Below are 113962 nucleotides of genomic sequence, written 5' to 3'. Positions count from 1 at the left end.
ACCGCTCCGGCCCGGCAGCCGGTGACGCTCGGCACGCTCTCCGGGAATCGCGCGCGGCCGCCGCACGTTCCCCGGAGGGCGGACGCCCCGACGCCGCGACCCGACGAGTGCGAGGATTCACGCATGACGACGCAGCCTGCCGAGAACACCCTGAGCGCCGCCGACGAGGCCGCGCACGACGTCCCCGCGCCGTCGCCCGCCCCGGCCGACGCGCTGTGGGTCGAGCGCACGGGTACCCGCACGTACACGGGCCGGTCGGCGCGCGGCGCCGAGGTCTCGATCGGCCCGGCGAGCGAGGGTGCGGTGTTCACGCCCGGCGAGCTGCTGAAGATCGCGCTCGCGGCGTGCGCGGGCATGAGCACGGACCGCACGTTCGCCCGCCGCCTCGGCGACGACTACGCCGTGACGATCCACGTCCAGGGCGACAAGCTCCTCGAGGAGGAGCGGTACCCGAAGATCACGGGCACGTACGACATCGACCTCACGTCGCTCGACGACGACGCGCGCGACCGGCTCGTCACCGTCGCCGCGCGAGCGATCGACAAGGCGTGCACGGTAGGACGGACGGTCAAGGCCGGCGCCGAGGTCGAGTACCTGTTCCAGCCGGAGGGTGCCGGCCGCGAGGTCGAGACCCAGGACTGACCGCGGGATGACGGGAGGCGCCATGGCGTACCAGCAGGACCCCTCGAGAAGCCCCGTGCCGCGCGGCGGCGTGCCCGAGTACGGGACCCCGCCCCCGGACGCCGGGCGCAGGGACCTCTCGACGCAGGACGCGGTCGAGTGGTCCGCCTACCGGCCGACGCCGCTGCTCGACGCCGCGCTCGACAAGGCGGTGACGATCCCGTCGCACGTCATCCGGGCGCACGTCGACTCGGTGCGCCGTCGCAACCCCGAGGCCAGCCCCGCGCAGATCGTCCGGATCCTCGAGCGCGAGTACCTGCTCGTCATCCAGACGGCGGGCGGCGCCGTCGGCGCGGCGGCCGCCTTCCCCGCGGTCGGGACGGGCGTGGGGATCGCGCTGACGTCGAGCGACGTCGCGACGTTCTTCGCGTCCTCGGCGGCGTTCGCGCTCGCGGTGGCGGACGTGCACGGCATCGCGGTGGACGACGTGGGCCGCCGTCGGGCGCTCCTGCTCGCGACCGTTCTCGGCGAGAAGGGCGCGCGCGACGTCGAGCGCGCGACCCAGGGGTCGGGCCTCGCGTGGGGCAAGGTGCTCCTGACGAGCATGCCCGCCGGGACGCTCGTCAAGGTCAACAAGGCGCTCGGCAACCGGTTCCTGCGCACCCAGCTCGCGAAGCAGTCCGGCCTCGCGCTCGGCCGGCTCGTGCCGTTCGGCGTCGGCGCCGTCGTGGGCGTGGCGGGGGCGCGGGCGCTCGGGCACGGCGTGATCGCCCAGTCACGGCGCGCGTTCGGGCCGCCGCCGCCGGTGTTCGGCCGGCTCCTCGAGGTCGTGGAGTCGCCCGTGCAGGACGCGCCGCCGCGGCTCGTCCCCGTCCCCGAGGACGCGGAGCCGCGCCGCCGTCGTCGGCTGCTGCCGGGACGGGGGCGGCGCGACCGCTCCCCCGCCCGCGACGCCGAGTGACGACCCGGGGCGTGCGGCGCGTCGCCGTCGCGCGCGAGCTCGACGTCGACGCCTCCGTAGCGTTCGCGTGGGTCGCGGACCCGCGGACCCACCCGCGGTTCATCCCGCTCACCGTGATGACGACCCCGGCGGGCCGGGGCCCCGAGGTGGGCGACCGGTTCACCATGGTGAGCGGCCCGCTCGTCCGACGCACGGGCCGCGGCTTCCCGGACCGCATGGTCGTCGAGTCGCTCGACCGCCCGTCCGTGGCGGCGGGCCGCCCGGGCAGCACGCGGATCCGCAAGCTGGGCCCGGCGCTGCTCGGCGACGCCGGCTTCGAGGTCGTGCCGCTCGGCACGGGCCGCTGCCGGGTCGTGTGGTGGGAGGAGGCGTACCTCGCCGGTCCCGTCCCCCGCGGGATCACGGCGCCCCTCGTCGGGGTCGCGCTGCGCGTCATGATGCACGTGTCGCTGCGCCGCCTCGACGCGCGCCTGCGTGCCCGCAGGTAGCGCACGAGCGGCCCGACGGACGGGCAGCGCCCCGCGGACGCGACGGAACCGGGGCCCCACGGGACCGAACAGTCGGTACCGCGCGACCCCGGGGCCGGGGTGGTGGGTTCAGGCCGTCGGCCCGTCCTCCACCGGGGCGTCCTCCACCGGGCTGCCCGACGGCGCACGGTCGCCCGCGGCGGTCGTCGGGGCACCCGGCGCCGTGCCGGGCGAGGCGTCGGGGACGGCCGGGCCGGCGAGGATCAGGTAGAGCTCGCGACGCGTGCGCTCGAGGAGCTCCGCGGCCGCCGTCGTCTGCTCGTCGGTGCCGGTGCGGGCGACCTGGTGGACCGCCGCGGCCACGGCCTCGACGCCTGCGCGCAGCTCGCGCCGCGGGCGGCCGCCGCGACCGGCGGCGTCGGCGAACGGGTCGCCCAGCTCGTCGGCGTGCTCCGCGACGTACGCGGTGCCCGCCTCGGTGAGCGTCGCGAGGCGGCGCCCGCCGTCGGCCGAGAGCTCGACGAGCCCCTCGTCCTGGAGCAGGTTCAGGGCCGGGTAGACCGCGCCCGGGCTCGGGCGCCACTGGCCCTCGCTGCGCTCCGCGATCTCCTGGATGACCTGGTACCCGTGCATGGGCTGCTCGGCGAGGAGCAGCAGGACGGCGGCGCGGACGTCGCCGCGGCCGGCGCGCCCGGGGCCGCGACCGCGGCCCCCGTGCCGACGACCGCCGTGACCGGGACCGAAGCCGGGCCCGCCCGGGCCGAACCCGGGGCCTCCCGGGCCGAACCCGCGACGGTCGTCGGCCGGACCGCCGGGGCCGAAGCCCCGGCCGCCGTCGGCCGGTCCGCCGAACCCGCGTCCCCCACCGCGACGGGCTCCGCCGCGGCCACGGGGGCCGTCGCCGCGGAACCAGGCCGCGTCGTCGGGCACGGGCGGGAAGCCGTCACGACGACGGCGGTCCGGGCGCGGCCCGGGTCGCTCGCCGAACGGCTGGGACATGTTCTGGACGTCGTCCGGGGTCCTGCCCCGGTGCTGGTGTGCGTGGTGCATGAGAGGTGTCTCCTGTACGTGGATGTTCGAGGGCTCCGGGTGGTCCGCGGAGCGTGGCGGGCCGGTCCGGCCGCGCGGTCGTCGCGAGCGGCGTCTCGGGCTCAGCGATACGGTAACGATATATCGATAGAATATCGCTGTCAACACCCTCGTCGCTCGCGCGCCGTCCCAGGACGCGCACACCTCACGGACGTACGCTGACTTCCAGCAGCCAACCGGCAGCCCACCAGCAGCACCGGACGCATCCCCCGTCCGGCACCCACCCGGGCCGCACCACCCCGGCGGCCCGGCTCCCGCGAGGAGGCGGCGATGCGCCCAGGCCAGCCCCGGCACTACCTGATGTGCCGGCCGACGTACTTCACCGTCAGCTACGAGATCAACCCCTGGATGGACCGGCGCACACCGGTCGACACCGCGCTCGCGGTCGCGCAGTGGGAACGCCTGCGCGACACCTTCCGCGACCTCGGCCACACCGTCGAGACGATCGACCCCGTCCCCGGCCTGCCGGACATGGTCTACGCGGCCAACGGCGCGACCGTCGTCGACGGCCTCGTCTACTCCGCGCGCTTCGCCCACCCCGAGCGCGGGCCCGAGGGACCCGCCTACCTCAAGTGGTTCGCCGACCACGGGTACGTCACCCACCTGGCGGAGCACGTCAACGAGGGCGAGGGCGACCTGCTGCTGGCCGGCGACGTCGTGCTCGCCGGCACCGGCTTCCGCACCGAGCGCGCCGCGCACGCCGAGGCCGCGGCCCTGTGGGGGCGGGAGGTCGTGACGCTCGAGCTCGTGGACCCGCGGTTCTACCACCTGGACACGGCGCTCACCGTGCTGCGCGGCAACGAGGGCACCGTCGGCACCCGCGGGGCCAGCCACGCCGCGCACCCCGACGACACCACCCACCCCGCGCTCACCGGCCCGCCGGCCGTCGACGTCGCCTACCTGCCCGCCGCGTTCTCCCCCGCCGCGCAGGAGGTGCTGCGCGAGCGCTACCCCGACGCGCTCCTCGCGACCGAGGAGGACGCCGCCGTGCTCGGCCTCAACGCGGTGAGCGACGGGACGCACGTCGTGCACTCGCCGCGCGCGGGCCGGCTCGCCGCGGCGCTCCGCGAGCGCGGCTACGAGACGGTCGCGGCGGACACGTCGGAGCTGCTCCGCGGCGGCGGCGGGGCCAAGTGCTGCACGCTCGAGATCCGCGAGCCCGCCGTCCCCGCCCCGGCGCCGACCGGGAGCGCGTCGTGACCGCCCAGGAGGTCCGCGCGTCGGACGGCGGCACGGGCGCGAGCAGCGCCACCGGCCCGCTCGACGGCGACCGGCCCGCTGACGGCAGCGGCGGCGGCGCGCTCGCGCACAACTACCACCCGCTGCCCGTCACGGTCGCGCGCGCCGAGGGGTCGTGGGTCACCGACGTGACCGGTCGCCGCTACCTCGACCTCCTCGCGGGGTACTCGGCGCTCAACTTCGGGCACCGGCACCCCGCGCTCGTCGACGCCGCCACACGCCAGCTCGGCCGCGTCACGCTCACGTCGCGCGCGTTCGACCACGACCTCCTGCACCCGTTCGCCGAGGCGCTCGCGGCGCTCGTCGGGCCGCTCACCACGGGCGGGGCCGACTCCCTCGTCCTCCCGATGAACACGGGCGCGGAGGCCGTCGAGACCGCGATCAAGACGGCGCGCAAGTGGGGCTACGACGTCAAGGGCGTGCCCCCGGGCGAGGCGACGGTCGTCGTCGGCTCCGGGAACTTCCACGGCCGCACGACGACGATCGTGTCGTTCTCCGACGACCCCGACGCCCGGCGCGGGTTCGACCCGTACACGCCGGGGTTCCGCCTCGTGCCGTACGGCGACGCCGACGCGGTCGCCGCCGCGATCGACGACACGACCGTCGCCGTGCTCCTGGAGCCGGTGCAGGGCGAGTCGGGCGTCGTCGTGCCGCCCGACGACTACTGGCCGCGCCTGCGCGCGATCACGACCGCGCGGGACGTGCTCCTCGTGGCCGACGAGATCCAGTCCGGCCTCGGGCGCGCCGGGGCGACGCTCGCGACCGAGACGTGGGGCGTGCGGCCCGACCTCGTGACCCTCGGCAAGGCGCTCGGCGGTGGGATCGTGCCGGTCTCGGCCGTCGTCGGGCGGCGCGACGTGCTCGAGGTGCTCACGCCCGGGACGCACGGCAGCACGTTCGGCGGCCACCCGCTCGCGTGCGCGGTCGGGCTCGCGGTCGTCGAGCTGCTGCGCACGGGCGAGCCGCAGCGACGCGCGCGCGAGCTCGGCGCCGGGTTCCAGGACCGGCTCACCGGGCTCGTCGACGCGGGCCTGCTCGACGGCGTCCGCGGCCTCGGCCTGTGGGCGGGCCTCGACCTCGACCCGGCGCGCGGGACGGGCCGCGACCTGTGCGAGGCGCTGCTCGCGCGCGGCGTCCTCGCCAAGGACACGCGCGGCTCGACCATCCGCCTCGCTCCCCCGCTCACCATCGCGGCAGAGGACCTCGAGACCGGGCTGTCCGCCCTGGAGGACGCCCTGACGGACCTTGCGCGGGGTCGGTAGAGTCCGGAGGGTGACCACGCCCGAGCCCACCGCACCCGGTACCACCACCCTCGCGTCGTCCCTCGACGACCTGCGTCGCGCGTACGCCGACCTGCAGGCGCTGGGGCTGAAGCTCGACCTCACGCGGGGCAAGCCCTCGGCCGAGCAGCTCGACCTCTCCGAGGCCCTGCTCGCGCTCCCGGGCGAGGGCGTGCACACGGACGCCGACGGCACGGACGTGCGCAACTACGGCGGCCTCGACGGGCTGCCCCAGCTCCGGCGCATCTTCGCCGAGCTGCTCGGCGTGCCCGTCGAGCAGCTCCTCGCGGGCGGTAACGCGAGCCTCACGCTCATGTACGACACGCTCGTGTACGCGACGCTCTTCGGCGTCCCCGGGTCCGAGCGCCCGTGGGGCCGCGAGGAGAAGGTCCGCTGGATCTGCCCCGTGCCCGGCTACGACCGTCACTTCTCCGTGTGCGAGGCGCTCGGCATCGAGATGGTCACCGTCCCCATGACGGCGGACGGCCCCGACGCCGCGGCCGTCGCCGCGCTCGTCGCCGACGACCCGACGATCAAGGGCATGTGGGTCGTGCCGACGTACGCGAACCCCGACGGCTCGGTCGTCACGGAGGAGGTCGCGCGGGCGCTCGTGTCCGTGCCCGCCGCCGCCCCCGACTTCCGCATCCTGTGGGACAACGCGTACGCCCTGCACCACCTCACCGACGACGAGGTCCGCAGCGCCGACGCGATCGCGCTCGCCGCCGAGGCCGGCCACCCGGACCGCGTGATCCTCTACGCCTCGACGTCGAAGATCACGTTCGCCGGCGCGGGCGTCGCGTTCCTCGCGTCGTCCCCCGGGAACGTCGCCTGGTACAAGAAGCACCTGTCCGCCCAGTCCATCGGCCCGGACAAGGTCAACCAGCTCCGGCACGCGCTGTTCTTCGGCGACGCCGACGGCGTGCGCGCCCACATGCGCAAGCACCGCGACATCATCGCCCCCAAGTTCGACGCCGTGACGAGCATCCTCGCCGACCGCCTCGGCGGCACGGGCGTCGCGTCGTGGACCGAGCCGAAGGGCGGCTACTTCGTCAGCCTCGAGGTCGTGCCGGGCACCGCGTCGCGCGTCGTCGAGCTCGCGAAGGCCGCGGGCATCGCGCTCACGCCCGCGGGCGCCCCGTTCCCCTACGGCAAGGACCCGGAGGACAAGGTCCTCCGCCTCGCCCCGACTCTCCCCCCGATCGAGGAGGTCCGCGTCGCGATGGACGGCGTCGCGACGTGCGTCCTCCTCGCGGCCGCGGAGCACGCCGCTCGGTAGACGGCCCCGGACCGCGAGGTAGAGCCTCCGGCCGCGAGATAGAGCCCCCGGGTTCTCCCTCGCGGCCGGAGGCTCTACCTCGTTCCGGCGCGTCTCTTCGCTCCTGGCGCATCGCGCTGGTCAGTCTCCCCTTCTCCGGCGCACGATGAGAGGGGTGCGCGACCGATGAGTTCTGCCGACCCGGGCGGTCGGTGGGTGCGTGGGTGGCCCGGACGCTCCGGGCGGCCCGTCGGCAACGGCCAGGAGGGGACATGACCGAACCTGCACGCGGCGACCTCGCCGTCGAGGCGCGCGGCCTCGTCAAGCACTTCACGACCGGCAAGTCGGTGACCAAGGCGGTCGACGGCATCGACCTCCTCATCCCCGAGGGCACCGTGTTCGGCGTCCTCGGGCCGAACGGCGCGGGCAAGACGACCGCCGTCCGCATGCTCGCGACGCTCCTGCGCCCCGACGCGGGCACGGCGCGGGTCCTCGGCCACGACGTCGTGCACGACGCCGACAAGGTGCGTTCCGTCGTCGGGCTCACCGGGCAGTACGCGTCCGTGGACGAGGACCTCACGGGCACGGAGAACCTCGTCATGCTCGCGCGGCTGTACGGGTTCCTCGGCGGCACGGCACGCGGTCGCTCGGCCGAGCTGCTCGACGCGTTCGGGCTCGGGGACGCGGGAGACCGCCAGGTGAAGACGTACTCGGGCGGCATGCGGCGGCGCATCGACCTCGCGGCGAGCCTCGTCATGAGCCCGCGCGTCATCTTCCTCGACGAGCCGACCACCGGGCTCGACCCTCGGAGCCGCAACCAGGTGTGGGACATCGTGCGCGTGCTCGTCGCCGACGGCGCGACCGTGCTGCTCACGACCCAGTACCTCGAGGAGGCGGACCAGCTCGCCGACCGCATCGCCGTGATCGACCACGGCAAGGTCATCGCGGAGGGCACCGCGACCGAGCTCAAGCGGTCGGTGGGCGAGGGCGCGGTGCACCTGCGCCTCGCCGACGCGACGCAGCGGGGCCGGGCCGCGGAGGTCGTGGGCGCGCTGCTCGGCACGGACATCACGCTCGCGAACGACCCGTACGCGTTCACCGCGCGCGTGCCCGACGACGGCGCGGCGGACGTCGCGCGGATCCTGCCCGCCCTCGGCGACGAGGGGATCGTGGTGCCCGAGTTCACGCTGGGCCAGCCGAGCCTCGACGAGGTGTTCCTCGCGCTCACCGGCCAGCCCATGGACGACGACGAGACGATCGAGGAGGTGGCCTGATGGCCGCGGACCCCACGACCACCGCCGCGGAGCTGCGCGCCCCGGAGGCGAACGCGCTGCGCGCGGCGGTCGCGCTCGACCGGCGACCGGACCGGCCGTCGCCCGTCTCGGCGACCCTGACGTACACGTGGCGCGCGCTGCTCAAGATCAAGCACGTGCCCGAGCAGCTGTTCGACGTCACGGTCTCGCCGATCATCTTCACGCTGATGTTCACGTACCTGTTCGGCGGCGCGCTGGCCGGCGACGTGCAGAGCTACCTGCAGTTCCTGCTGCCCGGCATCCTCGTGCAGGCGGTGCTCTTCACGACGATCTACACGGGCTACACGATGAACACGGACATCAGCAAGGGCGTGTTCGACCGGTTCCGGTCGCTGCCCGTGTGGCGGCCCGCGCCGATCGTCGGCGCGCTGCTCGGCGACACCGTGCGCTACACGATCGCCTCGGTCGTGACCCTCGCGCTCGGCCTCGTGCTGGGCTTCCGCCCGCCGGGCGGCGTCGTCGGCGTGGTCCTGGGGATCGTGCTGCTGCTGGTGTTCGCGTTCGCGCTCAGCTGGGTGTTCACGGCGCTCGGGCTCGTGCTGCGCTCCCCCAACGCCGTCATGGGCACGTCGATGCTCGTGCTCATGCCGCTCACGTTCGCGTCGAACATCTTCGTCGACCCGTCGACGATGCCCGTCGTGCTGCAGCGCTTCGTCGACGTCAACCCGGTCACGCACCTCGTCACCGCGGTGCGCGGGCTCATGGCGGGCGAGCCCGCGACGGAGGGGATCGTGTGGGTCCTCGTGGCGTCCGTCGTCCTCACCGCGATCCTCGCCCCGATCACCATGCGGCTGTACCGCAACCGGAGCTGACCGCGCGCACTGGGCACCTGGCGCCGTGGTGCCCAGGCGTGCCGGCGGCTCAGCCCTCCTGGGCCGCCGGCACCTCGTCCTCGCACTTCTTGGTCACGACCATGACGGGGCACGCGGAGTGGTGCAGCACTGCCTGGCTCGTGGAGCCCAGCAGCAGGCCGCGGAACCCGCCCCGCCCGCGCGAGCCCACGACGATGAGGTCGGACGCCGTGGAGAACTCCGTGAGGAGCTCCGCACCCGTGCCGTCGAGCACGATGCGCTTGATCGTGAGCCCGGGGTGCTCCGCCTCGTGGCGGTCGATGATGACGTTCAGCCCCTCGGTGACGTCGGCCAGGACCTGCTCGTGGTCGATCGACGCGGGGAGCCACGCGAGGAGTCCCGCACCGGCGCCGACGGGGACGCCGGCGACCGCGACGAGCTCGGCGTCCCAGGCCCGGGCCTGACGGATCGCGTGCCGCAGCGCGATCTCGGCGGACGGCGACCCGTCCACCCCGACGACGATCCGGCGCAGGTCCCGCACCGGCGGCAGCTCCTGCGCGCCGCCCTCGTCGTCCTTCCCGCCCGCGCGATACGGCACGACGACCGTCGGGCAGTGCGCGTGCGCGGGCAGCGCGGAGGAGACGGTGCCGAGCAGCCGCTCGGTGAAGCCGCCGCGCCCCCGCGTGCCGACGACGACGAGCGCGTGCTCGCGCGACATCTCGACGAGGACCCCCGCGGCGTCGCCGGTCGTGACGGTCGCCGTCGTGCGGACGCCGGCGCCCTCGGCGCGGGCGCGAGCCTCTTCCAGGACGGCGCGCGCGCCCTCCTGGATGGCCGAGTCGTCGAGGGCCGCGTAGCCGCCGTCGAGCGACGCCGCCGTGAACGACGGCAACGAGTAGGTGCACACGATGTGGAGGGGCCACCCCACGCGCAGCGCGTACGCCGCGGCCCAGTCCAGGGCGTGGAGGCTCGGCGCCGAGCCGTCGACACCGACGAGGACGGATTCCGTGCGGGTCATGAGCGACTCTCCTCTCGACGGCCCGGTGCCATCGGACGACCAACCTAGCCGAGACCAGGCCCGGCCGTCCGTCTGCCACGAGTCACGAACACGTCAAGAATGCCACGAACCCCGCCCGCTCGCGCAGAGTGCGAGCGGACGGGGTTCGTCCAGCCAGTGACCGCGGGGGTCCTGATCGGGTGAGCGATCAGGCCACGCGGATGAAGGTGGGGTTCGACTGCCAGATCTGGCGGAACTGGACCGACTTCCCGGGACGCGGGGCGTCGATCATCATGTTGTCGCCCGCGTAGATGGCGATGTGGCCCGGCGTCCAGATGAGGTCGCCCGGCTGCGCCTGGTCGCGCGACACCTTGGTGCCGACCGAACCCTGGGCGCCCGACGTGCGCGGCAGGTTGATGCCGACCTGCGCGTAGACGTAGCTGGTGAAGCCCGAGCAGTCGAAGCCGTCGGGCGTGGTGCCGCCGTAGACGTACGGGACGCCCACGTAGCGGGCCGCGATCGAGACGATCGACGAGCCGTGCGCCGACGCGGGGGCGCCGACGGACGCCTCCTGCTGGGCCGAGGCCTGCGACTCGTCGGACGACGACGACTGCGTGGACTGGCGCTCCTGCGTGCGGCTCGTCTGCGTGGTGCGGACGGGCTCGGGCTCCGGCTCCGGCTCCGGCTCGGGGGCCGGGGTCACGGTGACCGGGGCCTCCTCGATGGTGAACGCCGCGTCGGCCGCGACGGTCACGGCCGGGGCGGCCTCGAGGGCCTGGCGGGCCTGCGCGGTGAGGGCGCTGAGGTCGACGGCGTTGAGCTTGCCGGACTCGTTGTCGACCGGGGCGGCCGTCGCGGGGGCGGCGGCGCCGATCATCGAGACGATGAGGCCGGAGGACGCGGCGACGACGGCGGTACGACGACCGACGCTCGACATCTGGTCCGATGCGGCCTGGGCGATGGTGCTGAGTGGCGTCACGGGACGCCGCGCCGCGCGGTGGCGGGCGCGAGTCGTGCTCACGGTCACTGTTGCCTCTCCTGGACGCCTGCGAGGTCAGCTGTCGGGTTCGGGTGGAAGAGTCACCCGGCCTGGCGGACCGGAGTCCGTCGGGCTTCACCCCAAGGGCGCTGTCTCCAGCACCCGGAAGTGGGTCCCCCGTCCCTGTCATCGGGTCGTCGTGGGCCTCTCGCGGTGACAGGGTTAGGCGTTCCGCGCGAGGTCTCCGCCAGATGGGTATCCCGACGGAGCAGGACGACCGTACAGGACCCCTCGGCAAAAGTCACGTTCCCATCACGACGGAACGCGGCCCCGCGCATCGCCGCAGGTCACGGCGTTTCCCCCGGTGAACGGGCGGCTATCCGCGGGCGACGAAGAGGTGGCGCGCGACGTCGTCGGGCAGGTCGAGGACGACCGGCGCACCCTCTCCCTGCACGGTGACCCCGCCGGCCGGTGCCGGTCGCACGACGAGCGTGCGGCGCGGCAGCACCCCGGCCTGGGCGAACCGCGCGAGGAGCTCGACGTCGACCTGGACCGGCTCGGCGATCCGCTGGAGCACGACGCGCACCTCGCCGCCGCCGAGGCCGTGCTGGGCGAGGTGGACGGGGAGCGACACGACGCCGTCGAGGAAGTCGACCTCCTCGAGCTGCTCCCCGAGCTCCGGCAGGCCCGGGATGGGGTTGCCGTACGGGTCGAAGTGCGGGTGGTCGAGCAGCCCGAGGAGCCGCTCCTCGACGAGCTCGCTCATCACGTGCTCCCAGCGGCACGCCTCGGTGTGCACGTACTCCCAGTCGAGCTTGATGACGTCCGTGAGGAGCCGCTCGGCGAGCCGGTGCTTGCGCATGACGCGCGTCGCCTTCTCGTGACCCGCGGGCGTGAGCTCGAGGTGGCGGTCCCCCGTGACGACGACGAGCCCGTCGCGCTCCATGCGCGCGACCGTCTGCGACACCGTGGGCCCCGAGTGGCCGAGGCGCTCCGCGATGCGCGCGCGCAGCGGGACGATGCCCTCCTCCACGAGCTCGTAGATCGTCTTCAGATACATCTCGGTGGTATCGATCAGATCGGTCACGTCACGCTCCCAGTCGCTCGTCGGCTCGGGGCGCCCGGTCGTCGCTCCACGGGGCGCCTGCCCGCACCGGCGGGCCGCTGGGGGTCAGTCTATGGCGAGCCCGTGACCCGACCGCGGTGTCGTCCAGAGGCACCCGTGGTGCCTGGTGGCCCGCGCCTCCCCGCGGGCCCCGGCGCGGACCGTGCGGTGACGCACGGCCTGTGGACGAGGCTCCCGGGGCGCGCCGCGCGCGCGTAGGGTGACGCCGTGCCCGATCTCGCGAACACCTCGATCACGATCCCCTCGGACCTCCTGCCGGCCGACGGCCGCTTCGGGTCCGGGCCGTCCAAGGTCCGCGCCGCGCAGGTCCGGGCGCTGTCCGACGCCGGCACCTCGCTGCTGGGGACGTCCCACCGGCAGGCGCCCGTCCGGTCGCTCGTGCGCCGCACGCGCGAGGGCCTCGCCGCGCTGTTCGCGCTGCCCGACGGCTACGAGGTCGTGCTGGGCAACGGCGGCTCCACGACGTTCTGGGACGTCGCGACGGCGTGCCTCGTCCGCTCGAAGGCGCAGCACGCGGCGTTCGGCGAGTTCGGCGCGAAGTTCGCCGCCGCGACGACCGCAGCGCCGTTCCTCGCGCCGTCCCAGGTGATCTCGGCCCCCGCCGGGACCGTCGCGCTCCCGGAGCCCGCCGACGACGTCGACGTGCACGCGTGGCCGCACAACGAGACCTCGACCGGCGCGATGGCGCCCGTGCGCCGCGTCCCCGGCTCGCGCGAGCGCGGCGCGCTCACGCTCGTGGACGCCACGTCCGGCGCGGGCGCGATCCCCGTGGACGTCGCGGAGACCGACGTCTACTACTTCGCGCCGCAGAAGGTCTTCGGGTCGGACGGCGGCCTGTGGCTCGCGCTGTGCTCGCCCGACGCGCTCGCGCGCGCGGAGGAGGTCGAGAGCAGCGGCACCCGCTGGGTCCCGGAGTCGCTGTCGCTGCGCACGGCCGCGGCGAACTCGCGCCAGGACCAGACGCTCAACACGCCCGCGATCGCGACGCTCGTCATGCTCGCCGAGCAGGTGGAGTGGCTCCTGGGCAACGGGGGCTTGGAGTGGGCCGCCGCCCGTTCCGCCGAGTCGGCCGCGCACCTCTACGGGTGGGCGGACTCGCGCGAGTGGGCGACGCCCTTCGTCGCGAACCCGGGGGAGCGGTCGACGGTCGTCGGCACGATCGACCTGGACGACGCGATCGACGCGACGACCGTCGTCGCCGCGCTGCGCGAGAACGGCGTGCTCGACGTCTTCCCGTACCGCAAGCTCGGCCGCAACCAGCTGCGCGTCGCCATGTTCCCGGCGATCGAGCCCGACGACGTCCGCGCCCTCACCGCGTGCGTGGACCACGTCGTCGACCACCTCGGCTGACGAGCGCGCGACCGACGGCCGCGCCCAGCACGAGGCCGGTGCCGCCCGGGAGACCGGGACGGCACCGGCCTCGTGGCTCGGCGGGAGGGGCGCTGTCAGGCCGCCCGGGCGGCCTCCTGCGCGTCCTCGGCCTCGATCCGGCGCCGCGCCTCGGCGCGGGCGGAACGGTCGGTCGGGGTCCCGGCGTCGAGGTAGCGCACCACGAGGTGCGGGCGCTGCAGGACGCGGTACCGGACCTCGAGGTGCCAGTTGCGCACGGCCCAGACGGCGGCGCCCACCGCGACGAGCGCGGCGGTGATCGACCCGACGCCGATCGCCCAGCGCGGGCCCCACGCCTCGGCGATCCAGCCGACGAGCGGGGAGCCGACGGGCGTCGCACCGAGGAACACGATCATGTAGAGCGACATGACGCGCCCGCGCATGACGGGGTCCACGGACATCTGGATGGTCGAGTTGGCTGCGGTCATCATGGTGAGCGACGCGAGCCCCACGGGGATGCACGCGACGGCGAAGCTCGCGTACGTGGGCATGAGCGCCATGACCCCCGTGGCGACGGCGAACCCGAATGCGGACCCGATGACGAGCCGGACGCGCGGGCGCTCCCGGCGCGCGGCGAGCAGGGCCCCGGTGAGCGACCCGATCGCGAGGATGGACCCGAGGATCCCGTACTCCCCCGGCCCCATGCCGAACTCGACCTTCGCCATCATCGCGGACGTGAGCTGGAAGTTGAGCCCGAACGTCGACACGACGCCGACGACGACCATGATGACGATGATGTCCGTCCGTCCGCGCACGTACCGGATGCCCTCGCGGATCTGACCCTTCTCGCGCGGCGCGCTGGGCAGCACGTGGAGCTCGCGCGTGCGCATGTACAGCAGCGCGAGGATGGTCGCCCCGAAGGTCACGCCGTTGATGATGAACAGCCAGCCGGAACCGACGGCGGCGATGAGCAGCCCGGCGACGCCCGGGCCCACGAGGCGCGCCGCGTTGAACGACGCGCTGTTGAGCCCGACGGCGTTGGAGAGCTTGTCGGCGGGCACCATCTCGGCGACGAACGTCTGGCGCACGGGGTTGTCGAACGCCGAGACGACGCCGAGCAGGCCGGCGAACACGTAGACGTGCCACAGCTCGACGTTCCCGGACAGCACGAGCGCGCCGAGACCGAGCGCGAGCAGTCCCATCGCGCCCTGGGTGGCCATGAGGAGCCGACGGCGTGGCAGCCGGTCGGCGAGCAGGCCCGCCCACGCGGACAGGGCGAGCACGGGTGCGAACTGCAGCGCGGTGACGACGCCGACGGCGACGCCGGAGTTGTCAGTGAGGTCGCTGAGGACGAGCCAGTCCTGCGCGACGCGCTGCATCCAGGTGCCGACGTTCGCGACGAGCGCGGCGCCGAACCAGACGCGGTAGTTGTAGTACTGGAGGGAGGAGAACGTGGTGCTCATCGGGCGGCGATCCGGGTCAACAGCTCACTGGCGCGGGCCAAGGTCTCTCTTTCGTCAGGAGTGAGGGAGGACAGCTGCTGCGTGAGCCACGCGTCCCGGCGGCGCCGCGTCTCCTTGACCTCGCGCACGCCGGCGTCCGTGAGGCGCACGACGACCTGCCGGCGGTCGCTCGCGTGCTCCCCCTTCTCGACGAGACCCATCTCGACGAGGGCGTTGACGGCGCGGGTCATCGACGGCGGCCGGACGCGCTCGTGCTCCGCGAGCTCGCTGGGCGACATGGCGCCGTGCTTGTGCAGGACGGTGAGGACGCCGAACCGCCCCTCGGGGAGGTCCGCCTCGCCGCGCTGGGCACGCAGCCGCCGGGAGATCCGGGTGAGCGCGACCCGCAGGTCGCCGCCGAGCGTCGCGGGCCGGTACTGGTTCCGGGTAGGAGCAGTGAGGTCCGCAGCAGGCATGATAGTTACCCTAACTCATTACCCTAGGTAAGAAAAGAGGTGGAGGTCACTCCCGAGGCGCGCCGGAGAGACACCACACATGGGCGCGCGCAGCGCCTCGGCAGGTGCCGGTCGGCCCTGCGGCGAGGACGCGAGGGCGGTCTGCTCGGCGGTCGGGTCAGGGCACGTAGGCGACGACGACGTCACCCTCGCCGTCCACGACGACGGCCCCCGTGCCGTGCGGGACGAACACGGACTCCCCCCGGACGAGCCGCGTCCCGGCCCCGGCGTCCGCGCGGTCGGCCGCGAGCGTCACCGCGCCGTCGAGGCACAGCACGACGCGCGGACCGGCGGCGGGCAGAGGCACCGCGCCCGCGACCCGGCCGGCCCGGAGCGCGAACTCCGCGACGGGCGCGCGGTAGGCGACGAGGCCGGTGCCGTCGTCGACCAGCCGCGGTCGCGCGGCCGGACCGGGCGTGCACGTGGCGCACTCGAGCAGGGCGTTGACGTCGACGAGCTTGCTCGTCAGCCCGGCCCGCAGCACGTTGTCGGAGCTCGCCATGATCTCGACGGCGCACCCGGACAGGTACGCGTGCACGTGCCCCGACGGGACGAACATCGACTCCCCGGGCTCCAGGGTGACGCGGTTGAGCATGAGGGACACGACGGCGCCCGGGTCGCCCGGGTGCTGCTCCGCGAGCGCGAGGACGGTCGCGTCGGCACGGCGCGACGTGCGCCGGCCCCCCGGCGCGGGCGCCGCCGGCTCGCGCCCGGCCCGGGCCCGCACGGACGCGACGGTCAGCGCGAGGTCGGCCGCGACGTCGGGCTCCGCGCGGGCGTGGAGCGCGAGGGTGAACGCCTCGCGGACGCCCGCCTCGGTGGGGCGGGCGCGCAGGGTGTCGCGCATCCGTCCGGCGAGCGCGCCGTCGAGCCCGTCGAGCAGCTCGAGGATGCGCGCGGGCCGGCGGAACCCGGAGAGGCCCTCGAAGCGGGAGACCGCCACGACCATCTCGGGCTTGTGCTGGTCGTCGTGGAAGCTGCGCAGCGGCGAGTCGCGCGCGACGCCCTCCCGGTTCTCGCGGTTGAACCCGGCGCGCGCGAGGTGCGGGCGCGGGTGCACCTGCAGCGAGAGCGCGCGATCGGCGGCGAGCACCTTGAGGAGGTACGGCAGCCGGGGCCCGTACTGGTCGAGGACGCGCTGGCCCAGCACCCCCACCGGGTCCGCGCGCACCAGGTCCGCGAGCGTCGTGCCCGACGCCGTCTCCGCGCCCGGGTGCGACGTCCCGCCCGGGCGGGCGCCGCCGTCGGGCACGACGCGCGACGGCGCGAGCGGGTGCGCCCCCATCCACAGCTCGGCCGCCGGACGACCGTCCGGTACCACCCCCAGGAGGTCCTGGATCGCCGACGTCGAGCCCCAGTCGTACCGCTGGACGGTGTTCTCCAGCCGGTAGAACGACGACGGACGAGCGCCGGGGAGGGCGTCGTCCACCGACGCCTCCCCCGACCGCTCGTCCGCCGCGCTCGTCATGGGCCGAGCCTAGAGGCCCAGGGCGTCCCGGATGGGGCCGAGGAGGAAGTACACGACGAACATCGCCGCCGCGACCCACATCAGCGGGTGGATCGCCCGGACCTTGCCGAGCGCGAGCTTGATGAGCACGAAGGCGAGGAAGCCCGCCCCGATGCCGTCCGCGATCGAGTAGGTGAACGGCATGACGATGATCGTGAGGAAGGCGGGGATGCCGATCTCGACGTTCTTCCAGGAGATGCCCGCGATCTGCGTCATCATGAGGAACCCGACGAAGACGAGCGCGGGCGCCGCGGCCTCGTACGGGACGAGGGCGACGAGCGGCGACAGGAACGTCGCGAGCAGGAACGCGACACCCGTGACGACCGACGCGAGGCCCGTGCGGGCGCCCTCGCCGGCGCCCGTCGTCGACTCGACGAAGCTCGTGTTCGACGACACGGACCCGGCACCACCGGCCGCCGCGGCGATCGAGTCGACGACGAGGATCGCGCGCGAGCGCGGCGGGACGCCCTCGGCGTCGTTGAGGCGCGCCTCGGCGCCGACGGCGACCATCGTGCCCATCGAGTCGAAGAAGTCGGCGAGCAGGAGCGAGAACACCAGCAGGATCACGGTGACGGTCGCGATGTTCTGGAACGAGCCCAGGAGGGAGAACTGGCCGAGGAGGCCGAAGTCCGGGACCTGCACGACGCCGTCGAACGTGGGCGCGTTGAGGTTGAAGCCGTCCGGGTTCGAGCCGTCGGGGGCCTTCGCTCCGATGTGGAGCGTGTTCTCCAGCACGACGGCGAGCACCGTCGCCGTGAGGATCGCGACGAGCAGCGCGCCCTTGACCTTGCGCACCCACAGCACGATCGTCAGCACGAGGCCCACGACGAACACGAGGATCGGCCACGTGCCGAGGTTCCCGAGCGCGAGGAGCGTGCCGCTGCCCGCGGTGACGAAGCCCGCGTTGACGAGGCCGATGAGCGCGATGAACAGGCCGATGCCGACGCTGATGGCGGTCTTCAGCTCGAGCGGCACGGCCCGGAAGACGGCCTCGCGGAACCCGGTGAGCACGAGCACGAGGATGATGAGGCCCTCGATGACGACGAGGCCCATCGCGTCCGCCCACGTGACCCCGGGCAGCGACGCGATCGAGTACGCGACGACGGCGTTGAGACCGAGCCCGGCCGCGAGACCGAGCGGGAAGTTCGCGAAGACGCCCATGGCGAGCGTCATGACGCCCGCGACGAGCGCGGTGGCCGCGGCGATCTTGCCGAAGTCCGGCTCGGCGCCCCCGCCGAGGAACTGGCCCGTGCCGTCCTGGACGGTCCCGATGATCAGCGGGTTCAGCACGATGATGTAGGCCATCGCGAAGAACGTCACGAGACCGCCGCGGATCTCGGTGCCGATCGTCGAGCCACGCTCGGTGATCTTGAAGAAGCGGTCGATCGCGCCGCGCGCAGGCGCGGGGGCGTGCTCGTCCTCACGGACGGAGGTGGGGGTGGACATGGGGAGAATGCTGCCAGAACCGTGTGACCGCGCGGTAACGCGCCGGACACGGTCGGGCATCGCCCGCCCGGGTCGTCCGTGCACGTCAGGCCGCGCCGACGGCGTCGAGCGCCGTCCGGGGTGTGCTCGACGCCACGTCGGTCCGCCCGGACGTCGCGGCGACGTCGTGCGCACGGGGCGCCCCGTGACCGTGCCCGAGGGACTCGGCCGTCGCGAGGTCGGTGACGCTGCGCGGCGCGCCCGAGGCGAGCTGGACCGCGTGGAGGACGTCGAGGATCGCGTTCGCCCGCTCCCCGGCGGGGCCCGCGGGGACGCCGTGCACGACCCGGGCGGGGTGCAGGAGGTCGACGACGGCGTGGCCCGGCCGGTGCTCGTCGGGCACCCAGGCGACCGTGGCCGGGACGCCGTCCGCGGCGAGGCACGCGGCGAGCAGCGCGGCGGTGCCCGCGGGGACGCGGGCGCGCCCGACGACGAGGTCGCCGGGGCCGAGGTGCGGGGCGAGGCCGTCGAGCGCGTCTCGCAGCGCCGCGACGCGCGCCGCACCGCCGACGTCGGGCGTGGCCCCGGCGCCGACGCAGAGCAGGTGCACGCGCGCACCGGCGACGGCCGTGCGGTCGGTCGTCGGGCGCAGGCGCCCGCTCACGAGGCCGAGCGCGAGGAGCCGGGGCAGCCGCGGCTCAGCGGTCCTCGACGCGGAGCGGAGCGCGGCGAGCGCGCGCGGGTCCGGGTCGAGAAGCACGACCTCGTGCCCGGCGGCGGCGAGGCAGGCCGCGTGCAGGACGCCGCGGCGACCGCCTCCCGAGACCGAGACCCGCACGACGCACCTCCTCCTGCCCGCCCCGACACCGCGGCGGGCCTCAGTAGGCCCCGGAGCCGGAGAACACCGCGCGCGCCGTGCGCGCGAGGATGAGGAAGTCGCCGAACATCGTCCAGTTCTCCACGTAGTACACGTCGAGACGGACGCTCTCCTCCCACGACAGGTCCGACCGGCCGCCGACCTGCCACAGGCCCGTGAGACCGGGCTTGACCAGGAGCCGACGGCGGACCTTCTTCTCGTACTTCTGCACCTCGCGCGGCAGCGGGGGCCGCGGGCCGACGAGGCTCATGTCGCCGCGCAGGACGTTGAAGAGCTGCGGCAGCTCGTCGAGCGAGTAGCGGCGCAGCACCCGGCCGACGGGCGTCACGCGCGGGTCGTCGCGCATCTTGAACAGGAGGCCGGAGCCGTCGTTCTGCTCCTCGAGCTGCTCGACCTCGCGGTCGGCGCCCACGCGCATCGAGCGGAACTTGAACATCGAGAACGTGCGACCGTTGCGCCCGACGCGCTCCTGGCGATAGAGGACGGGACCGCAGCTCGTGAGCCGGACCGCGAGCGCGACCGCGACGAGCACGGGCAGCGCGACGAGCGTGATGAGGGCCGCGCCCGTCCAGTCCACGACCGACTTCACGGCGAACTTGGGCCCCGTGAAGCGGGGCGCGTCCACGTGCAGGAGCGCGACGCTCTCGGCAGGCGTGATGGTGATGCGGGGGCCGGCGACGTCCGCGAGCTCCGCCGTGAGCATGAGGTCGACGCCGAACGGCTCGAGCTCCCAGCCCAGGCGGCGCACGACCTCGGCCGTGATGGCGTCCGAGCCGGAGACCGCGACGACGTCCGCGCCCACCCGGGTCGCGACCTCGCCCGCGTGCCGGAGCTCGCCGAGCACCGGGACGCCGTGGATCTCCTCGCCCGCCCCGAACCCGCCCGACGGGACGCACACGCCGACGACGCGGTAGCCCGACTCGTCGCGGGAGTTGAGGTCACGGATGAGACGCTCGGCCTGGTCACGGTGCCCGATCGCGAGCACCGCCGACCGCATGCCGCCGTGGGCGCGCTGACGGTGGAGCCACTGGCGCCACGCGTATCGGCCAACGAGCAGGCCGCCGAGCCCGAGGGGGAACGCGAACGCGAGGTAGCCCCGGGTCTCCGGGAAGCGGAGCAGGAAGGCGAGGACGGCGAGCACCGCGAAGAGGCGCCACGACGCGTCGAACACGCGGTGGTACTCGGTGGGCCCGCTGCCCATGACGCGGGGGTCGCGCGTCCGGCTGGCCACGAGGGACACGGACCAGGCGACGCCCACGAGCACGGACAGCACCACGTAGGGGACGCGGGCCCGGCTCACGGGCTCGTCGATCACGGCGTCCCAGCGCAGGAAGTAGGCGACCAGCACGGCCACGACGATCACCACCGTGTCGGTGACGAGCAGCCGACGGCGGTAGGCGACCTCCCAGCCCTGCGCGGCGAACGCGGCCCGAGCGGCGCGGATGCGTGCCGCGGGCGACGCGGTGAGAAAGGTGCGCAGACCTCGTCTCGTGTCGTCGGTGACGCTGTGGGACATGCGTCCACCTCCGGTCGGCTCCACACCCTGCATGGCGACTCATCCTAGGTTCGAGAAAGTGCGATAACGAGGGTTGACGAGGGCTTTCACCCGGGTGAGAAGGCGTTCCGGACGACTGCTGTCCGGAAGGTCCCCGGCCGCAGGATCCTGCGGTTCTCACGTCGACGGCATATCGCGGAGGAATTCACTGGACAGGTGTCCAGGTCTGGCGTTCCGCAGCACGCGACGCAGCGTACGGAGAAGGCGTGAGGGAGTTCCCACCCACAGACCGGGGCGGTTCGAGCTGGACGGGCGACCACGAGCGGGAGAGCGTGGTGGGCCGCTTGCATCGTAGCGCGCGGTTGCGGGTGCTCCGGACGTGTGCTCACACCAGAGGAGAAGAGACGCAGGTCACGCCAGTGACGCGCCGTGGGGGTGAAAAAACCGGCGCGTCGCTACGATGCTCGGGTGCCCTCGGTCGTGACCCTGCTCCTCCACCCCGAACGCCGGCGCCCCGACCCGGCGCCCTGGCGGGTCGACCTGCGCGTCGTCATCCTCGCCGGCATGGCGCTCTGGACGGTCGCGCTCGTCGTGTGCGCCGTCCTGCTCGCCACCGGGACGCTCGCGCCCCGCGCGGTCGCGACGTGCGCCGTCGGGCTCGCGCTCGGCGCGCTCGGGCTCGGCTGGGAGCGGCGGAACCGGACGCGCTACCGCGCGTCCGCCGACGACTGAGGGTCGTCCCAGGCCGTCCGCGCCACCGCGCCCTGCGCCCCGCGCGGGTCGCGGAGCACCTCCTCGAGCAGGTGCCGCGCGCGGTAGCGCCCCGCGACGGCGGCGAGCGCCGCCGCGAGCCCCGCCGGACCGGTCGCGTGCACGACGACGTCCGCTCCCCCACGACCCTCGACCCACCACGGGACCGCGACCCCGCCGACGCGGAGGTCGTCGTGCCGTTCCCAGGTGCGTGGCAGGGGCGCACCGACGACGGCCACTACCTCGGCCGGGACGTCCTCGCGACGCCCGGCGGCGTCCGGCGCCGGAGCGGTACCGGCGACCGTCGCGACGTCGAGCAGGTCCGCGAGGTCGTCGACCAGGTCCCGTCCGGCGGGCACGAGCGGGCGCAGCGGGACCCACATCGGGTCCGCGGCCACCGCGACGTCGTCGGCCGCCGCGACGACGACCGTCCCGCCGTGCAGCGCGGGTACCCGCGCGGGGGCCGGGTCGAGCCGCACGCCGCTCTCCGCCAGCGTCTCCAGGGCGCGCCACAGTGCCAGCGCGGCCGCGGCGTCGACCGGTGACCCGACGCGCGGCAACCCGTCCAGCAGGTCGGCCCACTCCTCCGGGTCGAGCTCGGCGAGGTCGTGCACGCCCCCGACGGCGGCGAGCGAGGCGTCGTCGAGCCCCGCCACCTCCGGCGGTGCCGGACGCAGGAACGCAGAGGCGGGGCCGCCGTCGAGCGCGAAGGGGCCGCCGAGCTCCTCGCGCAGCCACCACGCCGTGTACGACCGGGCCGACGCCGCGCGCCTGCCCTCCGCGCGCACGGGCGTCAGCAGCGCCTCCCGCGCCGCGGGGTCGCCCGCGAGCCGGGCGAGCACGTCGGGCCACGCGCCGTCGGCCACCGCGTCCAGGTCCGCGACGGCGAGCACGTCCCCCACGTACGCCTCGGGGCCGAGCGTCGCCGCGAGGTGCTCGAGGTACCCGGCCCAGTCGGAGAGCCAGCCCTCCGGCGCGTGCGGGTCCAGGTCGGGCTCGTCGTCGTCCGACGCGGGCGTGAGGACGTCGCGCACCCGCAGCGCGGTCGGCCCCGCCGCCGCGCCCACCGCGCGCAGCGCCGGCTCGCCCCAGCGCGCGACGACCCCCGGGTCGACGACGTCGAGCCCGTCGAGCACGTCCGCCGCCCAGGTGCCCGGCAGGGCGCAGCCGCGCACGGGCGACCAGCCGCCGTCCGTCGTCGGGACCGGGAGCTCGCCCCACCAGAACGGCAGCACGTCGCCGGCCGGGTCCCGGACGTCGCGGAGCGCGGCGGCGACCAGCGCGAGCAGCCGCTCGACCTCCGCCGCGGGGTCGTCGCCCGCGTCGGCGGCGTCGGCGGCGGCGAGCACGCGCTCGCGCACCGCGCCGTCGGCGAGCACGGCGCGCAGGTCCGTCGCGCGCGCGCCCAGCCGCTCGAGCAGCGGGTGCGCAGCCCGCGGGTCGACGACGCGGAGACCGAGGTCGGCGGCGTCCCGCGCGTCGAGCGTCCCGCCGTCCATGCCGTCGTCCGTGCCGTCGTCGAGGAGCAGGAGGCCGCGCGCCCCGCGCACGACCTGCCCATCGAGGAGCGGGACCGGGAGCGCGCCCAGCGCCTCGAGCACCGACCGGTCCCCCGCGTGCGGCGCGAGCGCGTCGTACAGCGCCCGCCAGCGCTCGGGGTCGGCGACGAGCGGGAGGTCGTCCACGACGTCGGCCAGGTCCACGACCTGCGCCCCGAGCGACCGCGCGACCGCGCGCAGCGGGCCCGGCACGTCCACGAGGTGCGCCGCCCCGAGCTCGACGCGCACGCGCGCGTCGCCCACGTCCCCGGCGAGGACGCGCGCCTCGGCGGGGACGAGGAGCCGCCGCTCGGCCCGCTGCGGCGCACCGTGCTCGTCACGGTCCGCGAGGATCGACGGGCCTTCCCAGGTCTCGTCGAGCGAGAGGCCGGGCTGGTCGGGGGGCACGTCGAGCGGGAGGAGCGGCGTGCGGGCCAGGGCCGCCGTCGCCGCAGTGCGGACCCCCGCGTCGACCGCGCTCGCCGGCAGCCCGGTCGGGACGAGCGCGAGCACGTCGGCACCGCGGTCGGCCGCGAGCGACCCGAGGAGCGCCGCGAACGCGCGACCCGCCTCGTGCGCGACGTGATCCGTCACGGCACCGCGCGGGACGTGCCGGCGCGCGGGGTCGAGCGGGAACGTCGCGAGGAGCAGGGCCGGGAACGTGAGCCGCTCGTCCGTCGGGGTGGGGGCGTGCAGCACGGTCGGCGCCGCTGCGTCGTGGGGCAGGGCCCAGGTCACCGACCAGCGGTCCGCGCCGCGCTCCTCGACGGGACGGTCCGCGAGGAGCGCGGGGTCGAGCGTCCCCTCGCGCCGCAGCACCGTCCAGCGCTCGTCGACGTCCGCGACGCGGCGCTCCGCGACGCCGTCGCCCGCCACGACGACCTCCGCGAGCGCGGGCAGGGCGAGCAGCAGCGGGTCGCCGAGGTCCGCGAGCTCGGCCCGCACGGCGTCGAGCGCCGCGTCGTCGCGCAGCTCGACCTCGACCACCGTGTCGTACCCCGCCGGCACCTCGACATGCGCCGGGAACGGGAGGCGCAGCACCGGGAGCCGGTCGCCGCGCCCCGCGACCTCGGCGGCGAGGTCCGGGCGGTCCGCCACGACGTCGTCGAGCGCGACGCGCGTGCGGTCGAGCGAGAGCTCGACGGCGTGGTCTCCCGCGCCGACGCGCACGCGGTCCGCGACCGAGCGGACTGCCGCGAAGCCGACCCCGAAGCGCCCCACCGTGCGCGGGCCATCGGCTGCGCCCGCGCCCCGACCCGTGGCCGAGGCCCGCATCGCGACGAGCGACGCGACACCCGCCGCGTCGAGGGGCTCGCCCGTGTTGGCCGCGCGCAGCACCCAGCGCCCGTCGGGGTCGGACGGCGCGTGCAGGCTCAGCCGGAGGCGGCCGGGGACACCTGCGCGGACGGCGGCGTCGGCGGCGTTCTGCGCGAGCTCGACGACGACCCGCCCCCGGTACGACCCGTGGGCGTGGTCCTCCTCCGTGTTCGCGTCCTCGCGCAGGCGCGTCGGCGAGGACCGCCACGCCTCCAGGACCGCACGACGCAGCGCGGCCGTCCCGAAGACGTCCTGCGTCACTCCCGCGGCTCGTCCGGCGCGGCGTCGACGGCGGCGCCCGGCGCGGTCTCGTCCGGCGTAGCGTCGAGGTCAGGGGCGGTCTCCGCGTCGTCCGGCACGGCGTCGGGGACCGGGGCGGTCTCCGCCTCGTCCGGCGCGGCGTCCGGCTCGACGGCCACGGCCGCGGAGTCCTCCGGCGCGGTGTCGACGGGCGTCGGGGCGTCGGCCACCGGCGTCGGCTCGTCCTGCGCCGCCGGAACCGTCTCGTCCGCGGCAGTGTCCGTCGGCGCGGCCCCGTCCCGGGCCGCCTCCTTCCGGGCGACCGCGGACTCGAGGAGCGTGACGATCTCGACGTGCAGCTCGTCGACGAGCGGGTCCGGGTCCGGCCACTCGCTGCGCTGCGGCTCGACGTCCGTCTCCGAGTGCGCGCCGCAGCCGTGGTCGAGGCTCACGACCTTGCCGTCGTCGGGCGACCACTCGTTCGCGCACACGCCGAAGACCTGGCCGAGGCTGCCCTGGAGCGGCACGAGGAAGCCGCACGACCCGCAGTCGGCCGCGGCGGCGACGGCGCCGCGCGTCGTCGGGCCGCGCGACCCGCGGTACCAGCGCTCCGCGGCCTCGTCGCGGCCCTGCGGCGACAGCACGCGGGCACGCGCGAGCGCGAGCTCCTCGATCGCGACGGCGTCCTGCTCCTCGTCGCCCGTGGGCACGTAGCCGGGCTCGAGGCGCGGGTCGTCGGCGCGGAAGGGCAGCACGTCGCCCGGGCCGACGTCGCCCGGGCGCAGGCGCTCGGACCACGGGAGCCACGACGGCGCGAGCAGCGCACCGTCACCGGGCAGGAGCTCGACCTCGCACACCGTGGCCGTCCGGCCGCGCGGCACGCGCGCGAGCGTCACGGTCCAGTGCCAGCCGCGGTAGCCGCGCATCGTGCACGCGAACCGGTGGGAGATGAGCCGGTCCGCCTCGGCGACCGTCCCGAGGTGCTCGCCCACGTCCTCCGGGCTCTCGGCCACCTCCTGCGCCGCGGCGCGCGCGAGCTCGACCGCGCCCGTGAGCACGGCGTCCCGCGCCGCGCGTGCGGAGACTCCTCGGACGCGCTCCTCTGCGGCTGCCACGGCGGACATCGTCAGGCCTCGATCTCGTCCGCGACCGCGCGCAGGACCGCGGCGACCTTGGTGGCCTTGCCCTTCTCCGGGTAGCGGCCACGGCGCAGGCCGTTGCCGATCCCGTCGAGCTCCTTGATGAGGTCCTCCACGATGACCGCCATCTCGTCCGCCGAGCGACGCTTCGCCTTGACGACCGAGGGCGCCGGGTCGAGGAAAGTGACGGCGAGCGCCTGCGGGCCACGGCGCCCGTCGGCGACGCCGAAGTCGACGCGAGCGCCCGGCTTGGGCGCGGGGGCGTCCGCGGGCAGCGCGGAGGCGTGCAGGAAGACCTCGCCGCCGTCGTCGTTGGCGATGAAGCCGAACCCGCGTTCGGTGTCGAACCACTTGACCTTGCCGGTGGGCACGTGGACCTCGTTCGTGCTCGTAGGAACCAGAACCCCCAGGTTACCGGCCACGCGGCGGCAAAGCCGCATCCATACCGCGGGCGAGCCCAGGGCGAGCCCGGACGACCGGCCGAGTCCCCGCCGTCGTCCCGGTCAGCGCGGGGCCGACCGCGGGACCACCCCGGCGTCCGCCCCGACCCGCAGCGCGACGGCGTCGAACCAGTCGGTGTAGTCGGCGACCGTGCGGTGGAGGTGGCCGAACAGCTCGAACGACACCGTGCCGAACAGGGTCGTCCACGCCATGAGCGTGCGCACGACGGCCTCGGGCGGGGCGTCGGGCGTCGTGAGCCCGCGGGCGCTCACGTACGCGACGGCGGGGGCCACGAGCGCGGCCGCGTCCCCGCCCGACGGCGGTGCGGGCACGGGGCCCTCGCCGTCCGCCCAGGAGTCGGCGACGACCCGGACCAGGGTCCGCACGACGCGCGTCGCGGGCTCGACCGTGTCCTGCGGCGCCGCGTACCCCGGCACGGGGGTGCCGTAGAGCAGCCCGAACTCCCCGGGCCGCGCGACGCACCAGGTGCGCAGCGCGCGGCACGCGGCGAGCCAGCGGCCGGGCAGGTCGTCCCGCGCGACGGCGGCCTCCGCGGCCTCGACGGCGGCCCCGAGCTCGTCGTAGCACTCGACGAGGAGCGCGGTGAGCAGCGCGTCCCGGCTCGGGAAGTAGCGGTAGACGGCGGACGACACCATGCCGACGTCGCGCGCGACGGCCCGCAGCGAGAGCGCGGCGGGCCCGTCGGCCACGAGCCGCGCGCGGGCGGCGCCGAGGATCTCGCGCGTGAGGGTCTCGCGCGCCAGGGCGCGTGCCGTCCGAGGTGCCGTCATGCCGTCAGGGTCGCAGACGAGAGCGCCGCCCACCAACGAGAGCAGCGCTCTTGTTTCTTGGCACGGCGCGTGCCAGGCTGCTCCTGAAACGAGAGCACTGCTCTCGGAAAGGAGCCCTCATGTCCAGCACCTCGTCCTCCGACGACCGGCACGTCGTCGTCGGCGCCGGCCCCGTCGGCCGCCACGTGGCCGCCGAGCTCGCGGCCCGCGGGTCGCACGTCACCGTCGTCACCCGCAGCGGACGCGACACCGGGCTCGACGGCGTCACGCACCTCGCGCTCGACGCGTCCGACGCCGACGCGCTCAGCCGTGCCGCGGACGGCGCCGCCGTGCTCTACAACTGCGCCAACCCCGGCGACTACACGCAGTGGGAGAAGGTCTGGCCGCCGCTCGCCGCCGCGCTGCTCACCACGGCGGAGCGGACGGGCGCCGTCTACGCGATCACGGGCAACCTCTACCCCTACGGGCCGGTCGACGGACCCATGACCGAGGACCTGCCGGACGCCGCGACCGACCACAAGGGCGTCCTGCGGGCCCGGCTGTGGGCCGACGCCCTCGCCGCGCACCGCGCCGGCCGTGCGCGGGTCGTCGAAGTGCGCAGCTCCGACTTCGTCGGGCCCGGGGTGGGCACCAACGGCCACGTGTCGCGCGTCGTCCCCGCCGCGCTGCGCGGCCGGGCCGTCACGATGATCGGCCGCACCGACCTGCCCCACTCCTTCACCGACGTGCAGGACGCGGCGCGCACGCTCGTCGCGGCGGCCGCGGACCCGGGCGCCCTCGGCCGCACGTGGCACACCCCGAGCAACCCGCCGCGCACCCAGCGCGAGGCGCTGACCGACGTCCTCGCGAGCGTCGGGCACCCGCCGGTCCGGGTGCGCTCGCTGCGCGGCCCCGGGCTCGCCGCCGCCGGGCTGTTCTCGCCGCTGCTGCGCGAGCTGCGCGACCTCGCCTACCAGTGGGAGCGCCCCTACGTCCTCGCCGACACCGCTGCCCGCGACCGCTTCGGCATCGAGCCCACGCCCTGGGACGAGGTCTGCCGCCGGACCGCCCGCGGCTGACCACAGCGCGAGATCGGCACCTCTCGCCGAGGTCGGCGCTCTGCTGCGAGCTCGGCAGTCGCGACTACCGATGTCGACCGGACCTGCCGATCTCGGCGCCTCAGGTCGGCCCGTCGTCCACAGATCCGCCGACCACCGCACCGCGACCCGGCCAGGAGCGGCACGATCACGCCCCATGTCGAGACGAGAACCTGCGCTCCCGCTGCACCTCGCGCGCGAGCACCTCCCGGAAGAGGCCCGGCGACGTGTGACCCACGGCGAGTGGGAACGCGTGCGGCGCGGCGCCTACCGCGACGCGCTCCCGCCGGACTCGGCTCCGGCCACGGCCGCGCGAGGACTCGCGGTGGACCGCGCACGTGCCGTCGCCCGGAGCCTCCGTGCCGACCCGGTCGTGAGCCACGCGTCCGCGGCGCTCCTGCACGACCTGCCTCTGTGGGAGCTCCCGGCGACCACCCACGTGGTCCAGTCCTACCGCCGCTCGGGTTCCGCGGCACGGGACGTCACGCGGCACGTGGGCGAGGTCGCCGCCCACGACCGCACGACGGTCCTCGGCATCACCACGACCTCGCTGGTCCGCACCGTCGCCGACTGCCTGAGCACCATGCCCGCCCTCGACGGGCTCGTCGTCGTCGACGCGGCCCTCGCCCGGGGCGTCCGACGGTCGGACGTCGCGGCCGTCCTCGACCGCCGGCCACGGGGTCGTGGGTCGCGCCGGTCTCGCCACGTGCTCGCGCTCGCGGACCCGGGCGCCGAGTCGGCCCGCGAGACCTGGCTCCGGTACGTCCTGCTGCGGACCGGGCTGCCCCGGCCGGAGACGCAGGTGGCGCTCCGCACCGAGGTCGGCGCGGTCCGGGTCGACCTCGGCTGGACGCGGTGGCGCCTGCTGCTGGAGTTCGACGGCCTCGTGAAGTACCGCACCGGCCCCGCGGGCCTGGCGCCGCGTGCGGACCCGGGCCGTGTGCTGGTCCGGGAGAAGCTGCGGCAGGAGGCGATCGAGCGCACGGGGCACCGCCTCCTCCGCGTCACCTCCCGGGACCGGCCGGAGGACGTCGTGACGCGGGTGCTGCGGCACGTCCCGCCCGACGTCGTCCGTGGCCTGCGCGCCGATCCGTTCCTCCCGCCGCGGTGAGGTCGGCAACCGGGGACGAGATCGGCGGGTCCGGTCGGCGTCGGCAGTCCCGACTGCCGTTCTCGCACGCGAGCGCCGATCTCGTCCCACCCGGCTGGCGCGTAGCATCGGACGGATGGCCATCTCCCGGCCCGAGCGGGCTCCGACGTACAGCGAGTCGCTGCGCCAGCGCGACGACGACGCGCTGGTCGCCCTGCTCGCGGGGCGTCCCGACCTCGCCACGCCCTCCCCCTCGACGCTGCTCTCGCTCGCCGCGCGCGCGATGAACCGCACGAGCCTCGAGCGCGCGCTCGCCGGGCTCGACGAGCTGACGCTGCACGTGCTCGAGTCGGTGCTCGTGCTCGACTCCGTGGGCACGCCCGCGACGGCGTCCGCGGTCGCGCGCGCGACGGGGGTGGACCGCGCGTCGGTCACCGCGGCGCTCGCGCGCCTCGACGAGCTCGCGCTCGTGTGGTCGCCCGGCACGCGCTCGGCCAGGTTCCGCCCGGCGCCCGGGACGGCCGAGGTGCTCGGCCCGCACCCCGCAGGCCTGGGCCCGGTCTCCGGCGACGCCCCGGCGCCGTCCGCCGTCCTGCCCGACGACGCGCCCCCGGGCGCGCGCGCGATCCTCGACGCGCTCGCGTGGGGGCCGCCCGTGGGCGTCGCGCCCCGCTCCGACGCGTCGGCACGCCGGACGACGGCCTGGCTGGTCGAGCGCGGCTACCTGCGCGCGACCGACGAGCGGCACGTCGTCCTGCCGCGCGAGGTGGGGCTCGCGCTGCGCGGCGGCCGCACCCACCGCGACGTGCGCACGGCGCCGCCCGTGCCCGACGCGCGCGAGCTCCCCGCGGCGACGGTCGAGGCGGAGTCCGCGAGCGCCGGGCTGGAGGCGGTGCGCCTCGTCGCGCGCCTCGTGACGCACTGGACCGAGCACCCGCCCGGCGTCCTGCGCGCGGGCGGCCTGGGGGTGCGCGACCTGCGCCGCGCGGCCCTCGCGCTCGAGGTCGACGACGGGACGGCGGCCGCGGTCGTCGAGCTCGCGGCGGCGGCAGGCCTCGTGGCCGACGACGGCGACGACCCGCCCACGTTCGCCCCGACCCCGACGGCCGAGGACTGGCTCGACGACGACCTGGGCGACCGGTGGGCCGCGCTCGCCCGCGGGTGGTGGCGGTCGCGCCGGACGCCGTGGCTCGTCGGGAGCCGTGACGAGAAGGGCGCCCTGCGCGCCGCGCTCGACCCCGAGCTGTGGCGGCCCTGGGTCCCGCGGCTGCGTCGCTCGGTCCTCGACGTGCTCGCTCTCGCGCCCGACCGGCCGCTCGGCCCGGCCGACGTCGTCGCGGTCCTGCGCTGGCGCACGCCGCGCGCGGTGCCGCCGGAGCAGGCCGTCGCGGGGCTGCTGCGCGAGGCCGCGCTGCTCGGCGTGACGGGCGCGGGCGCGCTCGCTCCCCCGGGCCGGGCGCTCGTCGCGGGCGACGACCCCGCGCCGTCGTCGGAGCCCGTGGACCTGGGCGCCGCGTTCGAGGCCGTGCTCCCGCCCGAGGTGGACGACCTCCTGCTCCAGGGCGACCTCACCGGCATCGTGCCGGGCCGGCCGTCGCGCACCCTCGAGCGCCTCGTGGAGGTCGCGGCCGACGTCGAGTCGCGCGGTGCCGCGACCACGGTCCGGTTCACCGCGGAGTCGGTGCTGCGCGCACTCGACCGGGGCGCGACGGCCGACGAGCTGCTCGCCGAGCTCGCGTCGCACTCCCGCACGCCCGTGCCCCAGCCGCTGGAGTACCTGGTGCGCGACACCGCGCGACGTCACGGGCGCGTGCGGGTCGGGACGGCGTCGTCGTACGTGCGCGCCGAGGACCCGGTGCTCCTCGCGGGCATCGCGGAGGACCCGGCGCTGCGCGGCCTCGGTCTGGTGCTGCTCGCGCCGACCGTGCTCGCGTCCGGCGCACCGGCCGGGGAGCTGCAGGACGCGCTGCGGGCTCGCGGCGTGCCGTCGGTCGTGGAGGGCCCGGACGGGCGCGTGCTCGTCGCGGACCGTGCGGGCCGTCGCGACCTGCCCGACGCCGCGGGCCCGGCCCGGCGGGGACGGGCCGGGACGGTCGTCGGGCGGCGCGGGAGCCGCGCCCGGACCGGCGTCGTCCCGGGCTCCGGGGCCCGCGTCGACGAGGCGCGGGACGAGGCCGGGCGTGGCGAGAAGCGGTTCGCCGACCTCGTCGCCCGGCTCCGCGCCGCGGACACGCGCTCGGCGGAGCAGGCCCAGGCCCGCGCGGCCGGCGGAGCACGCGCCGAGGGCGACCGGTCGCGCCGGGGCGGGGGGACGTCGTCGGGCCGGGCGGGACGCGGGGACGACGGCCCCGAGGGAACAAGCGACCCGGTGGCGGCGTTGGGGCTGCTGCGCGAGGCGATCGCGGACGGCGCCATGGTGTGGCTCGAGGTCGTCGGGTCGACGGGCGCGCCGGACCGCCGCCGCGTGCGGCCCCTCACGCTCGACGCCGGACGGCTGCGCGCGCAGGACCCGGCACGCGACGCCGAGCTCACGGTCGCGGTCCACCGCATCGCGTCCGTGACCCCGGACTGACCCTGGCCCGCCCCCGCACTACCCCCGGACCGTCACCCGACCGACCCCGGACCACCACCGGCCCGCCCGGCGACCGCCCGGACCGCACGACCCTCGGCCACCCACGGCAAGGAGAACGCATGACCGACGGACCTCTCATCGTCCAGAGCGACAAGTCGCTCCTGCTCGAGGTCGACCACCCCCGTGCCGACGACGCGCGGCGGGCCATCGCGCCGTTCGCCGAGCTCGAGCGCGCCCCGGAGCACGTCCACACGTACCGGCTCACGCCGCTCGGCCTGTGGAACGCGCGCGCGGCCGGGCACGACGCCGAGCAGGTCGTCAACACGCTCATCGAGTACTCGCGCTACCCGGTGCCGCACGCGCTGCTCATCGACGTCGCGGAGACCATGTCGCGGTACGGGCGGCTCACGCTCGCGCAGCACCCCACGCACGGGCTCGTGCTCGAGGCGACGGACCGCGCCGTCCTCGCCGAGGTGCTCAAGTCCAAGCGCACCGCCGGGCTGGTGGGCGAGCGGATCGACGACACGACCGTCGTCGTGCACCCGTCCGAGCGCGGCCACCTCAAGCAGGTCCTCGTGAAGCTCGGCTGGCCCGCCGAGGACCTCGCGGGGTACGTCGACGGTGAGAAGCACGCCATCGCGCTCAGCCCGACGACGCCGCCGCGCGCCGAGGGCGAGGAGCCGAAGCCCTGGGAGATGCGCCCGTACCAGGCGCAGGCGGTGGACGGGTTCTGGCACGGCGGGAGCGGCGTCGTCGTGCTGCCGTGCGGCGCGGGCAAGACGATCGTCGGCGCGGGGGCGATGGCGAGGTCCGGGACGACGACGCTCATCCTCGTGACGAACACGGTGAGCGCGCGCCAGTGGCGCGACGAGCTCGTGCGGCGCACGACGCTCACCGAGGACGAGATCGGCGAGTACTCCGGCGCGCGCAAGGAGATCAAGCCCGTCACGATCGCGACCTACCAGGTGCTGACGACGAAGCGGAAGGGCGTGTACACGCACCTCGAGCTGCTCGACGCCCGCGACTGGGGGCTCGTGGTCTACGACGAGGTGCACCTGCTGCCCGCGCCGATCTTCCGCATGACGGCAGATCTCCAGGCGCGCCGCCGCCTCGGGCTCACCGCGACGCTCGTGCGCGAGGACGGCCGGGAGGACGAGGTGTTCTCGCTCATCGGGCCCAAGCGGTACGACGCCCCGTGGAAGGACATCGAGGCGCAGGGCTACATCGCGCCCGCGGACTGCGTGGAGGTGCGCCTCACGCTGCCGGAGTCCGACCGCATGACATACGCCGTCGCCGAGCCCGAGGACAAGTACCGGCTCGCCGCGACCGCCACCCGCAAGAAACGGGTCGTGGAGCAGATCGTCGCGCAGCACCCGGACGACCAGGTGCTCGTGATCGGCCAGTACCTCGACCAGCTCGAGGAGCTGTCGCAGCACCTCGACGCGCCGCTCATCACGGGCGCGACGACGGTCCGCGAGCGCCAGCGCCTGTTCGACGCGTTCCGCACGGGCGAGATCTCGCGGCTCGTCGTGTCGAAGGTCGCGAACTTCTCCATCGACCTGCCCGAGGCGTCCGTCGCGATCCAGGTCTCCGGGTCGTTCGGGTCGCGCCAGGAGGAGGCCCAGCGCCTCGGCCGCGTCATGCGCCCCAAGGCCGACGGCCGCACCGCGCACTTCTACGCCGTCGTCGCGCGCGACACGGTGGACCAGGACTTCGCGGCGCACCGCCAGCGGTTCCTGGCGGAGCAGGGGTACGCGTACCGCATCGTCGACGCGGAGGACCTGGGCGTCGTGCAGTGACGGGTGGGGACCGCAGCGCAGCAAGGTACCCGCCCGGCACGGAACGACGCCCAGGGCCGACCAGGAACGCGGAGGACCTGGGCGTCGTGCAGTGACGGGTGGGGACCGCAGCGCAGCAAGGTACCCGCCCGGCACGGAACGACGCCCAGGGCCGACCAGGAACGCGGAGGACCTGGGCGTCGTGCAGTGACGGGTGGGGACCGCAGCGCAGCAAGGTACCCGCCTGGCACGGAACGACGCCCGGGGCCGACCAAGAACACGGAGGACCAGGGCGTCGTGCAGTGACACAGGGTCCCGCGGCACCGATTGCGGGTCCTGGGCGGCTGGGAAAGGATCGGGCCGTGAGCACGGCCGATCGTCCCTGGCACCCCCGCGCGGCCGGGGGCCGCGGCGCCCGCGCGTTCCTCGCCCTCGTCGTCTCGACGCTCGTCGGGCTGCTGACGTGCGTCGCTCTGGTCGCCCCGGCGGGCCTCGCGCACGCCGTCCCGCCGATGGACGTGACGGACGAGATCACCGACCCGTCCGGCGTCCTCGGGGACCGCACGGACGACGTGCGCGCGGCGCTCGACCGCCTGGCCCAGGACACGGACCTGCAGCTCTTCGTCGTGTACGTGGACGACCTCGACGGCATGGACGGCGTCGACTGGGCGAACGCGACGGCGAACCAGTCGGGGCTGGGGGTCGACGACCTGCTGCTGGCCGTCGGGACGCAGGACCGGCGGTACGGGTTGTCGTACGACAACAACGTCCCGCTGTCGGACGCCGAGCTGGACCGGATCACGTCCGCCGTGGAGGACGAGCTGCGCGCCGACGACTGGGCGGGTGCGGCCATCGCGGCGGCCGAGGTGGCGCGGGGTGCGAGCCAGGGCTCGGGCGGCGTGTCGTGGTTCTGGGTCCTGCTCGTCGGCGGCGTGCTCGTGATCGTGGTCGTGGTGGTCGCCCGCGCGGCGGGACGACGCCGCCGGGCCGCGACCGCCGTCGGGCCGGCGGGCGACCCGCTCGCGGCGCTGCCCACGGCCGAGCTGGACCGCCGCGCGAGCGCGGCCCTCGTGGCGATCGACGACGCCGTGAAGACGTCCGAGCAGGAGCTCGGCTTCGCGCAGGCGCAGTTCGGGATCGAGGCGACGCAGCAGTTCTCCGCCGCCCTCGCCGAGGGCAAGCAGCGGGTCGCGGAGGCGTTCGCGCTGCGCCAGCGGCTCGACGACGACCAGCCCGAGGCGGAGCCCCAGGCGCGGCAGATGATGGCGCGCATCGTCGCCCTGTGCGACGAGGTCGCGGACTCGCTCGACGCCCAGTCCCGCACGTTCGACGAGCTGCGCGACCTGCAGGCCCGCGCGCCGCAGGTGCTCGACGAGACCGACCAGCGCGCGACCGAGGTGCTCGCCCGCGTCGAGCCCGCGCGCGCGACGCTCGAGGCGCTCGGGCGCACGTACCCGTCGACGGCGCTCGCGTCCGTCGCGCAGAACCCCGAGCAGGCGCAGGCGCTCCTCGCGGGCGCGCGCGAGTCGGTGGCGCGCGGTCGGGAGGCGCTCGCCGGCAAGGACCGGGCGACGGCGGTCGCGCTCGCCCGGGCCGCGCAGAACGCCGTCGGGCAGGCGGTGACGCTGCTCGACGCCGTCGACCGCGCGGGCACCGACCTCGCCGAAGCCGGTCCCCGCCTCGACCGGGGCGTCGCGTCGATCACGTCCGACATCGCGGACGCCGGGCGGCTCGCCCCCGGGGATCCCACGGTCGCGCCCGCGCTCGCGGAGGCGCAGGCCGCCGTCGCGGTGGCCGGGGCCGCGCGCGACGGCGGTGACCCGCTCGCCGCGCTCCGTCGCCTCACGGACGCGGAGGCGGCGCTCGACGCCGTCCTCGCCCCGTTCCGCGAGCGTGCCGAGCAGGCGGCGCGTGCGAACGCGCTGCTGCGCGAGACCCTCGCGCGCGTCGACTCGCAGGTCCGCGCGACGAACGACTTCATCGAGACGCGGCGCGGCGCCGTCGGCCCGGAGGCGCGGACCCGGCTCGCGGAGGCGATCCGCCTGCTCGGCGAGGCCCGCGCGCTCCAGCCGACCGACCCGGTCGCCGCGCTCCAGCGCGCGCAGCAGGCCGACGTGCAGGCGCAGTCCGCGGCGCAGCGCGCGCAGCAGGACGCGTCGAGCTGGCAGTCGTCCCAGGGTGGCGGTCTCGGCGGGGGTGGCGGCAGCAACGTCGGGGGCATGGTCCTCGGCGGGATCCTCCTCGACTCCATCCTCCGCGGTGGGGGCGGCGGCGGACGCTCCGGCGGGTTCGGCGGCGGCAGCTTCGGCGGCGGCTACGGGGGTGGCGGGTTCGGCGGCGGACGCTCCGGCGGACGGTCGGGCGGACGGTCGTCGGGCGGACGCTCCGGCCGCGGCGGACGCTTCTGAGCACGGGCGGCACCTGACGCCCCGCACCACGGGACGACGGCACGACGGACACGACCAGCACCAGACGGCTCACCAGAGAGGGACGACCATGGCGGAGAAGCAGAGCATCTTCGGACGGATCGCGCAGCTCGCCCGCGCGAACATCAACGCGCTCCTGGACAGCGCCGAGGACCCGCAGAAGATGCTGGACCAGCTCGTGCGCGACTACACGAACAACATCGCCGAGGCGGAGCAGGCCGTCGCGCAGACCATCGGCAACCTGCGCCTCGCCGAGCAGGACTACAACGAGGACGTCGCCGCCGTCCAGGAGTGGGGCCAGAAGGCCGCGGCCGCGTCGGCGCAGGCCGACCGGTACCGCCAGCAGGGCGACGCCGCGAACGCCGACAAGTTCGACAACCTCGCGAAGATCGCGCTCGGCAAGCAGATCGCCGCCGAGAGCGAGGTCCGCCAGGCCGAGCCGCTCATCGCGTCGCAGCGCGAGTCGGTCGAGAAGCTCAAGTCCGGCCTCGCGATGATGAAGGACAAGCTCGGTCAGCTGAAGTCGAAGCGCGACTCGCTCGTGGCGCGGCAGAAGAGCGCGCAGGCGCAGCAGACCGTGCAGGGCGCGCTCAGCTCGATCAACGTGCTCGACCCGACGAGCGAGATCTCCCGCTACGAGGAGATCGTCCGCCGCGAGGAGGCGCAGGCGCTCGGCCAGGCGGAGGTCGCCGCGTCGAGCATCGACGCCCAGTTCGCCGAGCTCGAGACGTCGGGCGAGGCCGTCGAGATCGAGGCCCGCCTCGCCGCGCTCAAGCAGGGCTCCGCCCCCGCCGCGCAGGTGTCGCCCACCCAGGTCACGCCCGCGATCGGTTCCGGGACGACCACCCAGGACGCCCCCTCGACCGACTGGTGACCTCGGTCCGGGTCAGGCGGGGACGCGTCGTCGGCTGACCCGGACCGCGGTGACGAACGACTCCGCGAGCCAGCGCCCGCCGTCGAGCAGCGCGGGGGCGTGCTCGTCGAACCCGGCGAGGACCGCCGCGGTGTCGACGTCGTCGTAGCGGTCGCACCAGGCCGCGAAGCCGGCGCGGGACGCCTCGGGGTGGAACTGGACGCCGAGCGCGGACCCGAGGCGGAACGCCTGGTAGGGGTACATGTTGGACGACGCGAGCCAGACGGCGCCGTCCGGGAGCTCGACGATCGCGTCGCCGTGCATGCTCGTCACGCAGCGCACCGGGTCGTCGCCGGTCGCGAGCGGCGCCAGCACCGGGTCGGTGTCCGCCTCGGCACGCCAGAAGACGCGGGTCGCGCCGACCTCGCGGCCCGGCGGGGCGGCGACCGCCACCTGTCCCCCGCCCGCGACGGCGAGGAGCTGTGCGCCGAGGCAGATCCCGAGCGTCGGGACGCCCTGCGTCGCGGCGGCGACGAGGGTCTCGCGCAGGGCGGGCAGCCAGGGGGCGCGCGCGTCGTCGTACGCGGACACGTGGCCCCCGAGGACGACGAGGCCGTCGCCGAGCTCGTCGAGCCGGTCCGCGGCGGGGACGGGCTCGCCCTCGTGCGCGCGGACGACGCGGAGCTCCGCGTCGAGGAGGTCGGCGTAGGCGTCGAGCGTGACGTCCGGGGAGTTCTCGACGACCGTGAGCCGGACGGTCCCGGTCCCGGTCGTGGCGTCGGTGTCGTGCGTGGTCACGAACCCTGACGGTACCCACTCGGGGGTGGGAGGACGCAAACACCCACGTCGTGGACAGTGCGGCGGGCGCACCGGGACGGAGCGCAGCGGGTCGCGCGCGGATAGGCTGACCGGCATGTCCGACCTCCAGACCTCCGACGGCCGAGCGCTGACGACGCCGCGCCGCACCTACCTCGTCGTCGACGGCGAGAACATCGACGCGACGCTCGGCATGAACGTCCTCGGCCACCGCCCCGCCCCGGAGGAGCGGCCGCGCTGGGACCGCATCGTGGACTTCGCGCGCCAGGCCTGGGGCCAGGACGTCACGCCCCTGTTCTTCCTCAACGCGTCGTCGGGCCAGATGCCGATGTCGTTCGTGCAGGCGCTGCTCGCGATGGGCTACCGCCCGATCCCGCTGTCGGGGTCGAGCAACGAGAAGGTCGTCGACATCGGTATCCAGCGCATGCTGGACGCGATCGCCGGCCAGCCGGGCGACGTGCTCCTCGCGAGCCACGACGGCGACTTCCTGCCCCAGGTCGAGACGCTGCTCGACGACAAGGACCGCCGCGTGGGCGTCCTCGCGTTCCGCGAGTTCGTCAACGTGCGCCTCACCGAGCTCACGGGCCGCGGTCTCGAGATCTTCGACCTCGAGGACCACGCGGGCGCGTTCACGGCCGTGCTGCCGCGCGTGCGGATCATCCCGCTCGACGAGTTCGACCCGATGCGCTACCTCTGACCGCCCGTACCGCGGGCTCCGTCGCTCACGCGTGGAGCTCGCGGTACAGCGGCGTCGGGAACGACGCCGTCACGCCGTCGCCGCCGAGGAGCCCGGCGATCCGCTCGGCCTCGGCCGCGACGGCCCGTTCGCCGTCGGCGCCGACGTCGTCGAGGAGCCGCCACGCGGGCTCGCCGCCCGGCCGCACGACCCAGGCCCCGACGATCCGGCCCTCCCACCAGACGGTCGCGCCCGCGTTGCCGATCGTGTCGAAGACGGCGGCCTTGTGCGCCCCGAGGTACCAGTCGCGCGCGGTCCAGCCCATCGTCGTCGGGTCGAGCGACGGCAGGAGCGCGACGTGGCCCTCGATCGGCACCTCGTCCGGGCCGGGCAGGTCCGTGCCCCGCAGCATGATGCCGGGGCGGGCGTCCTCGCCGCCCGCCGCACCGACCTCGACCTCCACCTCGAGGACGTCGAGACCCGCGAGCGCCGCGCGCGTGTCGCGGCGGTTCCAGCCGGTCCACCACACGAGGTCCTCGACCGTCGCGGGCCCGAACACGTCGAGCCAGGCCCGCGCCAGCGCGGTGCGCGCCGCGGCCTCGTCGAGCACGGGGATGCCGCCGGGGAACCAGTCCTCGACGGGTGACCAGACGTGCCGGTTGGACGACCACGTGCCCCGCGGCTCGCCGCGCACCACCACGCCCTCGGCGGAGAGCAGCGAGAGCAGCGGGGACGTCATGGTGCGGCGCACGTCCCACGTCTTGGTGGTCGTGGGCAGGAACGCCGTGCGCAGCAGCGGCGCGGCCCGCGACAGGCTCGCGCCGTCGAGCGGGCCGTGCTCGGCGAGCGCCGCGTGCACCTGGGCCTCGACCGCGGCGAGGAAGGTCGCGGCGTCGTCGACGGGCGGGTCCGTGGGCAGGGTCGCGAGCTCCTTGAGCAGGCGGGTGCGCAGCCGTCGCGCGACGGCGAGGGCCGCCGCCGCGTGCACGACGGGCACCGTCTCGCGGCGCACGACGAACATCGTGCGTCGCATGGCGAGCACCTTGACGAGCGAGCGCCGCCGGAAGACGGCGTCCCGGACGTCGTCGAGCACGAGGCCGGGGACCCGCGCGAGCACCGACAGGTAGACGCTCGGGGCGTCGGTCGCGTGCAGCGCGAGCAGCCGGTCGACGACGTCCTCCGGGCTCCGGGCCGCCGGCCTGCCGGGCAGGTCCGTGGCGAGCGCGAGCTGCTGCGCGACGAGCCGCCGCCGCCTCTGGTCCACCGTGATCCGCACGGCGGCCATCCTGCCCCGGGCCACCCACGCCCGCCCGCCCGCGTGCCGCGCCCGGCGCCGGCGTCGCGCCGGTGCCGCCGGGATCGAGCACGTTCCCAGGCGTCTCCCAGACCGCGGGAGCACACTGGACGTATGAGCACCACCCCCGAGGCACGCCTCGTCGTCGTCGACGACGAGCCGAACATCCGCGAGCTGCTGGCCACGTCCCTGCGCTTCGCCGGGTTCGAGGTGCACGCCGCCGCGGACGGGCAGAGCGCCCTGCGGCTCGTGCGCGACGTCGAGCCCGACCTCGTCGTGCTCGACGTGATGCTCCCCGACATGGACGGGTTCACCGTGACCCGCCGCCTGCGCGAGAAGGGCCAGCACACGCCCGTCGTCTTCCTCACCGCGAAGGACGACACGCGCGACAAGGTCACGGGGCTCACCGTGGGCGGCGACGACTACGTGACGAAGCCCTTCAGCCTGGAGGAGGTCGTGGCGCGCATCCGGGCCGTGCTGCGCCGCACGCACGCCGAGCCGGTCGACGACGCGGTCCTGCGCTTCGCCGACCTCGAGATGGACGAGGACTCGCACGAGGTCCGCCGCGCCGGCGTCGACATCGACCTGTCCCCCACCGAGTTCAAGCTGCTGCGCTACCTCATGCTCAACGCGGGCCGCGTGCTGTCCAAGGCGCAGATCCTCGACCATGTGTGGCAGTACGACTGGGGCGGCGACGCGAACATCGTCGAGTCGTACATCTCCTACCTGCGCCGCAAGATCGACAACCTCACCGTGCCCGGCCCGGACGGCGAGCCCGTGGCCCTCCCGCCGCTCATCCACACCAAGCGCGGCGTCGGCTACCTGCTGCGCCAGCCGCCCGCGGCGTCATGACGGCCGGCCCCGACCGCACGGCGGCCGGGTCCCCGCCGGTCCCGCCCCCTCCCCCGCCCCCCGGGGCGGTCTCGCAGCCCGGCCGCGCTCCGTCGAGCGAGCCCGCGGCGTCCGCACCCGTCCCCGACGGCCCGACGGCGGAGCGCCCCTTCGGCCGGCCCGTCCCCACCGAGGGGTGGGGCTGGTTCGCGCGCGTGCCGCTGCGGGCGCGCCTCGTCGCGATCACCGTGCTCCTGCTCGCGGCCGGGCTCGGGCTGGCCTCGGTCGTGACGACGACCGTCGTGTCGAGCTACCTGGTCGGGCAGGTCGACCAGGACCTCCAGGGGTCGGCGACGACCGTCGCCCGGTCCTCCTTGCTCAGCAACCCGACCACCGCGAGCCAGATCCCGAGCGAGTACTTCGTCCTGCTCCGCGAGCTGTCCGGCAACGAGAGCGGCTACAGCTGGCGGGCCACGACGTCGCGGTACGGGGAGCCCGACATCCCCGCGCTGTCCGACCAGGAGATCGAGCGCCTCGCGGGAGAGCCCTTCACGGTGCGATCCGTCGGGGGCTCCGACCCCGCCCAGTGGCGCGTGGTCGGGCGGTTCCTCTTCGTGGACGGCCAGCAGGCCGGGACCGTCTTCGTCGCCCTGCCGCTCACGGGCATCCACGAGACGGTCAAGGTGCTCGGTCGCGCGCTCGCGCTGTCCGCGCTGGGCATCGCGCTCGTCGGCGGCGCGGTCGCCTACCTCGCGGTCCACCGTGCGCTGCGCCCGCTGCGCGAGATCGAGGAGACCGCGGCCGACATCGCGGCGGGCGACCTGTCGCGACGCGTGCGCCCGGCGCCGCCGACGACGGAGGTCGGCTCGCTCGCGGCGTCGCTCAACGCGATGCTCACCCAGATCGAGGAGGCGTTCGCCGTCCAGGAAGCGTCCGAGGAACGGATGCGGCGCTTCGTCTCGGACGCGAGCCACGAGCTGCGCACGCCGCTCGCGACGATCCGCGGCTACGGCGAGCTGTACCGCATGGGCGCGCTCGACACCCCGGACAAGGTCGACGACACGATGGGCCGCATCGAGGACTCGGCGACCCGCATGGGCACGCTCGTCAACGACCTGCTCGCCCTCGCGCGGCTCGACGAGGGCCGGCCGCTGCGCCACGAGCCGGTCGACCTCGTCTCCCTCGCGCGGGACTCCGCACAGGACCTGCACGCGCTCGACCCCGCGCGCGACGTGCGGGTCGTCGGGCTCGCGCCGGGCGCGGACGCGCCGGCATCGCTGCGCGTCGTGGGCGACGAGGACCGGCTGCGGCAGGTGCTCGCCAACCTCGTCGGGAACGTCGCGCGCCACACGCCGTCGGGCACGCCGGTGGAGATCGCGCTCGGCGCGGCGCCCGCCCCCCGGCCCGACGACGCGCCGTCGGGCGACGGCGCGGGCGGGAGCGGCGCCCCGGCCGGCGACGCCGCGCGCGACGTCGCGGTGCTCGAGGTCCGCGACCACGGCCCGGGCGTCCCGACGACCCAACGAGGCCGCCTGTTCGAGCGGTTCTACCGGGCGGACACGTCGCGCAACCGCTCGTCCGGCGGGTCCGGGCTCGGTCTGGCGATCGTCGCCGCGATCGTCGGGGCGCACCGCGGCCGCGTGTCGGTCCGTGAGACGCCAGGCGGCGGGCTCACCGTCCGCGTGGACCTCCCGTTCGGCTCCTGACGGCCTGCACCCCACCCGACCTGCGGGTTCGCGGGCGACCGTCCGCGACGTCGCGCGGGAGCCCGCCGGGGCGTCCCGACGCGCCGCCGACTGGGGCTACGATGGCGGGTCGTCCCGCGAGACCTAGGCTGAAGACGAGGCCGCGCGGCGACGCGGGGGCCTCCGCGCCGGGCAGCACGCCCGGCGACGACGACCTCCGTCCTGCTCGTCTCCGTCGAAGAAGGCTGAAGTTCATGGGCGTCAACAGCGCCGACGCACCGCAGTGGTTCCTCTCCTCGTTCGTCCGCAGCGCCCGGGGCGCCGGGGCGACCGCCCCGGACGACGAGATCCGCGCCGTCGGGCAGGGGCTGCTCGACCGCTGGGACCAGCCGGGACGCCACTTCCACAACCTGCGCCACCTGGCCGACGTCCTGGGCCGGGTCGACGAGCTCTCGCAGGAGACGCACGACCCCGACCTCGTGCGCCTCGCGGCCTGGTACCACGGCGCCATCTTCGACGCGAAGGGCGGCGCGACCTACGCCAACAAGGGCGGCGAGGACGAGACCGCGAGCGCGGCGCTCGCCGTCGCCGAGCTCACGCGGCTCGGCGTCCCCGAGCCCGCGGTGCGGCGCGTCGCGCACCTCGTCAACGCGCTCGTCCGCCACGCCCCGGACGCCTCCGACTTCGACTGCGCGGTCCTGTGCGACGCCGACCTCGCGATGCTCGCGGCCGAGCCGCAGCGCTACAAGGAGTACCTCAAGGACGTGCGCGACGAGTACGCGCACATCCCCAAGCCCGACTACGTGCGCGCCCGCATCGCGATCCTCACGAAGCTGCTCGACCGGCGCACGCTCTTCTCGAGCCCGCTCGGCGCGGCCTGGGAGGAGGCCGCGCGGCAGAACCTCGACGCGGAGCTCCAGCGCCTGCGCAAGGAGCAGGCCAAGCTCGCGGAAGCGTCGACGGCGTCCCCAGCCTCCGGCGCCTGAACCGCCGTCCACAGGCCTGACCTCCGCTCCTCCGGACCCGGGGAGGTCCGCCTACCGTCGTCGCCACGCCCCGGTGCTCACCGGGGCGACGGACGGCCCCCGGGCCGAGGGACGACGGAGGTTCGGATGAGCCGGTTCGAGGTGGACAGCGCGCGCGTCGCGCAGGCGAGCGCCGCGGTGCACGGGTCGGTCACGGCGATCCGTGCGGAGGTCGGCGCCATGATGCGGCACCTCACGGACCTGCAGGCGTCGTGGCGCGGTGGGGCGGCGACGTCGTTCACGGGCGTCATGGCGCAGTGGCAGACGACGCAGACTCAGGTCGAGGTCGCGCTCGACGACATCACGGCCGCGCTCGGCGCCGCCGCCCAGACCTACGCCGACGCCGAGTCGCAGGCCGCGCGCCTGTTCACGGCGCGGTAGACCCCGCCCGGGACCTCCCAGCGGGCACGACGAAGGCCGCCGGCCGGGCGAACCCGGCCGACGGCCTTCGGTGTCCTACGACTCCCCGTGAGGGGAGGCAGGTCGGCTCAGAAGTCCATGCCGCCCATGCCACCGGTCGGGTCGCCCGCGGGGGCAGCCTTCTCCGGCTTGTCGGCCACGACGGCCTCGGTCGTGAGGAACAGCGCCGCGATGGAGGCGGCGTTCTGCAGCGCGGAGCGCGTGACCTTGACCGGGTCGTTCACGCCGGCGGCGAGGAGGTCCTCGTACACACCGGTCGCGGCGTTGAGGCCCTGGCCCGACGGGAGGTTGCGCACCTTCTCCGCCACGACGCCACCCTCGAGGCCCGCGTTGACCGCGATCTGCTTGAGCGGGGCGTCGATCGCGGCGCGCACGATCTGCGCACCGGTCGCCTCGTCACCCTCGAGCTCGAGCTTCTCGAACGCCACGGCACCGGCCTGGATGAGCGCGACGCCCCCACCGGCGACGATGCCCTCCTCGACGGCAGCCTTCGCGTTGCGGACGGCGTCCTCGATGCGGTGCTTGCGCTCCTTGAGCTCGACCTCCGTCGCGGCACCCGCCTTGATGACGGCCACGCCGCCGGCGAGCTTCGCGAGGCGCTCCTGGAGCTTCTCGCGGTCGTAGTCGGAGTCCGACTTCTCGATCTCGCCACGGATCTGGTTGACGCGACCCTGGATCAGGTCGGCGTCGCCCGCGCCCTCGACGATCGTGGTCTCGTCCTTCGTGACGACGACCTTGCGCGCCTGGCCGAGCAGGTCCAGCGTCGCGTTCTCGAGCTTGAGGCCCACCGTCTCGGTGATGACCTGGCCGCCGGTGAGGATCGCGATGTCCTGGAGCATGGCCTTGCGGCGGTCGCCGAAGCCCGGGGCCTTGACGGCGACGGACTTGAACGTGCCACGGATCTTGTTGAGCACCAGGGTCGCGAGCGCCTCGCCCTCGACGTCCTCGGCGATGATGAGGAGCGAGCGGCCGGCCTTCATGACCTGGTCGAGGACCGGGAGCAGGTCCTTCACGTTCGAGATCTTGGACTCGACGATGAGGACGTACGGGTCCTCGAGCACGGCCTCCTGGCGCTCGGGGTCCGTCTCGAAGTAGCGCGCGAGGAAGCCCTTGTCGAAGCGCATGCCCTCGGTGAGCTCGAGCTCGAGGCCGAAGGTGTTCGACTCCTCGACCGTGATGACGCCCTCCTTGCCCACCTTGTCGAGGGCCTCGGCGATGAGCTCGCCGATCGCGGGGTCGCCGGCGGAGATGGCGGCCGTGGCGGCGATCTCCTCCTTGGTCTCGATGTCCTTCGCGGCGTTGAGCAGCTGCTCCGTCACCGCGTCGACGGCCTTCTCGATGCCGCGCTTGACGGCGATCGGGTTGGCGCCGGCCGCGACGACGCGCAGGCCCTCGCGCACGAGCGCCTGGGCGAGCACGGTCGCGGTGGTCGTGCCGTCACCCGCGACGTCGTCGGTCTTCTTGGCGACCTCCTTGACGAGCTCCGCACCGATCTTCTCGTACGGGTCCTCGAGCTCGATCTCCTTGGCGATGGAGACGCCGTCGTTCGTGATGGTCGGCGCGCCCCACTTCTTGTCGAGCACGACGTTGCGGCCCTTGGGGCCGAGGGTGACCTTGACGGTGTCGGCGAGCGTGTTGAGCCCGCGCTCCATGCTCCGACGAGCCTCCTCGTCGAAGGCGATGATCTTGGCCATGGGGAATGATCCTCCGCTGGTGGCGTATGGCGGTCGGCCGGCGCCCGCGACGGACGGCCCACGACGGCGGCGTTCATGTCACGCCGCCAGGGCGGGCCTCACCTGTCGACCTGGTGGGTTGCGCCGCAGCCGCCTGAGCGGCTGCCTGCGCTGGTCACTTCTGTCACTCTCGTGACGAGAGTGCTAACGCCATTATTGGCACTCGCACGGTGCGAGTGCAAGACAGCGGTCCGCCACGCCGCCGCGTATCGCGAGGGGCGAAACCGAGCGTCGCGAGACTCGCTCTAGGATGCGCGGTGTGATCCGCGCAACACCGTCGTGGCGCCCCCTCGCAGCCCTGGCCGGCTTCGTGCTGGTCCCTGCCCTCGGCCTGACCGCCGCGACCGCGGTCGCGGCGCCCTCGGGCGAGCACATCGACCTCTACCAGGACGGCGTCGCGGTGACGACCGGGCCCGACGGCGGCCCCGCGGTGCTGCGCCTCGCGCCCGGCGTCGGCGCGACGTACCTCGAGGGCAGCCGCGTGCTCGACCCGGCGTCGCTCGACCCCGGCGCGCTCGCCGCAGGCGTCGACCCCGCGGACGGCGAGGCGGACCGGCTCGCGCAGGTCGCCGGGGCGCGCCTCGACGCGACGGCGCTCCTCGACCCCGCGCTCGCCCACCAGACCGCCACCGCGTCGCGGGCCTGGCTCGCGTCCGGCGTCGTACCGGGTGCGGGCGGGCCGTTCGCCGCGCTCGGCGAGGCGGCCCTGCTCGACCTGCGCGCGCTCACGCTCGGCGACGGCGCCGCCCTCGCCGCGCCGTCGCCCAAGTGGCGCTACGTGTGGCCACGCGACGCGTCGTTCACCGCGGCGGCGTTCGCACGCACCGGTCACGTCGACGACGCGCGCGCCGTCCTCGGCTTCCTCGCGCGGGTCCAGGAGGACGACGGCTCGTTCCACGCGCGCTACCTCCCCGACGGGTCGGGGGTCCCGGACGACCGGGGCATCCAGTCCGACGGCGTCGGCTGGGTCCTGTGGGCCGCGGACGTCGTGCTGGAGGAGACGCCCGCCGCGGACCGCGCCGAGGTGGCCGCCGAGCTGCGCCCGCTGGTCGACGCCGCGACGGACCACGCGCTCGAGCTCGTCGACGGCGAGGACCCGCTGCCGCCGCCGTCGAGCGACTACTGGGAGGTCGAGCCCACGTCTCTCACGCTCGGGACCGCCGGTCCCCTGCTCGCGGGCCTGGAGGCCGCGGCGGACGTGTACGCGGCCGCGGGCCAGGCGCCGCGCGCGCACGAGGCGACCCTCGCTGCCGCCCGCCTGCGCATGGCGGTCGAGCGCTCGTTCGGGTCCCAGGGCTACCCGCGCCACGTCACCGGCGGCGCGCGCGACGCCTCGACGGCGTTCGTGCTGCCGCCCTTCCAGCCGGAGCCCCTCGCCGGCGCGGACGAGGCCTGGCGCACGTCCGTGCGCGAGATGCTGCGCCCGGCCGGCGGGCTCGCGCCGGGCGCGGGCTGGCGGGCCGACGGCATCTCGTGGACACCCCAGACCACGCTGTACGCGCTGGCCGCGGCGTCGTCGTCCGACCCCGAGGACCGCGCCGACGCCGAGGAGTGGCTCCGCTGGGTCGACGACCACCGCACCGCGTCCGGGGCCATCCCGGAGAAGGTCCTCGCCGACGGCTCGCCCGCCGCCGTCGCGCCGCTGTCGTGGAGCTCCGCGCTCGTCGTGCTCGCGCTCGTGGAGCTCGGCGCCCAGGGCACGCCGGGCGGCGCGGGCTGACGCTCCTCCTGGGCTCTCCCGGTCCGCTGCGGCCGGCGCGCCGGGGCTACCGGGTGGTCGCGCCGCTCGTCGCGACGGGCCCCAGGTCGGGCACGTCACGCACGTCGAACTCGCGCCGCAGCACCCGTTGCGCGGCGTACCAGCCCCCGAGGCCGTGCACGCCCGGCCCGGGCGGCGTGGACGCCGAGCACAGGTAGACGCCCTCCAGCCCGACGGCGTAGGGGTCGAACCGGGGCGTGGGCCGCGCGACCATCTGCCACATGCTCACGGCGCCGCCCGCGATGTCGCCGCCCACGTAGCTCTCGTCGTGCGCCGCCATCTCCGCCGCGGGCACGCAGCGCGAGGCCACGACGACGTCCCGGAAGCCCGGCGCGAACCGCTCGACCTGCGCGACGACGTCCTCCGTCACGTCACGCGTCGACCCGGCGGGCACGTGCGCGTAGGTCCACAGGGGGCGCAGCCCGCTCGCCCCTCGCCCGGGGTCGACGACGGTCGGGTCGCTCACGAGCACCACGGGCCGGGCGGCGTGGCGACCGGCCGCGACGTCGGCCTCGCTGCGCGCCATCTCGGCGCGCGTCCCGCCGAGGTGCACGGTCCCCGCGCGCCCCACCTCCGGGTCGGCCCAGGGCACGGGCCCGGAGAGCACGAGGTCGACCTTCGCGGCGGCGTCGCCGTGCCGGAACCGGCGCAGCGCATCCTCCGCACGCCGCGGGAGCCGGTCCGCGAACACGTCCGCGACGACGCGCGGCGTCGTGTCGAACACGTAGGCGCGGGCCCGCGGCAGGTCGGCGAGCGAACCGACCCGGTGGCCCGTGACGACGTCGCCCCCGTGGGCACGCAGGTCGTCCTCGAGCGCGGCGACGATCGCGCCGGAGCCGCCACGCGGCAGCGGCCAGCCGCCCGGCGCGTGGCCGAGCGACGCCAGCAGCACCGCCGTCCCGGCCGCGGCGAGCGACGGGAGGCGCGAGATGGCGTGCGCCGCGACGCCCGTGAGGAGCGCGCCGGCCTCGCCGGTGCGGAAGCGCCGCGTCCACGCGGGGCTCCCCTGCTCCAGCACCGCCGCGCCGAACCGGGCCGTCACACCGGCACCGCTCGGCGTGAGCACGCGCCTCGGCACCGAGCGCTTGTCACCGAGAGCGACCGCGACGACGTCGCGCCACCCCTCGGCGAGCGGGCCGAGCAGGGCGCGCCAGGCGGCGCCGTCGACCCCGAGCCGCTCGACCGTGCGCTCGAGGTCGTGATAGGCCACGCCCGCACGACCCCCGTCGAGGGGGTGGGCGTACGAGACCTCCGGCGCGAGCAGCTCCACGCCGCGCGCGCCGAGGTCGAACGCCTCGAAGAACGGCGAGGCCCACGCCATCGGGTGCACCGCCGAGCAGACGTCCTGCACGACGCCCTCGGCCAGCCCGAGGTCGAGCGTGCGGGCCCCGCCGCCCGACGTCGGCTGCGCCTCCAGCACGCGCACGGAGAGACCGGCGCGCGCGAGGGTCACGGCGGCGGCCAGGCCGTTGGGGCCCGAACCGACGACGACGGCGTCGAGGTCCTCCGTCACGCGACCCTCGGAGCCGGGCTCAGAGCGGCCGCACCTGCTCGGCCTGCGGGCCCTTGCTGCCCTGGCCGAGCTCGAACTCGACCTCCTGGCCCTCGTCGAGCGTGCGGTAGCCGTCCGTCTGGATCGCGCTGAAGTGCACGAAGAGGTCCTGTCCACCCGCTGCGGGCGTGATGAACCCGTAGCCCTTCTCGGCGTTGAACCACTTCACGGTCCCCTGAGCCATGTACGTCTCCTCGTGCATCGTCGCCCGCGAGGCGACCGCCGCCCCGTGGTAGCCCGAGCCTAGCCCGCAGGCGGCGTGCACGGAAGGTCGAACGGCAGGTCGCGATTCTCGGGCTCCGGGCCGAACGAGCAGGTCACGCGGGTGCTGCCCTCGGGTCGCGGAAGCTCCGCCGGACCGGGCGGACGAAACGTCAGCCGACCGGGGCGAGCTCCGACTTGACGATGACGACGACGTCGCCGGAGCGCAGCGTCTGCTGACTCACCTGCTCCGCGGGGATGCCGAGGATCGCGGCGACTGCGGCTGCGCTGTCAGCGCGGTCACCCGCGTACCAGACCGAGGTCACCGAGACGGCGTCGGGATCACCCTCGTAGTCGGCCGCCTCGACGTTCGTGAAGCCCTGGTCCGTCAGCGCGTCGCGCCCCTTGCCCGCTTCACCGCCGATGCCGCTGGCGTTCAGGACGCGCACGCTCGCCGACGGGTCGGCCGCCGCCATGAGCGTCGCGAGGTCCGGGGTCTCGGGCGTCTCCTCGGTCGCGGGCGGCTCCTCCGCAGCCGGGGGCTCCTCGGTCGCGGGCGGCTCCTCCGCCGCGGGCGGCTCCTCCGCCTCCGCGGGCGGCGGCTCCGTGGACTGCGCCTGCGGCGGGTCCTCCGTGGCACCGTTGTCGGACAGCAGCGCGACGCCCCCGTACGCGAGGCCGGCGAAGACGACGGCGACCAGCAGGAACGGCCACGTCTTGCTCCACCCGCTGCGCGGCGTGCGGTGCACCCCCACGGGCGCACCCTGCGGCGCGGGCGCGTCGAACTCGTCGGGCGCGTAGGGGTAGCGGCTCTTCGTCACGGCGACAGGGTAGCCCGGTCGGGGCTCTCGGCTAAACGCCCTGTTCGCCCGGACTTCACGCGCACCCGGTCGTCCCGCGTCAGAGGCCCTCGAGCCGACGCGCCGTGCGCGCCCGCTGCCGGGTGGAGCGCATCCGCCGCAGCCGCTTGACGAGCATGGGGTCGTGCGCGAGCGCGGCCGGGGAGTCGATGAGCGCGTTGAGCACCTGGTAGTAGCGCGTCGCGGACATGTCGAACAGCTCGCGCACCGCCTGCTCCTTGGCGCCCGAGTACTTCCACCACTGCCGCTCGAACGCCAGGATCTCCTGGTCCCGCTCGCTCAGGCCCGACGCCGGCGCCTCCGAGGTGGTCGGGTCGCCGACCGCGTCGGGTCCGTCGAGCACGTACGCCGCCTCGCTCATCGTTCCCTCCCTGCACTCTCTCGTCACCGGACCTGCGCACTCCCGCGCGCGGCCGCCTCTCAGCCTACGCACGAACCACACCCGTGTCATTCGTCCTCGCCGCACGCTGCGGACGTGCCGAGGACGCCGGTTAGGCTCGGGGCCGTGGAGAGCGCACCCGCCCAGCCCGTCGCCGTCGACCCGGTCGCGACCGCCTCGACGGCCGACCCCCGCCCGGCCCTCGCGAGCATCATGGCGCCCGACTGGGCCGAGGCCCTCGCACCCGTCGAGCCGCAGCTGCACGAGCTCGGCGACTTCCTGCGCGCCGAGGTGGCGGCCGGACGGGAGTACCTCCCCGCGCCGTCGGCCATCCTCAACGCGTTCTCGCGCCCCCTGGCCGAGGTGCGGGTGCTCGTCGTCGGGCAGGACCCGTACCCCACGCCCGGGCACCCGATGGGGCTGTCGTTCTCCGTGCAGCCGCACGTGCGCCCCGTGCCCCGCTCGCTCCAGAACATCTTCGCCGAGCTCGCGGACGACGTCGGCGCCCCGACGCCCGCGAACGGCGACCTGTCCGCGTGGAGCGACCAGGGCGTCATGCTCCTCAACCGGGTGCTCACGGTCCGGCCGGGCGAGCCCGGGTCCCACCGCGGCCAGGGCTGGGAGGCCGTCACCGAGGCGGCGATCCGGGCGCTCGTCGCGCGCGACGCCCCGCTCGTCGCGATCCTCTGGGGTCGCGACGCCGCGACCCTGCGCCCGATGCTCGGCGACACCCCCGTCGTCGCGAGCGCCCACCCGAGCCCGCTCTCCGCGCGCCGCGGGTTCTTCGGGTCGCGCCCGTTCTCGCGGGTCAACGAGCTCCTCCTCGCCCAGGGCGCCGCCCCCGTCGACTGGACCCTCCCCCCGGCCTGACCCCCCGCCCGCCCCCGGCCCCCGGCCCCCGGCCCCCGGCCCGCGGCCGAGCAGGTGGTCCTGGCCCGTCCGCGCCGCGTGACGCGCCAGGACCACCTGCTCGACCCGCCAGGATCGCCGGGTCGACGGCACGCCGCCCCGCAGGAGCAGAATGGGGCGGGTGACGACGCAGAACCCGACGACCACTCCCCTGGCCGGTGACACCGCCGACGCACGCCGACCCGACGACCCCGCTCCGCGCTGGACGAGCTACGTCGCGATCGGCGACTCGTTCACCGAGGGGCTGTGGGACCCGTATCCCGGCGAGGAGGACCGCCAGCGAGGCTGGGCCGACCTCCTCGCCCAGCACCTCGCGACCCGGCGCGTCGCCGCCGGCGAGGACCCGCTGCGGTACGCGAACCTCGCCATCCGCGGGCGCAAGCTGCGCTCGATCCTGACGGAGCAGGTGCCGGCGGCGCTCGAGCTCCGGCCGGACCTCGTGAGCGTCATCGGCGGCGGCAACGACATCCTGCGGCCGAACGCCGACGTCGACCGCCTCGCGCGCAACCTCGAGCACGCGGTCTCGCGCCTGCGCGGCGCGGGGATCGACGTGCTCATGGCCACCGGCTTCGACGCCTCGCAGTCGCCGCTCGTCGGCCTCACGCGCCCGCGCGTCGGCGTGTACAACGCCCACATCTGGTCGATCGCGCGCCGACAGGGCGCGTACGTGCTGGACCTGTGGGGCATGCGCGCGCTCCAGGACTGGCGCGTGTGGTCGGAGGACCGCATCCACCTGACGCCCGCGGGGCACGCGCGGGTCGCCCAGGCGGCGCTCGTCGCGCTCGGCCAGGCGCCCGACGACGCCGCGTGGGACGACCCGCTGGCTCCCCTCCCGCCCGCGCCGGCTCTCGACCGCGCGCGGCAGAACGCGCAGTGGGTGCGCACGCACGTCGTGCCGTGGGCGCAGCGGCGGCTGCGCGGGACGTCGTCGGGCGACGGGCGGCTCCCCAAGGCGCCCGAGCTCCTGCCCGTCCCGCTCGCCGACCGCTGAGCGCGGGCGACCTCGGCAGCACCTGCCGAGATCGGCCCGCGGGACCACCGATCCGGGCAGCGACCGCCGACCGACTGCTGACCCCGCGGTGCGCACCGGCACGACGACGCCCCCGGCTCCGTGGAGCCGGGGGCGTCGTGGTGGAGCCGCCTGTCGGATTCGAACCGACGACCGTTCGCTTACAAGGCGAGTGCTCTACCGGCTGAGCTAAGGCGGCGTTCCCGGGGCTGCCGGGCGAGCGAACAGACTACCTGCTCGCCCGGCGCGCCCCGGTCGGCGGCCCGCGCCGGTCACGGCGCGGGCGGCGCGGGTCAGGACACCGACGACGTGCCGGTCAGCCCTGGGCGGCGGTGACGGCCTGCGGGAGCGCGTTCGGGTCGCTCCAGTTGCCGTCCCACCGCTCGCCGTTGATCGTGATCGTCGGCGTGCCGAACCCGCGCTCGCCGTGCAGCGACGTGTCCTGGTTCACCAGGCTCGACGCCGTCGCGACCCAGTCGCCGAACGTCTCGACGGCCGTCCCGTCCTCGATGCCGGCGGCGACGTCGGCGGGCACGCCCGCCTGCTCCGCGATGTCGGCGATCTGGGCGTCGGTCAGGGTCTCGCTGCCCTCCTGGGGCTGGTTCTGGAACATCGCGGTGTTGAAGTCGTTCATCGACTCGGGCGCGCGGTCGGCGACCCAGGCCGCCGCGGCGGCGGAACGCGTCGAGAACTGCTGCGACTGCGCGACGCGGTCGAGGATCGAGATCGGGTGCAGCACGACGGTCACGTCACCGGACTCGCGGAGCTGGTCGAGCGTCGCGCCGTTCGTCTCCTCGAACTGGCCGCAGATGGGGCACATGTAGTCGAGGTAGACCCCGACCTCGACGGCGCCCTCGTTCTCGGTCCCGGCCGCGCCGTCCGCGCCGATCGGGATGCCGCCGTCCTCGGCGTCGCTCGTCGCGGGGCTCGTGACGTCGGCGAGGTTGCCCGCCGCGACGGCGTCGATCGTCTTGTTCCGGTCGTTCATGGCCGGGATCCACACGGCGAGGAACACGCCGACGAGGACGAGGACGCCCGCGACGAGCGCTCCGATCGTGATGAGGCGGTTGCGCTTGTCGCGCTTGGCCTGCGCCTCGCGCAGCGCGAGCGCCTCCGCGCGCGCGGCCTCGCGGCGCTGGGCCTTGGTCTGGGTTTCGTTGCTGGGCATGGTCGTCCTCCGAGGGAGTGGCCGAGAGCTGGGGATGTGTCAGGGTGCGCGCCGACGGGGTCGCGCGGGCCGTGCGTCCGACGACGTCGTCAGACGAGCGCGACCTGCGGAGGCCCGCGCCGGGTGCGCACCACCGCGTCGGCGAGGTGGTGCAGCGCGGTGGGGACGGCGTCGGGCACCGGGCGCACGACGCGGCGCGCGACCCCGACGAGCGACCCCACGGGGCGCAGCGCCCCCCGGAGCACGGCGCGCAGCGCACGCCCGGCCCCGGTCACGACGGCGCGGGAGCGCTCGTGCGCGCGTCGCGCCCACGCGGAGAGCCCCCACGCGACGGCGGCCGCCGCCGTGTGGGCCACGACGACGGGCAGCGCGAGCGCGCCCACGACGGTGACCATGGCGGCCGGGTCGCCCCCGAGCGCGGTGCCCGACGGGCAGTCCGGCACCTCGTGGACGAGCGCGAGGTGCATCCCGGCGGCTCCCCACACCCCCGGCACCGTCACGCACTGGTGCACGACGGCGTACCCGCGGTCGGCGAGGTGCGTCACCACGGCGGCGAGGAGGGTGAGGAGCAGGAGCGCGGGGCCGAGCAGACGGCCGGCTGCGGGCACGACGGACGTGCGCGTCACGCCGCGCGACAGGGCGCGCGGCACCGTCGTCCGGAGCACGGCGCCCATCCTACGCGCGCGGCCTGGCAGCGGGCTGGGAAGGGCCGGTGCCGGCTCAGCGCAGCGACGGCGGGCCGGGGAACGGCCACCAGGTGACGCCCGGGTCGCCCCCGAGGAGCACGAGGGACACGACGGTGAGCACGAGACCCAGGCCGGCGAGCACGAGCGTCCCCGTGCGGCCGGGGGCGAGCCGCGCCAGCGCGGTCCGCGTCCCGTACCGCGTGAGGTGCGTCAGGGGCCCGACCCAGGCCAGGGTCACCGCCGCGACCGCCGCGAGGCACAGCAGCACGGTCGTCACGACGGGCGCGTTGCCGCCGTCGGGACCCTCGACGACGACCCAGCGGTCGGACTCGAGCAACCACCACCCGGCCACGACCACGAGCACCGCGGCGCACGCCGCGACCAGGAGGGACGGGAGCGCGCCGACGAGCGCGCGCACGACGTACCACGGCGACGCCGCGACCGCGCGCACCGTGTCCCGCGACGAGACGCCGCGCCGCTCGCGCCGCGCGTGCAGCGACTCGGTCGTCACGCCGACGACGCGCGCGAGCACGACCAGCACCGACAGCACGACGAACGCCACGCCGGGGTACGTCCCGCCGAGCAGCACGAGCGGCACGGCGAGCAGGAGCAGCGCGGTGCGCCGTGCCGCGGGCACGGGGCGCACGTAGAGCGGTTCGCCGTCCTCGCCGAGGGGAGGGGCGCCGAGGTCGTCCATGAGGTCGTGCCCGACGGGGACGGCCATCGTGCGGCCGTCGTTGACCTGCGCCTGCGACGTGGGCAGGGGCGGCGGCACGACCTGGGCCTGGCCGGTCCACGCGGACGCGCCGGTCCACGCCTGGGCCCCCGTGCCGCCGGGCACGACGGCGACGGGCGGCACCACCTGGGTCGGTCCGGTGGGCGGCGCGACCACCTGGGTCGCGGGCGCGGCGTCGCCGGTGTCGGCCGCGTGCCGCAGGGCGGCCACGACCTCGGTCGGCCCGAGGCGCTGCGCCGGGTCGGCGTGCAGCGCACGACCGATCGCGCGCGCGGTGACGGGCCCCAGGCCGGCGAGGTCAGGGCGTCCGCTGCGCGCGCGGGCGAGCACGACGTCCGTCGGGCGCACGCCGAACGGCGCCCGTCCGGTCGCCGCGTAGGCGAGCAGAGCAGCCCACCCCCACCAGTCGGTGTCCACGCTGGGGGCCGCGCCCTCGAGCAGCTCGGGCGCCAGGTACCCCGGGGTGCCCATGACGAGGCCCGTGGACGTGACGCGCGCGTCCTCGAGCCCCTGGGCGATGCCGAAGTCGATGAGCACGGGTCCCCGGGAGGACACCATGACGTTGCTCGGCTTGAGGTCGCGGTGCACGACGCCGGCCGCGTGCACGGCCTCGAGCGCCGCGGCGAGCTGGTCGGCGAGCTCGTAGAGGTCCCAGGCGTCGAGCGGCCCGCCCTCGGCGATCTCGTCCTCGAGCGTGGGGCCGTCGACGAGCTCGGTGACGATGAACGCGTCCGGGCCGTCGAGCTCGACGTCGAGGATCTGCGCGACGGCGGGGTGCCGCAGGCGCTGGAGGGCGCGGGCCTCGCGGCGCAGCCGTTCGCGGCCCTGCGCGGCGGCGTCGAGGTCGACGTGCGCGTGCAGGAGCTTGATCGCGACGAGGTTGCCGCCGCCGTCGTGCGCGCTGTGGACGGTGCCCATGGCGCCGGACCCGAGCCGCGCGCCGATGTGGTAGCCCCCGACCTCGCTGCCGGGGGCGGGTCCGCGCGACGGCCCCCCGGCGACGTTCCGCGCCTCGACGCGCTGCGTGGGCTCCTCCATGGTGACAAGGTAGCCGCAGTGGACGGGCCGGTGCTGGAGGGTGCGGCCCCGACGGGCCCGGTGGGCGACCCGGCCCGGGGCGGCCTCCGACGTGCGACCGGCACCGGACGACCCGTCCATGCGCCCGACGAGCGGACTACCCTGGGCCGCCCAGGCGCGATTCATCGAAGCTCAAGGAGAGGTCCATTGACAGGCAAAGAGGGATTCGATCTCGTCGTGGTGGCCAACCGGCTGCCCGTGGACTTCACGGTCGGCCCCGGCGGTGAGATCGAGTGGAAGCGGTCGCCCGGAGGCCTGGTCACGGCGCTCGAGCCCGTCATGCAGGCGTCCGACGGCGCCTGGGTCGGCTGGTCCGGCGCGCCCGACCTGGCGAGCGAGCCGTTCGACGCCGACGAGATGCGCCTCGTGCCCGTGACGCTCTCGGCCGACGAGATCGAGCGGTACTACGAGGGCTTCTCGAACGACACGCTCTGGCCGCTCTACCACGACGTCATCTCGCCGCCCACGTACCACCGCACGTGGTGGGACGCGTACCGCCGCGTCAACCAGCGCTTCGCCGACGCCGCCGTCGCGCAGGCGGCACCGGGCGCCGTCGTCTGGGTGCACGACTACCAGCTCCAGCTCGTGCCGCAGATGATCCGCGCCCAGCGCCCGGACGTGCGGATCGGGTTCTTCAACCACATCCCGTTCCCCCCGCTCGAGCTGTTCCAGCAGCTGCCGTGGCGTCGTCAGGTGATCGACGGCCTGCTGGGCGCGGACCTCGTGGGCTTCCAGCGCGCGGGCGACGCCGCGAACTTCATCCGTGCGGTGCGGCGGCTGCGCGCCCACACCACGCGCGGGCCGATCATCACGGTCCCGGGCGAGGACGGGCGCGACCGCCACGTCCGCGCCGCCGCGTTCCCCATCTCGATCGACTCGCGCCGGTTCGACGAGCTCGCCCGCACGCCCGAGGTCCAGCAGCGCTCGCGCGAGATCCGCGCGGACCTGGGCGACCCGGACATCATGATGCTCGGCGTCGACCGCCTCGACTACACCAAGGGCATCCGGCACCGCATCAAGGCGTACGGCGAGCTGCTGCAGGACGGCCGCCTCGACGTCGAGCACGCCACGCTCGTCCAGGTCGCGAGCCCGAGCCGCGAGAACGTCGACGCCTACCAGGAGCTGCGCGAGCACGTCGAGGGCGCGGTGGGCCGCATCAACGGCGAGTACGCGGAGATCGGGCACGCCGCGATCCACTACCTGCACCACTCCTACCCGCCCGAGGAGATGGCCGCCCTGTACCTCGCGGCCGACGTCATGCTCGTCACGGCGCTGCGCGACGGCATGAACCTCGTCGCGAAGGAGTACGTCGCGGCCCGCTCCGACGACCGCGGGGTGCTCGTGCTCTCCGAGTTCACCGGTGCCGCCGACGAGCTCTCGTCCGGCGCGCTCCTCGTCAACCCGCACGACATCGACGGGATGAAGGACATCATCGTCGCGGCCGCGCACATGGACCACCGCGAGCAGCGCAAGCGCATGCGCCGGCTGCGCCGCAAGGTCCTCACCGACGACGTCGCGCGCTGGTCGGAGTCGTTCCTCGGCGTCCTCACCGCGATGCCGTCTCGCGTGCCGCGCCGCCGCCCGGAGGACGACGAGCCGGGTGCGCCGCAGGACGCCCGCGAGGGCGCCGACCAGCCCGCGGAGCAGGGCGCGTGACCGCGACGCACCACCCCGCGCCGGTGCCCGAGCCGGTCGCCGACGCCGTGCGCGCCTTCGCGGCGGACGCGGACGGCGCACCCGCCGCCCGGCTCGTCGCGCTCGACTTCGACGGCACGCTCTCGCCGCTCGTCGACGACCCGCTCACCGCGCGCATGGCGCCGTCCGCCCGGGCCGCCGTCGACCGGCTGGCCGCCGCGCTCGTCGGCACGACGACGCGCCTCGCCCTCGTCTCGGGCCGCAACCTCGCGGACCTCGCCGAGCGCAGCGAGCCGCCCGTCGGCACGTACCTCGTGGGCAGCCACGGTGCCGAGACCGGGCACGTGACCGAGGACGGGCTCGACGCCGTCCCGCTCGACCTCACGCCGGAGCAGGCCGACCACCTCGCCGCCCTGCGCGCGGGCATGGCCGACGCCGTCGCGGGGCGCGAGGGCGCGTGGGTGCAGGAGAAGCCGAGCGCCGCCGTCCTGCACACGCGGCTCGCCTCGGCGGCGGACACGCAGGCCGCCGAGGACCTGGCCGACGCGGTGGCCGAGCGGCTCGGGCTGCACGCGATGCACGGCAAGGACGTCGTCGAGGTCGCGGTCGTCGAGACGTCGAAGGGCGAGGCGGTGGACCGGCTGCGGGACGTCGTCGGGCAGGACGCCGGGTGCCCCGACGCGCGCACGCGCGTGCTCTACGCGGGCGACGACACGACCGACGAGACGGCGTTCGCCGTGCTCGGCCCGGGCGACCTGGGCGTCAAGGTGGGCGACGGCGACACGCTCGCCGAGCAGCGTGTGCCCGACGCCGACGGGCTCGCCGCGGTGCTCGACCTCCTCGCGGACCTCCTGGAGCGCCGGGAGGGCTGACCCGGGGCAGGGTCCGCCGGGCGCGCGCCCGGCGGACCCTCCCGCCCGCACCGAACCGCTACCGGATCGTGACCGACGCTGTGACGAAGCACTCAGGACCGGGAGTAGGATCGGGTCCACGATGACGTCGGGTCCCCTGCCCGTTCCGGAGGGGGTCCGACTTCTTCTGTGTCGTCGAAGACACGCTCGTCCGCCATCGCGAACAGCTACGTCGACGTGGCACGTCACTGCACAACGGATCGTCCGGCACGTACCTGCCGGTGGAGGGATGTACCAGTCATGGCTACGGTCACCTACGACCACGCAACCCGCGTCTACCCCGGGACCGAGCGTCCTGCCGTGGACCAGCTCAACCTGCACATCGAGGACGGCGAGTTCCTCGTCCTCGTCGGCCCCTCGGGCTGCGGCAAGTCGACCTCGCTCCGCATGCTCGCGGGCCTCGAGGACGTCAACGGCGGACACATCTACATCGGCGACCGCGACGTCACGGACGTCCAGCCGAAGGACCGTGACATCGCGATGGTGTTCCAGAACTACGCGCTGTACCCGCACATGTCCGTCGCGGACAACATGGGCTTCGCGCTGAAGATCGCCGGCACGCCGAAGGCGGAGATCCGCCAGCGCGTCGAGGAGGCCGCGAAGATCCTCGACCTCACCGAGTACCTCGACCGCAAGCCGAAGGCGCTCTCCGGCGGTCAGCGCCAGCGCGTCGCGATGGGCCGTGCGATCGTCCGTCAGCCGCAGGTGTTCCTCATGGACGAGCCGCTGTCGAACCTCGACGCCAAGCTCCGCGTCCAGACGCGCACCCAGATCGCGTCGCTCCAGCGCCGCCTCGGCGTCACGACGGTCTACGTCACGCACGACCAGACCGAGGCCCTCACCATGGGCGACCGCATCGCGGTCCTCAAGGACGGTCTGCTCCAGCAGGTCGGCACGCCGCGCGAGATGTACGACACGCCGGCCAACGTCTTCGTCGCGGGCTTCATCGGCTCGCCGGCGATGAACATCGGCACCTTCGCGGTCAGCAACGGCGTCGCCGAGGTCGGCCCCGCGCGCATCGCGCTCGAGCGCGAGACGGCCGCCAAGATCACCGAGGCCGACAACGGCAAGGTGACGATCGGCTTCCGTCCCGAGGCCCTCGACGTCGTGTCGCAGGCCAACGAGGCTGCGTTCCCGGTCGAGGTCAACATCGTCGAGGAGCTCGGCTCCGACGCGTTCGTCTACGGCACGCTCAAGGGCGACCTGGCCTCGCAGGCCGACGTCCACTCGGGCGCCGGCGACAACCAGGTCATCGTCCGCGTCGACCCGCGCAACGTCCCGGCCAAGGGCGAGCGCATCTACGTGACGATCCGCCCGGGTCAGTCGCACGTCTTCGGTGCCGCCTCGGGTCAGCGCATCAGCTGACACCCCGCACCACCGCCGCAGGGCGGGCCCTCCCGGTCGGGAGGGCCCGCCCTGCGGCGTTCCGGGCTCGCGACGGCGAGGCGCGCCCTCCCGCCGACCCGCCGGGTCCGTGCCCTTGACAGGGTCATGGGGGACCTCAAGACTGCTTTTGCACACACGACACCAAAAGTCGTCTGTTCGTCACCCAAATCGACAACGCTGTCAATTGGAGCCTCATGCAGATCCCGTCCCCCTCCCCGCGCGCCCGGCACCTCGGCGCGGCGCTGGCCACCGGCGCGCTCGTCGCGACCGCGCTCGCCACCGCGCCGGCCGTCGCAGCGCCCGTCGGGCCCGCGCCGTCCGCGGGTCCGTCGACCACCGCCGCCGTCACGTGCGACGCGGACGACGGCCTCCCCGACTCCAAGATCTCGATCCAGCTCTACACGCACGTGGGCGAGCTCGGCGGCTCGGGGACCCCGTCACCGGAGACCCTCGACCGCGTGCTCGGCGAGGTGGCCGCGGCCGGGTTCACGAACGTCGAGCCGTACAACCAGCCCTACGCGATGCCGGTCGACGACTACCGGGCGATCCTCGACCGGCACGGCCTCCAGGTGTCGTCGAGCCACGGCAGCACGGCCCGGGCCACGTGGCCCGCGACGGTCGCGTACGCCGTCGCGCTGGGCCAGGACTACATCGGGACCGGCAGCATGGCGGGCGGCTACGGCACCTACGACGAGGCGGTCGCCACCGCGGCGTACGTGAACGAGCTCGGGAAGTACGCGCACGAGAACGGCGCGAACAAGATCGTGCTGCACAACCACCAGAGCGAGTTCACCACGCGGTACACCCACCCGGGGACGGGCGAGACGGTCAGTGCCTGGGAGGTCATCGAGGAGAACACCGACCCGCGCTACGTCACGTTCGAGCTCGACGTCGGCTGGGCCGCCGACGCCGGCCTCGACGTCCCGGCGTGGATCGAGGAGCACGGGGACCGCATCGAGCTGCTCCACATCAAGGACGCCGTGAACGTCGACGCGCCGGGCGACATGCGGCAGGTCGCGCTCGGCCGCGGCGAGCTCGACCTCCCGGCGATCATCGCCGCGGCCGAGCCCTACGTCGAGTACTTCACCTACGAGTGGGACTGGGCACCGTCGTTCGAGACCTCCGCGGAGTCCTACCAGTACCTGCGCTGCTTCCGGTCCGACGACGGGGGCGGGGAGGAGGACGAGGACTCGCTCGCCCTGGGCCGGCCCGTGACGGCCTCCAGCATCGACGAGGCCGGCCACGAGCCCGAGAAGGCGGTCGACGGCAACGCCGGGACCCGCTGGAGCAGCGCGTGGAGCGAGCCCGAGTGGATCGCGGTGGACCTCGGCGCGAGCTATGACCTGAGCCGCGTCGTCGTCGACTGGGAGACGGCGTACGGGTCGGGCTACGAGGTCCAGACGTCCCCCGACGGCGAGACCTGGACCACGGTCCGCACCGTCACCGACGGTGACGGCGGGTTCGACGACCTGGAGATCACCGGGACGGGCCGGCACGTGCGGCTCTACCTCACCGAGCGCGCGACGCAGTGGGGCTTCTCCCTCTACGAGCTCGAGGTCTACGGCGCACCGGCCGGGCAGCTCGACCTCGACGTCGAGGTGCAGGCGCGCTGCCTCGCCGGCCAGGCGTACGTCGCCGTCCGGGCGACGAACGGCGAGGACCAGCCCGTCGACGTGACGCTCGCGACGCCGTACGGCACCCGCGAGGTCGCCGGCGTCGCCCCGGGCGCGAACGCGTACCAGTCGTTCCCGGTGCGCTCCGCCTCCGTCGAGAGCGGGTCGGTGACCGTCACGGGCACCGCGACGGTCGACGGCGAGGACGTCACGTCGACGGTCGAGGTCGACCACGACGCGGTCGCCTGCGCCTGACGGCTCCCCGCCTTCTCGCGGGCGGGTCCGACCTCACGGGTCGGGCCCGCCCCGCCCGGGTCCCACGACCATGGACAATGGACCCGTGACGGTGCACAACCTGCAGATCACCGCGTCGGCCCCCGACCCGGCGCTCCTCGACCTGCCCTGGGACGTCCCGCTCGAGGAGTGGCCGGCGGAGACGCTCGCCGCCCTCCCCCGCGGCATCTCGCGGCACATCGTGCGGTTCGTCCGCCTCTCCGGGCGGGTGATCGCGATCAAGGAGATCGGCGAGACGGTCGCGTACCGCGAGTACGAGCTGCTGCGGCAGCTCCGCCGGCTCGAGGTGCCGAGCGTCGTCCCGGTGGGCGTCATCACCGGGCGCCAGGACGCGAACGGCGAGCGGCTCGAGGCCGTGCTCATCACCGAGCACCTCCAGTTCTCGCTCCCCTACCGCGCGCTGTTCAGCCAGTCGCTGCGGCCGGACACGGCCACGCGCCTCATCGACGCACTCGCCGTCCTGCTCGTGCGCCTGCACCTCGTGGGCTTTTACTGGGGCGACGTGTCGCTGTCGAACACGCTGTTCCGGCGCGACGCGGAGACGTTCGCCGCCTTCCTCGTGGACGCCGAGACGGGTGACCTGCACCGCGAGCTCTCCCCCGGCCAGCGCTCGTACGACGTCGACCTCGCGCGCACGAACATCATCGGCGAGCTCATGGACCTCGCCGCCGGCGAGCTGCTCGACGAGGACGTGGACGAGGTCGCGATCGGCGACGCGCTCGTCGCGCGCTACGAGGAGCTGTGGGAGGCGCTGACGACGTCCGAGTCGTTCGACGCGAACGAGCGGTGGCGCGTCGCGGCCCGCATCGAGCACCTCAACAACCTCGGGTTCGACGTCGACGAGCTCGCGATCACGACCGACATCGACGGCACGACCGTGCAGATCCAGCCGAAGGTCGTGGACGCGGGGCACCACTCGCGACGCCTGCTGCGCCTCACCGGCCTCGACGTGCAGGAGAACCAGGCCCGCCGTCTGCTCAACGACCTGGACTCGTTCCGCGCGGCGGCCGAGCGGCAGAACGACGACGAGGAGTTCGTCGCGCACGACTGGCTGAGCGGCGTGTTCGAGCCCACGATCCAGGCCGTGCCGCGGAACCTGCGCCGCAAGCTCGAGCCGGCGCAGCTCTTCCACGAGATCCTCGACCACCGCTGGTTCATCTCGGAACGCGCCGGTCGCGACGTGCCGATGGCGGAGGCGACGCAGTCGTACGTGGAGAACGTCCTGCGCCACCGCCCGGACGAGAAGGCGATCCTCGGCCTCGCGCCGGGCGAGAAGGACCCCGAGTACTACGGCTGACGCGCGTCGCCCCGCCGTCCGAGGACGGGCGGGGCGACGCGGGCACCGCGTGACGGTGGGTGGTGCCGGGCGTGCCGGCGTCAGGCCTCGCGCCGCAGGCGCGCGACCTCGTAGAGCGAGATGCCCGTCGCGACGGCGGCGTTGAGCGACTCCGTGTCCGACCCGATGGGGATGGACGCGACGACGTCGCACGCCTCGCGCACGAGGCGGGACAGGCCCTTGCCCTCCGACCCCGCGACGACGACGAGCGGCTCGGTGGCGAGCTCGAGGTCGCCGATCGCCGTGGTGCCGCCCGCGTCGAGCCCGACGACGAAGCACCCCGCCTTCTTCAGCTCACCGAGCGCGCGCACGAGGTTGGTCGCCCGGGCGACCGGGACGCGCGCGGCGGCACCCGCCGAGACCTTCCACGCGGACGCGGTGACGCCCGCGGCGCGGCGCTCGGGCACGAGGACGCCGTGCGCGCCGAACGCGCCCGCGGAGCGGAGCACCGCGCCGAGGTTGCGCGGGTCCGTGACGCCGTCGAGCGCGACGACGAGCGGCGGCCGCCCCGACTCCTCGGCGGCGTCGAGCAGGTCGTCGACGTCCGCGTACTCGTACGGCGGGACCTTGATCGCGACGCCCTGGTGCACGGCCCCGTCGGTGAGACGGTCGAGCTCGGGCTTGCCCACCTCGAGGAGGTCGTAGCCGCGGCCCGCGACGATGTCGACGATCTCGCGCGTGCGGTCGTCGGCGTCGAGGCGCGACGCGAGGTAGACCACCTCGACGGGGATGCGCGCGCGCAGCGCCTCCAGGACCGAGTTGCGACCCGCGACGACCTCCTGGACCGACCCGCGGCCCTTGGGGCCGCCACCGCGCGAGGCCCCGCCGCGCGACGTGCCGGCACGCTCGGTGCCGCGCGCCGGGCCGCCGCGCCCGGTCGCGCGCTTCTCGTCGGCCACCTTGCGCTTGTGCGCCGCGTGGTAGACGCGGTCCTCGGCCTTCGGGGTCGGCCCGCGGCCCTCGAGGCCCTTGCGCCGCTGCCCGCCCGAGCCGACGGTCGCGCCCTTCTTGCTTCCGGGCTTGCGGGTCGCGCCGCGTCGTTGTGAGTTGCCAGCCATGGTGCACCGATCGTGTCGTCGTTCAGGTCAGTTCAGGTCAGTCCACGTCGGGTTCGGCGCCCGGCGTGCGTGTCTCGCTCCTGGGTCCAGTGTCCCCCAGACACCCCGCCGAGGGGGAACCGTGGTCGTCACCAGGGTTCTCCCGCGCGCTACCAGAGCTCTACCTCGCGTTACCGGAGCTCTATCTCGTGCTACCGGAGCTCTATCTCGTGCGCCGGCGGGTGGCTCCCGGCCGTCGTCCGGTGGGCGTCAGGCGAGGGTCCAGCGCGCGCCGTCGGCCGAGTCCTCGACCGCGACGCCTGCCGCGGCGAGCCGGTCGCGGATCGCGTCGGCCGTCGCGAAGTCCCGCGACGCGCGCGCCTCGGCCCGCGCCGCGAGCTCCGCGCCCACGACGGCGTCGAGCACCGCCGCGTAGCGCGAGTCGCCGCGGTCGGCCCACTGCGCGTCGCCCGGGTCGAGCCCGAGCACGTCGAGCATCGCGCGCACCGCCACGAGGTGGTGGCGCGCGACGGCGTCCGCGGCCGTCGTCCGGTCCGCGAGCGCCGCGTTGCCCGCGCGCAGGTGCTCGTGCACGACGGCGAGCGCCGCCGGCACGTTGAGGTCGTCGTCCATCGCTGCGGTGAAGGCGGTCGGGAGCTCGGCGTCGCGCACGTCGTCGACCTCGCCGACCCGCTCGGTCGCCCGCTCGACGAAGCCCGCCAGCCGCTCCCACGTCGCCTCGGCCTCGACGACCGTGGCGGGCGTCCACTCGAGCATCGAGCGGTACTGCACGGACGCGAGCGCGTAGCGCAGCACGGCGGGGCTCGTGGTCGCGAGGACCTCGCGCACGAGCAGCCCGTTGCCGAGCGACTTGCTCATCTTGGCGCCGCCCTGCGTGACCCACGCGCTGTGCAGCCAGTGCTGCGCGAACCCGTAGCCCGCGGCGCGCGACTGGGCCTGCTCGTTCTCGTGGTGGGGGAAGCGCAGGTCGAGGCCGCCCCCGTGGAGGTCGAACGTGTCGCCGAGGTAGCGGCGCGCCATGGCGGAGCACTCGAGGTGCCAGCCCGGACGGCCGCGCCCGAACGGCGTGTCCCACGACGCGGTCTCCGGCTCGCCCGGCTTGGGGGCCTTCCAGAGCGCGAAGTCGCGCGGGTCGCGCTTGGCGGCGGCCTCCTCGGCGTCGGCGGGGACGTCGTCGGGCACGGGGTTGAGGTCCTCGAGGCGCTGGTTGGTGAGCGCGCCGTACTCGGGCCAGGACCGCACGTCGAACCACACGTCGCCGGGGCCCGTGGTGTAGGCGTGGCCGCGCTCGACGAGGCGCTGCATGAGCTCCACCATGTCCGGGACGTGGCCCGTCGCGCGCGGCTCGTACGTGGGGGGCAGCACGCCCAGGGCGTCGTACGCGGCGGTGAACGCGCGCTCGTACGTCGCGGCCCAGGCCCACCAGGGCTCGCCCGCGTCGGCGGACTTCGCGAGGATCTTGTCGTCGATGTCGGTGACGTTGCGGATGAGCGTCACCCGCGCGCCCCCGCGCCGGAGCCAGCGCACGAGGACGTCGAACGCGACGGCCGAGCGCATGTGCCCGATGTGGGGGGCGGCCTGGACGGTGGCGCCGCACAGGTAGATGCCGACCTCGCCCGGGGTCAGGGGGACGAAGTCGCGCACGTCCCGCGTGGCGGTGTCGAACAGGCGAAGGGTCACGCCGCAAGGGTACCGGGGACGCACCGTCGCGGCCGAAGCGGCGCCGTGGCGACTCCCGGTCCGTCCTCGCCGCGTCAGCCGAAGCTCTTGCCCTCGCCGCGGTACGTCGGGACCACGTCGACCACCTCGTCGCCGCGCACGAGGTGCACGCGGTCGAACCGCTCCATGGCCTCGCCAGCCTTGCCGTGGCGGAACCAGACGCGGTCTCCCACGCCCAGGTCGGGCGCCCCGGCGCCGCGCGACCGGTGCAGCGGCGTCTGCACCTCGCCCGCACCCTCGCGGCCCGTGAGCGACCATCCCGGCGTCACGACGCGCGGCAGCCGGCTGCGGGTCGCCGGGCCGGACGCGACGTACCCGCCGCCGAACGCCGTCGCCCAGCCCGGGCCCGGGACGCGCACGACGTCGAGGCCGAAGAACGCCGACGGCCGGGGCCGGAACGCGCGGTACTCGTCGAACAGGCCCGGGACGTACAGGCCCGACCCGGCCGTCACCTCGGTCACGACCGCGTCGGCGGACGACGTCTCGAGCGACCCCGTGCCGCCCGAGTTCACGAGCTCGAGGTCGTGCCCGACGACGTCCCGGACCGCCGCGACGACCTCGCCGCGCCGCTCCCCCAGCTCGAGCACCGAGAGCCGCTTGACCGCGCGGACGGCGAGGCTGGAGTCCGGCATCCCGGCGACCTGCGCCTCGTAGAACATGAGGCCCCGCAGGGCGAGACCGGGCGTCGAGACGACCCGGGCGGCGAGCGACGCGACGTCGCGCGCCCCGTGCAGGGGCGAGCGGCGCGTGCCCAGGTGGACCGTCACGAGACCGAGGCCCACGCGCAGCGACGCGTCCACGTCGAGGCACACCCGCACGGGCGGCTCGTCCCCGGTGCCGGTCTCGGCGAGCGCGTGGCGCACGAGCTCCAGGTGCGCGGCGTCGTCGACCATGAGCGTGACCTCGCGCCGGCCGGCCTCGTGGCGGGCGAGCTCGGCGAGCGCCCCGCGGTCGACCGACGGGTAGCCCACGAGGACGTCGCGGACGCCCGACTCGACGAGCCACAGCGCCTCGCGCACCGAGTACGCCATGACGCCCCGGAAGCCCCGCTCGCCCGCGCGCGCGACGAGCGAGCGCACGCGCACGGACTTCGACGCGACCCGCACGGGGACCCCGCCCGCGCGCGCGAGCAGCTCGTCGGCGTTGGCGTCGAACCGGTCGAGGTCGACGACGGCGAGCGGGCCGTCGAGCGTCGCGGTCGCGCGGGTCAGGCGGGCCAGGAGCGACGGCGTCGCGCCCCGCTCGTCACCGTCCAGCGGGCCCGCGCCCTGGTCCGCCCCCGGTGCCGTGTGGGTCGTCATGGAGAGAACGTACGCCACCCGCCGGGCGTGAGACAGTACGACCTGTGAGCAGCGACGACGCCCTCTCCTGGACCAACTGGGCCCGCACGGCCTCCGCGACGCCGCGCCGTCGGGCCTCGCCGCGCGACGAGGCGGAGCTGGGCGGCCTCGTCGCCCGCGCCGCGGCGGAGGGGATGCCCGTCCGCGCGGTGGGCGCCGGACACTCGTTCACCCCGGCCGCCGTGACGGACGGCCTGCTGCTCGACCTCGACCGGCTGAGCCTCGTCGAGCGCATCGCACGCGGCGGGGCGGACGGCACCGACGGCGACGCGATCCTCGTGACCGTCGGGGCGGGCATCCGCCTGCACCGGCTCAACGAGGCCCTCGCCGCCGCGGGGCTCGCGATGCGCAACCTCGGCGACATCGACAGGCAGTCGGTCGCGGGCGCGATCTCGACCGGCACGCACGGCACCGGGGCACGCCTCGGCGGCCTCGCGACGCAGGTGCGCGGCGTCCGCGTGGTCGGGGCCGACGGCGAGGTGCGCGAGACGTCGCCCGCGCACGAGCCGGGCCTGTTCGAGGTCAGCCGGCTCGGGCTGGGGGTCACGGGCATCCTGTCCGCGGTGACGCTCGAGGTGGTCCCGGCGTTCCTCCTGCGCGCGCAGGAGGAACCCTGGCCGCTCGACCGCGTGCTCGAGCGGCTCGGAACGCCCGACGACCCCGACGGGCTCGTCGGCGGCAACGACCACTTCGAGTTCTACTGGTTCCCCCACACCCGCCGGGCGCTGACCAAGCGCAACAACCGCCTCGCGCCCGACGAGGAGGCCGTCGAGCTCGAGCGGCTGCGCACCACGGGCCCCGGGCCGGTCGCGCGGGCGCGCACGTGGGTCGACGAGGAGCTCCTGTCGAACGGCGCGTTCGAGCTCGTGAACCGGCTCGCGACCGCGGTCCCGCGCGTCACGCCGCGCCTCAACGCGGTCTCCGCACGGGCGCTCGCGCCGCGCACGTACGTCGCGCCGTCGCACCACGTGTTCGTCACGTCGCGCCGCGTCCGGTTCCGCGAGATGGAGTACGCCGTGCCGCGCGAGCACCTCGTCGACGTGCTGTCGAGCATCGACGCGTGGCTCGACCGGTCCGGCGAGCACGTGCCGTTCCCCGTCGAGGTCCGGTTCGCGGCGCCCGACGACGTGTGGCTCTCCACGGCCCACGGGCGCGAGACCGCCTACGTCGCCGTGCACCAGTACGCGCGCCTGCCGCACGAGCGGTACTTCGACGCCGTCGAGCGCATCGTCGCCGAGGTGGGTGGCCGCCCGCACTGGGGCAAGATGCACGGCCTGGCGGCGGACCGGTTCCGGGAGCTCTACCCGCGGTTCGACGACGCCGTCGCCGTCCGCGACGCGACGGACCCCGAGGGCGTGTTCGCGAACGGCTACACCGACCGCGTGCTCGGCCCGGCCCCGGCCGCGCGGCGCTGACCGGCGACGTCCCGGACCCGTCAGGGGACGGGACGTCGTCCGTCCGTCAGGGGACGGGCTCGGGACCGTGCTCCCGCACCGGCGAGCCGTCGGGCCGCACCATCATCGACAGCACGTACTCGGCGAGCGCGTGGAAGCTGCGGACCGCCGTCTCGTCGTCCTGCTCGACGAGCCACGCGATCTCGATCCCGTCGATGTACCCCGCGACGACCCGGGACAGGAACCCCATGTCCATCGTGTAGCTGACGTTCCCCCGCTCGGCCACGTTCTCGAGGAACCCGCGCGTCATCGCCCAGGTCTGCTCGAGGTGCGTGTGCGCGACGGAGCGCAGCGCGCGGCTGCGCACGCCCGCCGTCGCGAACTCGAACGTGAGGAGCCGCATGTGACGACGCGGCGTCAGCCCGCTCCACAGGCCGTCGGCGGCGGCGTGGGCGAGCGCCACGACGTCGCCGTCGACGTCGAGCGCGGACCGGACGGGCTCGGAGGCCACGAGCGCGAGGCTGTTGCCCATCGCCTGGAGGAGCTCGTCCTTGTCCTCGAAGCAGTAGTGCACGACGCCGAGCGAGACCCCGGCCTCGGCCGCGACGCCGCGGATGGTCACGGCCTCGACGCCCTCGCGGACGGCGATGGTCATCGCGGCGTCGACGAGCTGGGCTCGGCGTTCCTCGACGGACATTCGGTTCATGTGCGATTCATCCCATGTGTCGTTCTTGGGAAAGTCAAACACATCGATGCGCTTCCAGCGATCGTAGAGGCAGGTGGCGGGCCTGGCACGCCGGACGGGAGCGGGCGAGAATGACGAGCCGGACCAGCCCCGGCCCCCACCCCCGACGAAGGACTCCCGTGCCCCGACCGCGCCTGCCCCGCTCCCCCTGGACGCTCGCCCTCACGGCGGCCGTCGCGCTCGCCCTCGCGGCCTGCGGCGGGCCTGAGGACGCCGCCGGCGGCACGGAGCCGGTCGTGCACGACGTCCCCGAGATCCCGGTCCAGGTGACCGCGCCCCCGGACTGGGAGCGCGGCACGCGCGACGGCGCGTTCCTGCTGCGCGCGCCGAGCGGCACGGGTTCCGAGGACTTCCGGGCGAACGTCGTCGTCACCGGCAAGCAGTCGGCGCAGACCGTCGACGAGGCGGGCGCCGCGACGACGGCGGCGGTCGCCTCGATCCCCGGCTGGGTGCCCGATCCCGACGGGCAGAGCCCCACGACCCTCGCCGGGCTGCCCGCCTACCGCGTGGCCGGGACGTACGACGCCGCGGGCACCGCCGTCGCGCAGGAGATCGTGGCCGTGCGGACGGGCGACGGGCCGGACGCGTGGGTCGTCGACCTCACGGCGTCGTACGCCGTCGACGACGCCGACGGCGCCGCGCAGGCGCGCGCGATCCTCGAGAGCGTCCAGGTCGCGCCCGCGGGCTGACGTCAGGCGGGCGGCGCGACCCGGACCACGAGGGCCGTGGCGACCGCCGCGACGCCCTCGCCGCGCCCGGTGAGGCCCAGCCCGTCGGTCGTGGTCGCCGTGAGGGTCACCGGGGCGCCCGCGGCCGCCCCGAGCGCCGCCTCCGCCTCCGCGCGGCGCGGTCCGAGGCGCGGCCGGTTGCCGATCACCTGGACGGCCACGTTCCCGATCTCGAACCCCGCGGCCCGCACCCGGCGCGCGGCCTCCGCGAGCAGGCTCGCACCGCTCGCGCCCGCCCACTCGGGCGCGCTCGTGCCGAAGTTCGAACCGAGGTCGCCCAGGCCGGTGGCCGAGAACAGCGCGTCCGCGGCGGCGTGCGCCGCGACGTCGGCGTCGGAGTGCCCGGCGAGCCCGCGCTCGCCCGGCCAGTGCAGACCGCCCAGCCACAGCGCTCGATCCTCGCCCTCGGTCGCGAACGCGTGGACGTCCACCCCGATGCCCGTGCGCGGGAGCGCCGGGACGGGGCCCGCGGCGGCCGGTGCGGTGGTGGGCGTCTCGGCCGGTGTCCCGGTGGAGCCTGCAGGGGTGGTCATCGGTCCTCCCGGAGCGTGAGCGCCGCGACCCGGAGGTCGTGCGCGGTGGTGATCTTGGCCGCCGCGGCGTCGCCGGGCACCACGTGGACCGGGACGCCGAGCGCCTCGACCAGCCCGGCGTCGTCGGTCGCTGCGACGGACTCGTCGTCCGCGCGGTGCGCCGCTGCCGCGTGCGCGCGGGCCAGGAGCTCGCCCTCGAACCCCTGCGGGGTCTGGACGGCGCGCAGCGCTCTCCGGTCGACCGTCTCGACCACGGGCTCCGCGCCGGACGCGTCTTCCGCGCCCGCGGGGGCGACGCGCTTGATCGTGTCCGTGACGGGGAGCCCCGGCACGACGGCCCCGTGGCCCGCGCGCACGGCCGCGACGACGCGGCGGACCAGCGACGGCGGCGCGAGGGGCCGTGCGGCGTCGTGGACGAGCACGACGTCGGCGGGCACGTCGCCCTCCGAGAGGTCGCGGCCGGCCCGGAGACCGGCCGCCACGGAGGCCTGACGGGTCCCCGCGCCCTCGACCACCCGGACCGGCCGGTCGACCGCGGGGTCGTCGGCCAGGAGCGTCGCGACGTGGTCGCGCAGCCCGGGCGGCGCGGTCACGACGAGCGCGTCCACGACCCCGGACGCGCACAGCCGCCGGGCAGCGTGCGCCACGAGCGGGAGGCCGTCGAGCTCGACGAGGGCCTTGGGCAGGTCCAGCCCGAGGCGGGTCCCGGAGCCTGCGGCGGTGAGGACGGCGAGAGTCGGCACGCGCACACGCTACCGGGCACGACGACGGGGAGGGCGCCGTCCGTACGGACGGCGCCCTCCCCGGGGGTCTGTGGCGCTGACTGCGCGGGCCGCGGCCCGGGACGTCAGGAGGCGAGCACCTCGTCGAGGATCGCCTCGGCCTTGTCCTCCTCGGTGTGCTCGGCCAGCGCGAGCTCCGAGACGAGGATCTGCCGTGCCTTCGAGAGCATGCGCTTCTCGCCGGCGGACAGACCGCGGTCGGCGTCGCGGCGGGAGAGGTCGCGCACGACCTCGGCGACCTTGATCACGTCGCCCGACGCGAGCTTCTCGAGGTTCGCCTTGTACCGGCGCGACCAGTTGGTCGGCTCCTCGGTGTAGGGTGCACGAAGCACCTCGAACACGCGGTCGAGACCCTCCTGGCCGACGACGTCACGCACGCCGACGAGGTCGACGTTCTCGGCTGGGACTTCGATGGTCAGGTCGCCCTGCGCGACCTTGAGCTTGAGGTAGATCTTGTCCTCTCCGCGGATGGTGCGCGTCTTGATCTCCTCGATCAGTGCGGCTCCGTGGTGCGGGTAGACAACGGTCTCGCCTACTGTGAACGTCATCTGCAGATGTCCCCTTTCGCGGTGGTCCACCTTACCACGCGGAAGGGCGGAAATCCGAGCCCCTGCGCCCCTTGACAAGCCCGTCACCAGCACGTTCGCCCAGGTCAGAGCCGTGTCAGCGCGCCTGACGAATCTCGAGGAGGGGCCCCATCAGCCCCTGGCGAGCGCCCCGCGGGCCCTTTCAGGACCCCCACCTCGCACGACGACCACCGTCCCGGCGCCCCCGGAGCCACGTGACGCCGCTCACGCCACGGTCGCGAGCCGGCCGTTCCGGCCGCCCTCGCCCTCCCGACGCACTAGGCTGGGCGCGGAATCCCGTCCCCCTTCTTGCAGCCCTGGAGTGCACGTGACCCGCATCCCGACCCCCCGAGCCTCGACCCGTGCGGAGTCCCGAGCGACCGGCCGTGCGCGCGCCTGGGCCGTGCCCCTCCTGGTCGCCGGTGTGGCCCTCGCGTCCGCCTGCTCCCCCATCGAGACGAACCGCCCGTACTCCCCCTCCGACGGCCTGCGGGTCGACCTCACCAGCGAGCTGCGCGGGCTCAACCTGCTCGTCGTGAGCGCGGAGGACGGCGAGCCGGGCGCCCTCGTCGGGGCCTTCGCCAACGACTCGACGGAGGACGTGGAGTTCGACGTGACGCCCGAGGGCGGCGCGCCGGTGACGATCCCCGTCGCGGCCGGCGAGACGGTCTACCTCGGCGCCGAGGACGGCTTCGACGCGCAGATCGGCCGCGTCGACGCGGCCCCCGGCGCGATGCTGCCCGTCACGGTGAGCACGACGACGGGCGAGGAGCAGACCCTCTCCCTCCCCGTCCTCGACGGCACCCTCGAGGAGTACGCGCACCTCCTGCCGTGACCGCCCAGGTCGCGCCGGAAATCGGCTCGGCTCGTGTCACCGCCCGGCGCTAGCCTTCGCGTGCCGCCCCACCACCCTGGTCGGGGCCTCGTACCGAAGGAACCCTGGTGACCCTCCCCCGCTCCACCCGCCGGCCGCTCGTCCTCGTCGTGAGCGCCGTCGCCCTCGCCCTGACCGCGTCGGGCTGCGGCGCGATCCTCGACGAGATCTCCGGACCGGCCGACGCCCAGCGCGACGAGCCCGGCGGCGAGGTGACCGAGGCGTCGGACGCCGACGTCTTCTCGGTCCAGGTCGGCGACTGCATCGTCTCCTCGAAGCTGGACGACGCGGACCTCGTCGAGTCCGTGCCCGTCGTGCCGTGCTCGGAGCCGCACGACGCCGAGGTCTACGCCGAGACCGAGCTCCCCGCGGGCGACTACCCCGGTGACGAGGCCGTGACCACGAGCGCCGAGGAGTTCTGCTACGGCGCGTTCGAGCCGTTCGTGGGGCTCCCCTACGAGGAGTCGGCGCACGAGTACTGGTACTTCACGCCGCGCGCGGACGGCTGGAACCGGCAGGGCGACCGCGTGGTCCAGTGCGTCCTCGACACGAACGGCACCGACGTCACGGGCTCGCTCCAGGGCAGCGCCACCTGATCCCCTGATCCGTCCCGCACGCCCGACGGCGCCCCTCCCCGCGTGGGGAGGGGCGCCGTCGGGCGTCGGGCCGGGGCCGTGACGGACGGGCTGAGGTCACCCGAAGCGGCCGGAGATGTAGTCCTCGGTGGCCTGCTGCGTGGGCGAGGAGAACATCGTCGCGGTGTCGTCCATCTCGATGAGGCGCCCGGGCTTGCCGGTGCCCGCGATGTTGAAGAACGCGGTGCGGTCGCTCACGCGCGCCGCCTGCTGCATGTTGTGGGTGACGATGACGATCGTGTACTCGTCCTTGAGCTCGGCGATGAGGTCCTCGATCGCGAGCGTGGAGATCGGGTCGAGCGCCGAGCACGGCTCGTCCATGAGGAGCACCTGGGGCTTGACGGCGATCGCGCGCGCGATGCACAGGCGCTGCTGCTGGCCGCCGGAGAGGCCCGAGCCCGGGCGGTCGAGGCGGTCCTTCACCTCGTTCCACAGGTTCGCGCCGCGCAGCGACGACTCGACGAGGTCCTCGGCGTCGGACTTCGAGATGCGCTTGTTGTTGAGTTTCACCCCCGCGAGCACGTTCTCCTTGATGGACATCGTGGGGAACGGGTTCGGCCGCTGGAAGACCATGCCGACCTGTCGGCGGACGGCGACCGGGTCGACGTCGTCGCCGTAGAGGTCGACGCCCTCCATCGCGACGGTCCCCTCGACGCGCGCGCCGGGGATCACCTCGTGCATGCGGTTGAGCGTCCGCAGGAACGTCGACTTGCCGCAGCCGGACGGGCCGATGAAGGCCGTCACGGACTGGGGTTCGATCGTCATGCCGACGTCCTGCACCGCGAGGAAGTCGCCGTAGTAGATGTTGAGGTCCTTGACGTCGATGCGCTGTGCCATCGGGGCTGTCCTGTTCTAGCGGAGGGTCTTGGGCGCGAACCAGCGGGTGACGAGTCGCCCGACGAGGTTGAGCAGCATGACGATGAGGATCAGCGTCAGGGCGGCCGCCCAGGCCCGGTCGTAGTTGATGTCGGGGAGGCACACGGCGTCGGTGACGTTGCTGCAGGGCACCAGGCCCTGGCTGTACTGCCGGTAGACGTACACCGGGAGCGTCATCATGCGGCCCTCGAAGAGGTTGCCGTTGATCGAGTCGACGACGCCGACCGTGATGAGGAGCGGCGCCGTCTCGCCGATGACGCGCGCGATGGCGAGCATGACGCCCGTCGTGATGCCGGCGATCGACGTGCGGAGCACGACCCGCACGACCGTGAGCCATTTGGGCACGCCGAGCGCGTAGGCGGCCTCGCGCAGCTCGTTCGGCACGAGCCGGAGCATCTCCTCGCACGAGCGCACGACGACCGGGATCATGAGGACGGACAGCGCGACCGAGCCGACGATGCCCATGCGCACCCCCGGCCCGAACAGCACCGCGAAGAGCGCGTACGCGAAGAGGCCCGCGACGATCGACGGGATGCCGGTCATGACGTCGACGAAGAACGTCACCGCGCGCGCGAGCGGCCCGCGCCCGTACTCGACGAGGTAGATCGCGGCGAGCAGGCCGATCGGCACCGAGATCACCGCGGCGCCGAGGGTGATGAGGAGCGTGCCGAGGATCGCGTGGTAGATGCCGCCCGCGTCCATGCCGCCGAACACGCCGCGCATGGAGTGCGTGAGGAAGTAGACGTCGAACCGCTCCATGCCGTGCACGACGACGGTCCACGCGACGGACACGAGAGGCACCATCGCGAGGGCGAACGCGCCCCACATGAGGACCGTCATGGTGCGGTCCTTGCGGCGACGTCCGGCGTCCGCGCCGCGCAGGAGCGCACGCACGGACGCGGTGCGCTCCGGGTCCGGTGCGGAGGCCCCGCGCGCGGGGCTGGTGCTGAGGGCGCTCATCAGTTGGCTCCCGAGAAGTCCTTGCGCCGCGCGACGATCGCGCGGGCGCCCATGTTGACGAGCAGGGTGATGACGAACAGCGCGAGGCCCGTCGCGATGAGGGCGCTCACCCCGAGCGGGTTCGCCTCGGGGAAGTCCGCCGCGATGTTCGCGGCGATCGTCTGCTGCTGCCCCGCCTGCAGGATCTTGAACGAGTAGAGGAGCCCGGGCGAGAGGATCATGAGCACGGCCATCGTCTCGCCGAGCGCGCGCCCGAGGCCGAGCATCGCGGCCGAGATGACGCCCGACCGCCCGAACGGGATGACCGCGGTGCGGATCATCTCCCAGCGCGTCGCACCGAGGGCGAGCGCGGCCTCCTCGTGGAGCTTCGGCGTCTGGAGGAACACCTCGCGGCTCACGGCCGTGATGATCGGCAGGATCATCACGGCGAGCACGAGCGCGACGGTGAGCAGGACGCGACCGGTCGGCGACGCCGGGCCGGCGAACAGCGGGAACCACCCGAGGGTGTCGGCGAGCCAGGACCACACCGGCACGACGACCGGCGGGAGGACGAGCGAGCCCCACAGGCCGTAGACGACGCTGGGGATCGCCGCGAGCAGGTCGACGACGTAGCCCAGGGTCGAGGCGAGCCGTCGGGGCGCGTAGTGGGAGATGAACAGCGCGATGCCCATCGCGACGGGTGTCGCGAGCACGAGCGAGAGCGCCGCCGCGAGCAGCGTGCCGAAGATCAGCGGCCCCACGAACGACAGCAGCGACGCGCCCTCGGGGAACCACGCGACCTGCTCGCTCAGCTCGGCCCCGCCCGCGCTGAGCGCGGGCCACGCCCGCAGCAGCAGGAAGATCGCGACCGCGGCCAGCACGGCGAGGATGAGCGCGCCGGCGCCCGTCGCGGTCCAGCGGAACGCGCGGTTCACACCACGGTCGCTGTTGCGGGCGCGGCGGCGCGAGGTGCCCGCGCGTCGCACGGGCTCGGACGAGCCGCCCGGCGCGGGGCCCGGCGTCGTGGGTGGGGCTGTGGTGGTCACTCTCGTGCTCCCGGTGTGCTGTCCTGCGGCGTACGGTCTGGTCGCGGGTCGGGGGCGACGGGGCCCGCAGGCCCCGCCGCCCCCCGGCGCCCGGCGGTCGTCAGCCGGCGGCGCCGACCGTGATGGCCTCGACGGCCGCGTGGACGTCCGTGCGCAGGTCCTCCGAGATCGGCGCGCTGCCCGCGGCCGACGCGGAGGCCGACTGGCCCTCCTCGCTCGAGACGTAGGTGAGGAACGCCTTGACGAGGTCGCCCGTCGCCTCGTCCTCGTAGTTGAGGCACGCCACCGCGTACGAGACGAGCACCAGCGGGTAGGCGCCGGCCTCGGTCGTGGTGCGGTCCAGCTCGACCGCGATGTCGTGCTCGTGCCGGCCCTCGACGCGCGGCGACGCGTCGACGACCTTGGCCGCGGCCTCCGGGGAGTAGGCGACCCACTCCTCGCCGACCTTGATCTTCGCGGTGCCGAGGTCGCCGGCCTTCGAGGCGTCGGCGTAGCCGATCGTGCCCTCGCCGCCCTGGACGGTCTGCACGACGCCGGACGTGCCCTGCGCGGACTCGCCGCCCTGCGTCGGCCAGTCGCCGCTCGGCTCGTGGCCCCACGCGTCGCCCGCGGTCGCGGCGAGGTACTCGGTGAAGTTCTCGGTGGTGCCCGACTCGTCGGAGCGGTGGACGGGCGTGATCGCCACGTCGGGGAGCGTCGCGTCGGGGTTGTCGGCGGCGATCTCCGGCGCGTTCCACTGCGTGATGGTGCCGTTGAAGATGCCCGCGATCGTGGCCGGGGCGAGGTTCAGCTCGGCGACGTCCGGCAGGTTGTAGATGATCGCGATCGGGCTGACGTAGACGGGGAGGTCGATCGCGCCGTCGGGGCCGCACACGGCCTGCGACTGGGTGATCTCCTCCTCCTTGAGCACCGCGTCGGAGCCGGCGAACGCGACGCCGCCCTCGAGGAACTGGGTGCGGCCGCCGCCGGAGCCGACCGGGTCGTAGTTGACCGTGACGTCGGGGTTCGCGCTCTGGAACCCGGCGCGCCACGCCTCCATCGCGGACTCCTGCGAGCTCGCGCCCGCACCGTTGAGCTCACCGCTGAGGTCGCTCGCGGTCTCGGACGAGCCCTCGGAGGAACCACCGGTGGAGCCGTCGGCGCCGCCGACGGGGTCGTCCGACCCGCACGCGGCGAGGGTCAGGGCGAGCGCGCCGACCGCGACGGCGGATCCTGCACGGGAGAATCGGCTGAGCTTCACTCTTCGTTCCATCCTGTTCACGCGTCTCGTGCCACCAGCGAGCGCCGGTGACGATCCCGACGCTAGGAGCGCCGGGTGACGCGTTCCCCGAGAGCGGGTGAACGACGGATGAACAGTGCACAGACCTTCCGTGCCGGGCTGCCGGCTCGCGCGGCGGGCCCCGCGGCGTCGGACGACGACGACCCCGGCGCGTCCGCGAGGGACGCACCGGGGCCGTCGTCGTACCGGCAGCCGTGCCGGTCGTCCGCCGGTCGTCCGCGCCGGACGGGACCGCCGGGTCAGGCCTGCCCGACGCCGTCGGCGATCTTGTAGCCGAGGCCCCGCACCGTGAGGAGGTAGCGCGGGCTCGCGGGCTCGGGCTCGATCTTCGACCGGATGCGCTTGACGTGGACGTCGAGGGTCTTGGTGTCCCCCACGTAGTCCGTGCCCCACACCCGGTCGATGAGCTGCCCGCGCGTGAGCACGCGACCGGCGTTGCGCAGGAGCAGCTCGAGGAGCTCGAACTCCTTGAGCGGGAACGGCACGACCTCGCCGTCCACGCTCACGGTGTGCCGCTCGACGTCCATGCGGACGGGACCGACCTCGAGCGCGCTCTCCGGGACCGGTTCGGCACCGGCCTCCCCACCCTTGCGGCGCAGGACGGCGCGCACGCGCGCGAGCAGCTCGCGGAACGAGTACGGCTTGGTCACGTAGTCGTCCGCGCCCAGCTCCAGGCCGACGACCTTGTCGATCTCCGAGTCCTTCGCCGTGAGCATGATGACGGGGACGTCGCCGCGCTGGCGCAGCTCCCGGCACACCTCCGTGCCGCTCAGGCCGGGGAGCATGAGGTCGAGCAGGACGAGGTCCGCGCCGTCGGCGTCGTACCGCTCCAGCGCCTCCGTGCCCGTCGCCGCCTCGACGACGTCGAAGCCCTCGCGCCGCAGCTGGTACGTCAGCGGGTCGCGGTACGACTCCTCGTCCTCCACCACCAGGATGCGCGTCACGCGCCTACCTCCTTGTTCGGTGCGCCCGCGTCCGGGGCGCCGTCGTCCGACGCGTGCTCGTGCGGCACACGCTCGTGCTCGTCCGGTGCGCGACCCTCCGTCGCGTGCCCGTCGGGTGCCTGCTCCGCCACCCGGTCGGTCACCGCGCCGCGCCTCCGCGCGGCCGGGACGTTCGCCGCCGGGATGCGGAGCGTGAAGGTCGACCCGCGGCCCGGCTCGGACCACATCGTCACCTCGCCGCCGTGGTCGGCGGCGACGTGCTTGACGATGCTCAGCCCGAGGCCGGTGCCCCCGGTGTCGCGCGAGCGCGCCGGGTCGACGCGGTAGAACCGCTCGAAGACCCGCGCCTGCTCGTCGGCCGCGATCCCGATGCCCTGGTCCACGACGGCGATCTCGACGAGGTCGCCCGACCGGGTCACGCCGACGCCGACGCGCGTGTTCTCGCCCGAGTAGGCGACCGCGTTGTCGAGGAGGTTGCGCACCGCGGTGACGAGCAGGTTGTGGTCGCCGTAGACCGCGGCGTCCAGCTCGCCGCCCGTCGTGAGCACGATGCCCTTGCCCTGCGCGGTCGTGCGGGCGCGGTCGACGGCCTCCTCGACCACGCCGCGCACCGGCACGACCGTCACCTCCTGCAGGGCTCCCGCGACCTGGAGCCGCGACAGCTCGATGATCTCCTGGACGAGCGCGGACAGGCGCGTCGCCTCGGACTGCATGCGTGCGGCGAACCGGCGCACCGCCACCGGGTCGTCCGCGGCGTCCTGGACGGTCTCCGCGAGCAGCGCGAGCGCGCCCACCGGCGTCTTCAGCTCGTGGGACACGTTGACGACGAAGTCGCGGCGGATCGCCTCGACGCGCCGCGCCTCCGTCCGGTCCTCCGCGAGCACGAGCACGTGGTGCGGGCCCACCTGGGCCACGCGCACCTGGAGCATCACCGTGCCCCGGCCGACGGGACCGCGCGGGAGCTCGAGCTCCTCGTCGCGGATCACGCCGTCCCGGCGCACGTCGTCGATCATGTCGCGGATCGCGGCGTGCGCGATCGCGTCGCCGCGCACGACCCCCAGCGCGTACGCGGGCGGGCTGGCCCGCACGACCTCCCCCTCGCCGTCGAGCACGACGGCGGCGGACCGCAGCACGGCCAGCACCCGGACGAGTCCCTCGTCGAGCTCCGGCGCGGTCTCCTCGCGCGCGGCGCGCTGCTGCCGCTCGCTCACGCGGAACGCGATCGCGGCGATCACGCCGACGACGATGCCCACGACACCGGCGAGCAGCACGGTCACGCCCTCGATCAGACTCTCGGCTTGCACCCGTCCAGCGTACGGTCGCGCACGCTCCCTCCCGGCCCCACCGGACCTTGGGCGGGCCCGAGCCGCCAAGAGTTCACCTGACGGCGCACTGGTGTTCACCGGCCGGTCGACCACGCCTGCGAGCGTGTCAGGAGCCGACGGCGTGCCCGGGCGCCTCCCGGCGCGTCGGGGCGCACGCCGTCACGGACCGGACCGACCGGTCACGACGAGAGGGAAGCGATGCGGGAGATCTTCGAGGCCGAGCTGAAGCAGGTCGGCGACGACCTGGCCGAGATGAGCCGGCTGGTGGAGTCGGCCGTGAACCGCGCCGGGCAGGCGCTCCTCACGGCGGACCTGCAGCTCGCGCAGTCGGTGATCGGCGACGACCACACGATCGACGCCCTCGAGCGCGAGCTCGACGAGCGCTGCGTGCTGCTGCTCGCGCAGCAGCAGCCCGTCGCGACCGACCTGCGGGTCGTCGTCAGCGCGCTGCGCATGAGCGCCACCCTGGAGCGCATGGGCGACCTCGCGCGCCACATCGCGCAGGTCGCGCGCGGCCGCTACCCCGGCCGCGCGATCGAGCCGTCGCTGCACCGCACGTTCGAGCAGATGCACGACGCGGCCGTCCGCGTCGCGCGGCGCACGACCACGCTCCTCACGACGCGCGACCTCACCGTCGCCGCGAACATCGAGCGTGACGACGACCTGCTCGACAAGCTGCACCAGGACACGTTCAGCGCGCTGCTCGACGGCACGTGGACGGGCACGCCGCAGGAGACTGTCGACGTCACGCTCGTGGGCCGCTACTACGAGCGCTTCGGCGACCACGGGGTGTCGATCGCCAAGCGCGTGACGTACCTCGTGACCGGCGAGTTCGCCGACGACCGCGGTGCCCCGGCGGGCACGACGCGCGCGACCGCCTGACCCGCCGCCGGGAGCACCCGCTCGACCGACGCAGACGACCGTGGCCCGTCCGGATCTCCGGACGGGCCACGGTCGTGCGTGGGGTGGGGCCGGTCAGCGGCCCTGGTTCGCGACCGCCGCGGCGGCCTCGGCGGCGGCCTCGGGGTCGAGGTAGCGGCCGCCCTTCGTGACGGGCTTGAGGTCCTCGTCGAGCTCGTAGAGCAGCGGGATGCCGGTCGGGATGTTGAGCGCGGCGATGTCCTCGTCGGAGATGCCGTCGAGGTGCTTGACGATCGCGCGCAGCGAGTTACCGTGCGCGGCGACCAGCACGGTCTTGCCCGCCTTGAGGTCGGGGACGACCTCGCCGTCCCAGTACGGCAGGGCGCGCTCGAGCACGTCCTTGAGGCACTCGGTGCGCACGACGGGGGCGTCGGCGTAGCGCGGGTCGGTGTCCTGCGAGAACTCGGAGCCGAGCTCGATCTCGGGCGGCGGGACATCGTAGGAGCGGCGCCAGAGCATGAACTGCTCCTCGCCGAACTCCTCGAGCGTCTGCTTCTTGTTCTTGCCCTGGAGCGCACCGTAGTGCCGCTCGTTGAGGCGCCACGACCGCTTCACGGGGATCCAGTGGCGGTCGGCCGCGTCGAGCGCGAGGTTCGCCGTCGTGATGGCGCGGCGCAGGAGCGAGGTGTGCACGACGTCGGGCAGGACGCCGGCCTCCGTGAGGAGCTGACCGCCGCGCTTCGCCTCCTCGGTGCCCTTCTCCGACAGGGCGACGTCCACCCAGCCGGTGAACAGGTTCTTGGCGTTCCATTCGCTCTCGCCGTGGCGGAGCAGCACGAGGGTGTAGGTCATGCCTCCATCCTGCCGCACGGCCCGGCGCCGCGGCACGCGCGTCCCACGTGGTGGTGACCGTCGCCGCGCGGCGTGGGACGAAGGTCCGGCCGTCCCGGGCCGCCCGAGCAGCGCCGCGCCACGGCCGGGGGCGCGGCCGGGAATCAGCGCGCCGCCGCGCACGTTCTCTCCCGCATGCCGATCGACGGAGAGTACGCACCGAGCCCGAGCACCTGGTCCCGCGAGCAGGCGGAGGCCTACGAGTCGTCCGGCGGGACGCGCAGCACGACCATGAACGGGATGCCCGTCGTCGTCCTCACGACGCTCGGGCGCCGCAGCGGGAAGGTCCGCAAGACCCCGCTCATGCGGGTCGAGCACGACGGCGCGTACGCGGTCGTCGCGTCGCTCGGCGGCGCACCGAAGCACCCGGTCTGGTACCTCAACGTGCTCGCGCACCCGCGGGTCGAGCTGCAGGACGGTCCCGAGCGCCACGACTACGTCGCGCGCGAGGTCCACGGCGAGGAGAAGGCGCTGTGGTGGGAGCGCGCGGTCGCGGCCTACCCGCCGTACGCCGACTACCAGGAGAAGACGTCGCGGGAGATCCCCGTCCTCGTGCTGGAGCGCGCGAGCGACTGACCCGCCGCGCGGCCCGTGCCGGTCCGCGCGGTCAGCGCGCCGCGCGGACCTTGCGCGCCTGCGCGTAGACGTCGAGCATGCGGACCGCCGCGACGTCCCACCCGAACCGCTCCCCCGCGCGTCGGGCCCCCTCGCCGAGGGTCGCGAGGCGGGCGTCGTCGGCGAGCAGGTCCGCGAGGACGCGCGCCCAGGTCTCCGGGTCGTGGTCGGCCACGAGGACGCCGGAGACCTGGTCCTCCACCACGGTCCGCAGCCCGCCGACGGCGGCCGCGACCACGGGCGTGCCGCTCGCCTCAGCCTCGGCCGCGACGAGCCCGAACGTCTCGTTGTGCGAGGGGACCGCGACGACGTCGGCCGCCCGGTACCAGCGCACGAGCTCGTCGCGCGGGACGGGCGGGCGCACCACGAGCCGGTCGCTCACGCCCACCTGGTAGGCGAGCGCCTCGAGCTCGCGGACGGCCGTCGGGCGGCCGCTGGGACCACCGAGCACGACGAGCGTCGGCACGGGCTCCCCGCGCGCGGCGAGGACGCCGAGCGCCCGGACGAGCACGTCCGGGCCCTTGAGCGGCTGCACGCGCCCGGCGAAGAGGACGAGGCCGCCGTCGGCGGGCAGACCCAGCTCGGCCCGCAGCGCGCGTCGCCGCTCGCGGCGCACCCGAGCGTCGCCGGTCGTGGCGCCCGGCGCCGGGGAGAACAGCTCGAGGTCGACGCCCGGCGGCACGACGTGCACGCGCGCCGGGTCGGCCGCGTAGTCGCGCACGAGGTCCTGCGCCTCCGCGTCCGTGCTCGCGACGAGCGCGTCCGCCTCCGCGACGACCTGCTCCTCGCCGATGATGCGCCCGAGCGGCTCGGGCGCGTCACCCGGCGCGAGCGCCGCGTTCTTCACGCGCGCGAGCGTGTGCATGGTGTGGACGAGCGGGACGTCCCAGCGGTCGGCGGCGAGCCACCCGACCTGCCCCGAGAGCCAGTAGTGCGTGTGCACGACGTCGTACCAGCCCTCGCGATGCCGGGCCTCGGCCCGGAGCACCCCGGCCGTGAACGCGCAGAGCTGGCCCGGGAGGTCGTTCTTGTCGAGCCCCTCGAAGGGCCCGGCGGCGACGTGGCGCACCGTCACGCCGTCGGACACCTCGACCACGGGCGGCTGGCTCGACGCCGTCGCGCGCGTGAAGATCTCGACCTGCGTGCCGCGGCGCGCGAGCGCGTGCGCGAGCTCGGTGACGTACACGTTCATGCCGCCCGCGTCGCCGGTGCCCGGCTGGTCGAGCGGCGACGTGTGCACCGAGAGCATCGCGACCCGCAGCGGGTCCGACGGGTCGGGGGCGGTTCCGCCCGGCAGGTCGAGCGTCGTCACGGCGGGTCAGGCCTCCACGACGCACGCCGGGGCCGGGAGCGCGAGCACGTCGAGCACCTGGGCGGCGCCGTCCGAGCGGCGCACGCGCAGGAGCGCGAGGTTCGACGTCGGGGCGTCCGGGCCGGCCGCGGCGGGCCGCTCGACGAGCGGGTCGTCGTTCTGGTTCGCCACGACGACGAGGTCGTGCAGCGGCGCGTCGACGTCCCCCTGGTCGGTCTCGGCGGCCGACCCCGCGCCGGTCGCGACCCCGAGGATCGCGAAGTGGCGCGGCCACGCGCCGCCCACGGGCGAGTCGGCGAGGTGGCGCAGCGTGGGCACGCCGCCGTCCGGCCCCGGCTCGACCGCGTGCACCGCGAGCATGTCGGCGCCGCGCACCGCGGCGAGGACGCGCGTGCCGTCCGCCGTGACCGCGACGTGCGAGGGGTAGTTCCCGCCGTCGGCCGGAGCCGCGGCGTGCGTGACGTCGTAGCGCGCGACGACGTCGTACGTGCGCACGCCGTCCGGCCCGTCCACCGGGGAGAGCAGGAACAGCGCCGGGTCAAGCTCGCCGACGACGACGAGGTGCCCCGACGGCAGCGCCGCGAGGTGGCGCGGGCCCGTGCCGGGCGGGAAGGTCGCGACGACGCGGGCCGTCGAGCCGTCGGGCGCGGCCGGGTCGTGCCGGCGCAGCTCGTCGGTGCCGAGGTCGACGACGAGCACCGCGCCGCTGCCGTCGTCCGCCGCGCCGAGGTGCGCGAGGGGCGCGACGAAGTGCGCGTGCGGCCCCTCCTGGCGGTCGGCGACCGGGCCGGTCCCCGCGTGCGGCTGCCGGCGCGGGCCGACGTCGGGCGCGGTCGCCTCGAACGCGCCGTCGTCCGTCGTCGGCACGACCGTGAGGACGCCGTCGCCGTAGTTGGCGACGAGCACGTCACCGCTCACGGCGACGTGGCACGGGTACGAGCCGCCCGTGGCGACCGGGCCACCCCGGGGGGTGAGGGCGCCGTCGGGCCCGACGGCGAACGCCGCGACCGAGCCGGTCTCCGTCTCCCCCACCGCGTAGAGCGTGTCGCCGTCGAGCGCCAGGAACGACGGCGACCCCGACGCCGCGGCGAGCGTGCCGCCCCCGAAGGAGCCGGTGCCCGCGGCCGGGTCGACGTCGAGCTCGACGCGCCACACGCCCTCCGCGCCGCTCGGGTGCGGGTAGGTGCCGATCCAGAGGGCGCGGGTCGCGGAGGTCATGCCCCGAGCCTAGTTCTCCGCGCGGGCGGCTCGGCACGAGCGCCCCGGCGCACGAGAAGGGCGCCCGGCCGACGTGTCGTCGGCCGGGCGCCCCGGTGCTCGGTGAGACGACGCGTCAGTGCGCGGCGTCGTACGCGGTCTGGATCTCCTGGGAGATGCGCCCGCGGTCGTTGACCGTGTAGCCGTTGGCACGGGCCCACTCGCGGACCTCGGTCGCACGGGCCGAGCCGGACGAACGACCGCCGCCGCTGCGGCGGGCCGGCCGGGCCGAGCTCGTGCGGGACGAGACCTTGCGCGCGTTGCCGACCCACGAGGCAAAGGCGTCGCGCAGCTCTTGGGCATTCTTCGTGCTGAGGTCGATCTCGTAGGAGACGCCGTCGAGTGCGAACGTGACGGTCTCGTCGGCCGCACCCCCGTCGAGATCGTCGACGAGAATTACCTGGACTTTCTGGGCCACTGTGGTTTCCTCACGCTTCACAGGAATTGCTGTCGTCGTCAGGATGCCACCGCGAATGGTGAGCGTCAATTGAACACGCCGCGCCGACGGAACGTGCGCGCCGTACCTGACGGGCAATTCTTGGACGGCGGTCCATCATTTCGGGACGCCGCCCGACGGCCTTCCGCGGAGATCAGGAGTCGTGCGCGGGAGCAGCATTCCCGCGCGCGGCGGATTCCTGTTCCGCGTCGAGACGCGCCAGCGCGGCGCGCTCGTTGCGGTCCGCGCGCACGATCGCGCGCATCGCGACATAGAAGAGCACGCCGACGCCGATCGACGGGATCAGCGCCGCGAGGGTGGGCCAGATGTCCATGCTGTCGGTCCTAGTTCTCGGCCGCGCTACTGCGCGGGCTTCACGAGCGGGAAGAGGATGGTCTCGCGGATGCCGAGACCGGTGAGCGCCATGAGCAGTCGGTCGATGCCCAGGCCCATCCCGCCGGACGGGGGCATCGCGTACTCCATCGCGGTGAGGAAGTCCTCGTCGATGCGCATGGCCTCCTCGTCACCGGCCGCGGCGAGCAGGGCCTGCGCCTCGAACCGCTGCCGCTGGACCACCGGGTCCACGAGCTCGGAGTACGCCGTCGCGAGCTCGACGCCGCGCACGTAGAGGTCCCACTTCTCGACCTGCCCGCGCACCGTGCGGTGGTCGCGCGTCAGCGGCGAGGTCTCGACCGGGAAGTCCCGCACGAACGTCGGTGCGACCAGATGGTCTCCCACGAGGTGCTCCCACAGGCCTTCGACGAGCTTTCCGTGATTGACGTTCTTCGGGTCGAAGGAGAGCTCGTGCTTGTCCGCGAACGCCCGCAGCGTCTCGACCGACGTCTCGGGGGTGATGTGCTCGCCCAGCGCGTCCGAGAGCGAGTCGTACATCTTCAGCTGGGTCCATTCCCCGCCGAGGTCGTACTCCGTGCCGTCGGCGAGCGTCACGAGCGTCGTGCCGAGAGCGTCCTGAGCCGCGCGCTGGACGAGGTTCTGGGTGAGCACGGCCATCGTGTCGTAGTCGCCGTAGGCCTCGTACGCCTCGAGCATCGCGAATTCCGGCGAGTGCGTGGAGTCCACGCCCTCGTTGCGGAAGTTGCGGTTGATCTCGAACACCTTCTCGACGCCGCCGACGGCCGCGCGCTTGAGGAACAGCTCGGGCGCGATGCGCAGGAACAGGTCGATGTCGAACGCATTCATGTGCGTCTCGAACTGGCGCGCGGCGGCACCCTCCGGACGCGTCTGGAGCATCGGGGTCTCGACCTCGACGAAACCGCGCTCCCAGAAGTTCTCGCGGATCGAGCGCACGACGGCGGCGCGCAGGCGCACGGTGTCGCGTGCAGCCGGGCGGGCGATGAGGTCGACGTAGCGCTGGCGCACGCGCGCCTCCTCCGAGAGCTCCTTGTGGAGCACCGGGAGGGGACGCAGCGCCTTCGCGGCGATCTGCCACGCGTCCGCGAACACGCTCAGCTCGCCGCGGCGCGAGCTGATGACGCGGCCGTGCGCGAACAGGTGGTCGCCGAGGTCGACGTCGGACTTGAACGCCGCGAGCGACTCCTCCCCGACCACGGCCTGGCTGAGCATGACCTGCAGGCGGTTCCCCTCGCCGTCCTGCAGCGTGGCGAAGCACAGCTTGCCGGTGTTGCGCAGGAACACCACGCGGCCGGCGACGCCGACCTCGTCCTGCGTCTCCTCGCCCGTCTCCAGGTGCGCGTACGCGGCACGGACCTCGGCGATCGTGGTCGTGCGCGGCACCGAGACGGGGTAGGGCTCGTCGCCGCGCGCGAGGATCCGCTCGCGCTTCTCGCGGCGGACCTGCATCTGCTCGGGCACGTCGTCGACGTGGTCCTCGGGCTCGGGCACGGCAGGAGAGGGGGTTCCGGCGGGGGAGGTCACCCTTGGATTCTACCGACGCTCCCGCGTCCCCGAGATAGAGCCGGGGTAGAGCCGTGGTCGTGACCAGGGCTCTACCTCGCGGGACCGGGGTTCTACCTCGCGGGACCGGGGCTCTCCCTCGGCGGGAGGGTGGGGAGGAGGTCGAGCGCGAGGTCGAGGATCGGGGCCGAGTGGGTGAGCGCGCCGACGGACAGGTAGTCGACGCCCGTGCCCGCGACCTCGCGCGCGCGGTCCAGCGTGAGGTTGCCCGTCGCCTCGAGCTCCACCTTCGCCGGGACGCCGTCCGTCCCCTCGCGCGCCCGCACGGCCGCGACCGTGTCGGCGAGCACCGACGTCGGCATGTTGTCCAGGAGCAGGAAGTCGGCGCCCGCCGACAGCGCCTCGAGCGCCTGCGCCGTGGTGTCGGCCTCGACCTGCACGAGCACGTCGGGGAACGCGCTGCGGATCGCCTCGATCGCGGCGCTCACCGACCCCGCGGCCACGACGTGGTTGTCCTTGACCATCGCGACGTCGTACAGGCCCATGCGCTTGTTCGTGCCGCCGCCCGCGCGGACCGCGTACTTCTCCAGCGCGCGCAGCCCGGGGGTCGTCTTGCGGGTGTCGAGCACCTGGGCGCCGGTGCCGGCGAGCTCGCGCGCCCACGCGCGCGTCGCCGTCGCGACGCCCGACGCGCGGCTCGCGAGGTTGAGCAGCGTGCGCTCCGCCGTGAGCAGCACCTGGACGGGGCCGGTCAGCGCGGCGAGGACGCGGCCGCGGCCCACGGCCTCGCCGTCGGACGCGGCGAACGTCACCTCGACGGGCGGGAGGCCGAACCGCTGAGCGACCTGTCGCGTCACCTCCTCGACCACGACGAGGCCTGCGACGACCCCGTCCGCGCGCGCCACGAGGTGCGCGGTCCCGATGGCCGACGCCGGCACGGTCGCCTGGGTGGTCACGTCGCGCCCGGGCACGGGGCCCAGGTCCTCGTCGAGCGCCCGCGCGACGGTCTCGGCGATCCACGCCGGGTCGAGGCCCGGCTCCACGCGGGACGGGACGGCGGGCGGCGCTCCGCCGTCGGCGGGACGGGCGGGCACGGGCTCGGCAGGGCTGCTCACGGTCCCCCACGCTATCCGCTCGTGTGCCCGCAGCGCGCCGATGCCCGGCGGCTCCCGGCCGCCGCCCGCTCACGCCGTCGCGCAGGACGGCGATCGTGCGAGCCCGCGGTCGTGCAGGCCCGCGGTCGCGAGGTCGCGCGCCGCGCCTCAGCGGACGAGCAGGGTCCCGTCCGCGCCGAGCGAGACGAGCACGCGCCGCTCCCACGCGGGGTCGCTCGCCGGGAAGTCGGTGCGGAAGTGGCCGCCGCGGCTCTCGGTGCGCAGGGCCGCCGCGGCGGTGAGCGCGGTCGCGACCTGGTGCACGTTCGTCGTCTCCCACTCCGCGGCCTGCGGCTGCGCGACGACGTCGCTCGCCTCGTGCGCGTCGGTGCGGACCGCGGCGAGGCGGGCGGCGGCGGCCGCGAGCCCGTCGCCGTCGCGCAGGACGCCCGGGCCCGCGGACGCGATGGACTGGATGCGCGAGCGCGCGGCCGCCGCCACGAGGGCCGACGGCCCCGGACGGTCGACGGGCTCGCCCAACTCGAGCTCGCCCGCGGCCACGCGCTCCGTGATCTGCCGCGCCGCCCGGTGGGCGAAGACGAGCCCCTCGAGCAGCGAGTTCGACGCGAGGCGGTTCGCGCCGTGCACGCCCGTGCACGCGACCTCGCCGATCGCGTAGAGGCCGTCGACGGTGGAGCGCCCGTGCAGGTCCGTCACGACGCCGCCCGAGTGGTAGTGCTGGGCGGGCGCCACGGGGACGGGCTCCTCGGTCCAGTCGAGCCCGTTCTCGGCGAGCCGTCGGGTGATCGTCGGGAAGCGCGCGCGCAGGAACTCGGCGCCGAGGTGCCGGGCGTCGAGCAGCACGTGGTCCGAGCCGGTCGCGGCCATCTGCCGCACGATCGCGTGCGCGACGACGTCGCGCGGCGCCAGCTCGGCCATGGGGTGCTGCGCGGGCATGAACCGGTGGCCGTCGGTGTCGAGGAGGATCGCGCCCTCGCCGCGCACGGCCTCGGAGATGAGCGGGAGCTGCCCCTTGGCGCCGAGCCCGAGCCACAGCACCGTGGGGTGGAACTGCACGAACTCGAGGTCGCCAAGCGTCGCGCCCGCGCGCAGCGCCGCGGCGATGCCGTCGCCCGTGGCCTGCGGCGGGTTGGTCGACGAGCGGAACACCTGCCCCACTCCGCCCGTCGCGAGCACGACGGCGCGCGCGAGGACCGCACCGACGCCGTCGCGCGAGCCCTCGCCGCGCACGTGGAGGGTCACGCCGCACGCGCGGGCAGCGCGGTCGCCCGAGCCGTCGGTCGTCAGCACGTCGAGCACGAGCGCGTTCTCGATGACCTCGATGCCCGGGTCGCGGCGCACGGCCTCGAGCTGCGCGACGAGCGCGCGCGAGATCTCCGCGCCCGTGGCGTCGCCGCCCGCGTGCGCGATCCGGTCGGCGTGGTGCCCGCCCTCGCGCGTGAGGGCGATGTCGCCGTTGGCCGCCCGGTCGAAGTTCGCGCCGCGCGCGACGAGCTCGCGCACGCGTGCGGGGCCCTCGGTGACGAGCACCTCGACGGCCGCCGGGTCGCACACGCCGGCCCCTGCGACGAGCGTGTCCGCGAGGTGCGCCTCGGGCGAGTCCTCGGGGTCGAGCGCGGCCGCGATGCCGCCCTGCGCCCAGACCGTCGACCCCGACGACAGCTCGCCCTTGGTGACGAGCAGGACGTGGGGCACGCGCGTGCGCAGCTCGAGCGCGGCGGTGAGGCCGGCGATGCCCGAGCCGACGACCACGACGTCCGCCGTCGTCGTCCACCCCGGTGCGGGGGCGGCGAGGGACCGGGCGAGATGGGGCGCGGACGCCCCGCCGGCCCGGGTCACGCGGGGCGCACCGCGGAGGCCACGCCGCCGTCGTCGACCGCGCCGCGGAACGGGGCGAACGGCAGGCCGCTCGCCTCGAGGCCGTGGCCCGCGGGCACGAGCCCGGGCTCGTCGGAGAGCTCGACGATGCGGTTCTGCTCGTCCACGAAGACGACGTTCGGCAGGTAGGTGCGCGCGTCGGCGTCGTCGAGCATGCCGTAGGCGATGAGGATGACGACGTCGCCCGGACTCACGAGGTGCGCGGCGGCGCCGTTGATGCAGATCTGGCCCGCGCCGCGCTCGCCCGGGATGACGTACGTCGTCAGGCGCGCGCCGTTGGTGACGTCCACGACGTCGACCTGCTGGCCCGGGTAGAGGTCCGCGGCGTCGAGCAGGTCGGCGTCCACGGTGATCGAGCCGACGTAGTGCAGGTCGGCCTGCGTCACCGTCGCGCGGTGGATCTTGCCGATCATCATGGGTCGCTGCAGCGACGCCGGACGTCGCGGCGGGCTCGGCGGGGTCTGCGCGGTCACGCGGTTCCTCCAGGTGCGGGGGCACGGCCCGCGGGGTCCGCCGCCCGGGTCGCGGGCGGCACGATCTCGACGGCCGTGTTGTCGATGAGACGCGTGGTGCCCACGCGTGCCGCCACCAGGAGGAGCCCGGGGCCGACGGCGCCGGGCGCCAGGTCCTCCACGGTAGCGGGATCGACGAGCACCACGTAATCGACGTCAACGCCGTCGGTGGCCTCCAGGATTCCCCGCGCGGCGGCGAGCACGGACGGCGCGCCCTCCCCCGCGGCCGCGGCGTCCCGCCCGGCGCGCAGCGCGCGGCTCAGCGCGAGCGCGTGCTCGTGCTCGGCCGGGGAGAGGTACGCGTTGCGCGACGACCGCGCGAGGCCGTCCGCCTCGCGCACGGTCTCGACCGCCAGGACCTCCACGTCGAGGTCGAGGTCGGCGACCATGCGGCGCACGGCGAGCAGCTGCTGCGCGTCCTTCGCCCCGAACACGGCGACGTCCGGGCGCACGAGGTGGAGCAGCTTGAGCACGACCGTGAGCACGCCGTCGAAGTGCCCCGGCCGCGACGCGCCCTCCAGCACCGTCCCGATGCGCCCCGACGTCACCCGCACGATCGGGCCGTCGGCCGAGCCCAGGTCGGGGTAGAGCTCGTCGACGGGCGGCGCGAACACGACGTCGACCACCGCGTCCGGGCCCGCCGCGGCGAGCAGCGCCACGTCGGCCGCGACGTCGCGCGGGTAGCGCTCGTAGTCCTCGCCGGGGCCGAACTGCAGCGGGTTGACGAAGTCCGTCACGACGACCTGGCCGTCGGGGCCCGCCTCCGCGCGCGCCCGGCGCACGAGCTCGAGGTGCCCGGCGTGCAGCGCACCCATGGTCATGACGACGACGCGGCGACCGTGCGGGTGCTCGGCGCGCCACGCGTCGAGCGCGGTGCGCAGCGCGGCGCGCGTCGTCACGACGGCCGGGGTCCCGGCTGCGGGGGGCCCGGCGTCCGGGCGGGGGGTGCTCGTCATGCTCGTCCTTCGTCGTGCGGGTCCTGCGGGTCGGGCCGGTCCTGCTGGTCGTGCCGGTCCTGCGGGTCGGGCGCGGGCGCGTCGAGCGCGTCGAGGAGCTCGCGGGCCGCGCGCTCGCCGAGCCGGCCGCCCGCGAGCGCGCGGTGCGTCGCGGCGCGGCTCAGCGCCCGGTACGACGGCGGCACGTCCGCCGCGTCGCTCGTCGCGGCGAGCGCGTCCAGGGCGGCGAGGTGCTCGCGGACCGTGCCGACGTCGCCCCGCGCCACCGGCCCGGTGAGCCCGAGGAGCGCCCCGGCGCCCGCGCCCGTCCCCGACTCGGCACCCGCGTCGGCGCCCCGCGTCGCGCCGTCGAGGGCGGCCGCGAGGAGCGGCGCGAGCGCGCGCCCGGGCCGGTCGACGCCCGCGGCCTCGAGCGCCTGCGCGGCCTGCGCGACGAGCACGACGAGGTGGTTCGCGCCGTGCGCGAGGGCCGCGTGGTAGAGCCCGCGCGACTCCTCCGCGACGACGACCGGCTCCCCGCCGAGCTCGACGACGAGCGCCTGCCCGATCGGCAGGACCGGGCCGGGCGCGGTGACGGCGAACGTCGTGCCCTCCAGCCGCGCGAGGTCGAGCGACGTGCCGGTGAACGTCATGGCGGGGTGCAGCGCGAGCGGGATGGCGCCGGCGGCGCGCGCCGGGTCGAGGACGGCCGTGCCGTGGCGGCCCGACGTGTGCACGACGATCTGGCCGGGCTGCCACGCCCCCGTGTCGGCGAGGCCGCGGACCAGGGCCGGGAGCGCGTCGTCGGGCACGGCGAGGAGCACGAGCTCGGCGCGCTCCACGACCTGCGGGACCTCGAGGACGGGCACCCCCGCGAGGAGCGTCTCGATGCGGTCGCGCGACGCGTCGGACACGCCGCTCGCGCCCACGACCGCGTGGCCGACGGCGCGCAGGGCGCTGCCGAGGACCGCCCCGACGCGACCGGCCCCGACGACGCCGACCCCGAGCCGCCCGGGGCGGCGACCGCCGTCCGCGGCGCTCACGCGTTCTCCTCGAGCGGGACGTCGTCGCGGCGCATCCAGAGCTCCGGTCCCGCGTGCGCGCGGGCCTCGCGGGCGCGCTCGGCCTGGGTGTCGAGGAGGCGGGCGGCGTCGCCCGCGTCGAGGTGCCGCACCTGGGGCGAGACCGGCCCGGGCGTCGAGTGCACGGTGAACGACGCGACGTCGAGCCGGCGCTGCAGCGGCCCCTGCTCGAGCCCGAGCGACTGCGTGCGCTCGTGCGGCACGACGACGAGGGTGCGGAAGACGCGCCCGCCGCGCAGCAGGAGGGCGCGGTCGGTGACGCTGAAGCCGTTCCGCCGCCACGCGACGAGGTCCAGGAGGCGCGCACGGCGCGGGGACGCGACGAAGTGCTGCCCGGCGTCGAGCCCGGACAGGCCCTCGTCGAGCAGGCCGCGGGGGTCGGGCGTGCCGAGGTCCGGCAGCACGAGCCACAGGGCGGCGAGCGCCTCGTCGCGCGTGCCGACGGGCAGGAGCACGCTCGTGCTGTCCGTCCCGTCGGTGCTGACGCCGTAGCCCGCGACGTTGACGTCGACGCGCCACCAGTCGGGCCCGCGCCAGAACGGGCCCTGCCGCAGCCGCACGGCCTGGACGCGACCGGGCGGGATCGTCTGCGAGCGGGTCTCGAGCAGGCCGTGGCGCAGGCGGATGCCGTCGGGCGAGATGGCGGACCGGAAGCCGAACTCGCCCGTGAACCGGGAGAACAGGAACCCGCCGAAGCCGAGCACGGCGGGCAGCGCGCTGAACAGGATCCCGATCTCGCGCGTGCCGACGACGACGCCCGCGATGCCGAGCACACCGAGGACGAGGCCGACCGTCGCGCCCGACCGCAGGAGCGAGGCGACGAGCCGACCCGGCCCGACGGCAGTCACCGGCTGCTCGGGCGCCTCGGCGACGAACGCCGGCGCGTCCGCCCCGGGCGCCTGGACGTCCCCGGCCGGCGCCCCGACGGCGCCGGGAGCACCCGGGACCGCGGGCGCACCCGGGACGCCGGTCGCCGTCGCGGCGGCCGGGCGCTCGCGCGCGACCCGCAGGCCCGCGGCGCGCGCGAGGAGGTCGTTGCGCAGCCGGTTCGCCTCCGCCTCCTTGAGGAAGCCGAGCTTCACGCCCGAGTCCGCTCCCCCGGCGACCTCGAGCTTGAGCTCCGCGAGCCCGAAGAACCGGGCGAGGAGCGGCTGCACGACGTCGACCGCCTGGAGCCGGTCGAGCCGCGCCTTGCGCTGCTGCCGGAACAGCACGCCGGTGCGCAGGTGCACCGACTCGTCGTCGACCGCGTAGCTCGTCATGCGCCACGCGACCGCCGAGTAGCCGAGCCCCACGAGGCCCACCACGAGGATGCCGAGGAGGATCATCCACCAGCGGTCGCCCTCGAGGAGGTTCTCCCCCTCGGGCAGCCCGTTGAGCGTCTGCTGGCCGACGACGACCAGGAGCACCGCGATGACGGTCCAGCCCCGCACGAGCGGGGTGACCGGGTGCACCCGGTGCCACACGAGGTCGTCGGTGGCCGGTGCGTCGTTCACAGGCCCGCCAGCCTCGCCTCGCCGCGCGACGCGAGCCGGTCGCGCAGACGCTCCGCCTCGGCGGGCTCGAGACCGTCGATCGTCGCGTCGGTCGACGCGGACGCCGTGTGGAGCTGGACCTGGGCGATGCCGAGCTTGCGCGCGAGCGGCCCGGCCTGGACGTCGACGTACTGCATGCGGCCGTAGGGCACGACGACGAGCGTGCGGAACATGATGCCGTGGCGGATCAGGAGGTCGTCGTCACGCTCCGCGTAGCCGATCGCGCGGACCTGGCGCGGCACGAGGACGGCCGCCCACAGGCCCAGGAGCGCGAGCACGCCGAGCACGAGCCACTGCCACCAGTGCGGGAAGAGGATCGCGAGCACGACCACGGCGACGGCCGGGACCGCGAGCGTGATGCCCACGGACAGCAGGCGCGCCGTGACGAGCCGCGGCGACACGCGCGTCCACTCGATGCCGGGCGGGTCGAAGGGGCCGGTGCCGCGGGGGCCCTGGTCCCGTGCAGGGTCGGTCATGCGTCGATTCTCCCATCCCGTCCCCGTGCGGACCGGGTCGTGCACAGGCCGGGGCGGAGGGCGCGTCTCAGGCGGGCGTGCCCGCGCCCGGAGTCTCCGGGTCCTCGCGCGTCACCGAGCCCTCGCGGCCCTCCCGGCCCTCGCCGCGGTCGTCGGGCGGGAGCTGGCAGAACCGCTCGGCCACGAGCCCGACGACGGCCAGCACCACCGCGCACGCGGCGGCCGCCCCGGCCGCGAGGGCCCGGTCGCGGAACGCGTCGATCGAGAGGTCGGGCAGGGCGGCGAGCACCTGCGCGCCGTACCAGCCCGTCAGCAGCGCGCCCGTGAGCGCGGCCGCCTTCGCGAGGACGAACGTGCGCGCCGCACGGATCGCGTCGAGCGACGGACGCTTGCCCTGCTGGTACGCGCGCACCGTCCAGCCCGCCCAGAACACCGCCGCCGCGAGCGCGAGGACGGTGACGTCCACGATCCACGGCACCGCCGGCAGGAGCGTGCCGCGGCTCTGGAGCAGGCGCACGACGAACCACCCGCCGACGGCGGTCGCGACCGCCACGAGCAGCAGGGTGCGGACGGAGGTGCGCCGCATCAGCGCTCGTCGTCGCGACCGTCGCCGGACACCGGCCCGAACGGCGGCCACGGGTCGTTCGCCGGGAGCCTCGCGTCCGCGAGCGGGCCGGGGGCGGACGCCGGTCCGCCGCTCGAGACCGGCGCGAACGGCACCGACCGGATGATGTCGTCACCGGACGACGCGGCGTCCGCGGGCGGCTGCGGGTGCGCGGGCTGCGCGGACGGCTGCTGCGGCGCGGCCGGCACGGGCTCGGGCGCGTGGACCGGCGGGAAGACCGGGTGCGCGGGTGCGCCGTGCTCGGGGAAGCGCGCCGCGTCCTGAGCCGGGGCGGGCCCGGCGTCCGGGGCGTGCCCGGCGTCGGGCGACGACGGCACGGGGTGCGACGGCGGCCGGTTCGACGGCCCGGGGAACGGGGCGACGGGGACGCCCGCGTCCTCGCGCGGGTCGAACGAGCCGTCGGGGACGATCGGCGGGGCCGCCCCCTCGGGCGCGACGCCCTCGGAGACGGGCGCGAAGACCGGCCGTGCCGGGAGCGCCTCGCTCGGCGTCACGGTCTGCGGGAGACCGGCCGGCTGCGGCACGACCGCGGCCTGCGGCGGCGCGGCCGGGGGCGCGGGCTCCGGTGCGGGCGGCTGCGGCGGCTCCGCCTGCCGGACGTGCGGCGGCTGCTGCGGCGCGGGCTGCTGCGGGGCCGCGGGCTGCTGTGCGAGGGGCTCCTGCGCGAGCGGCTGCTGCGGCGCCGGGTGCGCCTCGTGCGGCGGCACGGGCTGCTGCGGTGCCGACTGCTGCGGTGCCGACTGCTGCGGTGCCGGGTGCTGCGGTGCCGGCGCGCCGTCGGGGGCAGGCACGTCGCCGCCGGGCGTCACGGGACCGTCGTACGGGACGGCGACGGGACCGGTGTGCGCCTGCTGGTAGGGGTCGGGCACGTCGACGGGCGCGGGCGGCGGCGCGGCGTCCGTGCTGCCCGTGGTGACGGGCACGGCGCCCGTCGGGTCCGGAGCAGGGTCCGTCAGCCAGTCGAGCGCGAGCCACCGGATGCCGCCGCGGTCGGGCGCGGTCGCGGCGAGGGCCGCGACCGGACCGCCCCCGAGGCCCGGGAGCACCGCGTCCGGGTCGATCTGCGACCACGGCTCGAGCACGAACGCCCGCTCGTGCGCGCGGGGGTGCGGCAGCTCCAGGTCGTCGGCGACGGCCGTCAGCGTGCCGTAGACGATGAGGTCGACGTCGAGCGTGCGGGGACCCCAGCGCTCGTCGCGCACCCGGCCGTGCGCCTGCTCGACCGCCTGGCACGCGTGCAGCAGGTCGCGCGCCGACAGGCGCGTGCGCGCGAGGAGGACGGTGTTGAGGTAGTCCGGCTGGTCGGGGCCGCCCACGGCCTCCGTGCGGGCCAGCGGCGAGACCTCCGTGATCTCGAGACCGGAGATCCGGTCGAGGTCCGTGATCGCGTCGCGCAGCGTCTGCTGGGCGTCGCCGAGGTTCGCGCCCAGCGCGAGCACGACCTCGACGAACCCGGCGGGCACGTCGTCCATCCGGTCGTGCTCGACGGGCGCGGCCACCTCCGCGGCGTCGTGCGCCCCGCCGTGGGCCTCGTCGCGCGCCGGGGCGGGCTCGGCCGCGGCACCGTACGGCAGGGGCTCGGCCTCGGGAGCGGCGCGCTCGACGGGCGCGGCGTCGCCGGGGACGGTCTGCTGCTCGCCCGACGGCGCGCCGGGCGCGACCGGCGGCGCGTCGTGGTGCAGCACGTGCTCGGCGGGGCCGGCCGCGGCCACCGACCCCGCCACGAGCTCGTCGTACGACGCCGCCTGCTGCGGGTGCGGTGCCGCGTCGTCGTGCGCCGGCTCGTCGACGTCGTCGTGCGCGGGCTCCGCGTACGGCGCCTCCCCGTACGGCGCCTCGCCGTACGGTGCCTCCACGTGGGTCTGCTGCTCGGGACGGGCGTCGCCGGGGACGGCGTCGTCCCGGACGGCGGGCGCCTCGCGGGTCGCGTCGAGCGCGTCCTCCGGGGACCCGGCCGCCGTCGCACCGGGCTCGGCCGAGGTCCGCGCGTCCTCGCCCGGGGCACCGGCCGAGCCCGGGAGGATGCTGGGCGGCATGACCTCGGGCGCGGGGGCGAGCGGGGTCCGGTCGTCGGGCGCGGGGACGTCGCCGACGCCGTGGATGAGCGCGGGGGCGACCGATCCGACCGGGATCGGTCCGACGGGCTGCGCGTCGCGCGACCCCTGCTCCCCGCGGCGCGACAGCGGCGCGACGACGGGGACGACCACGCGGTCGCGACGGATGACGACCTCGACGTCCTCGAACGGGACCGTGATCGGCGCCTGCGGCTTGTGCACCGCGACGTCGACCGCGACGACGTCGTCGTGCGTGAGGATCGTCGCGGCGATGCGCTCGGCGACGGTCTCGACGAGGTCGGCGGGCGATCCGGCGAGGACCGCGACGACGTCCTCGGCGACGCCCGCGTAGCTGACCGTCCGGGACAGGTCGTCGCCGCTCGCGGCGGCGCGCGTGTCGAGGTGGAGCACGACGTCGGCCCGGAAGAGCTGGCCCTGCGCCTTCTCGTGCTCGAAGACGCCGTGGTGGCCCGTCGCGCTCAGGCCCGTGAGGCGGATCCGGTCGAACGGCCGTCCGTCCGCGTCGAGGACCGCTCCTGCGAACGCTGTGGTCACGTCGTGCTCCCGTCCGGTGCTGCGTCGTCGCCCACGGGGGCGGGTCGTCGTCACCGTGTCTCGTTGCGTGTGTCGTGCTGCGCCGGGCCGCCCCGCGCCGCGGGGCCCCTCGCCCATCCTGCTAGGTCGTGGGCCGCGCCGTCGAGTCGCTCCCGGCCCTCGGTCGGTCCGTCGGCTCCGCCGCGGCGCCGTCCCCGGGACCCACGACCTCGTCGCGGGCCCGGCCCCAGGCGGCGGCGACCCGCACGGCGTCGGCGGACGCCCGGACCGCGTGGACCCGCACGCACCACGCGCCCGACGCCGCGGCGAGGGTCGTGACCGCGGCGGTCGCGTCGTCGCGCAGGAGCGGCGGGACGGGCCGCCCGTCGGAGCGCGCGAGGAGGTGCCCGAGGAACCGCTTGCGGGACGCGCCCACGAGGACGGGCAGGCCCAGCGCCTCGAGCTCGCGCAGGCGCGCGAGCAGCGGCCAGTTCGACGACCCGGCCTTCGAGAAACCGAGACCCGGGTCGAGCACGACCTGCTCGCGCCGCACGCCCGCCGCGAGGAGCACGTCCACGCGCGCGGCCAGCTCGTCGCGCACGTCCGTGACGACGTCGTCGTAGTCCTCGAGGTCGTCCATGACGTCCGCGTGCCCGCGCCAGTGCATGCAGACGTAGGCGACGCCCGTGCGCGCGACGACGTCGGCCATCGCCGGGTCGGCGAGACCGCCGGAGACGTCGTTGACGAGCCGGGCGCCCGCCGCGACCGCGCGCTCCGCGACGACCGCGCGCGTCGTGTCGACGCTGACGACCGCCCCCTCGGCCGCGAGCGCGGAGATCACGGGGAGCACGCGCGCGAGCTCCGCCTCGACGGGCACCCGGCCCGCCCCGGGGCGGGTCGACTCCCCGCCGACGTCGAGGATGTCCGCGCCCTCGCCCAGCAGCTCGCGCCCGTGGGCGATCGCGGCGTCCGGCTCGAACCACTCGCCGCCGTCGGAGAACGAGTCGGGCGTGACGTTGACGACGCCCATGACGAGCGTGCGTCCGACGTCCGCGAGCTCCTCGAGCCCCGCGACCACGAACCGGTCCACGGGCCTAGCGCCCCAGGATGAGGCTCATCGCCTCGGCCCGCGTCGCGCCGTCTCGCATCTGGCCCCGCACCGCCGACGTGACGGTGCGCGCGCCGGGCTTGCGCACGCCGCGCATCGACATGCACAGGTGCTCGCACTCGACGACGACGATCGCGCCGCGCGGCTTGAGGTGCTCCACGAGCGCGTCCGCGACCTGCGACGTGAGCCGCTCCTGCACCTGCGGGCGGCGCGCGTACACCTCGACGAGGCGCGCGAGCTTCGACAGGCCCGTGATGCGGCCGTCCACGTTGGGGATGTACCCGACGTGCGCGACGCCGTGGAAGGGCACGAGGTGGTGCTCGCACGTCGAGTACACCTCGATGTCCTTGACGAGCACCATCTCCTCGTGGCCGAGGTCGAAGGTCGTCGTCAGGACGTCCGCGGCCTCCTGGCGCAGGCCCGCGAAGATCTCGCGGTACGCGCGCGCCACGCGGGCCGGCGTCTCGCGCAGCCCCTCGCGGTCCGGGTCCTCGCCGACGGCGAGCAGCAGCTCGCGGACGGCGGCCTCCGCGCGGTCCTGGTCGTACGGCGGGACGTCCGCGGGGGCGCGCAGGCCCTCCGCCGACCGGGCCGGCGTGATCGCTCCCGTGCCCGCCGAGGCGTCCGTGGGGGTGCCCATCAGTCCTGCCCCGGCTCGCGCACGTCCGTGACGTCCGTGGTCGTGTCGCGGCCGAGCGCGCGGTCCAGCGGGCTGTCCGCGGGCACCTCGCCGATCCGCTCCGGGGGGAGCTCGTCGTTCGCGGCCGCGGCCTCGTCCTGCGGGATCACGGGCGCGCCGTTCTGTGCCGCCTTCTCGGCGTCGGTGAGCACGGGCCCGCGCTGGGAGACGGCCCGCTGCTCGCTCGAGAGCCAGACGTCGCGCGGGGCGCGCTTCTCGACGGGGGAGAACACGCGCGCGAGCTCGGCCTGGTTCAGCGTCTCCTTCTCGAGGAGCTCGAGCACGAGGGCGTCGAGCACGTCGCGGTACTGCGTGAGCACCTCCCACGCCTCGTCGTGCGCGGCCTCGACGAGCTTGCGGACCTCGTGGTCCACCGTGCCCGCGACCGACTCCGAGTAGTCGCGCTGGTGGCCCATGTCGCGGCCGAGGAACGGCTCGCCCGAGCCGGAGCCGAGCTTGATCGCGCCGACGCGCTCGCTCATGCCGTACTCGGTGACCATCTTCCGCGCGATGGCGGTCGCCTTCTCGATGTCGTTCGAGGCGCCCGTCGTCGGGTCGTGGAACACGAGCTCCTCGGCGACGCGGCCGCCCATCGCGTACGCGAGCTGGTCGAGCAGCTCGTTGCGCGTCGTGGAGTACTTGTCCTCGGTCGGCATGACCATCGTGTACCCGAGGGCCCGACCGCGCGGAAGGATCGTCACCTTCGTGACGGGGTCCGTGTAGCGCATGGCCGCCGCGACGAGGGCGTGGCCGCCCTCGTGGTACGCGGTGATCTTCTGCTCCTTGACGTTCATGACGCGCGTGCGCTTCTGCGGACCGGCGATCACGCGGTCGATCGCCTCGTCGAGCGCCCGGTCGTCGATGAGCTGCGCCCCGCTGCGGGCGGTGAGGAGCGCCGCCTCGTTGAGCACGTTCGCGAGGTCGGCACCGGTGAAGCCGGGCGTGCGACGCGCGACGGCCGCCAGGTCGATCTCGGGGACGATCGGCTTGCCCGCCGCGTGCACCCGCAGGATCGCCTCGCGACCCTTGAGGTCGGGCGCCTCGACCGCGATCTGACGGTCGAAGCGGCCCGGGCGCAGGAGCGCCGGGTCGAGGATGTCGGGGCGGTTGGTCGCGGCGATGAGGATGACGTTCGTCTTGACGTCGAAGCCGTCCATCTCCACGAGGAGCTGGTTGAGCGTCTGCTCGCGCTCGTCGTGTCCGCCGCCCATGCCGGCGCCGCGGTGGCGGCCGACGGCGTCGATCTCGTCGACGAAGATGATCGCGGGCGAGTTCTCCTTGGCCTGGTTGAACAGGTCGCGGACACGGCTCGCGCCGACGCCGACGAACATCTCGACGAAGTCCGAGCCGGAGATCGAGTAGAACGGCACGCCCGCCTCGCCGGCGACGGCGCGCGCGAGCAGCGTCTTGCCCGTGCCGGGAGGGCCGTAGAGCAGGACGCCCTTGGGGATCTTCGCGCCGACGGCCTGGAACTTCTCCGAGTCGGAGAGGAACTCCTTGATCTCGTGGAGCTCCTCGACCGCCTCGTCGGCGCCCGCGACGTCCGCGAACGTCACCTGCGGGGTGTCCTTCGAGACGAGCTTGGCGCGCGACTTGCCGAAGCCCATGACGCGCGAGCCGCCGCCCTGCATGCGCGACAGCAGGAACCAGAACAGCACGCCGATGATGAGGAACGGGATGAGCAGCCCGAGCAGCGAGGACCAGAACGAGGGTTGCGCGACCTCGGAGTTGTACCCGTCCTTCGGCTCCGCGGCGACGACGGCGTCGACGACCGCCTCGCCCTGCGGCTGGACGTAGTAGAACTCGACGTTCTTGCCCTTGTTCTCCTCGGTGTCCGTGCCCTCGTCGGCCACGTAGTCCTCGGACAGCGTGAGACGCACGCGCTGGTCGCCGTCCACGATGAGCGCCTGCTCGACCGTGTCGCCCGAGAGCAGCTCGAGGCCCGCGGACGTGTCGATGCGCTGGACCGTGGGGCGCGACAACGTCGCGAACGCGATCCACAGGATCACGAGGCCCAGGACGATCCAGACGATCGGCCCACTGAGAATCTTCTTGATGTTCATCGGCGACGGGGCGTGCGCCCCGGATCCCTCCGCTCGCGCAAGTGTTCGGGCTCGAAACTACACTCTGGACCTTGGCGCCTGCTGGGGATCTTCCCCCTGTTCGCCCAGGGCGTGGTCCGTACTTCCTGAGCAGCTCCCTGGGCGGTCCGGGCGGGCTCGTGGCCCGCCGCCGCCCGGCTCAGCTCGAGTAGACGTGCGGCGCGAGCGTCCCGACGAACGGCAGGTTGCGGTACTTCTCCGCGTAGTCGAGGCCGTAGCCCACGACGAACTCGTTGGGGATGTCGAAGCCGACGTAGCGCACGTCGACCTCGGTCTTCGCCGCGTCGGGCTTGCGGAGCATCGCCGCGATCTCGACCGACGCCGGGCCGCGCGAGCGGAGGTTCGACAGCAGCCACGAGAGCGTGAGGCCCGAGTCGATGATGTCCTCGACGATGAGCACGTTGCGGCCGGTGAGGTCCGCGTCGAGGTCCTTGAGGATGCGCACGACGCCCGACGACTTGGTGCCCGAGCCGTACGACGACACGGCCATCCAGTCCATCTCGACGTGGCTGTGCAGGCGGCGCGCCAGGTCCGCCATGACCATGACGGCGCCCTTGAGCACGCCGACGAGCAGGAGGTCCTTGCCCGCGTAGTCACGGTCGATCTGCGCGGCGATCTCGTCGAGCCGCGCACCGAGCTGGTCCTCGGTGAGCAGGATGTTCTCGAGGTCGCCTGCGACGTCCGATGCTTCCACGGGGGTCACTCCTGAGCTGGGGCGAGGAGGGAGGTGCCGGCCCGGCGCGTTGGCCCCGGGCCCAGGGAAAGCCTGCCACACGCGCGCGACGCCCTGCGGTCGCCCGGGAGGTGCACCGGGCCCTGGCCGCGCCACGCGGTGACGAGCGCGTCGAGCGCGTCGACGTGGACGGCGAACAGGTCGCTCCCCGGGCACCCCGCGCGCAGCGCCGCGGACCGCAGCGCACGACGCCGCAGCGCCGGGTGCGCGGCGGCGAGCGGGCCGACGTCGAGCACGACCGCCGGGCGGGGCGCCGCTCCCCCGCCGCGACCAGGGTCCGCGCCGGGGCCGGGGTCCGCGCCGAGGGCGTCCGCGCCGGGTGGGACGAGCGCCGCCGCGAGGAGGTCGGCCGCGAGCGCGTCGAGGAGGTCGGCGTCGTCGCGCAGGAGGTCGGCGCTGCGCGCGAGCGCGGGCACCGCGCCCGGGCCGAGGACGTCGACGAGCACCGGCACGACCCGCCCGCGGACCTGCGAGCGCAGCGGCGCGCCCGTGTTCGTGGGGTCGTCCCACCAGTCGAGCCCGAGCGTGCGGCACACCGCCTCGGTCTGCGTGCGCCGCAGGGCGAGGAACGGGCGCCGGTACGCCCCGCGCCGCGGCGCCATGCCCGCGAGCGAGCGCGCCCCCGCCCCGCGGGCGAGGCCGAGCAGCACCGTCTCGGCCTGGTCGTCGAGCGTGTGGCCCAGGAGCACCGCGCCGGCGCCGTGGGCCGCCGCGACGTCGTCGAGCGCGGCGTACCGGGCCGTCCGGGCGTGAGCCTCCGGGCCGTCGCCCGCCGTCGGGACGACGACGCGGCGCACCTCCACCGGGTCGAGCCCCAGGTCGCGGCACCGCTCGGCGGCGGCCGCCGCGACGGCGGCGCTGCCGTCCTGGAGCCCGTGGTCCACGACGACGGCGCCCGCCCGCAGCCCGAGGCGCGGCGCCACGAACGCGGTGGCGGCCGCGAGCGCCGTCGAGTCGGCGCCGCCGGAGCAGGCGACGAGCACCGTCGCCCCCGGGGGAAGGTCGGCGAGCACGCCGCGCACGGCGTGGCGCGCGGCGGCGACGACCGGCGCCGGACCGCCCACGGCTCAGCCGTGCACGCGGCGCACCCAGGCGCGCGCGTCGGCGATCTCGCGGGCCGTGGGCAGGTTCTCCGGGGAGGCCCACACGGCGTTGAAGCCGTCGCGCCCGACGTCCTTCTCGACGGCGCGGACGAACGCCGCCCCGTCGCGGTACTGGGCGATCTTGGCGTCCATGCCGAGCAGGCGCCGCAGCACGACGTCGAGGCCGGAGCTGCCCTCGCCGTCGCGCCGCGCGTCGAACTTGCGCCGGATGCTGCGCACGGTGCGCACGGTGCGGGGCCCGACGGCGTCCATGGCGACGTCCGCGTGGCCTTCCAGGAGCGCCATGACGGCCGTGACGTCGGCGAGCCGGTCCTGCTCCTCGGGCGTGAGGAGGCCGTCGAGGAGGGTCGTGCCCTCGCCGCGCACCGCGTGCAGGACGGCGCGCCCCACCGCGACGAGCTTGTCGCGCAGGCGGGCCTCGGCGAGGCGTCGCGACGACGCGGAGAGCTCGGTGAGGAGGTCGCCCGCGCGCGTGCGCAGGTGGTCCGCGAGCCACGGCGCCGCCGCGAACTGGAGGGCGTGCGTCTGCTCGTGCAGGCACACCCAGAGGCGGAAGTCGGCGGGCCGCAGGTCGAGCGCGCGCTCGACCTGGAGCACGTTGGGCGCGACGAGCACGAGCCGGCCGGGGCCCGCCCCTGCCGCGGCCTGCCCGCTGTACGGGTCGAACTGGCCGAGGACGCGGCTCGAGAGGACCGCGAGGACCGAGCCGACCTGCGCCGCGCCGACGAGGGCGGTCGCCTGCGGCACGCGCCCGCTCTCCCCCACGAGCGCCTCGGTGACGCCCGTGGTGAGCGACGCCATGATCTCGGTGTTGGCGCGCGCCCAGCGGGGCCGGTCGACGACGTGCACCGTGCCCAGCGTCTCCGGGGTCCCCGCGACGGGCGTCATGCGGGTCACGTCGAGCACGTGCGGGACGGCCTTCCCCGCCGCGGTGCGCAGCCCCTCGACGAGGTCGGCCAGCTCGGCGCGCGACGCCTGGGGCCCCGGGCGCGCGAGGCGCCCGGCGATCTGCGCGGCGGCGGACCAGTCGACGACCGACCGGTCGCCGCGCGACGGGCCGTGGGGTCGGCCGTCCTGCTCGACGAGAGTCATCGGCCCACGGTAACCCGCTCGCCCGGCCGACGGGTTCGAGGACGCCCGGAGGATATACTCTCGGGATATACAACGGGAGGTCGGCATGGTGCGCACGACGGTGTTCCGCAGCAACAGGACGCAGGCGGTCCGGCTGCCCAAGGCGGTCGCGCTGCCCGACGACGTCCGGGAGGTGGACGTCCGGGCCATCGGCCGGTCCCGGGTCATCACCCCGGCCGGCTCCGGGTGGGACGAGTGGTTCGAGCACGGCCTGCGCGTCGGTCCCGGCTTCCTCGCCGACCGCGACCAGGGCACCGCGGACGAGCGCGAGGCCCTGTGAGCACCCTCTACCTGCTCGACACGAACGTGCTCGTCGCCCTCCTCCGCGGGCACGGCGCGGCCGCGCGTCCGAGGCTGCGCGAGGCAGAGGGGCGCGTCGCCGTCTCGACCGTGAGCGAGATGGAGCTGGTGTACGGCGTGGAGCGCTCGCAGGACCCGGCCCGCAACCGGCAGGCGGTCGACGAGCTGCTGTCGCTCGTCGACGTGCTGCCCTTCGACAGCCTGGCGGCGATGCACGCCGGCAGGGTCCGCGCCGTCCTCGCGGCCCGCGGCACCCCTGTCGGCCCGTACGACGCGCTCCTCGCCGGGCACGCCCGGTCGCTCGGGCTCGTGCTGGTGACCAACGACGTCCGCGAGTTCTCCCGCGTGCCCGGCCTCGAGGTCGAGGACTGGCTGGCGGACGCGACGCACGGCCCCTGAACCGGGAGCCCTCCCCCAGACGTGGCGCGGCCCGTCAGGCGCTGCAGCCGCACTCCGCGAGCGACGCGACGAAGTCGTCGAGGATCAGGCGCGCGCCGTAGGTGCCGCCGTCCGGGACGGCGTCGGCCATGAGGGAGAACACGAGGAGGCGGTCGTCCGCGGTGACGACCGTCCCGGCGAGCGACGTGACGTTCGGCAGGCTGCCGGTCTTCGCGCGCACGACGCCGCGGCCCGCGTTGGCGAGGTAGCGCTCGTCGAGCGTCCCGGACAGCCCCGCGACGGGCAGGCCCACCGCGCCGGGCCGCAGCCGCGGGTGCGCAGGGTCGGCCAGGAGGCCCACGACCTCGTCGAGCTGTGCGGGCGTGACGACGGAGCCGTCGCCGAGCCCGGACAGGTCCGCGAGCGTCGCGCCCGTGAGGTCGACGCCGAGGCCCTCGACCGCCGCCCGCACGGCCTGGGTCGCGCCGGCACCCGAGCCGGGCAGGCCCGCGTCGAGCGCGACGACCCGGCCGACGACCTCGGTGATGGTGTTGTCCGAGTGCTGGAGCAGGTACGCGACGACGTCGCCGAGGGGGGCGGACTCCACCTCGCCCACCGTGCGACCCTCGCTCGGCGCCGGCGCTCGCACGACGTCCCCGGAGACGGTGACGCCCTCCTGCGCGAGCGCGGCCACGAACGCGTCGGCCGCGGCGAGGGCCGGGTCCTCCGCGCGCGGCGCGTACTCCTCGTCGGTGAGGCGCGCGATGTTCACCGCGAGCGCCGCGACGGGCGCGACGTAGCCGTTGCGCACGCTGGCAGGGTCGACGGTCGGCGCGACCGCGGGCCCGGTGAACAGCGTGTCGTCGAGGCGCAGCGAGATCGTCGTGCGTCCCGTCAGCCGCAGCTCGCCCGCGACCTGCGCGGCCAGGTCGCCGAGCCCGGCCCGGCCGTTGACCGCCGTCGGGTCCCCGGCACCCGCCGCGAGCATCATGTCGCCCCCGCCCACGAGGTACACCGTCTCCTGCCCCTCGAGGACGGCCCGGGTGGGCAGCGTGGTGTGCGCTCCCGGCGAGGTGAGCGCCGCCGCGGCGGTGAACGTCTTGAGGGTCGACGCCGGGACGTGCCCCACGCTCTCGCCGGCGGCGCCCAGCACGTCGCCCGTCACCGCGTCGGTCACGAGGACGCCCACGCGCGGGCCGAGCCGCGTGTCCGCGACGAGCCCGTCCACGAGCGCCTGCACCGCGCCGGTCGCGGGGACGGGCGCCGCGTCGTCGAGCGCCGGCAGCTCCACCTCGAGCGGCGGGGCGGCGGCCGCACCCGGCGCCTGCGGGAACGGCGGCGGCTCCGGGACGGGCGGCTCGAGCGTCAGCACGCCGGGGACGACGTCGTACGCGTCCGCCACGGCGTACCCGCCCGCGAGCGCGAGCACCACGCCGACGGCCACGCCCGTGCGCGTCGCCCAGCCCATACCTCTCCCTCGGTCCGCCCCGGTCACCGGGGCGCGTCGTCCGCCCGCCCCGTCCCGACGGGTCGCCGGTCGTCCGACCCGCCCCCGGGGCCTCGGGCACGTGCGCATTATCACTCACGGCGTCGCCCGCCCAGGGCCGTACGGACTCTTGTGGGCGGACGTCCCGTGTCACACTAGTTCCCGCACGACGGCGTCGTCCGTCGATCATCCGACACCAGCCACCGCCCGAGCGCCGCGGTGCCGGTACGACTGGAGGAAGCAGTGGAGTTCGACGTCACGATCGAGATCCCCAAGGGGCAGCGCAACAAGTACGAGGTGGACCACGCGACCGGTCGCATCCGCCTCGACCGCATGCTCTTCACCTCGACCCGCTACCCCGACGACTACGGGTTCATCGAGGGGACGCTCGGCGAGGACGGCGACCCGCTGGACGCCCTCGTGCTGCTCGAGGAGCCCACGTTCCCGGGCTGCCTGATCCGCTGCCGCGCGCTCGGCATGTTCCGCATGCGCGACGAGGCCGGCGGCGACGACAAGGTGCTGTGCGTCCCGACGGGCGACCAGCGTGCCGCGTGGCGCCAGGACATCGACGACGTGTCCGACTTCCACCGCCTGGAGATCCAGCACTTCTTCGAGGTCTACAAGGACCTGGAGCCCGGCAAGTCCGTCGAGGGCGCGCACTGGGTCGGCCGCGCCGACGCCGAGGCCGAGATCGAGCGCTCCCTGCAGCGCGCCATCGACTCCGGGTACCACACGCCGGGCCACTGACCGGCTCGTCCCCCCGTACGACGGCGGCCGCCCACCTCGCGAGGTGGGCGGCCGCCGTCGTGCGTCACCGCTACGGTCGGCCCGCGTACGGCATCGCGTCGGCCCAGCGCATCGCGACCTCGTGCACGGGGCTGCCGGGCTGCCGCGCCTCGATCATCATCCCGCCGCCGGTGTACATCGCGACGTGGCGGATGGTCGACGGGTTCGACGTGTCGTTGGCGTAGAAGATGAGGTCGCCCGGGCGGAGGCGGTCGTAGGAGATCTTCTGCACGCGCTGGTACTGCGAGCGCGACGTCCGGGTGATGTCGACGCCCGCGGCGGCCCACGCGCGGGACGTGAGGCCCGAGCAGTCGTAGCCCGGCCCGGTGCCGCCGAACACGTACGGCGCGCCGATCTTCGTGCGCGCCCACGCGACGGCGGCCTGACCCTGGGCGCCGTTCCCCACGCCCGTGCCGGGCGGCGGCGTGACCACGGGCGGCGGGGCGGGAGCAGGCGGAGGCGCCGGAGCCGGGGCAGGCGCTGGGGCGGGAGCCGGCGCCGGGGCGGGAGCGGGGGCCGGAGCCGGCGCCGGTGCCGGTGCCGGTGCCGGGACGGGAGCCGGGTTCTGCGCGGCCGGGGCGGACGGCGCGGCCGGGGCGGCCGGGGCGGCCGGGGCGGACGGCGCCGCTGCCGGCGTCCCCGCAGCGGGCGGCGCGACCCGCTCCCGGGCCGCGCTCTCGCGCGCGCTCGCGGCCTGCGCGTCGAGCGCGTCCTGGCGCTCCCGCTCGACGTCGACGCTCGTGGCCCGGGCCTGCGCGAGCTCGGCGAGCAGCGTCTCCCGGCGCGCCGCAGACTCCTGCACGGCCTCGTCGAGCGCCCCGGAGGAGACCTGGGCGGCGGCCAGCGCGTCGCGCGCTCGGTCCTCGACCTCGGCCTGGTGCGCGAGCGCCGCGTCGGCCCGCGCGCGGGCCGTGTCCGCGACGGCGCGCGCCGTCGCGTGCGTCTCGACCGCACGGCCGGCGGTGCGGCCCGCGACGCGCTCGGCGTTCTCGCGCGCGACGACCTGCTCGACGCCGTCCGCGTCCAGGACCGTCCGCAGGGCGTCGAGCTCCGTCGAGCCCTGGCGTGACGCGCGGAAGAGGGCACCGACGGAGGCCCGCGCCTCGGACTCGCCCGACCGGGCCGTCGCGAGCGCCGCCTGGGCGTCGCGCACCTCGGCGTCGGCGGCCTCGAGATCGCCCTGCGCCGCGGCGTACTCCTCCGCCGCCGTCTCGACGGCCGCGACCGCGGACGCGTGCCGGTCGCGCAGCGCCGCGAGCTCGTGCTCGACCGTCGCGACGTCCCGTGACGCGCCGTCGGCGGCCTCGCGCGCGGCGCGCACGTCGTCGTCCGACGGCGCGGACGACGCGGTCGGGGCGAGGCCCACGCCGAGCGCCAGCACGAGCGCTCCGGCGGCCCCCGCTACGGCGACGCGACGGCGCGGCGCGCTCCGGGTCACGCGGTTCATCAACCCCTCCTCGGCGTGTCTCGTTGACAGCACTCGCACGAGTCTGCCCGGAAGGTCCGCTCCGCGCGATCCGAGCAGCCGGGGCCTTCTCAGAATGTGGTCTCGCATGGTGAGAAGGGCCTACCGGGTCGCCGACGACGCGCCTAGCCTCGGCCTCATGTCCCGTCGAATGTGTCGCTGACCCGAGCGCACGTTCGCCTGCCCGCGAGCCGTCGTCGACGACGCCCTCGCCGCGGCATCCCGTCCCGCGTGCGCCTCTCGCCGCGGTCGACGACCCCGTCCCCGCCGCACCCGCCCCGGTGCACCCTCACGCCGCCGTCCCACCCCACCCGCAGGAGAGCAACCATGAGCACCGACACCGCCCCCGCCTGGTCCTTCGAGACGCGCCAGGTCCACGCCGGCCAGACCGCCGACCCGACGACCGGCGCCCGCGCGCTCCCGATCTACCAGACCACGTCGTTCGTCTTCCCGGACGCCTCGGTCGCGGCCGACCGGTTCGCGCTCAAGGACCTCGGCCCGATCTACACGCGCATCGGCAACCCGACGCAGGAGGTCGTGGAGAACCGCATCGCCTCGCTCGAGGGCGGCGTCGGCGCGCTGCTCCTCGCGTCCGGGCAGGCCGCGACGACGTTCGCGATCCTCAACGTCGCCGAGGCGGGCGACCACGTCGTCGCCTCCCCGAGCCTGTACGGCGGCACCTACAACCTCCTGCAGTACTCGCTCGCCAAGCTCGGGGTCGAGACGACGTTCGTCGCCGACCCGCACGACCCGCAGGCCTGGCGCGACGCCGTGCGCCCGAACACGAAGCTGTTCTTCGGCGAGACGATCCCGAACCCGCAGGCCGACGTCCTCGAGATCGAGGCCGTCGCGGCGGTCGCGCACGAGGTCGGCGTCCCGCTCATCGTCGACAACACGGTCGCCACGCCCTACCTGCTGCGCCCGCTCGAGCACGGGGCGGACGTCGTCGTGCACTCCGCGACGAAGTACCTCGGCGGCCACGGCTCCGCGATCGGCGGCGTGATCGTCGACGGCGGCACGTTCGACTACGCGGCGCACCCGGAGCGGTTCCCGAACTACAACACGCCCGACCCCTCGTACAACGGTCTCGTCTACGCGCGCGACCTCGGCGTGGGCGGCATCCTCGGTGCCAACCTCGCGTACGTGCTCAAGGCGCGCGTCCAGCTCCTGCGCGACCTGGGCTCGGCGATCTCGCCCTTCAACGCGTTCCTCATCGCGCAGGGCATCGAGACGCTGTCGCTCCGCGTCGAGCGCCACGTCGCCAACGCGCAGAAGGTCGCCGAGTGGCTCGAGGCGCGCGACGACGTCCGGACCGTCCACTACGCGGGCCTGCCCTCGAGCCCGTGGCACGCGAACGCGCAGAAGTACCTGCCGCGCGGCGCGGGCGCGGTCCTCGCGTTCGAGCTCGACGGCGGCAGCGAGGCCGGGCAGGCGTTCGTCTCCGCGCTGCAGCTCCACTCGAACGTGGCGAACATCGGCGACGTCCGGTCGCTCGTCATCCACCCGGCGTCGACGACGCACGCCCAGCTCAGCCCCGAGGAGCAGGCGAAGTCCGGCGTGACGCCGGGCCTGGTCCGCCTCGCGGTCGGCATCGAGCACGTCGACGACATCCTCGCCGACCTCGAGCTCGGGTTCACCGCCGCCAAGTCGGCGCTGGGCTCCTGACCGGCCGACGACGGGCGCGGCGATGACGGATCTGGACAGCCGGGGCGCCCTGGGCGCCCCGGCCGTACAGTGGCCGACGGTGACCCCGGTGAACGACGAGCTCCTCTCCCCCGCCCCCGACGCCCGCTCCGGCGCGCGGCCGGGCGACTCGTCGACGCACGGCGTGGCGCCGTCGCGCGCGCGGGTCAAGGCCCCGGTGCCGGCGACCGGGGCGTGGCGCGAGGGCGACCCGGCGGGCCGGCGACGCTTCGCCGACGTCGGCACGTTCGACCTCGAGTCCGGCGCCCGCCTGCCCGACGTCCGGGTCGCGTACGAGACGTGGGGCACGCTCGCGCCCGACGGGTCGAACGCCGTCCTCGTGCTGCACGCCCTCACCGGCGACTCGCACGTGAGCGGCCCCGCCGGCCCGGGGCACGTCACCGCGGGCTGGTGGGAGTCGCTCGTCGGGCCCGGCGCCCCGATCGACACCGACCGCTGGTTCGTCGTCGCGCCCAACGTGCTCGGCGGCTGCCAGGGCACCACCGGACCGGCGTCGACCGCGCCCGACGGCCGCCCGTGGGGCAGCCGGTTCCCGCGCGTCACGACGCGCGACCAGGTCGCGGTCGAGATCGAGCTCGCCCGGACGCTCGGCGTCACGTCGTGGGCGTTCGTCGTCGGCGCCTCGATGGGCGGGCACCGCGTGCTGGAGTGGGCGCTCCTCGGGCCCGAGGCCGGGGTCGACGTCGTCTCGCTCGCCGCGATCGCGACCGCCGCCCAGACCACGGGCGACCAGATCGCCTGGGCCCACCCGCAGCTCGGCGCTGTCCGCGCCGACCCGGGCTTCCGCGGCGGCGACTACTACGACGCCGCGGACGGCGACGGCCCGCACGTCGGGCTCGGCATCGCCCGGCAGATCGCGCACGCGACCTACCGGTCCGCGCGCGAGCTCGACGACCGCTTCGGCCGGCTGCCGCAGGGCGGCGAGGACCCGTTCACCGACGGCCGCTACGCCGTGCAGTCCTACCTCGACCACCACGGGGACAAGCTCGCGCGGCGGTTCGACGCGAACTCGTACGTCGTGCTCACCGAGTCGATGCTCACGCACGACCTCGGGCGCGACCGCGGTGGCGTCGAGGCGGCGCTCGCGCAGATCACCGCGCACGCGCTCGTCGTCGCCGTCGACACGGACCGGCTGTTCCTCCCCGCCGACTGCGCGCGCATCGCCGCCGGCATCCCCGGCGCCGAGCCCCTGCGGACGCTCACGAGCGACTTCGGGCACGACGGCTTCCTCATCGAGTTCGACCAGCTCGGACCGATCGTCGCCGACTTCCTCGGCGAGCGGGCGCGCGTGCGCGACTGACGCACTCCCCGTCGAGGCAGGTCCTGGGGGGATCCTCCCGAGCGGGCCCCGTGGTCGGAGGACGGGCCGGACCGTAGGTTGGTCCCATGCTCGCCGCCTACGCCGACCGCACCGACCCCGACGACCCCCTGGCCGGCCTCGTCGTCGGGGACCGCCCCGAGCCCGCGTCCCGCGAGCACTGGACCACGGTCGACGTGCGCGCCGCGTCGCTCAACCACCACGACCTCTGGTCGCTGCGCGGCGTCGGGCTGCCCGCCGACCGCCTGCCCATGATCCTCGGGACCGACGCCGCGGGCGTCGCCCCCGACGGCTCCGAGGTCGTCGTGCACGCCGTCGTCGGTGCGGACGGGCACGGCGTCGGGCCCACCGAGCGTCGATCCCTGCTGTCCGAGCGGTACCCGGGCACGCTCGCGGAGCGCGTCGCCGTCCCGACCCACAACCTCGTCCCCAAGCCGCCCGAGCTGACCTTCGTCGAGGCCGCGTGCGTCCCGACGGCGTGGCTCACGGCCTACCGCATGCTCTTCACCGCCGGTGGCGCCGCCCCCGGGGACCGCGTCCTCGTGCAGGGCGCGGGCGGCGGGGTCGCGACGGCGGCCGTCGCGCTCGGCGCCGCCGCGGGGCTCGAGACGTGGGTGACCTCCCGCTCCGCGGCGAAGCGCGCCGGAGCGGCCCGCCTCGGGGCGGCGGCGACGTTCGAGCCCGGCGCCCGCCTGCCCGCGCCCGTCGACGTCGTCGTCGAGACGGTCGGGCAGGCCACGTGGAGCCACTCGCTGCGGTCCGTGCGACCGGGCGGCACCGTCGTCGTGGCGGGCGCCACGAGCGGCGACGCGTCGCCCGCCGAGCTCACACGCGTGTTCTTCCACGAGATCCGCGTGCAGGGCGTGACCATGGGCTCGCGCGACGACCTCGCCGCGCTCCTGCGGTTCCTCGCACGGAGCGAGGTGCGCCCCGTCGTCGACCAGGTGCTCCCCCTCGACCGCGCGCGCGACGGCCTCGCGCGGCTCGCGGCCGGCGACCACTTCGGCAAGGTGGTGCTCACGCCGTGACGTCCGCGGCCTGGGCCCCCGACGTGCTCGGGGCAGAGTTCGAGCAGCACACCGTCGAGCTGGAGCCCGACGACGAGGGCGACGTCGTCGTCACGGTCGTCCGGCACGTCCCGCCGACGGACGAGCCCCTGCGCCCCGCGCGCGCGGTGCTCTACCTGCACGGCTGGAGCGACTACTTCTTCCAGACCGAGCTCGCCCAGACCTGGCACGGCCTCGGCGCCGCGTTCTACGCCGTCGACCTGCGCAAGTACGGTCGCAGCCTGCGTCCGCACCAGACCCCCGGGTACGCGGACCACCTCGAGGAGTACGACGCCGACATCGCCGCCGCGCTGGACGTCGTGCGGGAGGACCTCGGGGCGCACGTCGCGATCATGCTCATGGGTCACTCGACCGGCGGTCTCGTCGCGGCGCTGTGGGCGCACCGGCACCCCGGCGTCGTGCGTGGCCTGGTGCTCAACAGCCCGTGGCTGGAGCTGCAGGGGTCGTCGGTCGCGCGGACCGTCTCCGGTCCCGCGATCCGCCAGCTCGCCCGCTTCCAGCCCCGTGCCCCGCTCCCCAACGTCGATCCCGGCTACTACGCCCGGACGCTCCGGGACCGGGAGGACGGCACGTGGACCATCGACGACGCGTGGCGCCCCGTCCCGTCGTTCCCCGTCCGCGCGGGATGGCTGCGCGCGATCATCTCCGGCCACGCGCGCGTCGCGGCCGGCCTGGCGATCGACTGCCCCGTGCTCGTGCTGCTCGCCGAGAGGTCGCTGTTCAGCACGCGGTGGACGGAGGACATGCGCGCCGCAGACATCGTGCTCGACGTCGAGCCGCTCGCCCGCCGGGCCTCGCACCTGGGTAGCGTCGTCACCCTGGTACGTATCCCTGGCGGCATGCACGACCTGTCGCTCTCGGCGCCGGAACCCCGGTCACGCTTCTTCGCGGAGATCGTCCGGTGGTCGGCGGCGTACGGCTGGTCCTGAGCGACACTCGTCCGCTCTCACATCCTCGTTCGCCCGTCCGTGCGGGCCGACGACGGCCCCGGACGTGCCGGCACCGACGCGTCCGTCGCGTGGTGTGGGGGTATGCGGATATGCCGAAGGCCCACCCCGTGTGGGGTGGGCCTTCGGTGAAGGGTTGTCCGGCGGCGTCCTACTCTCCCACCCCGTC

At 75.2% G+C, this 113962-nt stretch carries 102 protein-coding genes, 1 tRNA gene and 1 riboswitch; of the genes, 42 read left to right on the top strand and 61 right to left on the bottom strand.

Annotated features, from left to right (window positions below):
* Positions 1 to 123: 123 nt before the first annotated feature.
* From E1O70_RS15565 to E1O70_RS15555, 3 genes are read left to right on the top strand one after another with little or no spacing between them, the layout of a single operon-like run.
* Positions 124 to 642 carry an OsmC family protein gene (locus tag E1O70_RS15565; protein ID WP_081895945.1) on the top strand — a complete coding sequence of 173 codons (519 nt, stop codon included), beginning with the start codon at positions 124 to 126 and terminating at the stop codon, positions 640 to 642.
* Positions 643 to 664: 22 nt separating this feature from the next.
* Positions 665 to 1582, top strand: a complete 918-nt coding sequence (locus tag E1O70_RS15560; RefSeq protein ID WP_240696729.1) for a hypothetical protein — start codon at positions 665 to 667, stop codon at positions 1580 to 1582.
* Between the two features lie 11 nt (positions 1583 to 1593).
* Positions 1594 to 2070 carry an SRPBCC family protein gene (locus E1O70_RS15555; RefSeq protein ID WP_051028110.1) on the top strand — a complete coding sequence of 159 codons (477 nt, stop codon included), beginning with the start codon at positions 1594 to 1596 and terminating at the stop codon, positions 2068 to 2070.
* A gap of 108 nt (positions 2071 to 2178) precedes the next feature.
* On the opposite strand, the gene E1O70_RS15550 is transcribed toward E1O70_RS15555, so the two are convergent.
* A complete protein-coding gene (locus E1O70_RS15550; RefSeq protein ID WP_240696728.1) occupies positions 2179 to 3099 on the bottom strand; it encodes a PadR family transcriptional regulator in 921 nt (306 codons plus the stop codon).
* 309 nt (positions 3100 to 3408) lie between these two features.
* Between E1O70_RS15550 and ddaH the strand changes: the two genes are divergently transcribed.
* The 5 genes from ddaH to E1O70_RS15525 all read left to right on the top strand — a co-directional run bounded on the left by ddaH (position 3409) and on the right by E1O70_RS15525 (position 9037).
* A complete protein-coding gene (ddaH, locus tag E1O70_RS15545) occupies positions 3409 to 4338 on the top strand; it encodes a dimethylargininase (RefSeq protein WP_061268056.1) in 930 nt (309 codons plus the stop codon).
* Positions 4335 to 5639, top strand: a complete 1305-nt coding sequence (gene rocD / locus E1O70_RS15540) for an ornithine--oxo-acid transaminase (RefSeq protein WP_082774540.1) — start codon at positions 4335 to 4337, stop codon at positions 5637 to 5639. The genes ddaH and rocD overlap by 4 nt, the downstream gene beginning before the upstream one ends.
* Positions 5640 to 5649: 10 nt before the next feature.
* Positions 5650 to 6933, top strand: coding sequence for an aspartate aminotransferase type Ic (locus tag E1O70_RS15535; protein ID WP_021482572.1), 1284 nt, complete (start codon positions 5650 to 5652; stop codon positions 6931 to 6933).
* Between the two features lie 251 nt (positions 6934 to 7184).
* A complete protein-coding gene (locus tag E1O70_RS15530) occupies positions 7185 to 8186 on the top strand; it encodes a daunorubicin resistance protein DrrA family ABC transporter ATP-binding protein (protein WP_034651234.1) in 1002 nt (333 codons plus the stop codon).
* Positions 8186 to 9037 (top strand): ABC transporter permease, encoded by an 852-nt coding sequence (locus E1O70_RS15525; protein WP_051028222.1) that lies wholly within the window; start codon positions 8186 to 8188, stop codon positions 9035 to 9037. Before E1O70_RS15530 ends, E1O70_RS15525 begins: the two co-directional genes overlap by 1 nt.
* 49 nt (positions 9038 to 9086) lie before the next feature.
* Here the strand turns inward: E1O70_RS15525 and E1O70_RS15520 are convergent, their stop codons facing one another.
* The 3 genes from E1O70_RS15520 to E1O70_RS15510 all read right to left on the bottom strand — a co-directional run bounded on the left by E1O70_RS15520 (position 9087) and on the right by E1O70_RS15510 (position 12079).
* The gene (locus E1O70_RS15520; protein WP_061268055.1) at positions 9087 to 10034 is read right to left on the bottom strand and encodes a universal stress protein; all 948 of its coding nucleotides are present in this window, start codon (positions 10032 to 10034) and stop codon (positions 9087 to 9089) included.
* A 187-nt stretch (positions 10035 to 10221) separates the two neighbouring features.
* Entirely contained in the window at positions 10222 to 11034 is an 813-nt protein-coding gene (locus E1O70_RS15515) for a C40 family peptidase (RefSeq protein WP_370670915.1), read from the bottom strand.
* 7 nt (positions 11035 to 11041) lie between these two features.
* A riboswitch (cyclic di-AMP (ydaO/yuaA leader) is annotated at positions 11042 to 11202 on the bottom strand.
* A gap of 166 nt (positions 11203 to 11368) precedes the next feature.
* A complete protein-coding gene (locus tag E1O70_RS15510; RefSeq protein WP_021482469.1) occupies positions 11369 to 12079 on the bottom strand; it encodes an iron-dependent transcriptional repressor DtxR in 711 nt (236 codons plus the stop codon).
* Positions 12080 to 12325: 246 nt separating this feature from the next.
* On the opposite strand from E1O70_RS15510, the gene serC reads away from it, so the two are divergent.
* The gene (serC, locus tag E1O70_RS15505) at positions 12326 to 13468 is read left to right on the top strand and encodes a phosphoserine transaminase (RefSeq protein WP_061268053.1); all 1143 of its coding nucleotides are present in this window, start codon (positions 12326 to 12328) and stop codon (positions 13466 to 13468) included.
* Between the two features lie 95 nt (positions 13469 to 13563).
* On the opposite strand, the gene E1O70_RS15500 is transcribed toward serC, so the two are convergent.
* The 6 genes from E1O70_RS15500 to E1O70_RS15475 all read right to left on the bottom strand — a co-directional run bounded on the left by E1O70_RS15500 (position 13564) and on the right by E1O70_RS15475 (position 20729).
* Positions 13564 to 14910, bottom strand: a complete 1347-nt coding sequence (locus E1O70_RS15500) for an MFS transporter (protein ID WP_061268052.1) — start codon at positions 14908 to 14910, stop codon at positions 13564 to 13566.
* On the bottom strand, positions 14907 to 15365 hold the full coding sequence (locus E1O70_RS15495; RefSeq protein ID WP_021483075.1) for a MarR family winged helix-turn-helix transcriptional regulator: 459 nt from the start codon (positions 15363 to 15365) through the stop codon (positions 14907 to 14909). The genes E1O70_RS15500 and E1O70_RS15495 overlap by 4 nt, the downstream gene beginning before the upstream one ends.
* 157 nt (positions 15366 to 15522) lie before the next feature.
* The gene (gene manA / locus E1O70_RS15490) at positions 15523 to 16872 is read right to left on the bottom strand and encodes a mannose-6-phosphate isomerase, class I (RefSeq protein ID WP_082774528.1); all 1350 of its coding nucleotides are present in this window, start codon (positions 16870 to 16872) and stop codon (positions 15523 to 15525) included.
* Between the two features lie 9 nt (positions 16873 to 16881).
* Positions 16882 to 18357, bottom strand: coding sequence for an NCS2 family permease (locus tag E1O70_RS15485; protein ID WP_021483129.1), 1476 nt, complete (start codon positions 18355 to 18357; stop codon positions 16882 to 16884).
* An 85-nt stretch (positions 18358 to 18442) separates the two neighbouring features.
* Entirely contained in the window at positions 18443 to 19174 is a 732-nt protein-coding gene (locus E1O70_RS15480; RefSeq protein ID WP_061268051.1) for a hypothetical protein, read from the bottom strand.
* 40 nt (positions 19175 to 19214) lie between these two features.
* Positions 19215 to 20729: a sugar transferase gene (locus E1O70_RS15475; protein ID WP_061268050.1), complete on the bottom strand. Its 1515-nt coding sequence runs from the start codon at positions 20727 to 20729 to the stop codon at positions 19215 to 19217.
* Positions 20730 to 21176: 447 nt separating this feature from the next.
* Here E1O70_RS15475 and E1O70_RS15470 point away from each other — a divergent pair, with 447 nt between their 5' ends.
* Positions 21177 to 21440, top strand: a complete 264-nt coding sequence (locus E1O70_RS15470) for a DUF2530 domain-containing protein (RefSeq protein ID WP_051028378.1) — start codon at positions 21177 to 21179, stop codon at positions 21438 to 21440.
* On the opposite strand, the gene E1O70_RS15465 is transcribed toward E1O70_RS15470, so the two are convergent.
* The 4 genes from E1O70_RS15465 to E1O70_RS15450 form a co-directional block, all read right to left on the bottom strand.
* Positions 21416 to 24574, bottom strand: a complete 3159-nt coding sequence (locus E1O70_RS15465; RefSeq protein WP_061268049.1) for a sacsin N-terminal ATP-binding-like domain-containing protein — start codon at positions 24572 to 24574, stop codon at positions 21416 to 21418. The genes E1O70_RS15470 and E1O70_RS15465 overlap by 25 nt on opposite strands.
* Entirely contained in the window at positions 24571 to 25677 is a 1107-nt protein-coding gene (locus E1O70_RS15460; RefSeq protein ID WP_076406196.1) for a DUF3027 domain-containing protein, read from the bottom strand. The genes E1O70_RS15465 and E1O70_RS15460 overlap by 4 nt, the downstream gene beginning before the upstream one ends.
* Before the next feature lie 2 nt (positions 25678 to 25679).
* Complete coding sequence (locus E1O70_RS15455) at positions 25680 to 26063, bottom strand: cold-shock protein (protein WP_034651071.1); 384 nt, start codon at positions 26061 to 26063, stop codon at positions 25680 to 25682.
* Between the two features lie 132 nt (positions 26064 to 26195).
* Positions 26196 to 26924 carry a TetR/AcrR family transcriptional regulator gene (locus E1O70_RS15450; RefSeq protein ID WP_061268048.1) on the bottom strand — a complete coding sequence of 243 codons (729 nt, stop codon included), beginning with the start codon at positions 26922 to 26924 and terminating at the stop codon, positions 26196 to 26198.
* A 119-nt stretch (positions 26925 to 27043) separates the two neighbouring features.
* On the opposite strand from E1O70_RS15450, the gene E1O70_RS15445 reads away from it, so the two are divergent.
* From E1O70_RS15445 to E1O70_RS15420, 6 genes are all read left to right on the top strand, one after another.
* On the top strand, positions 27044 to 27982 hold the full coding sequence (locus tag E1O70_RS15445; RefSeq protein ID WP_061268047.1) for an NAD-dependent epimerase/dehydratase family protein: 939 nt from the start codon (positions 27044 to 27046) through the stop codon (positions 27980 to 27982).
* 175 nt (positions 27983 to 28157) lie between these two features.
* A complete protein-coding gene (locus E1O70_RS15440) occupies positions 28158 to 29111 on the top strand; it encodes a hypothetical protein (RefSeq protein WP_128957429.1) in 954 nt (317 codons plus the stop codon).
* 115 nt (positions 29112 to 29226) lie between these two features.
* Entirely contained in the window at positions 29227 to 31662 is a 2436-nt protein-coding gene (locus E1O70_RS15435; protein WP_061268045.1) for a helicase-associated domain-containing protein, read from the top strand.
* A 119-nt stretch (positions 31663 to 31781) separates the two neighbouring features.
* The gene (locus tag E1O70_RS15430; RefSeq protein WP_061268044.1) at positions 31782 to 33461 is read left to right on the top strand and encodes a DNA repair helicase XPB; all 1680 of its coding nucleotides are present in this window, start codon (positions 31782 to 31784) and stop codon (positions 33459 to 33461) included.
* A 341-nt stretch (positions 33462 to 33802) separates the two neighbouring features.
* Positions 33803 to 35848, top strand: coding sequence for a TPM domain-containing protein (locus tag E1O70_RS20610; RefSeq protein ID WP_061268043.1), 2046 nt, complete (start codon positions 33803 to 33805; stop codon positions 35846 to 35848).
* Positions 35849 to 35936: 88 nt separating this feature from the next.
* Complete coding sequence (locus tag E1O70_RS15420) at positions 35937 to 36740, top strand: PspA/IM30 family protein (protein WP_061268042.1); 804 nt, start codon at positions 35937 to 35939, stop codon at positions 36738 to 36740.
* Positions 36741 to 36752: 12 nt separating this feature from the next.
* Here E1O70_RS15420 and E1O70_RS15415 read toward each other — a convergent pair whose 3' ends face one another.
* Complete coding sequence (locus E1O70_RS15415; RefSeq protein WP_061268041.1) at positions 36753 to 37517, bottom strand: type 1 glutamine amidotransferase; 765 nt, start codon at positions 37515 to 37517, stop codon at positions 36753 to 36755.
* A gap of 115 nt (positions 37518 to 37632) precedes the next feature.
* Here E1O70_RS15415 and E1O70_RS15410 point away from each other — a divergent pair, with 115 nt between their 5' ends.
* Positions 37633 to 38232, top strand: coding sequence for an NYN domain-containing protein (locus E1O70_RS15410; RefSeq protein ID WP_061268040.1), 600 nt, complete (start codon positions 37633 to 37635; stop codon positions 38230 to 38232).
* A 25-nt stretch (positions 38233 to 38257) separates the two neighbouring features.
* Here the strand turns inward: E1O70_RS15410 and E1O70_RS15405 are convergent, their stop codons facing one another.
* A complete protein-coding gene (locus tag E1O70_RS15405; protein WP_061268039.1) occupies positions 38258 to 39487 on the bottom strand; it encodes a winged helix DNA-binding domain-containing protein in 1230 nt (409 codons plus the stop codon).
* 132 nt (positions 39488 to 39619) lie between these two features.
* Here E1O70_RS15405 and E1O70_RS15400 point away from each other — a divergent pair, with 132 nt between their 5' ends.
* The 4 genes from E1O70_RS15400 to E1O70_RS15385 all read left to right on the top strand — a co-directional run bounded on the left by E1O70_RS15400 (position 39620) and on the right by E1O70_RS15385 (position 43427).
* The gene (locus E1O70_RS15400; protein WP_043654159.1) at positions 39620 to 40357 is read left to right on the top strand and encodes a response regulator transcription factor; all 738 of its coding nucleotides are present in this window, start codon (positions 39620 to 39622) and stop codon (positions 40355 to 40357) included.
* Positions 40354 to 42042 carry a sensor histidine kinase gene (locus E1O70_RS15395; protein WP_082774527.1) on the top strand — a complete coding sequence of 563 codons (1689 nt, stop codon included), beginning with the start codon at positions 40354 to 40356 and terminating at the stop codon, positions 42040 to 42042. The genes E1O70_RS15400 and E1O70_RS15395 overlap by 4 nt, the downstream gene beginning before the upstream one ends.
* A 233-nt stretch (positions 42043 to 42275) precedes the next feature.
* Complete coding sequence (locus E1O70_RS15390; RefSeq protein ID WP_061268038.1) at positions 42276 to 43007, top strand: HD domain-containing protein; 732 nt, start codon at positions 42276 to 42278, stop codon at positions 43005 to 43007.
* A 126-nt stretch (positions 43008 to 43133) separates the two neighbouring features.
* Positions 43134 to 43427, top strand: coding sequence for a WXG100 family type VII secretion target (locus tag E1O70_RS15385; RefSeq protein ID WP_061268037.1), 294 nt, complete (start codon positions 43134 to 43136; stop codon positions 43425 to 43427).
* 107 nt (positions 43428 to 43534) lie between these two features.
* Here the strand turns inward: E1O70_RS15385 and groL are convergent, their stop codons facing one another.
* Positions 43535 to 45160, bottom strand: a complete 1626-nt coding sequence (gene groL, locus E1O70_RS15380; protein ID WP_031315159.1) for a chaperonin GroEL — start codon at positions 45158 to 45160, stop codon at positions 43535 to 43537.
* A gap of 289 nt (positions 45161 to 45449) precedes the next feature.
* Between groL and E1O70_RS15375 the strand changes: the two genes are divergently transcribed.
* Positions 45450 to 46919 carry a glycoside hydrolase family 15 protein gene (locus E1O70_RS15375; protein ID WP_082774526.1) on the top strand — a complete coding sequence of 490 codons (1470 nt, stop codon included), beginning with the start codon at positions 45450 to 45452 and terminating at the stop codon, positions 46917 to 46919.
* 46 nt (positions 46920 to 46965) lie between these two features.
* Here E1O70_RS15375 and E1O70_RS15370 read toward each other — a convergent pair whose 3' ends face one another.
* The 4 genes from E1O70_RS15370 to E1O70_RS15355 all read right to left on the bottom strand — a co-directional run bounded on the left by E1O70_RS15370 (position 46966) and on the right by E1O70_RS15355 (position 49932).
* Entirely contained in the window at positions 46966 to 48471 is a 1506-nt protein-coding gene (locus tag E1O70_RS15370; RefSeq protein ID WP_061268035.1) for a phytoene desaturase family protein, read from the bottom strand.
* Between the two features lie 19 nt (positions 48472 to 48490).
* The gene (locus tag E1O70_RS15365) at positions 48491 to 48694 is read right to left on the bottom strand and encodes a cold-shock protein (RefSeq protein ID WP_021482750.1); all 204 of its coding nucleotides are present in this window, start codon (positions 48692 to 48694) and stop codon (positions 48491 to 48493) included.
* A gap of 190 nt (positions 48695 to 48884) precedes the next feature.
* Complete coding sequence (locus E1O70_RS15360) at positions 48885 to 49532, bottom strand: LytR C-terminal domain-containing protein (RefSeq protein WP_061268034.1); 648 nt, start codon at positions 49530 to 49532, stop codon at positions 48885 to 48887.
* A 79-nt stretch (positions 49533 to 49611) separates the two neighbouring features.
* On the bottom strand, positions 49612 to 49932 hold the full coding sequence (locus E1O70_RS15355; RefSeq protein ID WP_021482752.1) for a DUF3263 domain-containing protein: 321 nt from the start codon (positions 49930 to 49932) through the stop codon (positions 49612 to 49614).
* 228 nt (positions 49933 to 50160) lie between these two features.
* Between E1O70_RS15355 and E1O70_RS15350 the strand changes: the two genes are divergently transcribed.
* Both E1O70_RS15350 and E1O70_RS15345 read left to right on the top strand, forming a co-directional pair.
* On the top strand, positions 50161 to 50820 hold the full coding sequence (locus tag E1O70_RS15350) for a uracil-DNA glycosylase (protein WP_255218749.1): 660 nt from the start codon (positions 50161 to 50163) through the stop codon (positions 50818 to 50820).
* A 151-nt stretch (positions 50821 to 50971) separates the two neighbouring features.
* Positions 50972 to 51850 carry an SGNH/GDSL hydrolase family protein gene (locus E1O70_RS15345; protein WP_082774776.1) on the top strand — a complete coding sequence of 293 codons (879 nt, stop codon included), beginning with the start codon at positions 50972 to 50974 and terminating at the stop codon, positions 51848 to 51850.
* Positions 51851 to 51991: 141 nt separating this feature from the next.
* On the opposite strand, the gene E1O70_RS15340 is transcribed toward E1O70_RS15345, so the two are convergent.
* From E1O70_RS15340 to E1O70_RS15325, 4 genes are all read right to left on the bottom strand, one after another.
* Positions 51992 to 52067, bottom strand: a tRNA-Thr gene (locus tag E1O70_RS15340).
* Positions 52068 to 52184: 117 nt separating this feature from the next.
* A complete protein-coding gene (locus E1O70_RS15335) occupies positions 52185 to 53036 on the bottom strand; it encodes a DsbA family protein (RefSeq protein WP_034653998.1) in 852 nt (283 codons plus the stop codon).
* 89 nt (positions 53037 to 53125) lie between these two features.
* A complete protein-coding gene (locus tag E1O70_RS15330) occupies positions 53126 to 53701 on the bottom strand; it encodes a hypothetical protein (protein WP_061269068.1) in 576 nt (191 codons plus the stop codon).
* A gap of 55 nt (positions 53702 to 53756) precedes the next feature.
* Positions 53757 to 55496 (bottom strand): serine/threonine-protein kinase, encoded by a 1740-nt coding sequence (locus E1O70_RS15325; RefSeq protein WP_061269076.1) that lies wholly within the window; start codon positions 55494 to 55496, stop codon positions 53757 to 53759.
* Between the two features lie 216 nt (positions 55497 to 55712).
* Here E1O70_RS15325 and E1O70_RS15320 point away from each other — a divergent pair, with 216 nt between their 5' ends.
* From E1O70_RS15320 to E1O70_RS15300, 5 genes are all read left to right on the top strand, one after another.
* Positions 55713 to 57191, top strand: coding sequence for an alpha,alpha-trehalose-phosphate synthase (UDP-forming) (locus E1O70_RS15320; RefSeq protein WP_306303339.1), 1479 nt, complete (start codon positions 55713 to 55715; stop codon positions 57189 to 57191).
* Entirely contained in the window at positions 57188 to 58042 is an 855-nt protein-coding gene (gene otsB / locus E1O70_RS15315) for a trehalose-phosphatase (RefSeq protein ID WP_167496900.1), read from the top strand. Before E1O70_RS15320 ends, otsB begins: the two co-directional genes overlap by 4 nt.
* Positions 58043 to 58321: 279 nt before the next feature.
* Positions 58322 to 59446 carry an ABC transporter ATP-binding protein gene (locus E1O70_RS15310; RefSeq protein WP_043660349.1) on the top strand — a complete coding sequence of 375 codons (1125 nt, stop codon included), beginning with the start codon at positions 58322 to 58324 and terminating at the stop codon, positions 59444 to 59446.
* Between the two features lie 215 nt (positions 59447 to 59661).
* A complete protein-coding gene (locus E1O70_RS15305) occupies positions 59662 to 61335 on the top strand; it encodes a discoidin domain-containing protein (RefSeq protein ID WP_061269067.1) in 1674 nt (557 codons plus the stop codon).
* Between the two features lie 70 nt (positions 61336 to 61405).
* Complete coding sequence (locus tag E1O70_RS15300; RefSeq protein ID WP_034654006.1) at positions 61406 to 62671, top strand: DUF4032 domain-containing protein; 1266 nt, start codon at positions 61406 to 61408, stop codon at positions 62669 to 62671.
* 80 nt (positions 62672 to 62751) lie between these two features.
* On the opposite strand, the gene rlmB is transcribed toward E1O70_RS15300, so the two are convergent.
* The 3 genes from rlmB to E1O70_RS15285 form a co-directional block, all read right to left on the bottom strand.
* Entirely contained in the window at positions 62752 to 63768 is a 1017-nt protein-coding gene (gene rlmB / locus E1O70_RS15295; protein ID WP_034654007.1) for a 23S rRNA (guanosine(2251)-2'-O)-methyltransferase RlmB, read from the bottom strand.
* Between the two features lie 249 nt (positions 63769 to 64017).
* Complete coding sequence (gene cysS, locus E1O70_RS15290; protein ID WP_061269066.1) at positions 64018 to 65448, bottom strand: cysteine--tRNA ligase; 1431 nt, start codon at positions 65446 to 65448, stop codon at positions 64018 to 64020.
* Positions 65449 to 65522: 74 nt separating this feature from the next.
* On the bottom strand, positions 65523 to 66788 hold the full coding sequence (locus tag E1O70_RS15285) for an alanine racemase (RefSeq protein ID WP_082774774.1): 1266 nt from the start codon (positions 66786 to 66788) through the stop codon (positions 65523 to 65525).
* Between the two features lie 44 nt (positions 66789 to 66832).
* On the opposite strand from E1O70_RS15285, the gene E1O70_RS15280 reads away from it, so the two are divergent.
* Entirely contained in the window at positions 66833 to 68242 is a 1410-nt protein-coding gene (locus E1O70_RS15280) for a D-arabinono-1,4-lactone oxidase (RefSeq protein ID WP_061269065.1), read from the top strand.
* Between the two features lie 46 nt (positions 68243 to 68288).
* On the opposite strand, the gene E1O70_RS20165 is transcribed toward E1O70_RS15280, so the two are convergent.
* The gene (locus E1O70_RS20165; protein WP_044144577.1) at positions 68289 to 68927 is read right to left on the bottom strand and encodes a TetR/AcrR family transcriptional regulator; all 639 of its coding nucleotides are present in this window, start codon (positions 68925 to 68927) and stop codon (positions 68289 to 68291) included.
* 158 nt (positions 68928 to 69085) lie between these two features.
* On the opposite strand from E1O70_RS20165, the gene E1O70_RS15270 reads away from it, so the two are divergent.
* Complete coding sequence (locus E1O70_RS15270) at positions 69086 to 69655, top strand: LpqN/LpqT family lipoprotein (protein ID WP_061269063.1); 570 nt, start codon at positions 69086 to 69088, stop codon at positions 69653 to 69655.
* Positions 69656 to 69657: 2 nt separating this feature from the next.
* On the opposite strand, the gene ispF is transcribed toward E1O70_RS15270, so the two are convergent.
* The 3 genes from ispF to E1O70_RS15255 form a co-directional block, all read right to left on the bottom strand.
* A complete protein-coding gene (ispF, locus tag E1O70_RS15265; RefSeq protein ID WP_082774772.1) occupies positions 69658 to 70227 on the bottom strand; it encodes a 2-C-methyl-D-erythritol 2,4-cyclodiphosphate synthase in 570 nt (189 codons plus the stop codon).
* Positions 70224 to 70970 carry a 2-C-methyl-D-erythritol 4-phosphate cytidylyltransferase gene (gene ispD, locus E1O70_RS15260; protein WP_061269072.1) on the bottom strand — a complete coding sequence of 249 codons (747 nt, stop codon included), beginning with the start codon at positions 70968 to 70970 and terminating at the stop codon, positions 70224 to 70226. Before ispD ends, ispF begins: the two co-directional genes overlap by 4 nt.
* Before the next feature lie 104 nt (positions 70971 to 71074).
* On the bottom strand, positions 71075 to 71557 hold the full coding sequence (locus E1O70_RS15255) for a CarD family transcriptional regulator (protein ID WP_031315710.1): 483 nt from the start codon (positions 71555 to 71557) through the stop codon (positions 71075 to 71077).
* A 421-nt stretch (positions 71558 to 71978) separates the two neighbouring features.
* Between E1O70_RS15255 and E1O70_RS15250 the strand changes: the two genes are divergently transcribed.
* A complete protein-coding gene (locus tag E1O70_RS15250) occupies positions 71979 to 72410 on the top strand; it encodes a hypothetical protein (protein ID WP_082774771.1) in 432 nt (143 codons plus the stop codon).
* A 107-nt stretch (positions 72411 to 72517) separates the two neighbouring features.
* The gene (locus E1O70_RS15245) at positions 72518 to 73045 is read left to right on the top strand and encodes a septum formation family protein (RefSeq protein WP_021481982.1); all 528 of its coding nucleotides are present in this window, start codon (positions 72518 to 72520) and stop codon (positions 73043 to 73045) included.
* Between the two features lie 96 nt (positions 73046 to 73141).
* Here E1O70_RS15245 and pstB read toward each other — a convergent pair whose 3' ends face one another.
* The 6 genes from pstB to E1O70_RS15215 all read right to left on the bottom strand — a co-directional run bounded on the left by pstB (position 73142) and on the right by E1O70_RS15215 (position 79472).
* Positions 73142 to 73921, bottom strand: coding sequence for a phosphate ABC transporter ATP-binding protein PstB (gene pstB / locus E1O70_RS15240; RefSeq protein WP_021481981.1), 780 nt, complete (start codon positions 73919 to 73921; stop codon positions 73142 to 73144).
* A gap of 15 nt (positions 73922 to 73936) precedes the next feature.
* On the bottom strand, positions 73937 to 74920 hold the full coding sequence (gene pstA / locus E1O70_RS15235) for a phosphate ABC transporter permease PstA (RefSeq protein ID WP_061269062.1): 984 nt from the start codon (positions 74918 to 74920) through the stop codon (positions 73937 to 73939).
* Positions 74920 to 75945 (bottom strand): phosphate ABC transporter permease subunit PstC, encoded by a 1026-nt coding sequence (pstC, locus tag E1O70_RS15230; protein WP_082774769.1) that lies wholly within the window; start codon positions 75943 to 75945, stop codon positions 74920 to 74922. Before pstC ends, pstA begins: the two co-directional genes overlap by 1 nt.
* Positions 75946 to 76045: 100 nt before the next feature.
* Complete coding sequence (gene pstS / locus E1O70_RS15225) at positions 76046 to 77185, bottom strand: phosphate ABC transporter substrate-binding protein PstS (protein ID WP_240696727.1); 1140 nt, start codon at positions 77183 to 77185, stop codon at positions 76046 to 76048.
* Between the two features lie 278 nt (positions 77186 to 77463).
* Complete coding sequence (locus E1O70_RS15220; RefSeq protein WP_061269059.1) at positions 77464 to 78168, bottom strand: response regulator transcription factor; 705 nt, start codon at positions 78166 to 78168, stop codon at positions 77464 to 77466.
* Entirely contained in the window at positions 78165 to 79472 is a 1308-nt protein-coding gene (locus E1O70_RS15215; RefSeq protein WP_240696726.1) for a sensor histidine kinase, read from the bottom strand. The genes E1O70_RS15220 and E1O70_RS15215 overlap by 4 nt, the downstream gene beginning before the upstream one ends.
* Positions 79473 to 79691: 219 nt before the next feature.
* Between E1O70_RS15215 and phoU the strand changes: the two genes are divergently transcribed.
* Positions 79692 to 80375 carry a phosphate signaling complex protein PhoU gene (phoU, locus tag E1O70_RS15210; protein WP_021482507.1) on the top strand — a complete coding sequence of 228 codons (684 nt, stop codon included), beginning with the start codon at positions 79692 to 79694 and terminating at the stop codon, positions 80373 to 80375.
* Positions 80376 to 80468: 93 nt separating this feature from the next.
* On the opposite strand, the gene E1O70_RS15205 is transcribed toward phoU, so the two are convergent.
* On the bottom strand, positions 80469 to 81206 hold the full coding sequence (locus tag E1O70_RS15205; protein ID WP_021482508.1) for a phosphoglyceromutase: 738 nt from the start codon (positions 81204 to 81206) through the stop codon (positions 80469 to 80471).
* Positions 81207 to 81380: 174 nt separating this feature from the next.
* On the opposite strand from E1O70_RS15205, the gene E1O70_RS15200 reads away from it, so the two are divergent.
* Complete coding sequence (locus E1O70_RS15200) at positions 81381 to 81821, top strand: nitroreductase family deazaflavin-dependent oxidoreductase (RefSeq protein ID WP_061269058.1); 441 nt, start codon at positions 81381 to 81383, stop codon at positions 81819 to 81821.
* A gap of 31 nt (positions 81822 to 81852) precedes the next feature.
* Here the strand turns inward: E1O70_RS15200 and mshA are convergent, their stop codons facing one another.
* The 20 genes from mshA to E1O70_RS15095 form a co-directional block, all read right to left on the bottom strand.
* On the bottom strand, positions 81853 to 83109 hold the full coding sequence (gene mshA / locus E1O70_RS15195; protein ID WP_061269069.1) for a D-inositol-3-phosphate glycosyltransferase: 1257 nt from the start codon (positions 83107 to 83109) through the stop codon (positions 81853 to 81855).
* Positions 83110 to 83178: 69 nt separating this feature from the next.
* Positions 83179 to 84390: a lactonase family protein gene (locus E1O70_RS15190; protein ID WP_061269057.1), complete on the bottom strand. Its 1212-nt coding sequence runs from the start codon at positions 84388 to 84390 to the stop codon at positions 83179 to 83181.
* Between the two features lie 115 nt (positions 84391 to 84505).
* On the bottom strand, positions 84506 to 84847 hold the full coding sequence (locus tag E1O70_RS15185) for a histone-like nucleoid-structuring protein Lsr2 (RefSeq protein WP_021483784.1): 342 nt from the start codon (positions 84845 to 84847) through the stop codon (positions 84506 to 84508).
* Positions 84848 to 85019: 172 nt separating this feature from the next.
* On the bottom strand, positions 85020 to 85199 hold the full coding sequence (locus E1O70_RS15180; protein WP_021483783.1) for a hypothetical protein: 180 nt from the start codon (positions 85197 to 85199) through the stop codon (positions 85020 to 85022).
* Positions 85200 to 85225: 26 nt separating this feature from the next.
* Positions 85226 to 86686 carry a lysine--tRNA ligase gene (gene lysS, locus E1O70_RS15175; RefSeq protein ID WP_082774819.1) on the bottom strand — a complete coding sequence of 487 codons (1461 nt, stop codon included), beginning with the start codon at positions 86684 to 86686 and terminating at the stop codon, positions 85226 to 85228.
* 167 nt (positions 86687 to 86853) lie between these two features.
* A complete protein-coding gene (gene nadC / locus E1O70_RS15170; RefSeq protein ID WP_082774820.1) occupies positions 86854 to 87783 on the bottom strand; it encodes a carboxylating nicotinate-nucleotide diphosphorylase in 930 nt (309 codons plus the stop codon).
* Between the two features lie 219 nt (positions 87784 to 88002).
* Complete coding sequence (locus E1O70_RS15165) at positions 88003 to 89694, bottom strand: L-aspartate oxidase (protein WP_061269258.1); 1692 nt, start codon at positions 89692 to 89694, stop codon at positions 88003 to 88005.
* On the bottom strand, positions 89691 to 90149 hold the full coding sequence (panD, locus tag E1O70_RS15160) for an aspartate 1-decarboxylase (RefSeq protein ID WP_051028700.1): 459 nt from the start codon (positions 90147 to 90149) through the stop codon (positions 89691 to 89693). The genes E1O70_RS15165 and panD overlap by 4 nt, the downstream gene beginning before the upstream one ends.
* A gap of 53 nt (positions 90150 to 90202) precedes the next feature.
* Positions 90203 to 91201 (bottom strand): pantoate--beta-alanine ligase, encoded by a 999-nt coding sequence (gene panC, locus E1O70_RS15155; RefSeq protein WP_061269259.1) that lies wholly within the window; start codon positions 91199 to 91201, stop codon positions 90203 to 90205.
* Positions 91198 to 92223, bottom strand: a complete 1026-nt coding sequence (locus E1O70_RS15150; RefSeq protein WP_061269260.1) for a Rossmann-like and DUF2520 domain-containing protein — start codon at positions 92221 to 92223, stop codon at positions 91198 to 91200. Before E1O70_RS15150 ends, panC begins: the two co-directional genes overlap by 4 nt.
* Positions 92220 to 93758, bottom strand: coding sequence for a PH domain-containing protein (locus E1O70_RS15145; RefSeq protein WP_061269261.1), 1539 nt, complete (start codon positions 93756 to 93758; stop codon positions 92220 to 92222). Before E1O70_RS15145 ends, E1O70_RS15150 begins: the two co-directional genes overlap by 4 nt.
* A complete protein-coding gene (locus tag E1O70_RS15140) occupies positions 93755 to 94273 on the bottom strand; it encodes a PH domain-containing protein (RefSeq protein ID WP_061269262.1) in 519 nt (172 codons plus the stop codon). Before E1O70_RS15140 ends, E1O70_RS15145 begins: the two co-directional genes overlap by 4 nt.
* Positions 94274 to 94340: 67 nt before the next feature.
* A complete protein-coding gene (locus E1O70_RS15135; RefSeq protein ID WP_061269263.1) occupies positions 94341 to 94859 on the bottom strand; it encodes a DUF3180 domain-containing protein in 519 nt (172 codons plus the stop codon).
* Positions 94859 to 97507, bottom strand: coding sequence for a 2-amino-4-hydroxy-6-hydroxymethyldihydropteridine diphosphokinase (gene folK / locus E1O70_RS15130; RefSeq protein WP_240696725.1), 2649 nt, complete (start codon positions 97505 to 97507; stop codon positions 94859 to 94861). The genes E1O70_RS15135 and folK overlap by 1 nt, the downstream gene beginning before the upstream one ends.
* A 121-nt stretch (positions 97508 to 97628) precedes the next feature.
* A complete protein-coding gene (folP, locus tag E1O70_RS15120; RefSeq protein WP_082774821.1) occupies positions 97629 to 98516 on the bottom strand; it encodes a dihydropteroate synthase in 888 nt (295 codons plus the stop codon).
* 64 nt (positions 98517 to 98580) lie between these two features.
* Complete coding sequence (gene folE / locus E1O70_RS15115) at positions 98581 to 99234, bottom strand: GTP cyclohydrolase I FolE (protein WP_061269264.1); 654 nt, start codon at positions 99232 to 99234, stop codon at positions 98581 to 98583.
* Positions 99234 to 101336, bottom strand: a complete 2103-nt coding sequence (gene ftsH / locus E1O70_RS15110; RefSeq protein ID WP_043659730.1) for an ATP-dependent zinc metalloprotease FtsH — start codon at positions 101334 to 101336, stop codon at positions 99234 to 99236. The genes folE and ftsH overlap by 1 nt, the downstream gene beginning before the upstream one ends.
* A 178-nt stretch (positions 101337 to 101514) precedes the next feature.
* On the bottom strand, positions 101515 to 102069 hold the full coding sequence (hpt, locus tag E1O70_RS15105) for a hypoxanthine phosphoribosyltransferase (RefSeq protein WP_021479810.1): 555 nt from the start codon (positions 102067 to 102069) through the stop codon (positions 101515 to 101517).
* A gap of 5 nt (positions 102070 to 102074) precedes the next feature.
* Complete coding sequence (tilS, locus tag E1O70_RS15100) at positions 102075 to 103172, bottom strand: tRNA lysidine(34) synthetase TilS (RefSeq protein WP_061269265.1); 1098 nt, start codon at positions 103170 to 103172, stop codon at positions 102075 to 102077.
* Positions 103173 to 103175: 3 nt separating this feature from the next.
* Positions 103176 to 104303 carry a zinc-dependent metalloprotease gene (locus E1O70_RS15095; protein ID WP_061269266.1) on the bottom strand — a complete coding sequence of 376 codons (1128 nt, stop codon included), beginning with the start codon at positions 104301 to 104303 and terminating at the stop codon, positions 103176 to 103178.
* Between the two features lie 85 nt (positions 104304 to 104388).
* On the opposite strand from E1O70_RS15095, the gene vapB reads away from it, so the two are divergent.
* Positions 104389 to 104622 carry a type II toxin-antitoxin system VapB family antitoxin gene (vapB, locus tag E1O70_RS15090; RefSeq protein ID WP_009863886.1) on the top strand — a complete coding sequence of 78 codons (234 nt, stop codon included), beginning with the start codon at positions 104389 to 104391 and terminating at the stop codon, positions 104620 to 104622.
* Positions 104619 to 105041: a type II toxin-antitoxin system VapC family toxin gene (locus E1O70_RS15085; RefSeq protein WP_061269267.1), complete on the top strand. Its 423-nt coding sequence runs from the start codon at positions 104619 to 104621 to the stop codon at positions 105039 to 105041. The genes vapB and E1O70_RS15085 overlap by 4 nt, the downstream gene beginning before the upstream one ends.
* Positions 105042 to 105075: 34 nt before the next feature.
* On the opposite strand, the gene dacB is transcribed toward E1O70_RS15085, so the two are convergent.
* Positions 105076 to 106488 (bottom strand): D-alanyl-D-alanine carboxypeptidase/D-alanyl-D-alanine endopeptidase, encoded by a 1413-nt coding sequence (gene dacB, locus E1O70_RS15080; protein WP_061269268.1) that lies wholly within the window; start codon positions 106486 to 106488, stop codon positions 105076 to 105078.
* Between the two features lie 261 nt (positions 106489 to 106749).
* Here dacB and E1O70_RS15075 point away from each other — a divergent pair, with 261 nt between their 5' ends.
* Positions 106750 to 107253 carry an inorganic diphosphatase gene (locus tag E1O70_RS15075; RefSeq protein ID WP_034655165.1) on the top strand — a complete coding sequence of 168 codons (504 nt, stop codon included), beginning with the start codon at positions 106750 to 106752 and terminating at the stop codon, positions 107251 to 107253.
* 70 nt (positions 107254 to 107323) lie between these two features.
* On the opposite strand, the gene E1O70_RS15070 is transcribed toward E1O70_RS15075, so the two are convergent.
* Complete coding sequence (locus tag E1O70_RS15070; RefSeq protein ID WP_128957427.1) at positions 107324 to 108739, bottom strand: C40 family peptidase; 1416 nt, start codon at positions 108737 to 108739, stop codon at positions 107324 to 107326.
* A gap of 345 nt (positions 108740 to 109084) precedes the next feature.
* Here E1O70_RS15070 and E1O70_RS15065 point away from each other — a divergent pair, with 345 nt between their 5' ends.
* From E1O70_RS15065 to E1O70_RS15050, 4 genes are all read left to right on the top strand, one after another.
* Positions 109085 to 110422: a bifunctional o-acetylhomoserine/o-acetylserine sulfhydrylase gene (locus E1O70_RS15065; protein WP_061269466.1), complete on the top strand. Its 1338-nt coding sequence runs from the start codon at positions 109085 to 109087 to the stop codon at positions 110420 to 110422.
* Positions 110423 to 110501: 79 nt separating this feature from the next.
* Positions 110502 to 111761 (top strand): homoserine O-acetyltransferase MetX, encoded by a 1260-nt coding sequence (gene metX, locus E1O70_RS15060; RefSeq protein WP_374990536.1) that lies wholly within the window; start codon positions 110502 to 110504, stop codon positions 111759 to 111761.
* Positions 111762 to 111847: 86 nt separating this feature from the next.
* A complete protein-coding gene (locus E1O70_RS15055) occupies positions 111848 to 112807 on the top strand; it encodes a zinc-binding dehydrogenase (protein WP_061269467.1) in 960 nt (319 codons plus the stop codon).
* The gene (locus E1O70_RS15050; protein WP_061269468.1) at positions 112804 to 113775 is read left to right on the top strand and encodes an alpha/beta hydrolase; all 972 of its coding nucleotides are present in this window, start codon (positions 112804 to 112806) and stop codon (positions 113773 to 113775) included. Before E1O70_RS15055 ends, E1O70_RS15050 begins: the two co-directional genes overlap by 4 nt.
* The last annotated feature ends 187 nt before the right edge of the window (positions 113776 to 113962 follow it).

Origin of the sequence: Cellulosimicrobium funkei, assembly GCF_004519295.1 — a bacterium.
In the GTDB taxonomy this organism is placed as follows: Bacteria; Actinomycetota; Actinomycetes; order Actinomycetales; family Cellulomonadaceae; genus Cellulosimicrobium; species Cellulosimicrobium funkei.
This window is presented reverse-complemented; position numbering and strand designations above follow the sequence as displayed.

Coding starts and splice junctions, on each gene's coding strand:
- E1O70_RS15565 (WP_081895945.1), top strand. CDS start 124: ATGACGACGCAGCCTGCCGAGAACACCCTGAGCGCCGCCGACGAGGCC.
- E1O70_RS15560 (WP_240696729.1), top strand. CDS start 665: ATGGCGTACCAGCAGGACCCCTCGAGAAGCCCCGTGCCGCGCGGCGGC.
- E1O70_RS15550 (WP_240696728.1), bottom strand. CDS start 3,099: ATGCACCACGCACACCAGCACCGGGGCAGGACCCCGGACGACGTCCAG.
- ddaH (WP_061268056.1), top strand. CDS start 3,409: ATGCGCCCAGGCCAGCCCCGGCACTACCTGATGTGCCGGCCGACGTAC.
- E1O70_RS15530 (WP_034651234.1), top strand. CDS start 7,185: ATGACCGAACCTGCACGCGGCGACCTCGCCGTCGAGGCGCGCGGCCTC.
- E1O70_RS15525 (WP_051028222.1), top strand. CDS start 8,186: ATGGCCGCGGACCCCACGACCACCGCCGCGGAGCTGCGCGCCCCGGAG.
- E1O70_RS15520 (WP_061268055.1), bottom strand. CDS start 10,034: ATGACCCGCACGGAATCCGTCCTCGTCGGTGTCGACGGCTCGGCGCCG.
- E1O70_RS15500 (WP_061268052.1), bottom strand. CDS start 14,910: ATGAGCACCACGTTCTCCTCCCTCCAGTACTACAACTACCGCGTCTGG.
- E1O70_RS15495 (WP_021483075.1), bottom strand. CDS start 15,365: ATGCCTGCTGCGGACCTCACTGCTCCTACCCGGAACCAGTACCGGCCC.
- manA (WP_082774528.1), bottom strand. CDS start 16,872: ATGACGAGCGCGGCGGACGAGCGGTCGGGGGAGGCGTCGGTGGACGAC.
- E1O70_RS15485 (WP_021483129.1), bottom strand. CDS start 18,357: ATGTCCACCCCCACCTCCGTCCGTGAGGACGAGCACGCCCCCGCGCCT.
- E1O70_RS15475 (WP_061268050.1), bottom strand. CDS start 20,729: ATGTCCCACAGCGTCACCGACGACACGAGACGAGGTCTGCGCACCTTT.
- E1O70_RS15460 (WP_076406196.1), bottom strand. CDS start 25,677: ATGTCCGCCGTGGCAGCCGCAGAGGAGCGCGTCCGAGGAGTCTCCGCA.
- E1O70_RS15450 (WP_061268048.1), bottom strand. CDS start 26,924: ATGACGGCACCTCGGACGGCACGCGCCCTGGCGCGCGAGACCCTCACG.
- E1O70_RS15445 (WP_061268047.1), top strand. CDS start 27,044: ATGTCCAGCACCTCGTCCTCCGACGACCGGCACGTCGTCGTCGGCGCC.
- E1O70_RS15440 (WP_128957429.1), top strand. CDS start 28,158: ATGTCGAGACGAGAACCTGCGCTCCCGCTGCACCTCGCGCGCGAGCAC.
- E1O70_RS15435 (WP_061268045.1), top strand. CDS start 29,227: ATGGCCATCTCCCGGCCCGAGCGGGCTCCGACGTACAGCGAGTCGCTG.
- E1O70_RS15430 (WP_061268044.1), top strand. CDS start 31,782: ATGACCGACGGACCTCTCATCGTCCAGAGCGACAAGTCGCTCCTGCTC.
- E1O70_RS15420 (WP_061268042.1), top strand. CDS start 35,937: ATGGCGGAGAAGCAGAGCATCTTCGGACGGATCGCGCAGCTCGCCCGC.
- E1O70_RS15410 (WP_061268040.1), top strand. CDS start 37,633: ATGTCCGACCTCCAGACCTCCGACGGCCGAGCGCTGACGACGCCGCGC.
- E1O70_RS15400 (WP_043654159.1), top strand. CDS start 39,620: ATGAGCACCACCCCCGAGGCACGCCTCGTCGTCGTCGACGACGAGCCG.
- E1O70_RS15395 (WP_082774527.1), top strand. CDS start 40,354: ATGACGGCCGGCCCCGACCGCACGGCGGCCGGGTCCCCGCCGGTCCCG.
- E1O70_RS15390 (WP_061268038.1), top strand. CDS start 42,276: ATGGGCGTCAACAGCGCCGACGCACCGCAGTGGTTCCTCTCCTCGTTC.
- E1O70_RS15385 (WP_061268037.1), top strand. CDS start 43,134: ATGAGCCGGTTCGAGGTGGACAGCGCGCGCGTCGCGCAGGCGAGCGCC.
- groL (WP_031315159.1), bottom strand. CDS start 45,160: ATGGCCAAGATCATCGCCTTCGACGAGGAGGCTCGTCGGAGCATGGAG.
- E1O70_RS15375 (WP_082774526.1), top strand. CDS start 45,450: ATGCGCGGTGTGATCCGCGCAACACCGTCGTGGCGCCCCCTCGCAGCC.
- E1O70_RS15365 (WP_021482750.1), bottom strand. CDS start 48,694: ATGGCTCAGGGGACCGTGAAGTGGTTCAACGCCGAGAAGGGCTACGGG.
- E1O70_RS15355 (WP_021482752.1), bottom strand. CDS start 49,932: ATGAGCGAGGCGGCGTACGTGCTCGACGGACCCGACGCGGTCGGCGAC.
- E1O70_RS15345 (WP_082774776.1), top strand. CDS start 50,972: ATGGGGCGGGTGACGACGCAGAACCCGACGACCACTCCCCTGGCCGGT.
- E1O70_RS15335 (WP_034653998.1), bottom strand. CDS start 53,036: ATGCCCAGCAACGAAACCCAGACCAAGGCCCAGCGCCGCGAGGCCGCG.
- E1O70_RS15325 (WP_061269076.1), bottom strand. CDS start 55,496: ATGGAGGAGCCCACGCAGCGCGTCGAGGCGCGGAACGTCGCCGGGGGG.
- E1O70_RS15310 (WP_043660349.1), top strand. CDS start 58,322: ATGGCTACGGTCACCTACGACCACGCAACCCGCGTCTACCCCGGGACC.
- E1O70_RS15305 (WP_061269067.1), top strand. CDS start 59,662: ATGCAGATCCCGTCCCCCTCCCCGCGCGCCCGGCACCTCGGCGCGGCG.
- E1O70_RS15300 (WP_034654006.1), top strand. CDS start 61,406: ATGGACAATGGACCCGTGACGGTGCACAACCTGCAGATCACCGCGTCG.
- rlmB (WP_034654007.1), bottom strand. CDS start 63,768: ATGGCTGGCAACTCACAACGACGCGGCGCGACCCGCAAGCCCGGAAGC.
- E1O70_RS15285 (WP_082774774.1), bottom strand. CDS start 66,788: ATGACGACCCACACGGCACCGGGGGCGGACCAGGGCGCGGGCCCGCTG.
- E1O70_RS20165 (WP_044144577.1), bottom strand. CDS start 68,927: ATGAACCGAATGTCCGTCGAGGAACGCCGAGCCCAGCTCGTCGACGCC.
- ispF (WP_082774772.1), bottom strand. CDS start 70,227: ATGACCACCCCTGCAGGCTCCACCGGGACACCGGCCGAGACGCCCACC.
- E1O70_RS15255 (WP_031315710.1), bottom strand. CDS start 71,557: ATGACGTTCACAGTAGGCGAGACCGTTGTCTACCCGCACCACGGAGCC.
- pstB (WP_021481981.1), bottom strand. CDS start 73,921: ATGGCACAGCGCATCGACGTCAAGGACCTCAACATCTACTACGGCGAC.
- pstA (WP_061269062.1), bottom strand. CDS start 74,920: ATGAGCGCCCTCAGCACCAGCCCCGCGCGCGGGGCCTCCGCACCGGAC.
- phoU (WP_021482507.1), top strand. CDS start 79,692: ATGCGGGAGATCTTCGAGGCCGAGCTGAAGCAGGTCGGCGACGACCTG.
- E1O70_RS15205 (WP_021482508.1), bottom strand. CDS start 81,206: ATGACCTACACCCTCGTGCTGCTCCGCCACGGCGAGAGCGAATGGAAC.
- E1O70_RS15200 (WP_061269058.1), top strand. CDS start 81,381: ATGCCGATCGACGGAGAGTACGCACCGAGCCCGAGCACCTGGTCCCGC.
- mshA (WP_061269069.1), bottom strand. CDS start 83,109: ATGCTCTCGGTGCACACGTCGCCGCTCGACCAGCCGGGCACCGGCGAC.
- E1O70_RS15190 (WP_061269057.1), bottom strand. CDS start 84,390: ATGACCTCCGCGACCCGCGCCCTCTGGATCGGCACCTACCCGCACCCG.
- E1O70_RS15180 (WP_021483783.1), bottom strand. CDS start 85,199: ATGGACATCTGGCCCACCCTCGCGGCGCTGATCCCGTCGATCGGCGTC.
- lysS (WP_082774819.1), bottom strand. CDS start 86,686: ATGCAGGTCCGCCGCGAGAAGCGCGAGCGGATCCTCGCGCGCGGCGAC.
- panD (WP_051028700.1), bottom strand. CDS start 90,149: ATGATGATCGGCAAGATCCACCGCGCGACGGTGACGCAGGCCGACCTG.
- panC (WP_061269259.1), bottom strand. CDS start 91,201: ATGACGAGCACCCCCCGCCCGGACGCCGGGCCCCCCGCAGCCGGGACC.
- E1O70_RS15140 (WP_061269262.1), bottom strand. CDS start 94,273: ATGACCGACCCTGCACGGGACCAGGGCCCCCGCGGCACCGGCCCCTTC.
- E1O70_RS15135 (WP_061269263.1), bottom strand. CDS start 94,859: ATGCGGCGCACCTCCGTCCGCACCCTGCTGCTCGTGGCGGTCGCGACC.
- folP (WP_082774821.1), bottom strand. CDS start 98,516: ATGGGCGTCGTCAACGTCACGCCCGACTCGTTCTCCGACGGCGGCGAG.
- folE (WP_061269264.1), bottom strand. CDS start 99,234: ATGGGCACCCCCACGGACGCCTCGGCGGGCACGGGAGCGATCACGCCG.
- ftsH (WP_043659730.1), bottom strand. CDS start 101,336: ATGAACATCAAGAAGATTCTCAGTGGGCCGATCGTCTGGATCGTCCTG.
- E1O70_RS15095 (WP_061269266.1), bottom strand. CDS start 104,303: ATGACTCTCGTCGAGCAGGACGGCCGACCCCACGGCCCGTCGCGCGGC.
- vapB (WP_009863886.1), top strand. CDS start 104,389: ATGGTGCGCACGACGGTGTTCCGCAGCAACAGGACGCAGGCGGTCCGG.
- dacB (WP_061269268.1), bottom strand. CDS start 106,488: ATGGGCTGGGCGACGCGCACGGGCGTGGCCGTCGGCGTGGTGCTCGCG.
- E1O70_RS15070 (WP_128957427.1), bottom strand. CDS start 108,739: ATGAACCGCGTGACCCGGAGCGCGCCGCGCCGTCGCGTCGCCGTAGCG.
- E1O70_RS15065 (WP_061269466.1), top strand. CDS start 109,085: ATGAGCACCGACACCGCCCCCGCCTGGTCCTTCGAGACGCGCCAGGTC.
- E1O70_RS15055 (WP_061269467.1), top strand. CDS start 111,848: ATGCTCGCCGCCTACGCCGACCGCACCGACCCCGACGACCCCCTGGCC.